Annotated in this window: 106 protein-coding genes and 1 pseudogene (2 of these 107 cut by a window edge); 45 read left to right on the plus strand and 62 right to left on the minus strand. The window is 71.2% G+C overall.

The window, feature by feature from the left end; all coding sequences use genetic code 11:
• The 9 genes from ACZ58N_RS05245 to ACZ58N_RS05285 form a co-directional block, all read right to left on the minus strand.
• On the minus strand, positions 1–1117 hold the 5' portion of the coding sequence (locus ACZ58N_RS05245) for a peptide ABC transporter substrate-binding protein (RefSeq protein ID WP_471155808.1). 515 nt of this gene lie to the left of the window's left edge; 1117 of the gene's 1632 nt are visible here — the first part of the coding sequence; its start codon is at positions 1115–1117; its stop codon lies off the left edge, out of view.
• Between the two features lie 105 nt (positions 1118–1222).
• Positions 1223–2161: a GNAT family N-acetyltransferase gene (locus ACZ58N_RS05250; RefSeq protein ID WP_471155810.1), complete on the minus strand. Its 939-nt coding sequence runs from the start codon at positions 2159–2161 to the stop codon at positions 1223–1225.
• Positions 2162–2305: 144 nt separating this feature from the next.
• Positions 2306–3352 (minus strand): ABC transporter ATP-binding protein, encoded by a 1047-nt coding sequence (locus tag ACZ58N_RS05255; protein WP_471155813.1) that lies wholly within the window; start codon positions 3350–3352, stop codon positions 2306–2308.
• Positions 3345–4403: an ABC transporter ATP-binding protein gene (locus ACZ58N_RS05260; RefSeq protein WP_471155816.1), complete on the minus strand. Its 1059-nt coding sequence runs from the start codon at positions 4401–4403 to the stop codon at positions 3345–3347. Before ACZ58N_RS05260 ends, ACZ58N_RS05255 begins: the two co-directional genes overlap by 8 nt.
• A gap of 13 nt (positions 4404–4416) precedes the next feature.
• Complete coding sequence (locus ACZ58N_RS05265) at positions 4417–5385, minus strand: ABC transporter permease (protein ID WP_471155819.1); 969 nt, start codon at positions 5383–5385, stop codon at positions 4417–4419.
• Positions 5378–6322: an ABC transporter permease gene (locus tag ACZ58N_RS05270; RefSeq protein ID WP_471155822.1), complete on the minus strand. Its 945-nt coding sequence runs from the start codon at positions 6320–6322 to the stop codon at positions 5378–5380. The genes ACZ58N_RS05265 and ACZ58N_RS05270 overlap by 8 nt, the downstream gene beginning before the upstream one ends.
• Before the next feature lie 92 nt (positions 6323–6414).
• Positions 6415–8034, minus strand: a complete 1620-nt coding sequence (locus ACZ58N_RS05275; RefSeq protein WP_471155824.1) for a peptide ABC transporter substrate-binding protein — start codon at positions 8032–8034, stop codon at positions 6415–6417.
• Between the two features lie 576 nt (positions 8035–8610).
• A complete protein-coding gene (gene typA, locus ACZ58N_RS05280) occupies positions 8611–10515 on the minus strand; it encodes a translational GTPase TypA (RefSeq protein WP_471155826.1) in 1905 nt (634 codons plus the stop codon).
• A gap of 354 nt (positions 10516–10869) precedes the next feature.
• Positions 10870–13296 carry an ABC transporter family substrate-binding protein gene (locus ACZ58N_RS05285; RefSeq protein WP_471155829.1) on the minus strand — a complete coding sequence of 809 codons (2427 nt, stop codon included), beginning with the start codon at positions 13294–13296 and terminating at the stop codon, positions 10870–10872.
• A gap of 356 nt (positions 13297–13652) precedes the next feature.
• On the opposite strand from ACZ58N_RS05285, the gene ACZ58N_RS05290 reads away from it, so the two are divergent.
• From ACZ58N_RS05290 to ACZ58N_RS05315, 6 genes are all read left to right on the plus strand, one after another.
• A complete protein-coding gene (locus ACZ58N_RS05290) occupies positions 13653–13883 on the plus strand; it encodes a hypothetical protein (RefSeq protein ID WP_471155832.1) in 231 nt (76 codons plus the stop codon).
• Between the two features lie 96 nt (positions 13884–13979).
• A complete protein-coding gene (locus tag ACZ58N_RS05295; protein ID WP_471155834.1) occupies positions 13980–14804 on the plus strand; it encodes a hypothetical protein in 825 nt (274 codons plus the stop codon).
• Between the two features lies 1 nt (position 14805).
• Complete coding sequence (locus ACZ58N_RS05300) at positions 14806–16734, plus strand: fumarate reductase/succinate dehydrogenase flavoprotein subunit (RefSeq protein WP_471155836.1); 1929 nt, start codon at positions 14806–14808, stop codon at positions 16732–16734.
• Entirely contained in the window at positions 16731–17504 is a 774-nt protein-coding gene (locus ACZ58N_RS05305) for a succinate dehydrogenase/fumarate reductase iron-sulfur subunit (protein WP_471155838.1), read from the plus strand. The genes ACZ58N_RS05300 and ACZ58N_RS05305 overlap by 4 nt, the downstream gene beginning before the upstream one ends.
• A gap of 147 nt (positions 17505–17651) precedes the next feature.
• The gene (locus ACZ58N_RS05310; protein ID WP_471155840.1) at positions 17652–19781 is read left to right on the plus strand and encodes a TPM domain-containing protein; all 2130 of its coding nucleotides are present in this window, start codon (positions 17652–17654) and stop codon (positions 19779–19781) included.
• A 79-nt stretch (positions 19782–19860) separates the two neighbouring features.
• Positions 19861–20589, plus strand: coding sequence for a PspA/IM30 family protein (locus ACZ58N_RS05315; protein WP_471155842.1), 729 nt, complete (start codon positions 19861–19863; stop codon positions 20587–20589).
• 84 nt (positions 20590–20673) lie between these two features.
• On the opposite strand, the gene ACZ58N_RS05320 is transcribed toward ACZ58N_RS05315, so the two are convergent.
• The 7 genes from ACZ58N_RS05320 to ACZ58N_RS05350 form a co-directional block, all read right to left on the minus strand.
• A complete protein-coding gene (locus ACZ58N_RS05320) occupies positions 20674–23298 on the minus strand; it encodes a SpoIIE family protein phosphatase (protein ID WP_471155844.1) in 2625 nt (874 codons plus the stop codon).
• A 149-nt stretch (positions 23299–23447) separates the two neighbouring features.
• Entirely contained in the window at positions 23448–23876 is a 429-nt protein-coding gene (locus ACZ58N_RS05325) for an ATP-binding protein (protein WP_471156560.1), read from the minus strand.
• Positions 23877–24030: 154 nt separating this feature from the next.
• Positions 24031–24465, minus strand: a complete 435-nt coding sequence (locus tag ACZ58N_RS05330) for a (deoxy)nucleoside triphosphate pyrophosphohydrolase (RefSeq protein WP_471155846.1) — start codon at positions 24463–24465, stop codon at positions 24031–24033.
• 94 nt (positions 24466–24559) lie between these two features.
• A complete protein-coding gene (locus ACZ58N_RS05335; protein WP_389711410.1) occupies positions 24560–24754 on the minus strand; it encodes an SPOR domain-containing protein in 195 nt (64 codons plus the stop codon).
• 692 nt (positions 24755–25446) lie between these two features.
• The gene (locus tag ACZ58N_RS05340; protein ID WP_471155848.1) at positions 25447–26199 is read right to left on the minus strand and encodes a GntR family transcriptional regulator; all 753 of its coding nucleotides are present in this window, start codon (positions 26197–26199) and stop codon (positions 25447–25449) included.
• 149 nt (positions 26200–26348) lie between these two features.
• Entirely contained in the window at positions 26349–27506 is a 1158-nt protein-coding gene (locus ACZ58N_RS05345) for a DUF4190 domain-containing protein (protein WP_471155851.1), read from the minus strand.
• Positions 27507–27652: 146 nt separating this feature from the next.
• On the minus strand, positions 27653–29227 hold the full coding sequence (locus ACZ58N_RS05350) for a S8 family peptidase (RefSeq protein ID WP_471155853.1): 1575 nt from the start codon (positions 29225–29227) through the stop codon (positions 27653–27655).
• A gap of 209 nt (positions 29228–29436) precedes the next feature.
• Between ACZ58N_RS05350 and ACZ58N_RS05355 the strand changes: the two genes are divergently transcribed.
• The 3 genes from ACZ58N_RS05355 (at position 29437) to ACZ58N_RS05365 (ending at position 32606) form a co-directional block, all read left to right on the plus strand.
• A complete protein-coding gene (locus ACZ58N_RS05355) occupies positions 29437–30549 on the plus strand; it encodes a threonine synthase (RefSeq protein WP_471155855.1) in 1113 nt (370 codons plus the stop codon).
• 120 nt (positions 30550–30669) lie between these two features.
• The gene (locus ACZ58N_RS05360; protein WP_471155858.1) at positions 30670–31488 is read left to right on the plus strand and encodes an isocitrate lyase/PEP mutase family protein; all 819 of its coding nucleotides are present in this window, start codon (positions 30670–30672) and stop codon (positions 31486–31488) included.
• Between the two features lie 44 nt (positions 31489–31532).
• Entirely contained in the window at positions 31533–32606 is a 1074-nt protein-coding gene (locus tag ACZ58N_RS05365) for an EamA family transporter (RefSeq protein ID WP_471155861.1), read from the plus strand.
• On the opposite strand, the gene ACZ58N_RS05370 is transcribed toward ACZ58N_RS05365, so the two are convergent.
• The 4 genes from ACZ58N_RS05370 to ACZ58N_RS05385 form a co-directional block, all read right to left on the minus strand.
• Positions 32582–33349 carry a trypsin-like serine peptidase gene (locus ACZ58N_RS05370; protein ID WP_471155864.1) on the minus strand — a complete coding sequence of 256 codons (768 nt, stop codon included), beginning with the start codon at positions 33347–33349 and terminating at the stop codon, positions 32582–32584. The genes ACZ58N_RS05365 and ACZ58N_RS05370 overlap by 25 nt on opposite strands.
• Positions 33350–33366: 17 nt before the next feature.
• Positions 33367–34446, minus strand: a complete 1080-nt coding sequence (locus ACZ58N_RS05375) for an alpha/beta hydrolase (protein ID WP_471155867.1) — start codon at positions 34444–34446, stop codon at positions 33367–33369.
• A 228-nt stretch (positions 34447–34674) separates the two neighbouring features.
• A complete protein-coding gene (locus ACZ58N_RS05380) occupies positions 34675–35796 on the minus strand; it encodes an alpha/beta hydrolase (protein ID WP_471155869.1) in 1122 nt (373 codons plus the stop codon).
• A gap of 135 nt (positions 35797–35931) precedes the next feature.
• The gene (locus tag ACZ58N_RS05385; RefSeq protein ID WP_471155871.1) at positions 35932–36369 is read right to left on the minus strand and encodes a MarR family winged helix-turn-helix transcriptional regulator; all 438 of its coding nucleotides are present in this window, start codon (positions 36367–36369) and stop codon (positions 35932–35934) included.
• An 83-nt stretch (positions 36370–36452) separates the two neighbouring features.
• Here ACZ58N_RS05385 and ACZ58N_RS05390 point away from each other — a divergent pair, with 83 nt between their 5' ends.
• Positions 36453–37442 (plus strand): SMP-30/gluconolactonase/LRE family protein, encoded by a 990-nt coding sequence (locus ACZ58N_RS05390; RefSeq protein ID WP_471155872.1) that lies wholly within the window; start codon positions 36453–36455, stop codon positions 37440–37442.
• Between the two features lie 15 nt (positions 37443–37457).
• Here the strand turns inward: ACZ58N_RS05390 and ACZ58N_RS05395 are convergent, their stop codons facing one another.
• Positions 37458–39209 carry an AAA family ATPase gene (locus ACZ58N_RS05395; RefSeq protein ID WP_471155874.1) on the minus strand — a complete coding sequence of 584 codons (1752 nt, stop codon included), beginning with the start codon at positions 39207–39209 and terminating at the stop codon, positions 37458–37460.
• 141 nt (positions 39210–39350) lie between these two features.
• Between ACZ58N_RS05395 and ACZ58N_RS05400 the strand changes: the two are divergent.
• Positions 39351–39670: pseudogene (locus ACZ58N_RS05400) on the plus strand (Uma2 family endonuclease); the annotation flags it as partial.
• Positions 39671–39698: 28 nt separating this feature from the next.
• On the opposite strand, the gene ACZ58N_RS05405 reads toward ACZ58N_RS05400, so the two are convergent.
• The gene (locus tag ACZ58N_RS05405) at positions 39699–39953 is read right to left on the minus strand and encodes a Txe/YoeB family addiction module toxin (RefSeq protein WP_471155877.1); all 255 of its coding nucleotides are present in this window, start codon (positions 39951–39953) and stop codon (positions 39699–39701) included.
• Complete coding sequence (locus ACZ58N_RS05410; protein ID WP_471155878.1) at positions 39950–40231, minus strand: type II toxin-antitoxin system Phd/YefM family antitoxin; 282 nt, start codon at positions 40229–40231, stop codon at positions 39950–39952. The genes ACZ58N_RS05405 and ACZ58N_RS05410 overlap by 4 nt, the downstream gene beginning before the upstream one ends.
• 245 nt (positions 40232–40476) lie before the next feature.
• On the opposite strand from ACZ58N_RS05410, the gene ACZ58N_RS05415 reads away from it, so the two are divergent.
• The gene (locus ACZ58N_RS05415; protein WP_471155880.1) at positions 40477–40746 is read left to right on the plus strand and encodes a type II toxin-antitoxin system Phd/YefM family antitoxin; all 270 of its coding nucleotides are present in this window, start codon (positions 40477–40479) and stop codon (positions 40744–40746) included.
• A complete protein-coding gene (locus ACZ58N_RS05420) occupies positions 40739–41002 on the plus strand; it encodes a type II toxin-antitoxin system RelE family toxin (RefSeq protein ID WP_471155881.1) in 264 nt (87 codons plus the stop codon). Before ACZ58N_RS05415 ends, ACZ58N_RS05420 begins: the two co-directional genes overlap by 8 nt.
• Before the next feature lie 87 nt (positions 41003–41089).
• On the opposite strand, the gene ychF is transcribed toward ACZ58N_RS05420, so the two are convergent.
• Positions 41090–42178, minus strand: coding sequence for a redox-regulated ATPase YchF (gene ychF, locus ACZ58N_RS05425; protein ID WP_471155884.1), 1089 nt, complete (start codon positions 42176–42178; stop codon positions 41090–41092).
• 287 nt (positions 42179–42465) lie between these two features.
• On the opposite strand from ychF, the gene ACZ58N_RS05430 reads away from it, so the two are divergent.
• Entirely contained in the window at positions 42466–42864 is a 399-nt protein-coding gene (locus ACZ58N_RS05430) for a DUF6542 domain-containing protein (protein ID WP_471155887.1), read from the plus strand.
• A 34-nt stretch (positions 42865–42898) separates the two neighbouring features.
• On the opposite strand, the gene ppgK is transcribed toward ACZ58N_RS05430, so the two are convergent.
• Complete coding sequence (gene ppgK / locus ACZ58N_RS05435; RefSeq protein WP_471155890.1) at positions 42899–43645, minus strand: polyphosphate--glucose phosphotransferase; 747 nt, start codon at positions 43643–43645, stop codon at positions 42899–42901.
• A 116-nt stretch (positions 43646–43761) separates the two neighbouring features.
• Positions 43762–44775 (minus strand): 4-hydroxy-3-methylbut-2-enyl diphosphate reductase, encoded by a 1014-nt coding sequence (locus ACZ58N_RS05440; RefSeq protein WP_471155893.1) that lies wholly within the window; start codon positions 44773–44775, stop codon positions 43762–43764.
• 86 nt (positions 44776–44861) lie between these two features.
• Between ACZ58N_RS05440 and ACZ58N_RS05445 the strand changes: the two genes are divergently transcribed.
• The 4 genes from ACZ58N_RS05445 (at position 44862) to ACZ58N_RS05460 (ending at position 48556) form a co-directional block, all read left to right on the plus strand.
• On the plus strand, positions 44862–46259 hold the full coding sequence (locus ACZ58N_RS05445) for an APC family permease (protein ID WP_471155896.1): 1398 nt from the start codon (positions 44862–44864) through the stop codon (positions 46257–46259).
• Positions 46260–46268: 9 nt separating this feature from the next.
• Positions 46269–47564 (plus strand): exodeoxyribonuclease VII large subunit, encoded by a 1296-nt coding sequence (xseA, locus tag ACZ58N_RS05450; RefSeq protein WP_471155898.1) that lies wholly within the window; start codon positions 46269–46271, stop codon positions 47562–47564.
• Positions 47565–47620: 56 nt separating this feature from the next.
• Complete coding sequence (locus tag ACZ58N_RS05455) at positions 47621–47869, plus strand: exodeoxyribonuclease VII small subunit (RefSeq protein WP_471155901.1); 249 nt, start codon at positions 47621–47623, stop codon at positions 47867–47869.
• A 99-nt stretch (positions 47870–47968) separates the two neighbouring features.
• Positions 47969–48556, plus strand: a complete 588-nt coding sequence (locus tag ACZ58N_RS05460; protein ID WP_389711389.1) for a malonic semialdehyde reductase — start codon at positions 47969–47971, stop codon at positions 48554–48556.
• Positions 48557–48739: 183 nt separating this feature from the next.
• Here ACZ58N_RS05460 and ACZ58N_RS05465 read toward each other — a convergent pair whose 3' ends face one another.
• Positions 48740–49267: a DUF4245 domain-containing protein gene (locus ACZ58N_RS05465; protein WP_471156562.1), complete on the minus strand. Its 528-nt coding sequence runs from the start codon at positions 49265–49267 to the stop codon at positions 48740–48742.
• Positions 49268–49497: 230 nt separating this feature from the next.
• On the opposite strand from ACZ58N_RS05465, the gene glpX reads away from it, so the two are divergent.
• Positions 49498–50529, plus strand: coding sequence for a class II fructose-bisphosphatase (gene glpX, locus ACZ58N_RS05470; protein ID WP_362877401.1), 1032 nt, complete (start codon positions 49498–49500; stop codon positions 50527–50529).
• A gap of 134 nt (positions 50530–50663) precedes the next feature.
• On the opposite strand, the gene ACZ58N_RS05475 is transcribed toward glpX, so the two are convergent.
• Positions 50664–51065 (minus strand): WhiB family transcriptional regulator, encoded by a 402-nt coding sequence (locus tag ACZ58N_RS05475; RefSeq protein WP_385575545.1) that lies wholly within the window; start codon positions 51063–51065, stop codon positions 50664–50666.
• Between the two features lie 177 nt (positions 51066–51242).
• The gene (locus tag ACZ58N_RS05480) at positions 51243–51896 is read right to left on the minus strand and encodes a DUF1707 SHOCT-like domain-containing protein (protein ID WP_471155903.1); all 654 of its coding nucleotides are present in this window, start codon (positions 51894–51896) and stop codon (positions 51243–51245) included.
• Positions 51897–52043: 147 nt separating this feature from the next.
• On the opposite strand from ACZ58N_RS05480, the gene ACZ58N_RS05485 reads away from it, so the two are divergent.
• Positions 52044–53711, plus strand: coding sequence for a fumarate hydratase (locus ACZ58N_RS05485; protein WP_471155906.1), 1668 nt, complete (start codon positions 52044–52046; stop codon positions 53709–53711).
• 1 nt (position 53712) lies between these two features.
• Here the strand turns inward: ACZ58N_RS05485 and ACZ58N_RS05490 are convergent, their stop codons facing one another.
• Positions 53713–54087 (minus strand): hypothetical protein, encoded by a 375-nt coding sequence (locus ACZ58N_RS05490; protein ID WP_471155908.1) that lies wholly within the window; start codon positions 54085–54087, stop codon positions 53713–53715.
• A 53-nt stretch (positions 54088–54140) separates the two neighbouring features.
• Between ACZ58N_RS05490 and ACZ58N_RS05495 the strand changes: the two genes are divergently transcribed.
• A complete protein-coding gene (locus tag ACZ58N_RS05495) occupies positions 54141–54908 on the plus strand; it encodes a glycerophosphodiester phosphodiesterase (protein WP_471155910.1) in 768 nt (255 codons plus the stop codon).
• 74 nt (positions 54909–54982) lie between these two features.
• Here ACZ58N_RS05495 and ACZ58N_RS05500 read toward each other — a convergent pair whose 3' ends face one another.
• On the minus strand, positions 54983–56524 hold the full coding sequence (locus ACZ58N_RS05500; RefSeq protein WP_471155913.1) for a ricin-type beta-trefoil lectin domain protein: 1542 nt from the start codon (positions 56522–56524) through the stop codon (positions 54983–54985).
• Between the two features lie 107 nt (positions 56525–56631).
• Here ACZ58N_RS05500 and ACZ58N_RS05505 point away from each other — a divergent pair, with 107 nt between their 5' ends.
• The 4 genes from ACZ58N_RS05505 to ACZ58N_RS05520 all read left to right on the plus strand — a co-directional run bounded on the left by ACZ58N_RS05505 (position 56632) and on the right by ACZ58N_RS05520 (position 62926).
• Complete coding sequence (locus ACZ58N_RS05505; RefSeq protein WP_471155915.1) at positions 56632–58035, plus strand: class II fumarate hydratase; 1404 nt, start codon at positions 56632–56634, stop codon at positions 58033–58035.
• Between the two features lie 113 nt (positions 58036–58148).
• The gene (fomD, locus tag ACZ58N_RS05510; protein ID WP_471155917.1) at positions 58149–58868 is read left to right on the plus strand and encodes a cytidylyl-2-hydroxypropylphosphonate hydrolase; all 720 of its coding nucleotides are present in this window, start codon (positions 58149–58151) and stop codon (positions 58866–58868) included.
• A gap of 252 nt (positions 58869–59120) precedes the next feature.
• On the plus strand, positions 59121–61379 hold the full coding sequence (locus ACZ58N_RS05515) for a SpoIIE family protein phosphatase (protein WP_471155920.1): 2259 nt from the start codon (positions 59121–59123) through the stop codon (positions 61377–61379).
• An 83-nt stretch (positions 61380–61462) separates the two neighbouring features.
• Complete coding sequence (locus tag ACZ58N_RS05520) at positions 61463–62926, plus strand: catalase (RefSeq protein ID WP_471155923.1); 1464 nt, start codon at positions 61463–61465, stop codon at positions 62924–62926.
• 114 nt (positions 62927–63040) lie between these two features.
• Here ACZ58N_RS05520 and ACZ58N_RS05525 read toward each other — a convergent pair whose 3' ends face one another.
• The gene (locus tag ACZ58N_RS05525; protein ID WP_471155926.1) at positions 63041–65323 is read right to left on the minus strand and encodes a transglycosylase domain-containing protein; all 2283 of its coding nucleotides are present in this window, start codon (positions 65321–65323) and stop codon (positions 63041–63043) included.
• A gap of 243 nt (positions 65324–65566) precedes the next feature.
• Between ACZ58N_RS05525 and ACZ58N_RS05530 the strand changes: the two genes are divergently transcribed.
• Together ACZ58N_RS05530 and ACZ58N_RS05535 are read left to right on the plus strand one after the other, a co-directional pair.
• Complete coding sequence (locus ACZ58N_RS05530; protein ID WP_471155929.1) at positions 65567–66478, plus strand: SPFH domain-containing protein; 912 nt, start codon at positions 65567–65569, stop codon at positions 66476–66478.
• Positions 66475–66768: a type II toxin-antitoxin system antitoxin gene (locus tag ACZ58N_RS05535; RefSeq protein ID WP_471155932.1), complete on the plus strand. Its 294-nt coding sequence runs from the start codon at positions 66475–66477 to the stop codon at positions 66766–66768. The genes ACZ58N_RS05530 and ACZ58N_RS05535 overlap by 4 nt, the downstream gene beginning before the upstream one ends.
• A 49-nt stretch (positions 66769–66817) precedes the next feature.
• On the opposite strand, the gene ACZ58N_RS05540 is transcribed toward ACZ58N_RS05535, so the two are convergent.
• A complete protein-coding gene (locus tag ACZ58N_RS05540) occupies positions 66818–67765 on the minus strand; it encodes a hydrogen peroxide-inducible genes activator (RefSeq protein WP_471155934.1) in 948 nt (315 codons plus the stop codon).
• Between the two features lie 135 nt (positions 67766–67900).
• On the opposite strand from ACZ58N_RS05540, the gene ACZ58N_RS05545 reads away from it, so the two are divergent.
• Positions 67901–68455 carry a peroxiredoxin gene (locus ACZ58N_RS05545; protein WP_281204983.1) on the plus strand — a complete coding sequence of 185 codons (555 nt, stop codon included), beginning with the start codon at positions 67901–67903 and terminating at the stop codon, positions 68453–68455.
• A 3-nt stretch (positions 68456–68458) separates the two neighbouring features.
• Positions 68459–68998 carry an alkyl hydroperoxide reductase gene (locus ACZ58N_RS05550; protein WP_471155936.1) on the plus strand — a complete coding sequence of 180 codons (540 nt, stop codon included), beginning with the start codon at positions 68459–68461 and terminating at the stop codon, positions 68996–68998.
• A 57-nt stretch (positions 68999–69055) separates the two neighbouring features.
• Here the strand turns inward: ACZ58N_RS05550 and ACZ58N_RS05555 are convergent, their stop codons facing one another.
• From ACZ58N_RS05555 to ACZ58N_RS05575, 5 genes are all read right to left on the minus strand, one after another.
• Positions 69056–69745 carry a hypothetical protein gene (locus tag ACZ58N_RS05555; RefSeq protein WP_471155939.1) on the minus strand — a complete coding sequence of 230 codons (690 nt, stop codon included), beginning with the start codon at positions 69743–69745 and terminating at the stop codon, positions 69056–69058.
• Entirely contained in the window at positions 69729–71075 is a 1347-nt protein-coding gene (locus tag ACZ58N_RS05560) for an AI-2E family transporter (protein ID WP_471155941.1), read from the minus strand. Before ACZ58N_RS05560 ends, ACZ58N_RS05555 begins: the two co-directional genes overlap by 17 nt.
• A gap of 123 nt (positions 71076–71198) precedes the next feature.
• Entirely contained in the window at positions 71199–71930 is a 732-nt protein-coding gene (locus ACZ58N_RS05565; RefSeq protein ID WP_471155944.1) for an aggregation-promoting factor C-terminal-like domain-containing protein, read from the minus strand.
• A 412-nt stretch (positions 71931–72342) separates the two neighbouring features.
• Positions 72343–73659 (minus strand): PhoH family protein, encoded by a 1317-nt coding sequence (locus ACZ58N_RS05570; protein WP_281204987.1) that lies wholly within the window; start codon positions 73657–73659, stop codon positions 72343–72345.
• A gap of 352 nt (positions 73660–74011) precedes the next feature.
• Positions 74012–74773, minus strand: coding sequence for an isoprenyl transferase (locus ACZ58N_RS05575; protein ID WP_281204988.1), 762 nt, complete (start codon positions 74771–74773; stop codon positions 74012–74014).
• Positions 74774–74900: 127 nt separating this feature from the next.
• Between ACZ58N_RS05575 and mgrA the strand changes: the two genes are divergently transcribed.
• A complete protein-coding gene (mgrA, locus tag ACZ58N_RS05580; protein WP_471155948.1) occupies positions 74901–75938 on the plus strand; it encodes an L-glyceraldehyde 3-phosphate reductase in 1038 nt (345 codons plus the stop codon).
• 142 nt (positions 75939–76080) lie between these two features.
• Here mgrA and ACZ58N_RS05585 read toward each other — a convergent pair whose 3' ends face one another.
• Complete coding sequence (locus tag ACZ58N_RS05585) at positions 76081–76821, minus strand: prepilin peptidase (protein ID WP_471155949.1); 741 nt, start codon at positions 76819–76821, stop codon at positions 76081–76083.
• Positions 76822–76968: 147 nt separating this feature from the next.
• Between ACZ58N_RS05585 and ACZ58N_RS05590 the strand changes: the two genes are divergently transcribed.
• The 3 genes from ACZ58N_RS05590 (at position 76969) to ACZ58N_RS05600 (ending at position 79680) form a co-directional block, all read left to right on the plus strand.
• On the plus strand, positions 76969–77349 hold the full coding sequence (locus ACZ58N_RS05590) for a DUF192 domain-containing protein (RefSeq protein WP_471155951.1): 381 nt from the start codon (positions 76969–76971) through the stop codon (positions 77347–77349).
• A gap of 152 nt (positions 77350–77501) precedes the next feature.
• Positions 77502–78128, plus strand: a complete 627-nt coding sequence (locus ACZ58N_RS05595; protein WP_281204992.1) for an SMI1/KNR4 family protein — start codon at positions 77502–77504, stop codon at positions 78126–78128.
• A gap of 265 nt (positions 78129–78393) precedes the next feature.
• A complete protein-coding gene (locus tag ACZ58N_RS05600) occupies positions 78394–79680 on the plus strand; it encodes an extracellular solute-binding protein (protein WP_471155955.1) in 1287 nt (428 codons plus the stop codon).
• A 266-nt stretch (positions 79681–79946) separates the two neighbouring features.
• On the opposite strand, the gene ACZ58N_RS05605 is transcribed toward ACZ58N_RS05600, so the two are convergent.
• Entirely contained in the window at positions 79947–80573 is a 627-nt protein-coding gene (locus ACZ58N_RS05605; RefSeq protein WP_471155958.1) for a hypothetical protein, read from the minus strand.
• 181 nt (positions 80574–80754) lie between these two features.
• On the opposite strand from ACZ58N_RS05605, the gene ACZ58N_RS05610 reads away from it, so the two are divergent.
• Positions 80755–81900 carry a serine hydrolase domain-containing protein gene (locus tag ACZ58N_RS05610; protein ID WP_471155961.1) on the plus strand — a complete coding sequence of 382 codons (1146 nt, stop codon included), beginning with the start codon at positions 80755–80757 and terminating at the stop codon, positions 81898–81900.
• Positions 81901–82025: 125 nt separating this feature from the next.
• Here the strand turns inward: ACZ58N_RS05610 and ACZ58N_RS05615 are convergent, their stop codons facing one another.
• The 4 genes from ACZ58N_RS05615 to ACZ58N_RS05630 all read right to left on the minus strand — a co-directional run bounded on the left by ACZ58N_RS05615 (position 82026) and on the right by ACZ58N_RS05630 (position 86817).
• The gene (locus ACZ58N_RS05615) at positions 82026–83471 is read right to left on the minus strand and encodes a Mucin-2 (protein WP_471155963.1); all 1446 of its coding nucleotides are present in this window, start codon (positions 83469–83471) and stop codon (positions 82026–82028) included.
• An 85-nt stretch (positions 83472–83556) separates the two neighbouring features.
• The gene (locus tag ACZ58N_RS05620) at positions 83557–83880 is read right to left on the minus strand and encodes a nuclear transport factor 2 family protein (RefSeq protein ID WP_471155964.1); all 324 of its coding nucleotides are present in this window, start codon (positions 83878–83880) and stop codon (positions 83557–83559) included.
• Positions 83881–84130: 250 nt separating this feature from the next.
• Positions 84131–84943, minus strand: a complete 813-nt coding sequence (locus ACZ58N_RS05625; RefSeq protein WP_471155967.1) for a polysaccharide deacetylase family protein — start codon at positions 84941–84943, stop codon at positions 84131–84133.
• Positions 84944–85260: 317 nt separating this feature from the next.
• Positions 85261–86817, minus strand: a complete 1557-nt coding sequence (locus tag ACZ58N_RS05630; RefSeq protein ID WP_471155970.1) for an MDR family MFS transporter — start codon at positions 86815–86817, stop codon at positions 85261–85263.
• 147 nt (positions 86818–86964) lie between these two features.
• On the opposite strand from ACZ58N_RS05630, the gene ACZ58N_RS05635 reads away from it, so the two are divergent.
• Positions 86965–87555 (plus strand): TetR/AcrR family transcriptional regulator, encoded by a 591-nt coding sequence (locus ACZ58N_RS05635; protein ID WP_471155973.1) that lies wholly within the window; start codon positions 86965–86967, stop codon positions 87553–87555.
• Between the two features lie 437 nt (positions 87556–87992).
• The gene (locus tag ACZ58N_RS05640; RefSeq protein ID WP_471155975.1) at positions 87993–88451 is read left to right on the plus strand and encodes a DUF4352 domain-containing protein; all 459 of its coding nucleotides are present in this window, start codon (positions 87993–87995) and stop codon (positions 88449–88451) included.
• A 215-nt stretch (positions 88452–88666) separates the two neighbouring features.
• Here the strand turns inward: ACZ58N_RS05640 and ACZ58N_RS05645 are convergent, their stop codons facing one another.
• The gene (locus tag ACZ58N_RS05645; protein WP_471155976.1) at positions 88667–89161 is read right to left on the minus strand and encodes an ATP-binding protein; all 495 of its coding nucleotides are present in this window, start codon (positions 89159–89161) and stop codon (positions 88667–88669) included.
• Between the two features lie 248 nt (positions 89162–89409).
• On the opposite strand from ACZ58N_RS05645, the gene ACZ58N_RS05650 reads away from it, so the two are divergent.
• Positions 89410–90261 carry a helix-turn-helix domain-containing protein gene (locus tag ACZ58N_RS05650; RefSeq protein ID WP_471155979.1) on the plus strand — a complete coding sequence of 284 codons (852 nt, stop codon included), beginning with the start codon at positions 89410–89412 and terminating at the stop codon, positions 90259–90261.
• Between the two features lie 10 nt (positions 90262–90271).
• Positions 90272–90469 (plus strand): hypothetical protein, encoded by a 198-nt coding sequence (locus ACZ58N_RS05655; RefSeq protein WP_471155981.1) that lies wholly within the window; start codon positions 90272–90274, stop codon positions 90467–90469.
• A gap of 61 nt (positions 90470–90530) precedes the next feature.
• Here the strand turns inward: ACZ58N_RS05655 and ACZ58N_RS05660 are convergent, their stop codons facing one another.
• Positions 90531–90962, minus strand: a complete 432-nt coding sequence (locus ACZ58N_RS05660) for a nuclear transport factor 2 family protein (RefSeq protein WP_471155982.1) — start codon at positions 90960–90962, stop codon at positions 90531–90533.
• A 102-nt stretch (positions 90963–91064) separates the two neighbouring features.
• Here ACZ58N_RS05660 and ACZ58N_RS05665 point away from each other — a divergent pair, with 102 nt between their 5' ends.
• Complete coding sequence (locus ACZ58N_RS05665; RefSeq protein WP_471155985.1) at positions 91065–91631, plus strand: TetR/AcrR family transcriptional regulator; 567 nt, start codon at positions 91065–91067, stop codon at positions 91629–91631.
• 16 nt (positions 91632–91647) lie between these two features.
• Here ACZ58N_RS05665 and ACZ58N_RS05670 read toward each other — a convergent pair whose 3' ends face one another.
• From ACZ58N_RS05670 to ACZ58N_RS05730, 13 genes are all read right to left on the minus strand, one after another.
• Complete coding sequence (locus ACZ58N_RS05670; RefSeq protein WP_471155987.1) at positions 91648–92283, minus strand: OmpA family protein; 636 nt, start codon at positions 92281–92283, stop codon at positions 91648–91650.
• Between the two features lie 4 nt (positions 92284–92287).
• A complete protein-coding gene (locus tag ACZ58N_RS05675; protein ID WP_471155990.1) occupies positions 92288–92878 on the minus strand; it encodes a hypothetical protein in 591 nt (196 codons plus the stop codon).
• A 31-nt stretch (positions 92879–92909) separates the two neighbouring features.
• On the minus strand, positions 92910–93551 hold the full coding sequence (locus ACZ58N_RS05680) for a pilus assembly protein TadG-related protein (protein WP_471155992.1): 642 nt from the start codon (positions 93549–93551) through the stop codon (positions 92910–92912).
• A complete protein-coding gene (locus ACZ58N_RS05685) occupies positions 93548–93796 on the minus strand; it encodes a hypothetical protein (protein WP_471155995.1) in 249 nt (82 codons plus the stop codon). Before ACZ58N_RS05685 ends, ACZ58N_RS05680 begins: the two co-directional genes overlap by 4 nt.
• 110 nt (positions 93797–93906) lie before the next feature.
• On the minus strand, positions 93907–94593 hold the full coding sequence (locus tag ACZ58N_RS05690) for a response regulator (protein ID WP_471155997.1): 687 nt from the start codon (positions 94591–94593) through the stop codon (positions 93907–93909).
• Positions 94594–94596: 3 nt separating this feature from the next.
• Positions 94597–95487 carry a DUF5936 domain-containing protein gene (locus tag ACZ58N_RS05695; protein ID WP_383992518.1) on the minus strand — a complete coding sequence of 297 codons (891 nt, stop codon included), beginning with the start codon at positions 95485–95487 and terminating at the stop codon, positions 94597–94599.
• A gap of 25 nt (positions 95488–95512) precedes the next feature.
• The gene (locus ACZ58N_RS05700) at positions 95513–96451 is read right to left on the minus strand and encodes a type II secretion system F family protein (RefSeq protein WP_471156000.1); all 939 of its coding nucleotides are present in this window, start codon (positions 96449–96451) and stop codon (positions 95513–95515) included.
• The gene (locus ACZ58N_RS05705) at positions 96448–97803 is read right to left on the minus strand and encodes a CpaF family protein (protein ID WP_471156002.1); all 1356 of its coding nucleotides are present in this window, start codon (positions 97801–97803) and stop codon (positions 96448–96450) included. The genes ACZ58N_RS05700 and ACZ58N_RS05705 overlap by 4 nt, the downstream gene beginning before the upstream one ends.
• Positions 97800–98183 carry a TadE/TadG family type IV pilus assembly protein gene (locus ACZ58N_RS05710; protein WP_471156005.1) on the minus strand — a complete coding sequence of 128 codons (384 nt, stop codon included), beginning with the start codon at positions 98181–98183 and terminating at the stop codon, positions 97800–97802. The genes ACZ58N_RS05705 and ACZ58N_RS05710 overlap by 4 nt, the downstream gene beginning before the upstream one ends.
• A gap of 1 nt (position 98184) precedes the next feature.
• Entirely contained in the window at positions 98185–98562 is a 378-nt protein-coding gene (locus ACZ58N_RS05715; protein WP_471156007.1) for a TadE/TadG family type IV pilus assembly protein, read from the minus strand.
• Between the two features lie 4 nt (positions 98563–98566).
• Positions 98567–99826, minus strand: coding sequence for an AAA family ATPase (locus ACZ58N_RS05720; RefSeq protein ID WP_471156010.1), 1260 nt, complete (start codon positions 99824–99826; stop codon positions 98567–98569).
• Positions 99827–99833: 7 nt separating this feature from the next.
• Positions 99834–100535 (minus strand): Flp pilus assembly protein CpaB, encoded by a 702-nt coding sequence (cpaB, locus tag ACZ58N_RS05725; protein ID WP_471156013.1) that lies wholly within the window; start codon positions 100533–100535, stop codon positions 99834–99836.
• Between the two features lie 40 nt (positions 100536–100575).
• Positions 100576–101475, minus strand: a complete 900-nt coding sequence (locus tag ACZ58N_RS05730) for a hypothetical protein (RefSeq protein WP_471156015.1) — start codon at positions 101473–101475, stop codon at positions 100576–100578.
• Positions 101476–101806: 331 nt separating this feature from the next.
• Here ACZ58N_RS05730 and ACZ58N_RS05735 point away from each other — a divergent pair, with 331 nt between their 5' ends.
• Together ACZ58N_RS05735 and ACZ58N_RS05740 are read left to right on the plus strand one after the other, a co-directional pair.
• A complete protein-coding gene (locus ACZ58N_RS05735) occupies positions 101807–103504 on the plus strand; it encodes a chitinase (RefSeq protein WP_471156018.1) in 1698 nt (565 codons plus the stop codon).
• 125 nt (positions 103505–103629) lie between these two features.
• Positions 103630–104964 carry a M14 family metallopeptidase gene (locus ACZ58N_RS05740; RefSeq protein WP_389709985.1) on the plus strand — a complete coding sequence of 445 codons (1335 nt, stop codon included), beginning with the start codon at positions 103630–103632 and terminating at the stop codon, positions 104962–104964.
• Positions 104965–105029: 65 nt separating this feature from the next.
• On the opposite strand, the gene ACZ58N_RS05745 is transcribed toward ACZ58N_RS05740, so the two are convergent.
• Complete coding sequence (locus tag ACZ58N_RS05745; RefSeq protein WP_471156022.1) at positions 105030–105440, minus strand: RidA family protein; 411 nt, start codon at positions 105438–105440, stop codon at positions 105030–105032.
• Positions 105437–106198 carry an IclR family transcriptional regulator gene (locus ACZ58N_RS05750; protein ID WP_471156025.1) on the minus strand — a complete coding sequence of 254 codons (762 nt, stop codon included), beginning with the start codon at positions 106196–106198 and terminating at the stop codon, positions 105437–105439. The genes ACZ58N_RS05745 and ACZ58N_RS05750 overlap by 4 nt, the downstream gene beginning before the upstream one ends.
• Positions 106199–106363: 165 nt before the next feature.
• Between ACZ58N_RS05750 and ACZ58N_RS05755 the strand changes: the two genes are divergently transcribed.
• Genes ACZ58N_RS05755 through ACZ58N_RS05765 form a run of 3 tightly spaced genes read left to right on the plus strand, consistent with a single transcriptional unit; the run spans position 106364 to position 110270 of the window.
• Complete coding sequence (locus tag ACZ58N_RS05755; RefSeq protein ID WP_471156028.1) at positions 106364–107644, plus strand: alanine racemase; 1281 nt, start codon at positions 106364–106366, stop codon at positions 107642–107644.
• Positions 107645–107653: 9 nt separating this feature from the next.
• On the plus strand, positions 107654–109234 hold the full coding sequence (locus ACZ58N_RS05760) for an N-acyl-D-amino-acid deacylase family protein (RefSeq protein WP_471156030.1): 1581 nt from the start codon (positions 107654–107656) through the stop codon (positions 109232–109234).
• Positions 109235–109250: 16 nt separating this feature from the next.
• Complete coding sequence (locus ACZ58N_RS05765; protein ID WP_471156033.1) at positions 109251–110270, plus strand: YdcF family protein; 1020 nt, start codon at positions 109251–109253, stop codon at positions 110268–110270.
• 153 nt (positions 110271–110423) lie between these two features.
• Here ACZ58N_RS05765 and ACZ58N_RS05770 read toward each other — a convergent pair whose 3' ends face one another.
• The gene (locus ACZ58N_RS05770) at positions 110424–111779 is read right to left on the minus strand and encodes a carbohydrate-binding protein (protein ID WP_471156036.1); all 1356 of its coding nucleotides are present in this window, start codon (positions 111777–111779) and stop codon (positions 110424–110426) included.
• 211 nt (positions 111780–111990) lie between these two features.
• Between ACZ58N_RS05770 and ACZ58N_RS05775 the strand changes: the two genes are divergently transcribed.
• On the plus strand, positions 111991–112167 hold the 5' portion of the coding sequence (locus tag ACZ58N_RS05775) for a hypothetical protein (protein WP_471156039.1). 9 nt of this gene lie beyond the right edge of the window; only the first 177 of its 186 coding nucleotides appear in the window; it begins with the start codon at positions 111991–111993; the stop codon falls past the right edge of the window.

Raw genomic sequence — 112167 nt, forward strand, 5'->3', positions numbered from 1 at the left:
TGAGCTTCTTGGCCTCGGCCGGGTCGTAGACGCAGGCGTCCCCGCAGGCGGTCGCGGAGAACCCGCCCGCCTCGCCGAGGGCCGGGGAGGTCCAGTCCTTGGCCGGGGTGCGGGTCTCGCGGAAGATCTGCTTGGTGATCTCGTCGCGGTTGATCGCCATGGAGATGCCGCGGCGGACCTTCTCCATGCCCTCCTTGCCCCACTGCGGGTCGTACAGCGGGAAGGTGAGGGTCTGGATGATCAGGGCCGGCTGGTTGATGTACCGGTCGCCGAGGTCGTTCTTGACGTTCTTCAGCTGCTGCGCCGGGACGTCGTCGACCAGGTCGAGGTTGCCGGAGATCAGGTCGGTGTAGGCCGTGTTGTTGTCGGTGTACACCTTGAGGTCGACGCCGCTGTTCTGCGCCTTGTCGGCGCCCGGGTAGCCCTCCCACGCGCGCAGCTTCATGCCGGTGCCCTTGGTGTAGGAGTCCACCGTGTACGGGCCGTTGCCGACGGGCTTGGCGAGCCAGCCGGTGTGGTCGGTGAAGAACGACTTCGGCAGCGGGGAGAAGGCCTGGTACCCGAGGGTCTCGGGCCAGGTGGAGAACTTCTCCTTGAGGGCCACGGTGAACGTCCTGGGATCCTTGACGACCAGGCCGGACATGGTCTTGGTCCTCGGCTCGCCGGAGGCCGGGTGCACGTCCTCGTAGCCGACGATGTCGGAGAAGAACGGCGAGTTGTTCTGCTTGTTGCGGACGTCGGCCCCGTAGTTCCAGGCGTCCACGAAGGACTGGGCGGTGACCGGCTCGTCGTTGCTGAACTTCCAGCCGTCCTTCAGCGTGATCGTGAAGTTCTGGCTGTCGGTGGTCTCGATCTTCTCGGCGAGCATGTCCTTCGCCTCGCCGGTCTTCGCGTCGTACCGCTTGAGGCCGCGGAACAGCATGTCGAGGACCTTGCCGCCCTGCACCTCGTTGGTGTTGGCCGGCTCCAGCGGGTTCTGCGGGTCACCCCACGAGGAGCTGACGATCCCCGCGCCACCGCCCGCGTCCCCGCCGTCGCTGCCACCGCCGCAGGCCGTCACCGTGAGGGCGACGGCCGCCGCGCATGCGGCCCACTTGACGTGGGTGGCTCCGCGCATGGAGTGCCTCCTATGGGTCCCGGACTCGCTTAGGGCCCACTGTCACCGTCCGCACGGCCCCCTACACTCCCGTTCGGCCGATTGCACCCGCACGTCCCGCCGCTGTCACCCCTGTGGGTGCATGGGCAGCTCCCAGGTGTCGACCGCGTAGTGCAGCGCCATGCCGTGCGCCTCGTACAGCGCGAGCGCGCCCGTCTCGTTGTGGGTGTCGACCCCAAGGCCCACGGTGCGCCGGCCGCGGGCCGCGTAGGCGGCGAAGCCGTGGCGCAGCAGGTGGCCGCCGATGCCGCGACCGCGGAGGTCGGCCCGTACGCCGATGTGGCTGAGCCAGCCCATGCTGGTGCGGTCGTCCCGGGTGAGGAGCACGCCGACGTCGCCCTCGGCGGGCAGCGAGGCGATCCACACCAGCGACCAGTCGAGTGCGCGGGCGTCGAGGTGGTCCAGCCAGGGTTCGTACGCCCGCTCCACGTGTCCGAAGTGCGCGGCGAAGGTCTCCTCGACGAGGGCGTGGGCCCGGCGCCGGTCGGCCTCGTCGGCGGCGCAGTCGCGCAGCGCGAGCCCGGCCGGTGGGGTGGGCGGCAGGTCCGTGTCCGGGGCGAGGGCGCGGGTCATCACCTGGTACCGGCGGATCGCGCGGTAGCCGCGCCGGACGAGCAGGCCGAGGTCGAGGGTGGGCCTCACGTTGAGCTGGATCCGCAGGCGGGCCTGCGGGGCCCCGGCCGCGAGGGTGGCCGCCCGGGCCTCCATCAGCGTCAGCAGTCGCAGGGCGGCCTCGTCCTCGCCGGGCAGGACGTAGTGGTCGCCGTCGACGCGGCCCGGACCGGAGTCGGCCCACACCAGGGCGTAGGCGACGAGCCGGCCGCCGCGGAACGCGAGCCAGGAGTCGGAGGCCAGGTCCACGTCGGGGTGGTTCAGATCGGCCTCGACCGTGCCCAGGTCCGTCTCGGGTCTGCCGATCTCGATGACGTCGACGGCGTTGAGCAGGGCGCAGATGTCGGACGCGTCCCCGGGCCCCGCCGGACGGACGGTCAGCAAGTCGGTCATCCGCCCACTCTCGACGCCGCCGGGGGCACGCCGCAACCGGCTTTGCCCCACGGCGACGGACCCCGAACGCGCCGGGGCGCCCGGACCGGAGGTTTCCGGTGCCGGGCGCCCTGGGCGTCGTACGGCCGTGGCCGAGGCGGGGGATCAGACGGGCAGGACCGCCCGCTCCTCCGCGAAGTGGCACGCCGACTCGTGCGCGGCCGGGGTGGCCACGCCCGTGAACCGGGTCGGGATCGCGAGCAGCGGCTCCTCCTCGGCGCAGCGCGCCTCGGCCTTCCAGCAGCGGGTGCGGAAGCGGCAGCCCGACGGCGGGTTGGCCGGCGAGGGCACGTCACCGGTGAGGATGATCCGGTCGCGGTCCTCACGGACCTCCGGGTCCGGCACGGGCACGGCGGACAGCAGTGCCTGCGTGTACGGGTGGGTGGGGTGCTCGTAGATCTCGGCGTCGGAGCCGATCTCGGCCATCTTGCCCAGGTACATGACGCCCACGCGGTCCGAGATGTGCCGGACGATCGAGAGGTCGTGCGCGATGAACACGTAGGACAGGTTGAACTCGTCCTGCAGCTTGCCCATCAGGTTGATGACCTGCGCCTGCACCGACACGTCGAGCGCGGAGACCGGCTCGTCGCAGATGATGATCTCCGGGTTGAGCGCGAGGCCGCGGGCGATGCCGATGCGCTGGCGCTGGCCGCCGGAGAATTGGTGCGGGTAGCGGTTGATGTACTCCGGGTTCAGACCCACGACGTCCAGGAGCTCCTGGACCTTGCGGCGCCGGTCGCCCTTGGGAGCCACCTCGGGGTGGATCTCGAAGGGCTCGCCGATGATGTCGCCGACCGTCATGCGCGGGTTGAGCGAGGTGTACGGGTCCTGGAACACCATCTGGATGTTGCGGCGGACGGCCTTGAGGGCCTTGCCGGACAGCCGGGTGATGTCCTGGCCCTTGTAGAAGACCTCGCCGGCGGTGGCCTTCTCCAGGCTCATCAGCAGCTTGGCGACGGTGGACTTGCCGCAGCCGGACTCGCCGACGATGCCGAGGGTCTCGCCCTGGTACAGGTCGAAGGAGACGCCGTCCACGGCCTTGACCGCGCCGACCTGCTTCTTGAACAGGATGCCCTGGGTCAGCGGGAAGTGCTTGACCAGGTTGCGCACCTGAAGGATCGGCTCGCCCTTGGGCTTGGTGAGGTCAGCCATGGATCTGCTCCTTCCAGAAGTGGCACGCGCTGCCGCGGCCGGGCAGCTCGGTGCCGTCCTGCTCGGTCACCTGGTGCAGCACGGGGACCTCCGTGCGGCAGATGTCCTGAGCCTTGGGGCAGCGCGGGTTGAAGGCGCAGCCCGAGGGGATGGCGAGCAGGTTGGGCGGCAGGCCCTTGATCGCGTAGAGCTCCTGGCCCTTCTGGTCCAGGCGCGGGATCGAGTCGAGCAGGCCGCGGGTGTACGGGTGCGCGGGGCGCTTGTAGATCTCGTGGACCGGGGCGTTCTCGACGATCCGACCGCCGTACATGACGGCGATCTTGTCCGCGACGTCGGCGACGACGCCGAGGTCGTGGGTGATCAGGATCAGGCCCATGTTCATCTCGCGCTGGAGTTCCGCGAGGAGGTCCATGACCTGGGCCTGGACCGTCACGTCGAGGGCCGTGGTCGGCTCGTCGGCGATGATCAGGTCGGGTTCCAGGGCCATCGCCATGGCGATCATGATGCGCTGGCGCATGCCGCCGGAGAACTGGTGCGGGTAGTCCCCCACGCGCGCCTTGGCGGCGGGGATCTTCACCCGGTCCATGAGCTCGACGGCCTTGGCCGTCGAGTCCTTCTTGGACATGCCGCGGTGCACCCGGAACATCTCGCCGAGCTGGGCGCCGACGGTGTGCACGGGGTTCAGCGAGGACAGCGCGTCCTGGAAGATCATGGCGATCTTCGAGCCGCGGACCTTGCGGAACTCCTCGGTCGACAGCTTGAGCAGGTCGGTTCCCTGGAACAGGATCTCGCCCTGCGGGATCTTGCCGGGGGGCATGTCGAGGATGCCCATGATGGCCTGCGCCGTCACGGACTTGCCCGAGCCGGACTCGCCGAGGACGGCGAGGGTCTCGCCGGCGTTCACCGAGTACGAGACGCCGTTGACGGCCTTGGCGACGCCGTCGCGGGTGTGGAACTCGACGTGCAGGTTACGCACGTCCAGTAGGGGGGTGGTGCCCTCCGGCGCCGAGCGGGGCGCGGGGACGTTCGAGGTCTTGTCGATGATGGTCAACGTACGCCCTTCCTCAGCGCAGCTTCGGGTCGAGGGCGTCGCGCACCGCGTCGCCGACCATGATGAACGCGAGCACGGTGATGCTCAGCGCGACGGCCGGGAAGAGGAGCACGTGAGGTGCCTGGAGCCAGCGGACGGAGGCGTCGCTGACCATCAGGCCCCAGGAGATGCCGGGCGGCTGGACGCCGATGCCGAGGTACGACAGCGCGGACTCCGCGCCGATGTACACGCCGAGGCTGATCGCACCGACCACGATGACGGGCGCGATCGCGTTCGGCAGGATGTGCCGCAGCGTGATGCGCATCGTGCCGGCGCCCAGCGCGCGGGCGGCGACGACGTAGTCGTTGTTCTTGTTCTGCAGCACCGAGGAACGCATGATGCGGAAGATCTGCGGCCAGCCCAGGGTGGCCAGTACGACGGAGACCGTCCAGGCGTTGCCCTTGCCGAGACCCGACATGATCAGCATGCCGCCGAGGAGCAGCGGGATGGCGAAGAAGATCTCGGTGAAGCGGGACAGGACGCTGTCGACGATGCCACCGATCCAGCCGGCGATGAGGCCGAGCGCGCCACCGACGACGACCACCAGCGTGGTCGTGACGATGCCGACGATGATCGAGTTGCGGGCGGCCCACACGGTACGCGTGTAGACGTCGCAGCCCTGGACGTCGAAGCCGAACCAGTGCTCGGCGCTCGGCTTCTTGAGCGAGTCCTGCAGCTTGCACGCGCCGGCCTCGAAGGGGCTGCCGGGCGTGAACCACTGCGGGACCGCGGAGAGCACGAGCAGGACGAGGACGAGGAAGCCACCGATCAGGAAGATCGGGTTGCGCCGGAGGTCGGAGACGGCGTCGGACCAGAGGCTGGCCTCGCGCTCCTTCTTCGGCTTGCCGTGGCCGGGCTTGCCCGCTGCCGGTCCGCTCGCGGAGGGAGCTTCGGCGGTCTGGGTGTCGGTCAACTCATCCCCCACCGTAGTTGTGTCACGCATAGCGGATCCTCGGGTCGAGCACTGCGTAGAGCAGGTCCACGATCAGGTTGGCGACGAGGTACACGATGATCAGGAGCGAGACGACGCCCACGATCACGGTGCCCTCCTTGCGGTACACCGACTCGGCCAACAGACCGCCGACACCGTGGATGTTGAAGATCTTCTCGGTGATGACCGCGCCGCCCATCAGGGCTCCGAGGTCGGCGCCGAGGAAGGTGACGATCGGGATGAGGGCGTTGCGCAGACCGTGGTTCACGACGACGCGGCGACGGGGCAGACCCTTCGCGGTCGCGGTGCGCACGTAGTCCGAGCGCATGGTCTCCATCATCGACGTACGGGTCAGTCGGGCCACGTACGCGAGCGAGGTCGAGGCGAGTACCAGCGCCGGGAGGAGGTAGGCGCGGATGCCGTCGTTCTCGTTGAAGGAGACGGAGAAGAAGTCGATGCCCCAGCTGTTCTTGAGCTGCACGCCCAGCGTCAGCTGGAGGACGAACCCGCTCACGAAGACCGGGACCGAGATGACGAGCAGGGTGGAGAGCAGGACGAGCTGGTCGAGGAACTTGCCCCGGCGCAGGGCGGCCATGATGCCGGCGGTGACGCCGACGACGGCCTCGATGATGAACGCGACGATCGCGAGGTTCAACGTGTACGGGAAGGCTTCGGTGATCTTGTCCCAGACGGAGCGTCCGGTCAGGGTCTCGCCGAAGTTGCCCTGGAACAGGTTGGTTATGTAGTTCCAGTACTGCGACAGGAACGAGTCGTCGAGGTGGTACTTCTCGCGAAGCATCGCCGCGACGATCGGGTCGGCCTTCTTCTCTCCGGCGAGTGCCTGGATCGGGTCACCGGGGAGTTTGAACGCCAGCCAGTAGATGAGGAACGTGGCACCGATCAGGACAGGGATCGCCTGTATGAGTCGGCGGATGAGGTAGCGGCCCATCAGACCTCCAGCAAGAACAGGGGGAAAGGGCAGGCAGGCGGAGACCTGCCTCCGCCTGCCCGCCCCCGGGTTCCCCTAAGTGAAGAGGGGTGTTAGTTGAGTTCGACGTTCGCCAGGTCCATGCGGCCCTGGGCGTCGACCTGAACGTTCTTCACGGACTTGGAGTAGGCCGAAGAAGACATGTAGGTGAAGACCGGGATGTACGGAAGGTCGCGGATGATGATGTCATCGGCCTTCTGGTACAGCTTCAGGCCCTCGGCCGGGTCGGTGGCCTTGTCGGCCTCCGCCATCAGCGTCTCGAACTCGTCGTTCTTGTAGTGGCCGTAGTTGGAGCCGTTCTCGATCGCGACCTTCGAGAAGATCGGACGGAGGTAGTTCTCCGCCGCCGGGTAGTCCATGGACCACGCCATGCGGAAGGCGCCCTTGTACTTCGAGGCACCCAGGTCGTCCAGCAGCTCACCGAACTTGGCGTACGGCTTGGTGGTGACGTCGACGCCGAGGTTGGCCTTCAGCTGGTTCGCGACGGCCTCGATCCACTCCTTGTGGCCGCCGTCGGCGTTGTAGCCGAGCTCCATCTTGTTGCCGGGGACACCGCCGGCCTTGGTCCAGAGTTCCTTGGCCTTGGTCGGGTTGTACGTGCCGACCTCGCCCAGGGCGCCCTTGCGGTAGCCCGGGATGATCGGGCTGATGAAGTCGTCGGCCGGCTTGCGGGTGCCGTTGAAGATGGTCTTCGTGATGGCGTCCCGGTCGATGGCCATGGAGATGGCCTGACGGATCTCCACCTTGCCGTACGCCTCGGGGTTCTGCTCCAGCGGGAGACCGAGGTAGCCGACGCCCGACTCGGGCTTGTACAGGTAGCGGTCGCCGAACTCCTGCGAGACGTTGGCCATCGCGGAGATCGGGAGCTTGTCGACGATCTGGAGGTTGTCGGCGCGCAGGTCGTTGTACGCCGTGTCCAGGTTGTCGTAGATCTTGAAGGTGACGCCGGCGAGCTTGGCGCGACCCTCGGCCGGGTACTTGTCGTACCGCTTGACCTTGATCTGCTTGTTGTGCTCCCAGGCGCCGTCCATCTGGAAGGCGCCGTTGCCGATCGGGGCCTCGCCGAACTTCTTCGGGTCGGCCTCGAACGCCTTGGGCAGCGGGTAGAAGGCGTTGTAGCCCAGCATGGTCTTGAACTGGGAGAAGGCTTCCTTCAGCGTGACGGTGAAGGTCTTCTCGTCAACGACCTTCAGGCCCTTGAGCTCCTTGGAGGTGGGCTTCTTGTCCTTGCCCGGCGCGAGCTCGTCGGAGCCCTCGATCTTCGAGAAGAACGGCAGGCCCTCGGCCGCGTTGTCCTGGTTGGCACCCCAGTTCCAGGCGCGGACGAACGACTGGGCGTCGACCTTCTCGCCGTTGTGGAAGGTGTAGCCGTCCTTGATCTTGATGGTCCAGGTCTTCGAGTCCGTGGTGTCGATGGACTCCGCGACCGCGAGCTTCGGCTCGTTGGTCTTGTTGTCGTAGTCGACCAGACCGGTGAAGAGCGCGTTGAGGACCTCGGCGCCCTCGGACTCGGCGGTGTTCTGACCCACCAGGCCGTGCTGCGGCTCGCCGAGCAGCACGGTGATGTTGCCGCCCTCGCCGCCCGCGTTGTCCTTGCTGGTGCTGCAAGCCGTGGCGGCCATCGCCACGATGACGGCACCCGCGACCCACTTGGCGCTCGTTGCTCCGCGCATGGGTAATTGCCTCCTCAGGAGTCACTGTCGATTCGTGAAGGACCCGGCTCCGCTGACACCCCTGACAGCGAAATCCGGTCCCATCGTGTGTGCTCGTGAGTCGACGCTCCCCACAGCGTGTGACCCATTGACCCGAGCTCAATGGAGCCATCCTCAGGGACGCCCAGACCGTAAACCACACTTAAGTGGTCTCGTTTTCACAACATCACCGCATGGCGAAAACCCGATATCCGGACAAACGGATATGAGACAGACACGTGCGAAACGGACTGTTAGCCCACCTTCCGGAGTGTCACGGTCGGAATGCGGACACCAGAACGCAACAATCCGCTTGACAAACGCGAACGGCCCCTCCTCCCGCCTGCTCGGCGGGAGGAGGGGCCGTTTCCAGCCGTACGACTTTTCGACAGTCGATCGGATGGCCGCGCTCCCGCTGCGGTACCGCGATGACGGTACGGCAGCACCCTCGAAACCCTCTCGGGTTGCGACGGGGTCGAACGGGTGGTCCGGTGCCAACCGGACCCGCGCGCCCGCCGGTCGGGAGGCGTGAGCCCCCAACTGTCGGGCGCGGCGGTACTACTTGCCGGACTTGGCGCGCGAAGCGGTGCGCGAGCGGTCCTTCTGGTCCAGGACGACCTTGCGGATGCGGACGGCCTCCGGGGTCACCTCGACGCACTCGTCGTCGCGGCAGAACTCCAGGGACTGCTCCAGGGAGAGCTTGCGCGGCGGCACCACGTTCTCGGTGTTGTCCGCCGAAGCCGCACGCATGTTGGTGAGCTTCTTCTCCTTGGTGATGTTCACGTCCATGTCGTCGGAGCGCGAGTTCTCGCCGACGATCATGCCCTCGTACACCTCGGTGCCGGGCTCGGTGAACAGGACGCCGCGCTCCTGAAGGTTGATCATCGCGAACGGCGTGACCGAACCGGCGCGGTCGGCGACCAGGGAACCGTTGTTACGGGTGACCAGCTGGCCGAACCACGGCTCGTGGCCCTCGTGGATCGAGTGGGCGATGCCCGTGCCGCGGGTGTTCGTGAGGAACTCCGTGCGGAAGCCGATGAGACCGCGCGACGGAACGACGAACTCCATGCGCACCCAGCCGGAGCCGTGGTTCGACATGTTGTCCATGCGGCCCTTGCGGACGCCCATGAGCTGCGTGACCGCGCCCATGTGCTCCTCGGGGACGTCGACCGTCATGCGCTCTACCGGCTCGTGCACCTTGCCGTCGATCTCCTGCGTGACCACCTGCGGCTTGCCGATGGTCAGCTCGAAGCCCTCGCGGCGCATCTGCTCGACCAGGATGGCGAGCGCGAGCTCACCGCGGCCCTGGACCTCCCAGGCGTCGGGACGCTCGGTGTCGAGGACGCGGAGCGAGACGTTACCGATCAGCTCGCGGTCCAGACGGTCCTTGACCTGGCGGGCGGTGACCTTGCGGTCCTTGACCGCGGACTTGGCGTCCGCGCCCTTGCCGCTGCCGCCGCGGCCGACCATCGGGGAGGTGTTCGTACCGATGGTCATGGAGATCGCCGGCTCGTCGACCGAGATCAGCGGGAGCGCGATCGGGTTCTCCGGGTCGGCCAGGGTCTCGCCGATCATGATGTCGGGGAAACCGGCGACGGCACAGATGTCGCCCGGGCCCGCCACCTCGGCCGGCTTGCGGGTGAGCGCCTCGGTCATCATCAGCTCGGTGATGCGGACGTTCGACATGGTGCCGTCACGCTTGATCCAGGTGACGGTCTGACCCTTGCGCAGCTCGCCCTGCTCGACACGGACCAGCGCGATGCGGCCGAGGAAGTTGTCGGCGTCCAGGTTGGTGACGTGGGCCTGGAGCGGCGCCTCGTCGTCGTACACCGGGGCGGGGACGTGCTCCAGGATGGTGGAGAAGAACGGCTCCAGGCTGTCGCTGTCCGCGGGGACGGTGCCGTCCTCCGGCTTGGTCAGCGAGGCGATGCCGTCACGGCCGCAGGCGTAGACGATCGGGAACTCGATCTGCTCCTCGGTGGCGTCCAGGTCCAGGAACAGGTCGTACGTGTCGTTGACGACCTCGTCGATCCGGGAGTCCGGGCGGTCCGTCTTGTTGATGCAGAGGATGACCGGCATGTTCGCCTGCAGGGCCTTGCGCAGGACGAAACGGGTCTGGGGCAGCGGACCCTCGGAGGCGTCCACCAGCAGGACGACCGCGTCCACCATGGACAGACCGCGCTCGACCTCACCACCGAAGTCGGCGTGGCCGGGGGTGTCGATGATGTTGATCGTGATGGGCGCCCCGCCGGACTTGGGGTGGTACTTCACCGCCGTGTTCTTGGCGAGGATCGTGATGCCCTTCTCACGCTCCAGGTCGTTCGAGTCCATCATGCGGTCGTCGAGGTGCTGGTGGGCGGCGAAGGCACCGGCCTGCTTGAGCATGGCATCGACGATGGTCGTCTTGCCATGGTCGACGTGGGCGACGATGGCGACGTTACGGATGTCGTGGCGCGTGGGCACTTCGGCGCTTCTCCCGGGATCGTGGATGGCGTCGCGTACGGCCTGGCACGCGCGCCTCGACCGGGCGAAAACCTGCCACGGCCTTACCCCATCGTACGTCGGATGGCGGGAACCGCCTGCCGGGGGGTCTGTCAAGAGGCCGGACGAGCGAGGACGACCGGGCGTGGGGTGGGGAGTCCCGGCCGTCCGTGGAGCCAGTGTTCATGCGGGTCAACGGGTATGCACGACCTTGCCCGCCGGGTCCTCCGACGGGCAAGGGACTTGAGTCACTTCTGAGCTTGTGAGGCGCGGGTCACCCGGTACCGCACCCGTTTGTCACCACTTCTCCTCCGGCGGTTCGCCCGCCGTCCCCCGCTACTTCTTCTTGTCCTTCACCTGGACGGCCTTCTTCCATCCGATGTCCTGGAAGCGGGGCGCTCCGAGGCCGAAGGCGCCGGCGTTGACGAGACCGGGCTTGGCCGCCACCAGCTCGGGGCGCTGGTACAGCGGGACGGATCCGGCGGCGGCCCAGATGCGGGCGTCCGCCTTGCGCATCAGCTCGCGGGCCTGCTTCTCGTCGAGCTCCCCGAGCGCCTCGTCGAACAGCTGGTCGATGTGGTCGGTGCCGACGCGGGTGTAGTTCTGTTCGACGAGCAGCGAGCCGTCCGCGGCCGGCTCCGGCTTGGCGAAGATGGGCCGGGCGTCGGTGGCCGGGTAGGCCGTGGCCGGCCAGGAGTAGAGGGCCAGGTCGTACTGGCCCGAGGCGATGTGGTCCTTGAAGAAGCTCTCGTCCGCGACCTTGGTGATCTCGGTGCCGACGCCGATCTCCTTGAGCATCCGGGAGATCCGCTCGCCGACCGAGCGCAGGGCCTCGGAACCCGGTCCGGCGGGGAGCACGAAGCGCAGGGTGAGCTGCTTGCCGTCCTTGGCGAGCATGGTGCCGGAGGTGCGGGCCGTCTGCTTGACGGGTGCGGGGGCGGGGCTGGCCTCCGCAGGCTCCTTGGCGTCGTCCTCGTCCGCCGCGGCCTCGGCGCGCTTGCCGTCGTCGACGGCCTCGGCCTGCGCCAGCAGGACGTCCTCCTGCTGGGCGGCGAGAGAGGCCGGCGCCAGGGCGGCGGCGGGCCGGTCCGCTCCGGGTCCGCCCGGCAGGAAGGCGTCGGCGTCGACGATCTCCCCGTCGAGGCCGTACGCGGACCCGTCCGGGAGCGGCGGCAGGGCGTCCTGACCGCGCTCGCCCTCGTGCTCGCCCGCGGCTGCCGGGCGGCCGGGCAGGGCTCCGGTGCGGGCGGTCAGCCGGGCGGACGCGGAGCGCAGGTCGCCGTTGCGGCCGTCCTCCTGGCCCACGATGTAGAGGCCGTCGTTGCCGGTGCCCGGGCCCGCGGCCGCCGAGGGGGTCTTCGAGTCGTCCTGTCCGGAGCCCTCCGGGCCCGCCTTGGTGCCGGCGGGCTCGGTCAGTCGGCCGCCCCGGCGCCATCCGGCGTCGGCGAGGAGCGCCTGGGAGGCCTTCGGGTCGCGGCCCCCGAGGGCGTCGCTGTTGTCGGCGTACGCCTGCTGCCCGGCGAGGGCGAGGTGGCTCCCGACGGGTTCGGCGGGCAGTCCGAGCGGCTTGAGCACGATCTCGGCCAGCGCCTTGCGGTCCAGGGCGCGGGCCACGGCGCGCCGCACGCGCTCGTCGGCCAGCGGGCCGGAGGCGCCGTTCATGGCGAGCTGGGTGTAGGCGGGCTCCAGCGACTTGCGGACGGCGAAGGTGCGCAGGGCGGCCTGCTCGTCGGCGTACTTCTTGACGGCGTCGGCGTTCTTCTGCCGCAGTTCCTGCTCCTCCCTGGCCTTGCCCTCGTCCGCGCCGTGGGCCAGCGCCCAGGACAGGGTGGCCTGCGCGGGCGTCAGTGCCGCGCCGGGGCCGTGCGCCCCGTTCGCGCCGTGCGCGCGCCCGGCGTCGCGGTGGGCGAGGGCGATCCGGTCGGCGCCCGCCCGGTCGATCTCCCCGAGGTCGATCCTCCCGGCGGCCAGTGCGGCCGGTCGCTGCGCGCGGGGCACCGCCGTCAGCACGAGGGTGTCCAGCTTCGCCGGCTGCCCCCACCAGCGCGGGTTGCGGGTCAGGGCGGCGGTGCCGGTCTTCTTGTCGATCGCTCCGAGGGAGAAGGGTCCGGCGGTGACCTTGAGGGTGCCGCGGGCCCCCTCGTTGAAGGCGTCCGGGGTGCCGGTGACCTGCTTCGGGTACAGCGGGCTGAACAGGGAGCGCCAGTCCGTGTACGGCTTGGAGAAGGTGACCTTGACCTCCAGGTCGGTCTTGCCCTTCTCGATCTTCTCGATCCGGTCGTAGCCCGCGTTGCGGGCCGTCCAGTAGGCCGAGTCCTTGCCGTTCAGGGCCCGCCACTGGGCCACGAAGTCGGCGGCCCCGATCTCCCGGCCGTCGCTCCAGACCGCCTGCTGGTGCAGCTTGTAGAGGACGACCTGCTTGGGCTCGCGCTCGACGACCTCGGCCTTCTCCAGGTAGTCGGGATTGGCCACGGGCCGGCCCTTGCCGTCCAGGACGAAGAGGTGCGGCAGGACCGCGCCGGCGATGCGGGAGGTGGTGGCGTCCGCGTCGGCCTGGAACGTGTTCAGCGTGTCCGGCAGGCTGTCCACGGCCCAGCGCAGCACGCCGCCGTCCGTGACGCGGTCGCGGGCTGTCGCCGCGATGTCCGGACCCGCGGCGGCCCGTCCGCCTTCCTCGTCGCCCGCGCCGCAGCCCGCGAGGAGCGGCAGTGCGAGGACTCCCGAGGTCAGGAGCGCCAAGGACCTGCGCGTTCGCTGGGACATGGGTGGTACCTCCGGAGCGGGGCGTGATGGGACACGAAAAGTGGGGGTCAAGATCACGTTCGGCGGTATATGGAGCTGATCACACTGGTGTCGAAACCCACTGAAATAGACAGCCCCCCGGGCGCCCCGGAGCCGGACCGCGCCACGCCGCGAACCCCACCCGGGCGGACCAATCCGGCGTGCGACGCGGACCGCCGTTCCCCCGTACGGGGGACGGCGAGGGGGCGGGAGGGGCGCGTGTTTCGGCCTGCGCGCCCGCAATCGCCGCACGTCTCTTCACAACCGGGGACGGGAGGGGTGACACTCGCAGGCGCCCATGAGCACGGTCACCGCACCCGCGGAAGTGAGGGCACGTCATGTCCCTGCAAGACGATCTGACCGCCGTACGACGCAACCTGGACGAGCTGGTCCGCTCGGTGGAGCGGCTGGAGCAGGACATCGCCCGGCAGGCACCGGCGGGCGGCGCGCCGCAGGCGCCCCCGGGCCCGGCGCCGATGATCACCGTCCCGGACACGCCGTACGACAGCACGCTCTGGACGGACTCCGACGACGAGGGCCTCGGGGCCCGCGACCGCCGCGCCCCCTGACGCGGCGTCGGACCGCCCGTACCCACCCCATCTGACCCGGCGCCCGCGGCGCCGGGTCTCCTGGGCCACCCCTCGACACTCCACCCGGAGTTCCCCTTGGCCACAGGCACGGAACCATCCCAGCAGCGGCCCGGCGGCGTCCACGGACCCTCACGGGCCGCCATCGCGGCCCGGCACCTGCGGACCGACCGGTGGTGGCTGTCGCCCGCCGGCACCGCGGCCGGGCTGCTCGCCTTCATCGCCTACTCGACCTGGCGGGCCTTCTCCAACGCCCACTACTACGCGGCCCCGTACGTCTCGCCCTTCTACTCCCCCTGTCTGGCGGAGAACTGCGAGCGGATGCGCGGCGGCCCCAACCTGGACCTCCTCGGCAGTTGGTGGGGCCTGTCCCCCGCGCTGCTGATCCTGGTCTTCCCGCTCGGCTTCCGGCTGACCTGCTACTACTACCGCAAGGCCTACTACCGGGGCTTCTGGGCCTCGCCGCCCGCCTGCGCCGTCGCCGAGCCGCACTCCTCGTACACGGGAGAGACCCGCTTCCCGCTGGTCCTGCAGAACGCGCACCGCTACTTCTTCTACGCGGCGGTCCCGGTCGCCGGGATCCTCACCTACGACGCCGTGCTGACGTTCCGCGACGCGCACTACGCGTGGGGCCACGCGGGCCTGGGCACCTTGATCTTCCTGGCCAACACCGTGCTGATCTGGGCCTACACCCTGTCCTGCCACTCCTGCCGGCACATCATGGGCGGTCGTCTGAAGCACTTCTCGAAGCACCCGGTGCGCTACCGCCTGTGGGGCTGGGTCAGCCGGCTCAACGCCCGTCACATGCAGTTGGCGTGGGCCTCGCTGATCAGCGTGGCCGTGTGCGACCTCTACGTGTACCTGCTGGCCACCGGCACCTTCGACGACCCGAGGATCTTCTGACATGGCGCAAGTCGACCGGCAGCAATGGGACGTGGTCGTGGTCGGCGCGGGCGGCGCCGGGCTGCGGGCCGCCATCGAGGCCCGGGAGCGGGGCGCGCGGACGGCCGTGATCTGCAAGTCCCTCTTCGGCAAGGCCCACACGGTGATGGCGGAAGGCGGCATCGCCGCCTCCATGGGCAACGTGAACGGGGGCGACAACTGGCAGGTCCACTTCCGCGACACCATGCGCGGCGGGAAGTTCCTCAACCAGTGGCGGATGGCCGAGCTGCACGCCAAGGAGGCCCCGGACCGGGTCTGGGAACTGGAGACCTGGGGAGCCCTGTTCGACCGCACCCCCGACGGCAGGATCTCCCAGCGCAACTTCGGCGGGCACGAGTACCCGCGCCTCGCGCACGTCGGCGACCGCACCGGCCTGGAGTTGATCCGCACCCTCCAGCAGAAGATCGTCGCCCTCCAGCAGGAGGACTTCCGGGAGTACGGGGACCACGAGGCCAGGCTCAAGGTCTTCCAGGAGTGCACGGTCACCCGGGTCCTGAAGGACCGCGGCCCGACGGACGCGCACGCCGCCGTCTCGGGCGCCTTCTGCTACGAGCGCGAGTCCGGCCGCTTCTTCGTCCTGGAGGCGCCGGCGGTGGTGCTGGCCACGGGCGGGATCGGCAAGTCCTTCAAGACCACCTCCAACTCCTGGGAGTACACCGGCGACGGGCACGCCCTGGCCCTGCTCGCGGGCGCGCCCCTGCTGAACATGGAGTTCGTGCAGTTCCACCCGACCGGCATGGTCTGGCCGCCCTCGGTCAAGGGCATCCTCGTCACCGAATCGGTGCGCGGCGACGGCGGGGTGCTGCGCAACAGCGAGGGCAAGCGGTTCATGTTCGACTACGTCCCGGACGTCTTCAAGGAGAAGTACGCCGAGTCCGAGGAGGAGGGCGACCGCTGGTACGAGGACCCGGACCACAACCGGCGTCCGCCCGAACTGCTCCCCCGCGACGAGGTGGCCCGGGCGATCAACTCCGAGGTCAAGGCGGGCCGTGGTTCCCCGCACGGCGGTGTGTTCCTCGACGTGTCGACCCGGATGCCGGCGGAGCGGATCCGGCGGCGGCTGCCCTCCATGTACCACCAGTTCAAGGAGCTGGCGGACGTGGACATCACCGCCGAGGCGATGGAGGTCGGCCCGACCTGCCACTACGTGATGGGCGGCATCGCGGTCGACTCCGATACGGCGGCGACCGTGGGTGTGCCCGGACTGTTCGCCGCCGGGGAGGTCGCGGGCGGCATGCACGGCTCGAACCGGCTCGGCGGCAATTCCCTCTCCGACCTGCTCGTGTTCGGTCGGCGGGCCGGGCTGCACGCGGCGGAGCACGCCGCCGCGGCCGGGACCGCGCGGCCGGTCGCCGCGCAGGAACAGGTGGACGCGGCGGCGGCGGAGGCCCTGGCCCCCTTCCACGCCGCCGAGGGCGCGGAGAACCCGTACACGCTCCACCAGGAGCTCCAGACGACCATGAACGACCTGGTCGGGATCATCCGCCGGGAGGGCGAGATGGCCGAGGCCCTGGAGAAGCTCGCGGCGCTGCGCGTACGGGCGGCGCGCGCCGGGGTGGAGGGGCACCGGCAGTTCAACCCGGGCTGGCACCTGGCGCTGGACCTGCGCAACATGCTGCTGGTCAGCGAGTGCGTGGCCCGCGCGGCCCTGGAGCGCACCGAGAGCCGCGGCGGGCACACCCGCGAGGACTGCCCGGCGATGGAGCGGGACTGGCGCCCGGTGAACCTGCTGTGCGTCCCCGTGGAGTCCGGGCCGGCCCCCGCGGATCCGGCGGCCGACCGGATCGCGCTCGTCCGTACCCGGACCGAACCCATCCGCCCGGACCTGCTCGCGCTGTTCGAGAAGGACGAGCTGGTCAAGTACCTCGCCGAAGAGGAGCTCTACGAGTGACTACCTACGATGCCGCCTTCCGGGTCTGGCGCGGCGACGCCGAGGGCGGCGAACTCCGGGACTTCACCGTCGAGGTCAATGACGGCGAGGTCGTCCTGGACATCGTCCACCGGTTGCAGGCGACGCAGACCCCGGACCTGGCGGTGCGCTGGAACTGCAAGGCGGGCAAGTGCGGTTCGTGCAGCGCCGAGGTCAACGGCCGACCGCGCTTGCTGTGCATGACGCGGATGTCGGTCTTCGACCGGGACGAGACGGTCACGATCACCCCGCTGCGGGCGTTCCCGGTGGTCCGGGACCTGGTCACGGACGTGTCCTTCAACTACGCGAAGGCGCGGGAGGTGCCGGCCTTCGTGCCGCCGGAGGGGGTACCGGCGGGTGCGTACCGGATGGACCAGGTGGACGTGGAACGCTCGCAGGAGTTCCGCAAGTGCATCGAGTGCTTCCTGTGCCAGGACACCTGCCACGTGGTCCGCGACCACGAGGAGAACAAGGGCGCCTTCGCCGGGCCGCGCTTCCTGATGCGGATCGCCGAACTCGACATGCACCCGCTGGACGCCGCCGCCGAGGCGGGCCTGGACCGCGGGCGCGCGGCCCAGGAGGAGCACGGGCTCGGCTACTGCAACATCACCAAGTGCTGCACGGAGGTCTGCCCCGAGGGCATCAGGATCACGGACAACGCGCTGATCCCGTTGAAGGAGCGGGCCGCGGACCGCAAGTACGACCCGCTGGTGTGGCTGGGGAGCCGGATCCGCAGGCGCGGCGCACCGTAGGGACGACGAGCCCCCGCCGCCCCGGGCTGCCGGGCCGCGCCCGGGTCGGCGGGTCCGGCCCGGCCGGGAACGACGGCCCGGGGTGGCGGGCGGCGGACGACTCCACTCCGGGTGCGGGCGGGGCCAACCGCCCATAATCTCCGAAATGTGACTCCGCCCCCCTGGACGAAGAGGCGCTCCGCCGCCCGGATATCCCTGCGCACCGGACTGGCCCTGGCCGCCGCGCTGCTGGCGTTCGGCGGGTGGGGGGTGGTCGGGGCGCCCGCGGCCCGGGCCGAGGATCCCGTCACCCTGTCCCGGCAGGGGCAGGTCACCGACCGCGTGGGCGCCCTGGGCGACCGGCTGCCCGCGGTGACGGCGGCGCTGGACAAGCTGTACGCCGAACGCCGGATCCAGCTCTTCGTCACGTACGTCGACGACTTCTCCGGGCGCTCCGCGCAGAGCTGGGCGGACGCCACGGCGCAGAAGAACGGCCTCGGGCAGAGCGACGTCCTGCTCGCGGTGGCGACCGGGGCGCGGCAGTACGCCTATTCGGCCGACACCGACTCCGGTTTCACGGAACAGCAGCTGGCCGATGTCGCCCGGACCGCCATCGAGCCCGCCCTGAAGGAGAACGACTGGGCGGGCGCCGCGATCGGCGCGGCGAACGGCTACGCCGCGGTGCTCGGCGGACGGCCGGTGCCGGTCCCGACCATCACCCCCGGCGAGGCCGATCCGGGCGGCGCCGCCGGCGGCGAGAGCGGCGCGGGCGATTTCGTACTGCCGGTGGTCGCGGTCGGCGCGGCCGGGGCGCTGGGGGCGTACGCGTACAGCCGCCGCAGGCGCGGCAAGGGCGGCGGCGGGCGCGGTGCGGCGACTTCGCACCAGGGCTGGGACGGGCAGCGGGCCGAGACGCCGCTGCCGGAACTCGACGCCCGGGCGAAGGCGCTGCTGGTCGGGACGGACGACGCGGTCCGCACCAGCACCGAGGAACTCGGCTTCGCCTCGGCGCAGTTCGGCGACGAGGCCGTCGCCGGCTTCACGGAGGCCGTGGCGCACGCGAAGGACGAGCTGACGCACGCCTTCCGGCTGCGCCAGCAGCTCGACGACGCCTACCCGGAGGACGACGCGACCCGCCGCCGGATGCTGGACGAGATCGTGGCCCGGTGCACGGAGGCGAACCGTCGGCTGGACGCCGAGTCGGAGGCCTTCGACCGACTCCGCGACCTGGAGAAGAACGCCCCTCGGGCGGTGGAGACCGTGGAGGCCCACTTCCGGGAGCTGACCGGGCGGACGACGACGGCGGTGGCGACGCTGGCGGCGCTGGCCGGTCGGTACGCGGACTCCGCGTCGGCGCCGGTGGCCTCCAACCCGGAGCAGGCGAAGGACCGGCTGCTGTTCGCGACGACCCACCTCGGTGAGGCCCGGGCCGCGCTGAACGACGGGGAGAACGGCAGGGCGGCCGTCCACGTACGGGCCGCCGAGGGCGCGGTGGACCAGGCGGCGACCCTGCTGGACGCGGTGGAGCGGCGGGCGCAGGAGCTCGCGGAGGCCGCCGGGAAGCTGCCGGGCGCGCTGACGGAGACGGAGTCCGACCTCGCCGACGCCGCCGGGCTGCTGACGGGCACCACGGAGGGCACCTCGACGGCGGACCTGCGCGGGCGGATCGGCCGGGCGCAGGCCGTACTGGCGGACGTGCGTCGGGAACAGGAGGCCGGCCGGTACGACCCGATCGACGCCCTGCGGCGCGTGGAGGAGGCCGACGCGGCGCTGGACGAGTCGCTGGCCGGGGCGCGGGAGCAGGAGACGGGCCGGCGGCGCGCGGCGGGCCTGCTGGACCAGGCCCTGCTGTCGGCCCGCAGTGCGATCGGCGCGGCGACGGACTACATCACCACCAGCCGGGGCGCGGTCGCCAGCCAGGCCCGTACCCGGCTGGCGGAGGCCCAGCGGCACCTGGAGCGGTCGGTGTCGCTGGCAGGTTCGGACCCGGCGGGCGCCCTGACGGAGGCGCAGCAGGCGGACTCCCTCGCCCGGCAGGCGCAGCAGCTGGCGGAGCAGGACGTACGGGCCTACCAGAACCCGTACGCGGGCTCCCGCGCCGGTGGTGGCCGCGGCGGAGCCGTGCTCGGCGGCATCATCCTCGGCGAGATCCTGCGCGGGGGCGGGGGCGGGGGCTTCGGCGGGGGCGGGTACGGCGGCCGGGGCGGCTTCGGCGGGGGCGGCGGCGGGAGCCGCGGTCCCGGTTCCTTCGGCGGCGGGGGGACGCGCGGCCGGATGGGCGGTGGCGGCCGCTTCTGACCGACCCGCGCGAGCCGCGGCCCACGCCCCGCGGCGCGTCACGCACCGGACCTTGACGTTCCCTCACCAGGAGAGACCCATGAGCAAGCAGACCATCCTCGGCCGCGTCACCCAGCTCGCGAAGGCCAACATCAACGCGCTGCTGGACCAGGCGGAGGATCCGCAGAAGATGCTCGACCAGCTGATCCGCGACTACACGAACAACATCTCGGAGGCCGAGCAGGCGGTGGCCACGACGATCGGCAACCTGCGGATGCTGGAGGCGGACCACAAGGAGGACGTGGAGGCGGCCGCCGAGTGGGGCCGGAAGGCGCTGGCCGCCAGCCGCAAGGGCGACGAGCTGCGGACGGCGGGGGGCGCCGCGGACGCCGACAAGTTCGACAACCTCGCGAAGGTGGCCCTCGGCCGGCAGATGCAGTCGGAGCGGGAGGCGAGGACGGCGGAGCCGACGATCGCCGCCCAGACGGAGGTCGTCGACAAGCTGAAGGCGGGCCTGACGTCGATGAAGGACAAGCTGACGGAGCTCCAGGCGAAGCGGGACGAGCTGGTGGCCCGGGCCAGGACCGCGCAGGCGCAGAACACGATGATGGACGCGGTGAAGAACATCGACGTCATGGACCCGACCAGCGACCTGAACCGCTTCGAGGAGAAGGTCCGGCGGGAGGAGGCCATGGCGACGGGCAAGCAGGAGCTGGCGGCGTCCTCCCTGGACGCGCAGTTCGAGTCCCTGGAGGACCTCGGCAGGACCTCGGAGATCGAGGCCCGTCTCGCCGCCCTCAAGGCGGGCGGTGCGGGCAGGGCGGCCTGACCCGGCCCGACCCGGCCCGACCCGGCCCGACCCGGCCCGACCCGGACCCGTGGGGGTGCGCGGCGGCGCACCCCCCGCGTCCGGCTATCCGTACAGGCCGAGGAGTTGTTCCGCCGTCAGTTCGGTGACGGACTCGCCCGGACCGCCCGGCATGGGCAGGGGGAGTTCGAACCAGACGGTCTTTCCCCGGTGGGTGCGGCGGGTGCCCCAGCCCGCGGAGAGCAGGCCGACCAGTTGGAGTCCCCGCCCGCCCTCGTCGGTGTCCCGGGCACGACGGCGTCGGGGCTGGGCCAGGTTCGCGTCCCACACCTCGCACACCAGGGTCCGGTCCAGCAGCAGGCGCAGCCGGATCTCGCCCTCGCCGTACCGAAGGGCATTCGTCACCAGCTCGCTGACCAGCAGTTCCGTGGTGTCGAGCAGGCCTTCCAGCCCCCATGCGGGCAGTTTGCCCCGGGCCAGTTCACGGGCACGGCCGACCGAGCGGGCCTCGCGCGGCAACTGCCAGTCCCCGACGGCGTCCAGGGGCAGTCCCTGGACGCGCGCCATGAGCAGGGCGATGTCGTCCTCCCCGTGGCGCGTGTCGAGGGTGTTCAGCACGTGGTCGCAGACGTCCTCCAGCGGGCGCACCGGATCCGCGAGCGCCTCGCGCAGTCCCCGCAGCCCCTCCTCCAGGGGGTGGTCGCGGGATTCGACGAGCCCGTCGGTGTAGAGCGCCAGCAGGGCTCCCTCGGGAAGTTCCACCTCGACCTCCTCGAAGGGCTCGCCGCCCACGCCGAGCGGCATCCCGGTGGGGATCTCCAGGAGCAGGCCGGGACGGGGGACGCCGCCCTCCTCGGCGGGCTCGACCAGTACGGGCGGCATGTGGCCCGCGTTGGCGATGGTGCAGCGCCGGGTCACCGGGTCGTAGACGGCGTAGACGCAGGTGGCGAGGTACACCTCGGACCGGTCGGCGTCCCGCGAGTGCAGGGCCGCGCGGGACGCCTGCTGCGAGCCGCCGGGGGCGCCGAGGCCGCGCGCGACCTCGTCGAGCGCGGTGAGCACCTCCGCCGGTTCGAGGTCCAGCAGGGCCAGGGTGCGTACGGCGGTCCGTAGCTCCCCCATGGCGACGGCGGCCCGCAGGCCGCGGCCCATCACGTCGCCGACGACGAGGGCGGTGCGGTGTCCGGGCAGTTCGATGACGTCGAACCAGTCCCCGCCCACCTCGGTCGCCGCGTTCCCCGGCAGGTACCGGCAGGCGATGTCGAGTCCGGCGGCCTCCGGGTCGCCGGGGGGCAGCAGGCTGCGTTGCAGTATCAGGGCCCTTTCGTGTTCCCGCCGGTAGAGGCGGGCGTTGTCGATGCAGACGGCCGCCCGCGCGGCAAGTTCGACGGCGACGGCCCGGTCCCGCTCGCCGAAGGGCTCGCTGCCCTTCGTACGGGAGAACTGGGCGAGGCCGACCACCGTGTCGTGGGCCACCATCGGCACGAGCAGCGTGGACTGCACGAGGTCGTCCGATCCCCCGGCGGGGGCGAGCCGGGGCCGTGCCGTGCGCAGGGCCAGCGCCCCGGGCGAGGCGGCCGGATAGCGGTGGATCTCCCCCACGGAGACCAGTGCGCCGGGCCCCGACAGCGGGGCGTCCGACACGGCGGAGGCGAAGGCGACCCGCCGCAGCGCCGCGGAGGGGGCCCGCCCGGCGCCCTGCCCGGGCAGCGAGGGCACCCCGGGCCCCTGCGGGCGGGCGGGGCGGTCGTCGTCACCGAGCAGCAGCCCCTGGTAGAGGTCGACGGCGGCCAGGTCGCAGAAACCGGGGACGGTGACGTCCAGCAGTTCCCGCGCGGTGGTCTCCAGGTCGAGGGAGTTCCCGATCCGGTGCCCGGCCTCGTTGAGGAGGGCGAGGTTGCGGCGCACCCCGGCGGCCTCGCGGGCCGCGAGGTGACGGCGGGTGACGTCGGTGCCGATGCCGGCGATGCCGATCGGCAGACCGGTGCCGCCGTGGACGCGGTAGAGGTTGATGGACCAGTGGCGCTTCTCGCGGCTGCCCGGGGCCGCACCGGTGATCCTCAGGTCGGTGACGGATTCACCGGTCTCCAGGACCCGGCGCAGGGCTTCGGCCATCCGGTCGGCCTCGTGGGCGGGCAGGTAGTCGTGCACGGTCCGGCCTCGGTGCTCCTCCACGGCTCCGCCGAAGACGGTCGCGAAGCGGCGGTTGGCGCGCTGCACGGTCAGGTCCGTACCGAAGAGCAGGAAGCCGAAAGGAGATTGGCCGAATATCGCCTGCGAGGCCGCGAGATCGGATTCGATCCGCCGCAGCGCGCGGACGTCCACGACGACACACAGCGCCGCCCGCTCGGCGGTCTCGGTGAGCGTCGGCATCACATAGATCTCGGCCACCCCGTGCGCCCCGTTCCCATCGGGGATCCGGAAGGGGATCAGGCCCGTCCACTCCTTGCCGTCGAGGATCTCCGCGACCTTGCGGTGCCCTCCGGCCCGCAGCTCCGGGGGCATGAACGCCTCGACCGGATCGCGCCCGACCGCCTGGGCGGCGGTGAGCCCGAACAGCTCCTCGGCGCGCAGGCTCCATTGGTCGACGAGCCCGTCCGGACCGATCGAGAAGGAAGCGACCTTTATGTAGTCATATATCGAGCCAGGCGGACTGCTGTGCCACAAGGAGTCGTGCCATGTCTCCCTGGGCACTCGGCCCTGATGTGCCTGCGCAGGTATCTCGCTCACGCGACCGTCCCCTCCAGCTCACCGCAACCGGACCGGCCATGACCGAAGTATTCAGCACCACGGCCCCGGACGGCACGGCGTTCACGATCACAAAAAGGTCCCGTTGTTTTCGAGCCACGTCCGGTGATCGTTGGCCACCCTTCACCTTGTTACTCACCAGGAAGAGCCAACTCGAACCACACAGTCTTGCCCGATTTCCCGTGGCGCGTTCCCCAACGCTGTGCCGAGACGGCCACGAGGTGCAGTCCCCGGCCCCCCTCGTCGTCCGGCTGGGCGACCTTCGCGCGGGGTGGATCCGGAAGCGGATCGGAAACTTCCACGAGCAGCGCGTCGCCGCCCACCAGGTCCCCGGCGGCCGGTTTGCGCCGTACCAGACGGACCCCGATGGGGCCGGAGGCGTAGCGCAGGGAGTTCGTCACCAGCTCACTGACCAGCAGGACGGTGACGTCCCCGACGGCGTCCAGACCCCAGGAGCGCAGGGTGCCCCGGACGGCGTGGCGGGCGGTGCGGACGGCACCGGGTTCGGCGGGGAAGGCCCATTCGGCACGTTCACCGTCTGCGTCGATCACGCCGATCACTTCCCGGGCCAGCAGTGACCCCAGTCCGGTTCGTCGGGGACGAAAGGGGGACAAGATAGGGATTAATAGCGACATACCCGATATTCAGGGCGTCGTACCACTCGATCCCCCACGCACCGGCGCACGGTGGCGCAGACGGCCTACCGCGTGAGCGTCATGCGCCCCGGTGCGCCCCGTCGTGCGGATCCGGGAGCGCGGCGGCGCGCAGTCGGCGCCCGGCCTCGGCGACCGCGGGGCGGTCCTGGTCGAGCCAGTCCACGGAGTCCAGCTCCGCGGGCGCCAGCCAGCGCAGCTCGTCGTGGTCCTCCAGCGGGGCGGGCTCCCCCGACACCAGTCGGGCCGTCCACACGTGCAGCACGAGGCCCGGCCCGAGCGGCCACTCCCCCGGGATCCGCTCCAGCGCCTCGGTCTCGACGCCGAGCTCCTCGCGCAGTTCGCGCACCAGGGCCTCGGGTACGGATTCGCCGGGCTCCGCCTTGCCCCCGGGGAGCTCCCAGCGTCCGGCCAGCTCGGGCGGGGCGCTGCGCCGGGCGGCCAGCAGGCGCCCGTCACGGCAAAGGGCCCCGCCCACGACCACGCGTTCAGTCATGGACGGAGCCTATGCCGGCGCCGAGGGCCTGCCGACGGTCGGGCCCGCGCGGGCCGGCCCGCGCCCGGCCGCCCTGCGGGCCGACCGCCCGGCCTCAGTTCGTGGTGGCGGTCTGCGTGCCCTGTCCGATCCGCTCGACCCAGTAGAGCTGCTTGTGCCCGCGGTCGTCGAGGCTGTCGACCACCTTCTGGGCCTCGACCCGGGTGGGGTACCGACCCACCCGGTAGCGGTTGCCGTTGTCGTCCTGACGTATGACCAGCCACGGGAGCAGGGCACCGCTGTCGTTCATCGCGCTTCACCCTCCGCCGATGTACCTGCCCAGGAAACCGCATTGCGCATATGCCCGAGCTTACGCCCGACCTTTACTGTGCGGATACGGTTTTTCACGAAGAGGTACCTCGTGGGCGTACGCATCCGGCCAGGCGTACGAAAGGGCCGTGTGCGCCGGTTCGGACCCGGCGTACGCACGGCCCTTCGTGGGCGGAGCAGGGGTGCGTGGCAGTGGTGTGCGCGACCCCCACGCCGGGACCGTTCACGGCGTTCGACCTGGCCGGGCGGTCCGTTCCGCGGGCCGCCGGGGCGATCAACCGGCGCGGGACGAGGGCGAGTCCGGCGGCGACGGAGGCGGCAGAAGGCCTTCGGGGCGGGTCCCGAGGACCCGGCAGAGGGCGAAGGTCGACGGGGCGGGGGCGATCACCATCGCGCCGAAACCCGCCGGGTCGACGGCGTACGGGTGGGCCGCTGTGGGCCGGTGGCCCGGGAGCGGGGGGTGGCGGCGGTGTCCGTCACGCCTCCCGGAGCCGGGGCCGACGCATGACGGACTGTCACTCCCACACGCCGTCCGGAGATGACGCCGCGGCGCGCGCCACCGCGCGGCTGCCCCCACCGGCCCCGCCTCCGGTCGGCCCCGCCCGCCGGTCCGCGCGCCCCCGGCCGCGGTGGCCCCGGATCGGATCGACCGGCGGCGGGGCCGCCGCGCGGCTACCGCACCGGCAGGTGGTAGGTGAGGCGGTAGCGGTCCGCCGGGACGACGACGTCGGCGGTCTCCACCGCCCGCCCGGACGCGAAGTAGGTACGGCTGACGACGAGCACCACGTGCCCCGGGACCCCGCCGAGCGACATGATCTCCTCGGCCAGCCCCGGTCTGGCACCGACCTCCTCCACCACGTTGTCGACGACGACGTCGATCGCGGCCATCCGGTCCACCACCCCGGAGCCGCCCAGCGGCCCCTCCTCCGGCAGCATCACCGGGGTCCGGCCCGTCACGGCGAGCGGCTCCCAGGAGGTGGAGAGCATCATCGCCTCCCCCGCGTCGCGGAACACGTACCGCGTGCGCATGACCCGGTCGCCCGGTTCGATGCCGAGCCGCTTCGCGATCTCGGCCGGCGCCTGCGCCTGCTCGCTGTTCGACTCCCACGTACCGCGCGCACCCGTCTCCGCCTGCTCCTGCCGGAACGGTGTCGACGCGCCGCCCGTGCGGTAGCCGGAGCGCGCGACCCGGCGGGGTACGGGTTGCTCGCGCACGTAGGTCCCGGAGCCGGAGCGGCCCTCGACCAGCCCCTCGGCCATGAGGACCTTGCGGGCCTCCAGGGCGACGGTGTCGGAGACCCCGTACTCCTCGCGGATCCGGGCCTGCGAAGGGAGCCGGGCGTGCGGGGGCAGGGACCCATCGACGATCTTCCGTCGCAGATCACCGGCGACACGAAGATAGGCCGGCTGCTCACCGAAAGTCACTGGCCACTCCCATCAGGTTGACAGACAGCTACACCCTGGCAACCGACGGTTGTACTGCGCAAGCACGGGCCAGAGTTTCACCCGAAGTGATGAAGCCAGGTCACTCAAACCCGTTACCAGGCGTTACACACCAAGCCCCGAACCGCTCCTCAGACCGACTCCGCCGAGGGGGCGCTCCCCGCATCCTCGCCCGCGTCACCCGGATAGTCCTCAAGCCACTCCGGAACCACGGTCGACAAACCGTAGGCGCCGCGCAGCGCCTTCTCCGTGTCCACCGAGACCGCCGCCAACGCCTGGTCCCACGCCTTCTGGAAATCGGCCGGCCGCGAAGCCGCCGACGCCTTCTGCCACGCCTTGCGCGCCGCGTCGATCTCCCCCAACTGCGCGGCCGCCGCCGGCCCCGTCCCCGGACGCCGCGTCACGTCCTGGAGCATCCGGGCCTCCGCGCCCAGCGCCTCCTCGACCTCCCGCGCCCACGTCCGGTACCGCGGCAGCGCGTCGGCGACCTCCGCGTCGGGGCCGCGCCCCAGCGCCTGGTCCGCCGTGTTCAGCGAGCGCAGCAGGGTCACCTGCTCCGGCGTCAGCATCCCCTCGTCCTGGCGCAGGCTGCCCCGGTGCTCCTCCTCCGAGGTGCCGATGACGCAGATCAGGCGCCGGTCGCCCTCGCGCCAGGATTCGCGGGAGGGCGCGAAGTAGAACATCTCCGCGTAGGCGGGCAGCGCCCACGTGTCCATCGCGTAGGCGTCCTGCGACTTCCAGCACATGTCGGTGACCGTCTGCTGGAGCTCCGGCGTGCCGGGGAAGGAGGCGAGGTCGAGCAGGGTGGTGGAGGTCACCTCGGCGTCGTGCACCTGCCCGCAGCCGATGCGGTGGGCGAGCGGGTCCTCGTCGAGGAGGTCGCCGCCGGGGACGTTGAAGCACTCGCCCACCCGCAGCTCCTCCATGACGGCCGGCTCCCCCTCGGCCTCCTCGTACGTCCGGGACGGTGCCATCCGGTCCAGGAAGGCACCCCCGTGGGCGCCGATGCCCACCGCCGCGACGACGGTCATCACCAGCGAGACCACCAGGCCCACGACGGCCAGGGCCCTGCCCCGCTCCCGCTTGCGCGCGATCTGCACCAGCGCCACGATCCCGAAGACGATCCCGAGCGGCGGCAGGCACAGCAACCCGACCAGCAGCGAGGCCAGCGCGAACCCGTTGAGCGCGGGCGGGTACGCGTGGGCCGGCGGGCCCCACACCGGCGGCGGGGACGGCGGGGGCCACTGGTGGCCGGGGCCGGGGGCCTGCGGCCCGGGCGGGGTGCTCACGGGGTGAGGTGCTCCATCACGGGGGACGCGAACGAATGCGCGAAATAGTACGCAGCGGGGGCGACCGGCATTCCGGTCGCCCCCGCGTTCACCGCGCGATCCAGCCTGTTATCGCGCCCCTTGCCACCCGGTCGCCCGGGAGGTCGTCAGAACTGCAGCGCCCACGAGTCGATCTTGCCGACGTCGGCGCCCGCCAGGTCGGCGACCCGCAGCTTCCAGACCCCGTTGGCGACCTCGGAGGAGGCGTTCACGGTGAAGGTCTGGATGATGTTGTCCGCGCTGCCGCCGGTGCGGTTGCGCAGGTTGTAGACGGAACCGTCGGGGGCGACGAGGTCGACCTTCAGGTCACCGACGTAGGTGTGCTTGATGTCGACCGGCACGCTCAGCGTGGCCGGGGCGTTGCCGGTGATCCCGCTCACGGTGATCGGCGACTCGACGGTGGAGTTGTCGTTGATCGCGTAGTCGTTGAGGTTCTCGAAGCGGGTCCCCGGGCCGGGCGGGGTGGTGCCCCCGCCCACGTTCAGCAGGCGGTTCGGGGAACCGGAACCCGGGCTGGTGACCACGTTCGGGGTGGCCGCGGCGACCAGGCCCGCCGAGACCTGCGCCGGGGTGCTCGCCGGGTTCTGCGAGAGGTAGATCGCGGCGGCTCCCGCGACGTGCGGGGAGGCCATGGACGTGCCCGAGATGGTGTTCGTCGCGGTGTCCCCGGTGCCCCACGTCGAGGTGATGTTGGAGCCGGGCGCGAAGATGTCGAGGATGCTGCCGTAGTTGGAGAAGCTGGACTTGGCGTCGGTGTTGGTGGTGGAGCCGACGGTGATGGCCTCGCCGACGCGCGCCGGGGACTTCGTGCTCGCGTCGGTCGACTCGTTGCCCGCCGCGACCGCGTACGTGATGCCGGCGGCTATGGAGTTGCGGACCGCCGTGTCGAGCGCGGAGTCGGCGCCGCCGCCGAGCGACATGTTGGCGACGGCCGGCTTGACGGCGTTGCGCGTCACCCAGTCGATGCCGGCGACGACCTGGGCCGTGGTGCCCGAGCCCTGGTTGTTGAGCACGCGAACGCCGACGATCTTGGCCTTCTTGGCCACGCCGTGCGCCGTGCCGCCGACGGTCCCCGCGACGTGGGTGCCGTGCCCGTGGCCGTCCTGGGCGGTGTTGTCGTTGTCGATGGCGTCGTAGCCGTAGGAGGCCCGACCGCCGAAGTCCTGGTGGGTGATCCGGACCCCGGTGTCGATGATGTAGGCGGTGACGCCCTCACCGGCCTTGTCGGGGTACGTGTAGCTGTTGTCCAGCGGGAGCGCGCGCTGGTCGATGCGGTCCAGGCCCCATGACGGCGGGTTGGGCTGGGTGGCGTCGACGGTGAAGACACGGTTCTGCACGACCGACTTCACGGCGGGGTCGGCCGCGAGCCTTCTGGCCTGCGCCTCGGAGACCTCGACGGAGTACCCGTTGAGGGCGGCGCTGTAGGTGCGGTCGATCCTGGCGCCGTAGCGCTTGGCGACGGCCTTGCCGCTCTCGGCGGTGGAGCGGGCGGCGGAGTCGTTCAGGGTCACGATGTAGCTGTCGGAGATCGCTCCCTCGACACCTGCGTTCTCGATGACGCCCAGTGCGCCGTTGTCGGCCGCCGAGGCGGGGAGGGCGGCGGCCGCGCCGAGCGCGAGTGCCACGACGGCGGTCGCGCTGATGCCGGCGAGCTTCCGGCGGGTTTGACGCATCACGGACATGTGAGGGGTCCTCCTCATAAGTGGTGCGCTGCGGGGGGTGTGCGACGGCACACGAAGACCCTGAAAGGCATGTTCATGACAATGAACGGTGCCCAACAGGCCGTCGCTTCCGAAAGGTTGACCCACCTGTGCGTCATCCCACAAGAGGACAACGGACGCGTAACATCCGTGCCATACAACGGCCATGATTGAGCAAAGGCGTTCCGCACATGACGCACGCACTCCCTGGTTACCTCTGCCCCGAGGACGGCACCCGCGCGGACGTGCGGACCGCCCCCTGGTGCTGCCCGGTCTGCGCCGGCCCCTGGGACCTCGACTTCGCACCGGATCCGGCCATCGCCCTGGAACCGGCCGCCGGCCCGCATTCCCTGTGGCGCTACGCGGCCGCGCTGCCCCTGCCGGGGGCGTTCTCGGTCACCCTGTCCGAAGGGCACACGCCGTTGGTGCCGTTGGCGGAACGCGTTCACGCCAAACTCGACTTCCTGATGCCGACCCTGTCCTTCAAGGACCGCGGCGCCGTCATGCTCGCGGAAGTGGCCCGCCGACTGGCCCCCGAGCGGGTCGTCGCGGACAGCAGCGGCAACGCCGGAACCTCCGTGGCGGCGTACTGCGCGCGGGCCGGGCTCAGTTGTGAAGTTTTCGTGCCCGAGGGCACCTCGGAGAAGAAGACCGAGCAGATGCGGGCCCACGGGGCGACCGTACGGATCGTCCCGGGCGGCCGTGAGGCCACCGCGCAGGCGGCCCGGGCCGCCGCCGACGCCCCCCGCGTCTTCTACGCGAGCCACGTCTTCAACCCCTACTTCCTCCAGGGCACGAAGACGTACGTGTACGAGATCTGGGAGGCCATGGCGGGCCGGCTGCCCGAGGTCCTCGTCGTCCCGGTCGGCAACGGGACCCTGCTCCTCGGCGCCGCGCTGGCGGTGGAGGAACTGGCCCGGCGCGGGGTGCGGCCCCCCGCGCTGATCGCCGTGCAGGCGGCGGCGGTCGCCCCGCTGGCCACCGCGTTCGCCTCCGGGGCGCAGGACGCGGAGCCGGTGCCCCAACTGCCGACCCTGGCCGAGGGGATCGCGATCCCGGCGCCGCCCCGGGCCCGGCAGATCCTGGCGGCCGTACGGAAGTCCGGCGGCACCTTCCTGACCGTCCCCGACGACCGGCTGCGCGAGGCCCAGCGGGACCTGGCCGGCCGGGGCCTCTTCGTCGAGCCGACCGCGGCGGCCTGCTGGGCGGCGGTCCGCCCGGGCGCCCCCGAGGACCCCTTGCAGGGCCGCTCGGCGGTGATCCCCCTGTGCGGCGCGGGCGCGAAGACGGGCCTGGCGCCGTAACGCACCCGGGGCCGGGTCGGGGCGGGGCGGGGTCGGGCCGGGGTCGGGCTCCGGCGGGCGGAGTGACATGGTGTCGGAAATCCGCCAGCCCCCGCGGGGCCGTTCTGGTGGACTGCACCCATGAACGACACCCGTGACCTCGCCTTCCGCGCCGCCGCCTTCTCCGCGCTGCACACCCCCGCCGCCCCGCTCGCCCTCGCCAACGCCTGGGACGTCGCCAGTGCCCGCGTCGTGGAGGCGGCCGGATCCCGCGCGGTCGCCACCACCAGCGCCGGCGTGGCCTGGTCCCTCGGGTCGCCCGACGGGGACGCCCTCGCCCGCGAGCGGGTCCTCGACCTGATCGCCCGCGTGAGCGCCGCCGTGTCCGTACCCGTCACCGCCGACATCGAGGGCGGCTTCGGCGCCGACCCCGCCGGGGTCGGGGAGACCGTCACCGGGGTGCTGGCCGCCGGGGCCGTCGGCGTCAACATCGAGGACGGCGACCGGGACCCCGCCGACCACGCGGAGCGGCTGGCCGCGGCCCGCGCCGCCGCGGGGGCCGCCGGGGTCCCCCTCTTCATCAACGCCCGCGTCGACACCTACCTCCGTGGTCTCGGCGATCCGGAGACCCGGCTCGACGAGACCCTCGCCCGCGCCGCCGGTTACCTCGAAGCGGGCGCCTCGGGGATCTTCGTGCCCGGCGTGGTCGACCCGGCCACCGTCGCCGAGCTCGCCAAGGGCATCGACGCGCCGCTCAACGTCCTCGTCGGTCCCGGCGCGCCGTCCGTCGCCGAGCTGGGCGCCCTCGGAGCGGCCCGGGTCAGCCTCGGCTCCTGGGTCGCGGAGGCCGCGTACGCCGTGGCCCGCCGCGCCACCGAGGAACTGCTGGCCGGCGGGACGTACGGCCCGCTCGCCGACTCGCTGTCGTACGGCGAGTTGAACGGCCTGCTCAAGGGCTGAGAAAACAAGAAGCCTGCATGGGGCAACGACCCTAGGATCCGGACATGCGCACCTCAACCACGGCCGGGAGCGGCCCGCCGGCTCCCCCGCACCGCAGGATCACCGGCGCGGTCTGGACCGCCCTCGCCCTGGTCTACGTCGTGTGGGGTTCGACCTACCTGGGCATCCGGATCGTCGTCGAGACCATGCCGCCGTTCCTCTCGGCCGGGGCCCGTTTCATCACCGCCGGACTGCTGCTGGCCGGGATCGTCGCCTGGCGGTCCGGGCCGGCCGCGCTCAGGGCCACGGGCGCGCAGCTGCGCTCTTCGGTCCTGGTCGGGATGCTGCTGATCCTGGGCGGCAACGGCCTGGTCGTGCTCGCCGAGACGCACGTGCCGTCCGGGTTGGCCGCGCTGCTGGTGGCGAGCGTGCCGATGTGGGTGGTCGTGCTGCGGGCGGTCGGCGGGGACCGGCCGCCGGCGCGGACGCTGCTCGGCGTGCTGGTGGGTCTCGCCGGGCTGGCCGTCCTGACCGCTCCGGGGTTCGGCGGGGAGGTCCGGCTGTCGGGGGTGCTGATGGTGGTGGCCGCGGCGGTGTCGTGGTCGCTGGGCTCCTTCTCGGCGTCGAGGGTGCCGCTGCCCGGCAACCCGTTCACGGGCAGCGCGTACCAGATGCTCGCGGGCGGCACCGGCGGGATCGTCGTCGGCCTGTTGCGCGGCGAGCAGCGCGATCTGGACCTCGGCGCGTTCTCCACCGCCTCCTGGGTGGCCCTGGCCTACCTCGTGCTGATCGGGTCCGTGGTCGGGTTCACCGCGTACGCGTGGCTGCTCCGGGCGGCACCGCTGTCGCTGGTGTCCACGTACGCGTACGTCAATCCGGTCGTCGCCGTGGCGCTCGGCACGCTGATCCTCGACGAGGCGCTGACCTGGCCGATCCTGCTCGGCGGCGGGATCGTGGTGGCGGCGGTCGGGGTCATCGTCAGTACGGAGCGGACGCCGCGGCGGACGACCCGACCGGCGGGGGCGGACGCGGAACCGTCACCGGCGGGGGCCGAGGCGGATGGGACTCCGACGGACACCGACGCGGATCGGGCTCCGACGGACGCCGACGTGGATCAGCCGCCGGCAGCCCGCTCGTAGAGGGCCTTGGCGCGCTCGTCGTACAGGGCCGCCGTGGAGTCCACGTCCGTGTCGCCGCCGCTCAGCACACCGATCAGCCGGCCGGGTCGGTCCGGTGCGCCGCGGTCGGCGATCCAGGGGCTGCCGCTGGTGCCCGTCCAGAAGCCCGAGCAGCTGATGTACAGCATGTCGGGGTCCTCGTCGTCGTGGCGCGTCCGGGTGGTGCAGGAGACCGGCTTGTTCTGCGGGTTGTGCTCGGATTCCGGATAGCCGATCACGGTCACCTCGCGCTCGTACCCGGAGGTCCACTCGGGCCGGGGGGCCTCTCCGCCGCCGACGCGCTGTTGGAGGCTGCGTCCTTCCTCGTCCGGCTCGATGGTGAGGAAGGCGAAGTCGGCGGTGTCGTCACCCCACTTCGTCCAGCGTTCGTCCACGTGGATCGAGCTGACCTTCCAGACGCCGAGCGGCTGGGTGCCCGCGCCCTCGCCGGAGAAGGCGGGGGCGAAGGCGAGCTCGCCGATGGCGAGGCCGTCGTGGGCGACCTCGCCGGGCTGCCCGTCCTCGCCCGCGGGGGCCACGCAGTGCGCGGCGGTGGCGACGACGTTGCCCCGCGGGCTGTCGACGACGCTCGCCGTGCACCAGTGCTCGCCGCCCGCCATGAGCACGCCCACGGTGGGGAACGGGTGCACCGACCGGTCCTCGGACGCCTTGAGGAGGACGACGGCCGCCACCGCCGCGATCCCCGCCACGGCCGCGGCCGACACGCTCCTCACCACCGGGCTCAGCGCACGGCGGGTTCGGGTGTCGGCGCTCGCAACACCTTGCTGATCCACGCCAGCGAACCCTCCCTCATCCCCCGTACGTAGGACTTCCCGTTGTGCTCACCATCCTGGATCACCTGGAGCCGGGTGTGCACGGGGCCCCTGCCGTGCTGCTTCATGAACTTCTCGGCCGCTTCCCGGCCGCTCTCCTTCGTCCCGATCTGGAAGTTGATCCAGACGTCGGGGCCGCCCGTCCTGATCAGCTTCTCGGCGAGCTTCTCCGGGTTGTTCTCGTCCATGGCCTGCCGGTTCCCCTTCCACAGCGGGGAATCGGGGACGAAGTCGACGCCGCTGGCGATGACCGCCTTGAAGCGTTCCGGGTACTTCAGGACGTGCTTGAAGGCCCCGAATCCGCCCGAGGAGGAACCCATGAAAGCCCATCCGTCGCGCGAGGTGAAGGTGCGGAAATTGGCCTTCGTGAAATCCGGGACGTCATCCGCCATCCAGGTGCCCATCTTCGGCTGGCCGGGGATGTCCGAGCCGTCGAAGTGGTTCTTGGTGTCGGCGTTGATCACCGGCATGACGAGGATGAAGGGCAGGCTGGTGCCCTCCCTCGCCCCGTCGATCACGGCCTGCTGGAGGCCGAGCCCGGGCCCGGTGCCCCAGTAGTTCTTGGGGTAGCCGCGACCTCCGGGCAGGGCGATCAGCACCGGGAAGCCGCTCTTGGCGTACCGCGGGTCGTCGTACTCCTTCGGCACCCACACCCACACGTCCCCGGTGAAGCCCGACTTCGCCCCGGTCAGGGTGGTCACGGCGATCTGGGTGCCGTCCGGCAGCCTGCTCGTACGGCTGAACGAGGCCTTCGGGCCGGTGGGCATCAGCACCTCGGGCCGGATGTCCTCGGCGGCGGCCGACTCCTGGATCTTCCCGAAGGACACCGGATCCCCTATGTCCGAGAAGAGGCCGGTCATGTACGCCGCCCCGCCGCCCCCGGCGACGAGGAGGAGGGCGAGCCCGCCGATCAACACCGGACGCCGAAGCTTCGGGCGACGACGACCCCCGGTCGTGGGGCTGTCGCCGCCTTGCTGGTCATGCTGCACGGATTGTTCCCGTTCCTTCTGCGGCGCCCTGGTTGGGCGCGAGTCGGACCGATAGGTCCCCCTTACACACCTGACAGAGGTGTGAACGACCGTAAGGGTTGCCTGGGAGCGGGGCGACGTGGCGAGGGCCACGCGGGGAGGGCGGGAACGGGTGCGCGGGTCACGGCCGGGCGGGAGCCGGGCACGGGCGGGGCCGGGCGCGGCGGGGGCCCGGCCGGGCCGGGCGGATCAGCCCGCGTCGGGCTTCGGCGCCTTCAGGACCTTGCTGACCTCCGCCAGGGCGCTCTCCTTCATGCCCCGGACGTAGTCCCAGCCGTTGTGGTCGCCGCCCACGATCTCGTGGATGGTGACCTTGACGGGGCCCTTGCCGAACTGCTGCCGGAACTTGTCCAGGCGGGCGCGACCGCCCTCCTTGGTCCCGTACTGGAAGGCGACGTGGACCTCGGGGCCCTTGGTGTCGATCAGCTTCTGCGCGAGCTTCTCCGGATTGTTGGCGTCCATCTCCGCCTGGTGGCCCTTCCACAACGGGGAGTCGGGAACGATCTCACCACCGTTGGCGATCACGGCCTTGAACTTGTCCGGGTGCTGCATGACGTGCTTGAGGCCGACGAAGGCGCCGGAGGAGTTGCCCATGAAGGCCCACCCGTCGCGGGACTTGTACGTGCGGAAATTGGCGCGGGCGAAGTCCGGTATGTCCTCGGATATCCAGGTGCCCATCTTCGCCTGCCCGGGTATGTCGGAGCCGTCGTAGTAGTACTTGGCGTCCGGGTTGAGGACGGGCATGACCAGGATGAAGGGCAGGCTGCTGCCGGCCTTGGCGCCCTCGCTGACGGCCTTCTGGAGGCCGAGGCTGCGGTCGGACCAGTAGTTGTCCGGGTAGCCGTTGCCGCCGGGCAGCGCGATGAGGACCGGGAAGGCGCTCTTCGCGTACTTCGGGTCGTCGTACTCCTTGGGGGCCCAGACCCAGACGTCGCCCGTGAAGCCCGATTTGGCCCCGGCCAGCCGGGTCTTGGCGATGATCGTGCCGTCGTCGAGCTTGGCGGTCTGCTTGAAGGCGGCCTTCGGCCCCGAGGGCAGGAGCACGTCCGGGTCGCCGCTCGGCGTGGCCGGGGCGGCGTCGGGGGACTGCGCCTTGGACTTCGCCCCGCCGTCGGACGCGGCGCCCTGGTTCTTCCCGAAGCTGACGGCCTCGCCGTTGCCGGAGAACCACTCGTACTTCCAGGCGGCGAAGCCCCCACCGCCGAGGACCAGCGCGCAGGCGACGCCCGCGCCGATCCATATCGCGCGGCGGGACCGCTTGGGCGCGCGCTCGGGCTCGCCACTGGACGGCTGCTGCGGGTACTGGTGCACGAACTTCGCTCCGAACGGTCATGACTGTCCCGGGCGGGACAGAACGGCTGGACATCCCGTTGGTTCTGATGGGCGATTGCCCGGGACAGTTCCACAACAGGGCAAGAACTTGCCCCGAAAAGCCGGAGTCGGGGGTTACCGCAAGGTGTCGAGCACCTCGGCGCAGCGGCCCAGCAACCCGACGAGCTGCTCCCGCTCCTCCTCGGAGAAGGCGGCGGCGAGCGCGCGTTCGACCCGTACGGCGGCCTCGTCGGCCTGGTCCAGCACGGCGCGCCCCTCCTCGGTGAGGCGGGTCTCCAGGACGTTGCGGTGCCACGCGTGCGGGGTCCGTTCGATGAGACCGCGTTCCTGGAGGTTCTTCAGCACCGTGTTCATGGTCGGCGGGGTGACCCCGCAGAGGCGGGACAGGGCGGCCGCCGAAATGCCGGAGTTCTCACCGAGCCAGTAGAGGGCCGCGTACTGCGGAACCGTTACTGCGGCCGGCTTGAGGGCGGCGTTCTTCGCCCCGAGGAGCGCCTGCTCGGCGCGCTTGACGTGCGAGCCGATGCGCTCCTCGGCGGGCATGGAAGTCATGGGGGCATCCTACGACCCTTGCCAATCATTAGAGCTCTAACTAGTCTGCGTACTCACCTGATCGAAAGAGGACACCTGTGCCCATGTGGTCGAAGCTCATGCCCGTACCCCTCGCGCTGGCCGCGGCGCTGTCGCTGGGGGCGGCGCCCGCGCCGTCCGGGACGTCCGGGACGTCCGGGTCCGCCGTCCGGGTCACCACCGCCTTCACGCTGCCCGGCGCGAAGGTCTACCCCGAGGGCATAGCCGCCGACGCGCGCACGGGCACGATCTACGTCGGCTCGTACGCGGACGGCACCGTCTACCGGGCCCGCCCGGGAGCCCGCCGCGCCGAGGCCTTCCTCCCGGCGGGCACCGACGGCCGCACCACGGCGAACGGCCTGCGCGTGGACGCGCACGGCCGCCTCTGGGTCACCGACTCCACCCGGGGCGTCACCGTGTACGACACCCGGACCGGCGCCCGCACGGCCCGCTTCGAGGTGCCCGGGGACGCCCCCCGCTTCGTCAACGACCTCGCCATCACACCCGACGGCTCCGCGTACCTCACGGACAGCCTGCGCGGGGTGATCTACCGGGTCACCCCGGAGCAACTGGCCTCCGGTGACGGCCGGCTGCGCGTCGCGTACGACCTGACGCCGGCCCTGCGGCCCCGTCCGGCCGGCGGCTTCAGCCTCAACGGCATCGTCGCGGACCCGGCGGGCCGCTACCTCCTCACCGTCGACATGCCGGAGGGCGAGCTGCTGCGCGTCGACCTCCGCACGGGCGCCGTCAGCCGCGTCGCCCTGACCGGCGGGAAGCTCGCCTCCCCCGACGGGCTCGACCTCTCCCCCGACGGGACGCTCCGGGTCGCCCAGAACGTCCCCAACACCCTGACCCGCTGGAAGCTCTCCGCCGACGGCACCCGGGGCCGACTGACCGGCACCCTGACGGACCCCTCCCTACAGATCCCCACGACCCTGACCCACCGCCCCGGCCGCACCCTGGTGGTCCGCTCCCAGTTCGACAAGGACGGGCCGCTGACCCCGTCCACGGGCGCGCCGACGACGTTCACGATCGCCTCGGTCCGGGGCTTCTGAGGGCGGCCCCCGCTGTCACCAGTCCGGCTCGGCACCCTCCGCGAGCTCCCGGTAGGCCTGCGCGACGTCGTGGACGTGGACGGTGGTCGCCTCGTCGATCGACGGGTCCCGGGAGCCGTCGAGCACGTCGATGACCCTCAGGTCCCGCGCCTTGGCCGCCTTCGACGCCAACTCCCGGGCGAAACGGCCGTTGCCGAGCCGGTCGATGAGCGCGTCGAGCACGACGCGTTCGCAGCAGTCGCGCAGCGCCGCCGCCGCGTCGTCGCTGAGGACGTCGTTCTGCCGGCGGAAGAAGGACTCGGCGATCAGGACCAGTTCCTCGGCCGAGTAGGCCGGGAAGTCGACCCGCGTGTTGAACCGGGAGATGAGACCGGGGTTGGCGGACAGCAGCTCCCTGATCTCCTGCGGGTACCCGGCGAGCACGACGACCAGGCGGTGCCGATCGTCCTCGGCCCGCTTCAGGAGCACCTGGAGCGCCTCGTTGCCGAAGGCGTCCCCGCCGCTGTACCCGTCGTTGACCAGTGCGTACGCCTCGTCGACGAAGAGGACCCCGCCCAGCGCCCGGTCGACGGCCCCGGTGGTCTTCAGCGCCGTCGACCCGAGGTGCTGCCCCACGAGGTCCACCCGCTGGACCTCGACGACGTGACCGCGCTCCAGCATGCCGAGCCCGGCGAAGATCTGGCCGACGATCCGGGCGACCGTCGTCTTCCCGGTGCCGGGCGGCCCCGCGAACACCAGGTGCACGGGCGCCGGCGCCGCGCCGATCCCCTGCGCCCGGCGTACCGCTGCCATCCTCAGCTGGGCGGACAGGGCGCGGATCTGGCGCTTGACCGGGGCCAGGCCCACCATCGCGTCCAGCTCGGCCATCGCCGCGTCGAGCATCGCCGTACGGTCCTCGTCGCTCGGCCCCGCCGCCGCCCCGTCCGGCCGCACGCGCGGGGGACCGGCCTGGGCGGGGACGGGCCGTACGGCGGGCGGCGAGGTGGGAGGGGGCGGCGGGGTGGAAGGGGGCGGCGGGGTGACCGCCCGGGCCCGCTCGGCGACGTCGGCCAGCCCGGGGCTGTGACGGAACGCCGTCTGGAACTGCTTCAGCGCCTCCTCGGGCCGCCCGAGCTCCTCGTACGCACGGCCGCGCAGGTAACAGACCTCGCCGAGGAAACCGGTGTTGTCCCGCAGGGCGTGCGGCAGCGGGCGCAGCACGTTGAGCGCCTCGTGGTGGACGCCCTGCGCCACCAGGCCGGCCGCGACGTAGAGCTGCGACTCGTCGAGCAGGAAGGCGTCGCCGATGCCGGGCGCGAACCTCAGCAGCAGGGGCCAGTCCCGCTTGGTGAAGGCGTACCGGGCGAGCACGAACCGGGTCTCGTCACAGTCGAGCAGCGCGGACGACAGCATCTGCCACGCCTCGTCGGGCCGGCCCTCGTCCAGCAGCTTCGCGGCCTTCGCGAGCCACACGTCCCGGCGCGACTCCAGGCGGAAGTCCACGTACCCGCCGATCCGGAACCGCGAGACCAGCGGCGTACGGAGTCGCGCGCGCAGGGCGCCGAAGGAGTGCGACTGCGCGTACATCGCCTCGATGGCCTCACCCCGGCCCAGTCCCGCGGCGTGCATCCCCAGCCAGGCATCGGCCGCCGACGGATCGTGCCCGACCGCCGTCCGGAAGGCCTCCCCGGCCGCCTGCCGGTCACCTCGCCGCAGGTGCGCGACACCATCGACCCACGCCCGCTCGCACTTCCTGGCTGCCCGCCCCGACACGGCCGGTCCCGACATCACACGCTCCCCCGATTCCGCCCGATCCCCGCTGACCTTACGTCAGTTGCCCCACCCCGAGCGGCACCCGCGAGCGGCTGGACGCGGGCCTCGACCCCCCGCCGGACAACCTCGAAGGCGGCCCACCGGAAACGGCCGGCGCCGCGCGCGGAAGGTTGGTTCGCGGAGGACCTCGACCGCCTTCCCGCCAGAGGTGGTCGCACGGCCACCTCGTCACCATGCTCACCGTCGCACTCATGGAGCAGGTGCCCGCCGACACCTGTCGGCCGCGAGATGACCATCAAGCCCGCACTACCGGTGCATCGAGGACGAGGACGGGGCACCCGTCGTCCACGTCCACGAACTCGACGAACCCACCGGCGCCTACGCCCCCACCGGAATCTTCCGCAACACCCCCAGCACCCGGTGCCCTTCGCGATCAGCCAGACCTCGACAAGCTCACGCCGCCCCGAAGCAGCTGAAAAGTCGGCACCGTCCCAGCACTGGCGGTCAGTAGTGGTACCGAGCCGCGAGGACGACGACCTCTTTGTCCGTCACCAGGTAGACGAGGCGGTGCTCGTCGTCGATCCGCCGCGACCACGCGCCAGGCAGGTGGTACTTCAAAGGTTCGGGCTTGCCGATACCTGAGAACGGGTCACGCCTGATGTCCTCGATGAGCTTGTTGATTCGGGCGAGCATCTTGCGGTCGTTCTTGAGCCAGGACGTGTAGTCCTCCCAGCCCTGATCCTCGAAGACGAGCCTCACCCGGCACCCGCACCCGCGTCCGCCGAGTCCGGATCGATCAGCTCGCGCTCCGACACGTTGATGTGGGCCAGTGCGTTCTCATACGCCTTGAGCAGCCGGCGGGCGTTCGCCGGAGAGCGCAGCAGGTACGAGCCCTCGCGCAGCGCCGCATAGTCCTCTGCCGAGACGAGCACAGCGTTACCGTGCTTCGAGACGATCTCGATGGCCTCGTGATTCTCGTTGACCTTCTTGATCAGCGGAAAGAGTTCCTTGCGGGCTTCGCTCGCGGTGATGGACATGACCTGACTCCTCCCCTGGAGTGGTACCTAATAACGTACCACTCCCCACGCGCCTCGCGCAGGGTGAACCACCGGACGGGCGGCTGAACGTCGAGGCGCGGAAGACACGCCTGCGACTTCTGCAACAGCTCCTCGACGTGTCGCCGGGCGCGTCGGCGTAGCGCGTCGAACCGGTCGGTAAGTCATCCCAACGAGTACGGAGATCCTAGATTGTGTACACATGGCACACTCGGTACCTTTGAAGCATGACTCAGCCGCTGCCCATGGAGTCCATCCGCGACGTACGCGCCCACTTGGCCGAAGTCGTCGAACGGGCCGACCGCGACGACGTACCCACTGTCATCACCCGCCGCGGCAAACAGGTGGCCGCCGTGGTCTCGATCGAGGTGCTGCGCAAGTACCAGGAGTGGGAAGAGCGCGAGATCAACCGCATCATCGACGAGCGCATGGCCGGCCCGGCCGCAGGCGTCCCGATCGAGGACGTGATGAGGGAGACGCTGGCACGCCGTGAGTGACTACCGCACGGTGTTCCGGCCCGAGGCCCAAGCCGAGCTGCGCAAGATCCCGCGCGACATGACTCTTCGCATCCTGGCCGAACTGACGGAGCTGGAGAGCGACCCCTTCGGCTTCAACACCACCGCACTCGCATCCCAGCCTGAGCGCCGCCGCCTACGATTCGGCGACCACCGTGTCGTCTACACGATCGACAACGGGGAACTGGTGGTGTGGGTCGTACACGTCGGACACCGCTCCACGGTCTACGACACGTAGCCGCTCCAGGTGTCGCGGACTGTCGCGGACAGCGCAGCGGCCTGACCCGCGTTCTCGCAGCAGGTCAGGCCGTCTACGGGTGTGCACTCAGACGTTGAAGCGGAACTCCACCACGTCGCCGTCCTGCATGACGTACTCCTTGCCCTCCATGCGGGCCTTGCCCTTCGCGCGGGCCTCGGCCACCGAGCCGCATTCGACCAGGTCGGCGAAGGAGATGACCTCGGCCTTGATGAAGCCGCGCTGGAAGTCGGTGTGGATGACGCCCGCCGCCTCGGGGGCCGTGGCGCCCTTCTTGATGGTCCAGGCGCGGGTTTCCTTCGGGCCGGCCGTCAGGTAGGTCTGGAGGCCCAGGGTCGTGAAGCCGACGCGGCCGAGGGTGGCCATGCCGGGCTCCTCCTGGCCGACCGACTGGAGGAGTTCGAGCGCCTCGTCGTCCTCCAGCTCGATGAGCTCCTGCTCCAGCTTCGCGTTGAGGAAGATCGCCTCGGCCGGGGCGACCAGCGCGCGCTGCTCGTCCTTGAAGGCCTCGTCGGTCAGCTCGTCCTCGTCGACGTTGAAGACGTAGAGGAACGGCTTCGTGGTGAGGAGGTGCAGCTCGTGGAGGAGGTCGCCCCGCTCCGTGCCCTTGGTGATGCCCTTCGAGAAGAGGGTGTCGCCGGCTTCGAGGATCTTCTTCGCCTCGACGACGGCCGCGAGGACCGCGACCTTCTCCTTCTGGAGGCGGGACTCCTTCGCCAGGCGGGGCTCCGCCTTCTCGATGGACTGGAGGTCGGCGAGGATCAGCTCGGTGTTGATCGTCTCGATGTCGTCCTTGGGCGAGACCTTGCCGTCGACGTGCACGACGTTCTCGTCCTTGAAGGCACGGATGACCTGGCAGATCGCGTCGGACTCGCGGATGTTCGCGAGGAACTTGTTGCCGAGGCCCTCGCCCTCCGAGGCGCCGCGCACGATGCCGGCGATGTCGACGAAGTCGACGGTCGCCGGGAGGACCTTCTGGGAGCCGAAGATGCCCGCGAGGACGGCCAGACGCGGGTCCGGGACGCCGACGACGCCGACGTTCGGCTCGATGGTGGCGAACGGGTAGTTGGCCGCCAGCACGTCGTTCTTGGTCAGGGCGTTGAACAGGGTCGACTTGCCGACATTCGGCAGGCCGACGATTCCGATCGTGAGCGACACGTTGGCGACTTCCCGTAGCTGGAGGGGGCGGCGGCCCGGAGTGGGCCACCGGACAGTTTACTTTCAGATGAGTGCCACTCGATGTACGCGTGTCCGGGCGGCCGTACGGGGGGCCTCCCGCCTAGTTTGGTGGGGTGGAGCAATACAGGATGCGTTCGGTACGTCACCCTCAGGCGCCCCAGCCGCCTCACGAGCCCCCGGCGCCCCGCCGCCCGGTGCCCGTCGGCGGCGTACCCGCGCAGGCGCAGCGGCCCGGGCCCAGGCCTCCGGCCGGGCGTCGTCGCCGGATGCCCCGGCCCCGGCTGACCGGGCTCGGCGGCGGGCTGCTCGCGTGCACCGGCATGCTGCTGGCCGCCGGGATCTCCTGGCTGCTCTTCGGCTCCTCGCTGTTCGTGTACGGGCTGCTCTTCCTGCCGGTCGCCGCCGCCACGGCGTTGTGGGTGCGGCCGGCCGACCTGATCACGGCGCCGGTCTCCGTCCCGATCGCCTTCGCCGCCGGGGTGTGGCCCGTGTCCGGCGGCTCCGGAGGCTTCGCCGGGGAGCTCATGGGCGTGGTGTCCGCGCTCTCCCTGCACGCCGGGTGGCTGTACGCGGGCACCCTGATCGCCGCCCTCATCGCGCTGGCGCGCCGCGCTGTGCTGAGCGGCCGCCGCCGCGCCGCCCGACGCGGCACGACGGCGTACTAGACCGCGCCGAGCGGCCTGACCGGCCCTGCTCCGCCTACTTCGCCAGGTCCCGCGCCGCCATCGCCGCGCCGACGATGCCGGCGTCGTTCTGCAGCTTCGCCGGGACGATCTCGGCCCGGATGCCCTCGATCAGCGGGAGGAACTTCTCGGGCTTGCGGCTGACGCCGCCGCCGAGCACGAACAGGTCCGGGGAGAACAGCATCTCCACGTGGGCCAGGTACTTCTCCAGGCGTCGGGCCCAGTGCGGCCAGCTGAGGTCGCCGTCCTCCTTGGCCTTGACGGAGGCGCGCGTCTCCGCGTCGTGGCCCTTCAGTTCGAGGTGCCCGAGCTCGGTGTTCGGTACGAGTCGGCCGTCCCGGAAGACCGCGCTGCCGATGCCCGTACCGAGGGTGAGCAGGATGACGGTGCCCGAGACGTCGCGGCCGGCCCCGTAGGTGATCTCTGCGATCCCCGCCGCGTCGGCGTCGTTGAGGACGGTGACCTTCCTGCCGCCCAGGCGGGAGGAGAGCAGGGACGCCGCGTCGAGGTCGATCCACCCCTGGTCCACGTTGGCGGCCGTCCGGGTGATGCCGTGCGTGACCACGCCCGGGAAGGTGACCCCGATCGGGCCCTTCCACGAGAAGGCGTCGACCACCTCGGCAACGCACCCGGCGACCCCTTCGGGGGTGGCCGGGTGCGGTGTCAGTACTTTGTGGCGCTCCTGGGCCAGCTCGCCGCGGTCCAGGTCCACGGGAGCGCCCTTGATCCCTGAACCGCCGATGTCCACACCGAAGATCTCCATGGGATCACCGTACGAAGCGGGCGCCCCGGGAGCTAGTCGTCCGCGCCGCCGGGCCCGTCATCCCGGTCCCCGGGGCCGACCGCACCGCCCCGCGCTCCCCGGGCTCCGCGGACGTCCTAGGCGTCCGGCCCGGCCGCGAGCAGCCCCGCGGCCTCGGCGCGCAGGTCGCGGCGCAGTTCCTTCGGGAGGGAGAAGACGATCGACTCCTCGGCGGTCTTGACGATCTCGACATCGGCGTAGCCGCGCTGCGTCAGCCATTCCAGGACCTCCTCGACCAGCACCTCCGGCACGGAGGCGCCCGAGGTGAGGCCGACGGTGGTGACGCCCTCCAGCCAGGCCTCGTCGATCTCCGACGCGAAGTCGACCAGGTGGGCGGCGCGCGCGCCGGCGTCGAGGGCGACCTCGACGAGGCGGATGGAGTTCGAGGAGTTCTTCGACCCGACGACGATGACGAGGTCGGAGTCGGCGCCCATCACCTTGACGGCGGCCTGCCGGTTCGAGGTGGCGTAGCAGATGTCGTCGCTCGGCGGGGAGACGAGCAGCGGGAACTTGGTCTTCAGGGCGTCGACCGTCTCCATCGTCTCGTCGACGGAGAGGGTGGTCTGCGACAGCCAGACGACCTTCGACTCGTCGCGCACCTGCACGTTCGCGACGTCGTCGGGGCCGTCGACGATCGTGATGTGGTCCGGCGCCTCGCCGGAGGTGCCGATGACCTCCTCGTGGCCCTCGTGGCCGATGAGGAGGATGTCGAAGTCCTCGTTCGCGTAGCGGATCGCTTCCTTGTGCACCTTGGTGACCAGGGGGCAGGTGGCGTCGATCGTCGCGAGCTTGCCGCGGGCGGCCTCCTCGTGGACGACGGGGGCCACCCCGTGCGCCGAGAACATCACGATGGAGCCCTCGGGGACCTCCTCCGTCCGCTCGACGAAGATGGCGCCCTTCTTCTCCAGCGTCTGGACGACGTACTTGTTGTGCACGATCTCGTGGCGTACGTAGACCGGCGCACCGTACTGCTCCAGGGCCTTCTCGACGGCGATCACGGCTCGGTCCACGCCCGCGCAGTAGCCGCGGGGGGCGGCGAGCAGGACGCGGCGGGATGCGGGAGCGGGGGCGGGTGCAGTCATGCCCTCCATCGTACGGGGGGCTCCAGCAGGCCGTACGTCCCCCGTCCGGCACACACTGGCCCGAAAGCCTGTCCCGCCTATCCCTCGGAGGACGGATGGCGTCCGTCACGGATTCCGGTACGCCCGCACCCACCGCCCTACGGCGGAACCTCGGCTTCCGGGACCTGGTCGTCTACGGTCTGCTCTTCATCGCGCCCATGGCTCCGGTGGGGGTGTTCGGCACCCTGGACGCCAAGTCGCACGGGGCGGTCGCGCTCGTGTACCTGGTCGCGACGGTCGCGATGGCGTTCACCGCGTTCAGCTACGCACAGATGGTGCGGGTGGCCCCGCAGGCCGGCTCGGTCTTCACGTACGCCCGCAAGGGCCTCGGGGAGGGGCCGGGGCTGATCGCCGGCTGGATGGCGATGCTGGACTACCTGCTGATCCCGGCCGTGGCGTACCTGTTCTCCGGGATCGCGATGAACGCGCTGGTCCCGGAGGTTTCCCGGTGGGTGTGGACGGCCCTCGCCGTCGTGATCACGACGGCGTTGAACCTGTGGGGGGTGCGGGCCGCCGCCCGGGTGGGGTTCGCCGTGCTGGCCATGGAGATCGTGGTCCTGCTCGTCTTCCTGGTCGCGGCGGTGGTGGCGCTGGTCGACGGCGGGGCGCGGCGGGGCTGGCTGTCCCCGCTGACGGGTGACGGTTCGCTCGGTTTCTCGGTGGCCGCCGTGCTGGGCGCGGTGTCGGTCGCCGTCCTGTCCTACCTGGGGTTCGACGCCATCGCCTCGTTCGCCGAGGAGGTGACGGGTGGTTCCGCGCGGGTGGCGCGGGCGGTGCTGTTCTGTCTTGCGGTGACCGGGGTGCTGTTCATCGCGCAGACCTATCTGGCGGCGCTGCTGACCCCGGTGTCGTCGGCCGAGCTGGCCGCGGATCCCGGGCTCCAGGGTCCCGCGTTCTACGACACCGTCGAGTCCGCGACGGGGGCGTGGCTGCACGACCTGGTGGCGGTGAGCAAGGCGATCGGGGCGGCGTTCGCGGCGCTGGCCGGGCAGGCGGCGGCCGGCCGGCTGCTGTTCGCGATGGCGCGGGAGGGCCGGCTGCCGCGGGTCCTGTCCCGTACGTCGGACGGCACTCCGCGGGCGGCGCTGCTGGTGGCGGCGACGGTGACGTTGGTGGCGGCGGTGTGGGCGGCGCGCCGCGACGACGGCCTCGACCACCTGGTGTCGGTGGTGGACGTGGGGGCGCTGGTGGCGTTCACGTTGCTGCACGCCTCGGTGGTGGGCTGGTTCGTGGTGCGGCGCGCGGGCGGCCCGGTGAACTGGTGGAAGCACCTGGTGGTTCCGGCGCTGGGCGCGGTGGTGACCGTCGCCGTGATCGTGGAGGCGTCGTGGGAGGCGCAGGTCGTGGGGGCGGTGTGGCTGGCGGTGGGCCTGGGGGTGTTGGTGGCCCAGCGGGGCCGACGCGCCGGGGAACGGTCCGACGGGCCCGGTAGCGGTGTCGGCCCCGGCGACTAGCCTGCGTGCATGGGTCTGAATACGTCGGCTGATGCGCCGCTGCCGGTCGGTCAGGTGTCCCGGCTCATCGGGGGCTGGATCGACCGGTTGGGTCAGGTGTGGGTGGAGGGGCAGATCACGCAGCTGTCCCGGCGGCCGGGTGCGGGGGTGGTCTTCCTGACGTTGCGCGATCCGTCGCACGACATCTCCGTCAGCGTGACCTGCTTCCGGCAGGTCTTCGAGGAGGTCGCGGACGCGGTGACGGAGGGCTCGCGGGTCGTCGTCCTGGCGAAGCCCGAGTGGTACGCCCCGCGCGGCCAGTTGTCCCTGCGGGTGACGGAGATCCGGCCGGTCGGCATCGGGGAGCTGTTGGCCCGGTTGGAGCGGCTCAAGCGGTCCTTGGCGGCGGAGGGCTTGTTCGCCCTGGACCGCAAGAAGCCGCTGCCGTTCCTGCCGCAGCTGATCGGGTTGGTGGTGGGCCGTGCGTCGGCGGCCGAGCGGGACGTCCTGGAGAACGCCCGGCGGCGGTGGCCCGCCGTCCGCTTCGAGGTCCGCAACGTGGCCGTCCAGGGGGTGCACGCGGTGCCCCAGGTGGTGCGGGCGGTCGAGGAGTTGGACGCCCGACCCGATGTGGACGTGATCATCGTGGCGCGCGGCGGCGGCAGCGTGGAGGACCTGCTGCCCTTCTCGGACGAGGAGGTCGTGCGAGCGGTCGCGGCGGCCCGTACTCCGGTGGTCTCGGCGATCGGGCACGAGCCGGACTCCCCGCTGCTGGACCTCGTCGCGGACCTTCGGGCCTCGACGCCCACGGACGCGGCGAAGAAGGTGGTCCCGGACGTCGGGGAGGAGATGGAGCGCGTACGTCAGCTCCAGGGCCGGGGGCTGCGGGCCCTGCGCGGGCTGCTCGACCGGGAGGAGAGGGGGCTCGCGCACGCCCTGGCACGGCCGGTCTTCGTTCATCCGCAGCGGATGGTGGAGACCCGGGAGGACGAGGTGGAGGCCTTGCTGGCGCGCGGCCGGCGCACGCTGGGGCACCTGCTGGACCGGGCCGACTCCGAACTGGCGCACACCCTGGCCCGGGTGGTGGCGCTGTCCCCGGCGGCGACGCTGGAGCGCGGGTACGCGGTGCTCCAGCGGGCGGACGGGCACGTGGTGGGCGCCCCGGGTGAGGTCGCGCCGAGCGACGTGCTGCGGGCGCGGGTGGCGGCGGGCGCGTTCTCGGTGGCGGTCGTGGAAGTCCCGGACGGGACGCAGGAGACGGACGGGGCGCAGGAGGCGGAGGTCGGCGCGGAAGGCGATGGGAGTCCCGGCGGCGACTCCCTCTGAAGCGACACACTGCGGCAACAAATTCGATGTACGACACACATACGATGGGAACGGGAATGACTGACACCGAAACGGCGCTGGGCTACGAGCAGGCCCGCGACGAACTCATCGAGGTCGTCCGCAAGCTGGAGGCGGGCGGAACCTCGCTGGAGGAGTCGCTGGCGCTCTGGGAGCGCGGCGAGGAGCTGGCGAAGGTCTGCCGGCACTGGCTGGAGGGGGCCCGCGCCCGGCTGGACTCGGCGCTGGCCGCACGGGACGCGGGGACGGACGGGAACGCCGCCGACGGGGCGGGCCGGCCCGAGTGATCTCGATCACCCGCACGCCAATTTAGTTGAAACTTCACCTATTTTCGCCCTAGAGTCGGAGACATCGCGCTTCACCTCCGTAAAGAAGAAGGCTTTCCGATGTCTCTCGTTCTCGACGCCGCCGCTCAGGACCTGCTGTTCCGCGAGGCCCGTACCGCCAACACCTTCTCCGACGAGCCGGTGACCGACGAGCAGGTCCAGGCCATCTACGAGCTGGTGAAGTTCGGCCCCACCGCTTTCAACGCCACCCCGCTGCGCGTCACGCTGGTCCGCTCCCCCGAGGCCCGCGAGCGCCTCGTGAAGCACATGGCCCAGGGCAACCAGGCCAAGACCGCCACGGCGCCGCTGGTCGCGATCCTCTCCGCGGACAACGAGTTCCACGAGGAGATCCCGCAGCTGCTGCCGAGCTACCCGCAGGCCAAGGACTTCTTCACCGAGCGCCCGGTCCGCGAGCAGAGCGCGCTGGTCAACGCCTCGCTCCAGGCCGCGTACTTCATAGTCGGCGTCCGCGCCGCCGGTCTGGCCGCCGGTCCGATGACGGGCGTGGACTTCGCCGGTCTCCAGAAGGAGTTCCTGGACGACGACCACACCCCGATCATGGTCGTCAACATCGGCAAGCCGGGCGAGGCCGCCTGGTACCCGCGCAGCCCGCGCCTGGCCTTCGACCAGGTCATCACCACCGTCTGAGCACCGCCGCCCCGCGCACGCGGGCAGCACACCGAAGAGGCCGCCCGCCCCGGAATCCCCGGGGCGGGCGGCCTCTTCGTGTCGACTTCCGCGGCGCGTCCCGCGGTGTTCCCCGCGCCGCCTCCGCGCCGGGTTCCGCGGCGCGTCCTGCGGTGTTCCCCGCGGCGCGTCCTGCTCGGTGTCCTACTTCGCGTCCGGACCCTGCTTGAACTCCAGCGCCCCCGCCATCCGCGCCAGCTGTTCGAAGGAGGCGTTCCCGGTCACGACGGTGACCCAGCCCTGCTCCTGCCGGACGAGCGCGTCGTACTTCTCGCCCTCCCAGCGCTCCCAGGCCCGGTCACCGATCTGCTCGGTGCCCCCGGCCGCCTTGGCGCCCTGGGTGACCTTCGAGAGGTACTTCGGCGAGACGTCGGTGGACTGCTCCACCGCCACGTACTCCTCGTCCGAGGCGAGGAAGCCCAGGTGCCAGGCGTTCGCGTTCTTGCGCTCGTACGTCACCGAGGTCGCCCGCCACTCGGCGGGGAGCCCCACGGGAGCCGCCACCGGGTACGGCGCCGCGCGCCGGGCCGTGAGGGTCTCCACCCGGTAGTCGACCGTGCGCGTCGGATCGGCGTCCTCGTCGTGCGGGACGAAGATGTAGATCCCCGCCACGACCACGCCGATCACCGCCAGCGATCGGAACATGTCCCAGACCGTCTGCTTGCCCTTCATACCTGCCACCGGACCATCGTCCCGCATCCCGCGGGGGCGATCACCGCCGGGGTGGCCGTGTCGGTCGCGCGCACGGGAAAGGGCCGCCCGAGCGCAAGGTGTCCGCTCACGCCAACCCCTTGACCGATATTCCGCTCATACGTGACCCGGCCTGCTCAATATGTCGACGTACCGATAGAGTTCCAGCACCCTCACATCCCGGCCGTCGTCGTACAGAAAGGTGCGCTCCGATGACCGAGCACAACCTGCCGCCCCAGCTCGAAGTCCATCCCGATTCCCCCGACCGCAACCTCGCCCTGGAACTGGTCCGGGTCACCGAGGCCGCAGCCCTGGCCGCCGGCCGGTGGGTCGGCCGCGGCGACAAGATCGGCGCCGACGGCGCCGCCGTCAACGCGATGCGCACCCTGATCTCCACCGTCTCGATGAACGGCGTCGTCGTCATCGGCGAGGGCGAGAAGGACGAAGCCCCCATGCTCTTCAACGGCGAGCGGGTCGGCGACGGCACCGGCGCCGAGGTCGACATCGCCGTGGACCCGATCGACGGGACCACGCTCAACGCCAAGGGCATGCCCAACGCCATCGCCGTGCTGGCCGCCGCCGACCGCGGCACCATGTTCGACCCGTCCGCGGTCTTCTACATGGACAAGCTCGTCACCGGCCCCGAGGCCGCCGACTTCGTCGACATCAACGCCCCCGTCGCGGTGAACATCCGCCGCGTCGCCAAGGCCAAGAGCATCGCCGTCGAGGACGTCACCGTCGTCATCCTGGACCGCCCGCGTCACGAGGGCATCGTCAAGGAGATCCGCGAGACCGGCGCCCGCATCAAGTTCATCTCGGACGGCGACGTCGCGGGCTCGGTCATGGCGGTGCGCGAGGGCACCGGCGTGGACCTGCTCCTCGGCATCGGCGGCACGCCCGAGGGCATCATCTCGGCCTGCGCCATCAAGTGCCTCGGCGGCACCATCCAGGGCAAGCTGTGGCCCAAGGACGACGCCGAGCGCGGTCGTGCCATCGACGCGGGTCACGACCTGGACCGCGTCCTGACCACGACGGACCTGGTGTCCGGCGAGAACGTCTTCTTCGTCGCCACCGGCATCACGGACGGCGAGCTGCTGCGCGGCGTCCACTACCGCTCGGAGACCGCGACGACGTCCTCGCTGGTCATGCGCTCGAAGTCGGGCACCATCCGGCAGATCGATTCCACCCACCGGCTGTCGAAGCTGCGCGCGTACAGCGGCATCGACTTCGACCGCGCCCAGTAGGAGCGGCGCGGAGAGCGGCCGGCCCTGAGGGCGGTACGACGTGAGGGGCGGTCCCGCGTGCGGCGGGTCCGCCCCTTTCGCGTCCGTACGTCGTACCGCGCGCCCGGCCGGGGCCGGGGCGTGGCGGATCGGGCTCAGCCCGCCGCGGCGATGGGCCCGGGCCCGGCGGCGCCGGGCAGCAGTTCGGTGGCGCGCCGCCTGCGCCGACCCAGCACGACCCGCCGCTCGGCGGCGGTGAGACCGCCCCAGACGCCGTAGGGCTCGGGCTGGAGCAGGGCGTGTTCGCGGCAGGCGACCATGACTGGGCAGCGCGCGCAGACCCGCTTGGCGGCCTCTTCGCGGGCGAGCCGGGCCGCGGTGGGTTCCTTCGAGGGGGCGAAGAAGAGTCCCGCCTCGTCCCTGCGGCACACCGCCTCCGCGTGCCAGGGGCCGTCCTCCTCCCGGGCCGGCACCCTCGGCTTCGGCACGGCGGCCGTCCGCGTCGGAAGGCTCTGGACGACGGCTGCCTGCAGGGACTGATGCGGCGGATGCGGCACGGTCTACTCCTGACGACGTATACGCGAGCGAGAGACGATGCACCAGTCCCTACCCGCTGGGCGTGCCCCTATGCCCCACGGGCCGCCGGGCGCGGGGGTTCGACCGAAAACCGAAAAACGACGCAGGCCCGAAACCCCCGTGCGGCCCCCCTGCCCGACGCGCGGGGCACGGGCCGTTCAGCCCTCCTGCCGCTTGCGGAACTTCTGGGCGAGGTCGACCAGTCGGGCCCCGGGCTTGGGGCGGGCCTCGATGTTGCCGAGCAGTGAGAAGCCACGGACGATCACGACCGGCGCCTGCGGATCGGTGGCGCCGCGGGCCTGACCGCTGACCTCGAAGTTGCCGAGGACGCCGCTGCCGTAGCCGCGCAGGGTGACGTTCTCCGGAACGATGATCTCGACGTTGCCGAGCACCGACGTCACGTTTATCTCGGTGATCTGCTGCTCGAAGACGGCCTCGGTCAGGTCGATGTTGATGTCGCCCATGACCGAAACGGCTCGGGTACGGGCACCGGGGCGCCAGCGGCCCTTGCGGGCGGAGGCGCTGCACACGGCGACGACGGTCTCGGTCCAGCCCGATCCGGGGGCGGCCACGGGGGCGGCGCCCGCGGACCCCGGCGCGGCCGGGAGGTCCCGTACGAGCACGTCCAGCTCGCCGACCGTCTTGAAGGCGTAGAGGGAGTCCAGGCGCTCGGAGTGCTCCTCCGCGGTCAGCCGGCCCTCGGCGAGGGCGTCCGAGAGGATCTGCGCGATCCGGTCCCGGTCGGCGTCGGAGGCGCGCAGCTCGGAAGGGGCGGCGGCAGCGGGGGCGGCGGGGTGCTTTTCCAGGTCCACGACGCCAGCATAGCGAGACACGATAGATCGCGATACGACTGAGTGAGCCTTACCTCACAGACGTGGCGCCTCCGGGAGGTCCTACGCTTGATACCGCGCTGCCAAATTGGTCGCCAGCGCCGTCTGCCGATTGAAGGAATGCCCCCAATGCCGGAGTTCGCGTACACCGACCTGCTGCCCCTGGGCGAGGACACCACCCCCTACCGGCTGGTGACCGCCGAGGGCGTGTCCACCTTCGAGGCGGACGGCCGTACGTTCCTCAAGGTCGAGCCGGAGGCGCTGCGCAAGCTCGCCGAAGAGGCGATCCACGACATCCAGCACTTCCTGCGCCCCGCGCACCTCGCGCAGCTGCGTCGCATCATCGACGACCCGGAGGCCAGCGCGAACGACAAGTTCGTCGCGCTGGACCTGCTGAAGAACGCGAACATCGCCGCGGCCGGCGTACTGCCGATGTGCCAGGACACGGGCACCGCGATCGTCATGGGCAAGCGCGGCCAGAACGTGCTCACCGAGGGCGGTGACGAGGCGGCGCTGTCGCGCGGCATCTTCGACGCCTACACGCGCCTGAACCTGCGCTACTCGCAGATGGCCCCGATCACCATGTGGGAGGAGAAGAACACCGGCTCGAACCTGCCCGCGCAGATCGAGCTGTACGCGACCGACGGCGGCGCCTACAAGTTCCTCTTCATGGCCAAGGGCGGCGGCTCGGCCAACAAGTCCTTCCTCTACCAGGAGACGAAGGCGGTCCTCAACGAGGCCTCCATGATGAAGTTCCTGGAGGAGAAGATCCGCTCGCTCGGTACGGCGGCCTGCCCGCCCTACCACCTGGCGATCGTCGTCGGCGGCACCTCCGCCGAGCACGCCCTGAAGACCGCCAAGTACGCCTCCGCGCACTACCTGGACGAACTGCCCCGCGAGGGTTCGCCGCTCGGCCACGGCTTCCGCGACGAGGCCCTGGAGCAGCAGGTCTTCGAGCTGACCCAGAAGATCGGCATCGGCGCCCAGTTCGGCGGCAAGTACTTCTGCCACGACGTGCGCGTGGTGCGCCTGCCGCGCCACGGCGCGTCCCTGCCGGTCGCCATCGCCGTGTCCTGCTCGGCGGACCGCCAGGCCACCGCGAAGATCACCGCGGAGGGCGTCTTCCTGGAGCAGTTGGAGACGGACCCGGCGCGCTTCCTGCCGGAGACCACCGACGAGCACCTGGACGAGGCCGCGGACGTCGTCTCCATCGACCTGAACCAGCCGATGGACGACATCCTGGCGACCCTGACCAAGCACCCGGTCAAGACCCGCCTGAGCCTGACCGGACCGCTGGTCGTGGCGCGCGACATCGCGCACGCCAAGATCAAGGAGCTGCTGGACTCGGGCGCGGGAATGCCGCAGTACCTGAAGGACCACCCGGTGTACTACGCCGGCCCGGCCAAGACCCCCGAGGGCTACGCCTCCGGCTCCTTCGGCCCGACCACGGCCGGCCGCATGGACTCCTACGTCGAGCAGTTCCAGGCGGGGGGCGGTTCAAAGGTCATGCTGGCCAAGGGCAACCGGTCGCAGCAGGTGACGAACGCCTGCGGCACGCACGGCGGCTTCTACCTCGGCTCCATCGGCGGCCCGGCGGCCCGCCTGGCGCAGGACTGCATCAAGAAGGTCGAGGTCCTGGAGTACGAGGAGCTCGGCATGGAGGCGGTCTGGAAGATCGAGGTCGAGGACTTCCCGGCGTTCATCGTCGTGGACGACAAGGGCAACGACTTCTTCCAGAACCCGGCCCCCGAGCCGACGTTCACCCACATCCCGGTCCGCGGCCCGGGTCTCGGCTAGGTCATCCCGTGCCTGCTGCGCGGGGCCGCGGAGCCGCCCCGCGCAGCAGGTCCGCCTCGACCGGGGTGGCGTCGATGCCGGCCGCCCGCGCCTCGCGCAGTTCGGGAAGGGTGAGCCCGTACAGGGCGCGGACCTTGATGAGCGGGACGCCGTCCGGGCCGCCGACGGGGAGGTGGACCGCGCCCTCGGCGGCGAGGATCGCCTCGCGCACCCGGCGCGGTGTCGGGGCCCGGCCCTCGTCGCAGGCCCAGGCTCCGTGCTCGGCACAGAAGTCGCTGCCCTGCCAGTGCAGCCGTCCGTCGACGATCTGCTGCCGGGCAGCGAAACCGCAGGGCTCGTGGTGCCCGCAGGGAAGTGTCACGAAGTGTTCAGCCACGGGTGGAGCATGCCGTCCGGGGGCGGACGGCGCACCGGGATAACGTCGGGGACATGACGCAGCCGTTCCCTTCCACGGTCCGTGACGTGCGGGTCGTCGCCCATCGGGGGGCCTCCCACGAGCACCCCGAGCACACCCTCGCCGCCTACCGGCAGGCCATCGCCGACGGGGCCGACGCCCTGGAGTGCGACGTGCGGCTCAGCGCCGACGGGCGGCTCGTGTGCGTGCACGACCGGCGGGTGGAGCGGACCTCGGACGGGCGCGGGGTCGTGTCGACGATGACGTACGAGGAGCTCGCCGCCCTCGACTTCGGCGGATGGAAGGGCCCGGAGCACCGCGGCGCGCGGGTGCTGCTCTTCGAGGACCTGCTGCGGGAGGTGCTGGCCGCGCCCCGGCGCGTCGGGCTGGCCGTGGAGACCAAGCACCCCACCCGGTCGGGCGGCCGGTTGGAGGCCGAGCTCGTGCGGGTCCTGCGGGCGCACGGCCTCGCGGACGGCTCCGACGGGCGCGTCGAGGTGATGAGCTTCTCCCGCAGCGCCCTGACCCGGATGCACCGGCTGGCGCCCGGACTGCCCGCCGTGTACCTGATGGAGCGCCGGCTGAGGCCCGCGCGGCCCCCGTACGCGACCCACGCGGGACCGGGCATCGACCTGGTGCGCCGGGATCCGGGGCTGGTGGGGCGGCTGAAGGCCAAGGGGCTGGCGGTGCGGGTGTGGACCGTGGACGAGCCCGCGGACGTGGAGCTGTGCGTGCGGCTCGGCGTGGACACCATCATCACCAACCGGCCGCGGGACGTGCGCAAGCTCCTGCGCGACCTGTGAGGCACCCGGCCGGTGTGCGCCGGCCGGGTGTGGGGGGCGGGTGTGGGGATCGGGGGCGGTCGGCGGGTGGGTGGTTACGTGAAGCGCTGGTTCGCGGAGCCGTCGCAGGTCCGCAGGCGCAGTTGCTCGTGCGCGGCCGGGACGGTCAGGCACAGGCCCGTCGCGGCGGCGGGGCGCAGGGTCGAGCCGTCCCGGACGAACTGCTGGTTGGCGCCGCCGTGGCAGTTCCAGAGGATGAGGCCGGTGCCGTTGGTGTAGGAGGCGCCGGGGACGTCGAGGCAGCGGTCGTGGGTCAGTTCGACGCGCAGGGACTTGCGGGCGGTGTCGTACCACCAGCCCTGGTTGCGGCCGCCGTGGCAGTCCCAGCCGACGACCTTGGTGTTGTTGGCGCTGGATCCGCCCGAGGCGTCCAGACAGTTGCCGGTGGCGGCGTTCGTCAACGGCGCGTACAGGTCGTCCCAGGCACCGGCCTGCAGGACGGGTGTGCCGGTGCTCGCCGGATCGGCGCAGGAGGCCTCGCGCAGGCCCGAGTCGTAGAACTGGGTGAGGCAGGACGCGAAGGCGCCGTGGCCCCGGTAGTTGGGGTGGAAGGACTGCCGGGCGGTGTTCTCGTCCCACGGGAAGTGGTCGCCGAGGTCGAGGTACAGGCCGCGGGCCCAGGTGTCCTCCATGCAGACCTCGTGGCCGTGGAAGAGGCGGGAGTTGTCGAGGTAGAGGGCGCCGGAGTCGCGGGCGGCGGCGCGCATGCCCTTCTCGAAGGCGGGGACGGCGTGGTTGCGGCCCCAGGTGGCGTCGGAGTCGTAGCCGGCGCAGCCGCCGGGGAGCTTGCCGGGGAAGTTCGGGTTGTCGCCGAAGTCGGGGCCGATGGGGCTGGGATAGCCCATGACGACGAGCTTGTAGTCGGAGTCGGCGTAGCCGGCGTCGCGCATGACGGTCCGCAGGTCCCCGACGGTCGACTGCACCTTGGGCTTCAGGCCGTCGACGCGGGCCTGCCAGCCCGGGGCGTACTTGGGTTCGCAGGTGCCCTGGATGAGCACCCAGCGGGTGACGCAGTCGGTCATGACGGGGCCGAACTGGAGGTCGTCGTTGGCCCCGGCGACCAGCAGCACCATTTTGATCCTCGTGTTGCGCGCCTTGATCGCCAGGCTGTCGCTCTGGACGAGTTCGTCCGCGTACTGCTTGCTGCCGCCGATCCTGATGTTGCCCGTGTACCCGCCGGAGCAGGCTACGTTGAAGGTCAGGTCGGCCTGGATGCCGGTGCGGTGGATGGCCGCGTCGGGCGAGCGGTGACACTGGTTGTTCGGCGTGTTCGTCGCGGGGTCGTAGGTGCCGACGCCCTCGCCGGAGATCTCGCTGTCGCCGAGCGAGATGAGCCCGGTCCTGCGTTGGGCGGGCGGGCGGATCGCCGGGTCCCCGTAGATCCGGGTGGCCTCGGCGGCCCGGACGGCCTCCAGTTCCGGCGGCAGCGGGGTGATCGCGCCCGCGGTGGTTCCGGTGGCGGCGGGCGCCGCCTGGGCCATGGGGGTGACGGCGGTGACGCCCCCGAGGGCGGCCGCGATCGCCACGACCGAAGCGAAGGTAGATCTGAGCCTGGATCCCGTACGAGCACGTGCCATGAACGCCTCCCCGAAATCGGTGTTACCCACGGTATTTACTGATGGGTAGGGGAGTTGGGAACACTTCGAACAAGACAATTGCTCAACTTTTTCAGGAGGTCACGAACATGACTGAAGATCAGCAAACCGAAGCGTTCCGGATCGAGCACGACTCGATGGGTGACGTACGGGTCCCCCTCCACGCCAAGTGGCGCGCGCAGACCCAGCGCGCCGTGGAGAACTTCCCCCTGTCGGGCCAGCGGCTGGAGCGCGCCCACATCGCGGCCCTGGCCCGGGTCAAGGCGGCGGCAGCCGTGGTGAACGCCCGCCTCGGCGTGCTGGACGCGGACCTCGCGGAGGCCGTCCGGTCCGCCGCCGAGGAGGTCGTGGACGGCCGTTGGGACGAGCACTTCCCGCTCGACGTGTTCCAGACGGGTTCCGGCACCTCGTCCAACATGAACGCCAACGAGGTGATCGCCACCCTCGCCACCGAGCGGCTGGGGCGCGAGGTGCACCCCAACGACCACGTCAACGCCTCGCAGAGCTCCAACGACGTGTTCCCCTCCTCCATCCACATCGCGGCGACCGCCGCCGTCACCGGCGAGCTGATGCCGGCGCTGGAGCACCTGGCCGCCGCGCTGGAGCGCAAGGAGGCCGAATTCGCCGAGGTGGTCAAGGCCGGGCGCACGCACCTGATGGACGCCACCCCGGTCACCCTGGGGCAGGAGTTCGGCGGGTACGCGAGCCAGGTCCGCTACGGCGTCGAGCGGCTGCGGGCGGTCGTCCCCCGGTTGGCCGAGCTCCCGCTGGGCGGCACGGCCGTCGGGACCGGCATCAACACCCCGCCCGGCTTCTCCTCCGCCGTGATCGCCGAGGTCGCCAGGGTCACCCGGCTTCCGCTGACCGAGGCCCGCAACCACTTCGAGGCGCAGGGCGCGCGCGACGCCCTCGTGGAAACCTCCGGAATGCTGCGGACCATCGCCGTATCACTCACCAAGATTTCGAACGACCTCCGCTGGATGGCCTCGGGACCGCGCACAGGATTGGCCGAAATCAATCTCCCGGATCTGCAACCGGGGTCCTCGATCATGCCCGGAAAGGTCAATCCGGTCGTCCCCGAGGCCGTTCTGATGATCGCCGCACAGGTGATGGGGAACGACGCCACGGTCGCCGTGGCAGGTGCCGCCGGCAATTTCGAGCTGAACGTGATGCTTCCGGTGATGGCCCGGAACCTCCTCGAATCGATCCGTCTGCTCAGCAACGGAAGCCGGCTGCTGGCCGACCGCACCGTGGACGGGATCACCGCGAACGCCGAGCGTGCCAGGGAGTACGCGGAGTCCTCGCCCTCCGTGGTGACCCCGCTGAACCGCTGGATCGGCTACGAGGAGGCCGCCAAGGTCGTCAAGAAGGCGCTCGCGGAACGCAGGACGATCAGGGAGGTCGTGCTGGAGTCCGGCTACGTGGAGCGCGGAGACCTCACCCTCGAACAACTCGACGAGGCGCTGGACGTCCTGCGGATGACCCGCCCCTGACCCGACCCCGAGCTGTTACCGGACAGGGGCCGAATCCGGTCGTTTACCGTCCCCGGGCACGTCGGTGACCTGCACCGCAGCCACCGTACGGGCGCCCGCCCTAAGATCTGCGCATGACAGGTACCTTTCGGCCCGGGGACGGCCCGGCGCGGCGCGGCGCGCGCGACGGGACGCGGGACACGCTCTGGACGCCCGGGGAGCAGATCCTCTGGCGCTACCGCGACAACGCCCCCGGGTTGAGCGGCCCGGTCCACATCTGCCGTCCGGTCACCGTCGTCCAGGACACCGACGAACTGCTGGCCGTGTGGATGGCGCCGGGCACCGAGTGCGTCAAGCCGGTGCTCGCCGACGGCTCCCCCGTGCACCAGGAGCCGCTCGCGACCCGCTACACCGCTCCGCGCACCACCGCACGGTCGCGCTGGTTCGGCAGCGGTGTGCTGAAGCTGGCCCGGCCCGGGGAACCGTGGTCGGTGTGGCTGTTCTGGGACCGGGACTGGCGGTTCAAGAACTGGTACGTGAACCTGGAGGAGCCCCGCGTCCGATGGGCCGGCGGGGTCGATTCCGAGGACCACTTCCTCGACATCGCCGTCTACCCGGACCGCAGCTGGAAGTGGCTGGACGAGGACGAGTTCGCGCAGGCACAACGGACCGGTCTGATGGACCCCCACCAGGCCCGGCGGGTCCGGGAGGCGGGTCGCGCGGCGGTCGAGGTGATCGACGCGTGGGGGGCGCCGTTCTCCGGCGGCTGGCCCGACTGGCGGCCCGATCCGAGCTGGGACGTCCCCCCTCTCCCGGAGGACTGGGACCGCACCCCGGCGCATATGACCTCATGAGACCCTTGATGCGCCCCCGGGGTTGAACCGTAGGATCGGCCTCCGCCGGTCGTGCGCGGGGCCGCAGCAAGGTCCCGCGGTCACAAATGACCTGCTAAGACCGGGACTTGACCGAGGGTCAACGCTGAACGAGAGGTAACGAGCGGGACGCGGAATCCGGGGGCTGAGGTGTCCCCGCCGCTGAGCGGGTATACCGCGACTGACCGAGTTGAGTGCAGCGCACATCCAGCGCAAACGGACGGAATTCCACGCGTGACGGAGTACCCCACCTCCCAGGAGGGCCCGCAGCCCGCCGGTGCCTCCGGCGGAGGTTCGGACGAGGCAGGCCACGGCAAGGCCCCGATCGCGGCCGCCGAGGCCGTACGCACGCATGCGCAGGTTCCGGTGTCCGGCCAGGGCGGCGCCGAGGTCCCGCGCCCGCGCGGCACCGCCGCCCCCGGTCCGGGCCCCGGGCAGCCCGCGGAAGCCTCCCGGGGCTCCGGGCACGGCGCGGCGGACGCCGGTTCCGGCGGCGCCCGCACCCGCGACGACGAGGCCGCGCGCAACGCCGGCCGGCGCGACGCGGCGGAGACCGGACCGGGACGCGCCGGGCCGCCCGGCCCCCGCGCCCCCGTCGGAACGGCCCCCCTGCTGCCCTCCGGCGCGCCCGAGGCGCTGTCGGACATCGGCGGCCTCTCCTCCGTCGGCGCGGGATCCACGGGGGCTTCCGGGGCCGGGGAGGTGACGGCGGCGCGCCGCGAGGGCGACCGGCTGCGCTTCGTCGGCGCCGCGACCCGACGGATCGCCCGCGGCATCGACCTGGACGAGATCGTGCTGGGCCTGTGCCGGGCGACGGTTCCGACGTTCTCCGACGCCATCCTCGTCTACCTGCGCGATCCGCTGCCCGTCGGGGACGAGCGGCCCGTCGGGCCCGTCGTCCTCAGGCTCCGGCGGACCGACCGGCTCCGGCCGATCGACGACCTGACCGACAGCGGGGCGGGCGAGCCCGCGGCGACCGCCGGGGCCGCGGGGGCCCCGGGAGGTGCCGGTGAGCTCGATTTCAGTCAGCTGCCGCTCGTCGGGCCGCAGGGTGACCTGCCGGCGGCCGAGCTGTGCGAGATCCGCCCCGGCGGGGCCCTCGCCGAGGTCCTGCGCGGCGTACGGCCCGTCTTCGGGTCGGCCGCCGGGGCCAAGGACGCGCTGCCGGAGCTGCTGGGCTCCGAGCATCCCGTGCCGCGCGGCCGGCGGGCCATCCTGGCCCCGCTCCGGGGCCGCCGACGGGTGATCGGCGCGGCGGTGTTCCTGCGCACGCCCGACCGGGACGCCTTCGAGCAGAACGACCTGCTGGTCGCCGCGCAGCTGGCCACCCACACCGCGCTCGGCATCGACAAGGCGGTGCTGTACGGCCGCGAGGCGTACATCGCCGACGAGCTCCAGCGCACGATGCTGCCCGACAGCCTGCCGCAGCCCACCGGGGTCCGGCTCGCCTCACGGTACCTGCCCGCCGCCGAGACGGCCCGGGTCGGCGGGGACTGGTACGACGCCATACCGCTGCCCGGCAGCCGGGTCGCGCTCGTCGTCGGCGACGTGATGGGCCACTCCATGACCTCCGCCGCGATCATGGGCCAGCTCCGCACCACGGCGCAGACCCTGGCGCAGTTGGACCTGCCGCCCGCGGAGGTCCTGCACCACCTGGACGAGCAGGCCCAGCGGCTGGGCTCCGACCGGATGGCCACCTGCCTCTACGCGGTCTACGACCCGGTCTCGCACCGGATCACCATCGCCAACGCCGGACACCCGCCGCCGGTGCTGCTGCACCTGGGCGGCCGCGCCGAGGTGCTGCGGGTGCCTCCCGGCGCCCCGATCGGCGTGGGCGGCGTGGACTTCGAGGCCGTGGAGCTGGACGCCCCGGCGGGGGCGACCCTCCTGCTGTACACGGACGGGCTGGTGGAGTCCCGACTGCGGGACGTCTGGACCGGCATCGAGCAGCTCCGCGAACGGCTGGCGACCACCGCCCAGCTGACCGGGTTGGACCATCCGCCGCCGCTGGAGGCCCTCTGCGACGACGTGCTGGACATGCTGGGCCCCGGCGACCGGGACGACGACATCGCCCTGCTCGCGGCCCGTTTCGACGGGATCGCGCCCAGCGACGTCGCGTACTGGTTCCTGGACCCGGAGGAGACCGCTCCGGGTCGGGCCCGCAGGTTCGCCCGCCGGGCCCTGACCCGGTGGGGCCTGGAGGACCTCAGCGACTCCCTGGAGCTGCTGGTCAGCGAGGTCGTCACGAACGCCGTCCGGTACGCCGAGCGGCCCGTAACGCTGCGGCTGCTGCGCACGGACGTGCTGCGCTGCGAGGTCGGCGACGACTCCCCGCAGCTGCCCCGGCAGCGGCGGGCCCGGGACACCGACGAGGGCGGGCGCGGTCTGTTCCTGGTCAACCGGCTGGCGCGACGCTGGGGCGCCACCCGTCTGAGCAGCGGAAAGGTGGTCTGGTTCGAGCTCCCGTTGCCGGGTTCGCATGAGCGGCGTTGACTGGGTAGGCGCGGGAGGGTGCCCCTTTCCGGCGTGAGCCGGGGGGCTGCCAGTGATCCCACCGACCCCAGGGGAGACCGCTCGTGACCCAGGACGCGCCGAAGGGCCCGTACACGACGACCAACGCCGGAATCCCGGTGGAGAGCGACGAGCACTCGCTCACCATCGGCCCGGACGGTCCCGTTCTGCTCCAGGACCACTACCTGATCGAGAAGATGGCCCAGTTCAACCGCGAACGGGTTCCCGAACGGGTGGTCCACGCCAAGGGCGCGGGGGCGTACGGCGACTTCCGGGTGACCAACGACGTCAGCCAGTTCACCCGGGCCGACCTCTTCCAGCCGGGGCGGCGCACCCAGGTGCTGGCGCGGTTCTCGACCGTCGCCGGAGAGCAGGGTTCCCCCGACACCTGGCGCGACCCGCGCGGGTTCGCCCTGAAGTTCTACACGGAGCACGGGAACTACGACCTGGTCGGCAACAACACCCCGGTCTTCTTCGTCCGTGACCCCAGCAAGTTCCAGGACTTCATCCGCTCGCAGAAGCGCCGCCCCGACAACGGGCTGCGCGACCACGACATGCAGTGGGACTTCTGGACCCTGTCGCCGGAGTCCGCGCACCAGGTGACGTGGTTGATGGGCGACCGGGGCATCCCCCGGGGCTACCGGCACATGAACGGCTACGGCTCGCACACCTACATGTGGGTCAACGCGGGCGGCCAACGGTTCTGGGTGAAGTACCACTTCCACACCGACCAGGGCATCGAGTTCCTGACGCAGGAGGACGCCGACCGGATCGCGGGTGAGGACCCCGACTTCCACCGGCGGGACCTGTTCGACTCGATCTCGGGCGGCGAGGCGCCGGGCTGGACCCTGAAGGTGCAGGTCATGCCCTTCGAGGACGCCCCGGACTACCGGTTCAACCCGTTCGACCTGACGAAGGTGTGGCCGCACGCGGACTACCCGCTGATCGAGGTCGGGCGGATGACGCTGGACCGCAACCCCGAGGACTACTTCGTCCACATCGAGCAGGCCGCCTTCGAGCCCTCGAACCTGGTGCCGGGCATCGGCCCGTCGCCGGACAAGATGCTGCTCGGCCGACTGTTCTCGTACCCGGACGCGCACCGCTACCGGATCGGGGCGAACTACACGCAGCTGCCGCCGAACCGGCCCCGGTCGCGGGTCGCGTCGTACGCCAAGGACGGCGCGATGCGCCACGAGGCGCCGGCGACGGCCCGCCCGTACGCGCCGAATTCCTACGGCGGCCCGGCGGCCGACCCGGCCCGCTCCGGCGAGCCGGCGGGCTGGGCGGCGGCGGGCGAGATGGTGCGGGCCGCGTACGGCCTGCGCGCCGAGGACGACGACTTCGGGCAGCCGGGCACGCTGGTGCGGCAGGTGATGGACGACGCGGCCCGGGAGCGGCTGGTGTCGAACGTGGCCGGGCACCTGGCGGACGGGGTGAGCGCCCCGGTGCTGGCGCGGGCCCTCCAGTACTGGCGGGCCGTCGACAAGGGCGTGGGCGACCGGATCGCCGCGCGGTTCGAGCAGGCCTGACCCCTGGCGGGCGCAGGGCCCGCCAAGGCGGGTGGAGCGCACACACCACCGCCCCGCAGCGATCACGCTGCGGGGCGGTGGTGCGTGCGGGTACCGCTACCGGTCCCCCTGCCGCTACTGCTCCTCCGGGTTGGGCCGGGGGAAGATGAACGATCTCGTCGGATCGGCCGTCTTCGTCGGGTCGACGGTCTTGGTCGGATCGACGGTCTTCGTCGGGCCGCCGGTCGACTTCGACGGGTCGGGCTTGGTGGTGCTCTGCGACGGGTTCGGCGAGGTCGACGGCCGGCTGGGGCTGGTGCTCGGCGTCGGGCTGGTCGAGGGCGAGGTGGAGGGCGCCGACGGGGACGTGCTGCGGCTCGGCGCGACGGGCACGCCCATCCTCGCCTCGGTCAGCTTGAACTCGCCGGTTTCGACGCCCTTGAGCGCGGCGAGGGTGTACGCCTTCCAGATCTCGGCGGGGAAGCTGGATCCGCCCGCGCGGCCCTTGCCGGCGGTGCCGGTCAGGGTGACCTGCTTGTGCGAGACGGGGTCCTCGCCGAACATCGCGACGATGGTCACCAGTTCCGGGGTGTAGCCCGTGAACCAGGCGGCGACGTTGAGCTCGGCGGTACCGGTCTTGCCCGCGGCCTGGTAGGCGCCGCTGCGCACCGCCTGGCCGGAGCCCTCGGCGACGACTCCGGTGAGCACCTTGGTGACGGTGTCCGCGGTCTGGCGGGTGATGGCCTGGCCGCCGATCGGGTTGACCGGCTGGAACTCGCCGTCCTTGTGCTCGGCCGACTTGATGATGGTCGGGGTGACCTTCTTGCCGTGGTTGTCGAAGGTGGCGTAGACGCCGGCCATCTCGACGGTGTTGGCGCTCATGGTGCCCAGCGACATGGCCGGCTGGTCCTCGTCCCAGCCCTTGCGGTCCACCATGCCGAGCTGCAGCGCCGTCTTCTTCACGTTCTTCGGCTTGGCGTCGACGATCATCTGCGCGTACACCGAGTTGACCGAGGAGTTCGTGGCGTCCTGGACCGTCATCATCGGTTCGCCGTAGTTGATGTCGTCCTGGTTCTGCGGGTTGAACGGGATGTCGCTGCCGACGACCTTGCGCTTGCTGGTGCCGTCGTACAGGGCGTTGGGAGTGATCTCCTTGCCGTCCTGCGTGGTCGCCCCGTTCTCCAGGGCGGAGGCCAGCACGATCGGCTTGAAGGTCGAGCCCGGCTGGTAGTCGGTGCGCAGCGCGTTGCTCGCGGACTTCTCCGTGAGGCCCTGGCCGCCGTACATCGCGACGATCGCGCCGGTCTTGGGGTCGACCGAGGTGGCGCCGGCCTGGACGTTCTGGTCGACGGGGCGTTCCTTGGTGTTCTTGCGGTCGAGCTTGGACTCCAGCTCGTCGTTGACCGCCTTCTCCAGGGCGGCCTGCTTCTTCTTGTCGATGTTGAGCACGATCGTCCAGCCGCCGGCGGCGATGTCGGCGTCGGTGATCTTCTGCTTGTTCAGCTCGACCTCGGCGGCCTGGACCAGGTAGCCCTTCTGGCCCTCCATGCCCGGGCGGGGCTTGGGCTTGATCGGCTCCTGGAACTTCAGGGTCTTGCGCTTGGCCTCGTCCAGCTCGCCCATCTCGACCATGTTGTCGAGGACCGCGTTGAAGCGGATCATGACGAGGTTCTTGCCGTTGGGTCCGGCGGTCGCCCAGTCGTACTGGCTGGGGGCCTGGATGACGGCGGCGAGGTAGGCGCCCTGCTCCAGGGTCAGCTTCTCGGCGTCGACGCCGTAGAAGGCCTGGGCCGCGGCCTGGATGCCGTAGGCGTTGCGGCCGTAGAAGTTGGTGTTGAGGTAACCGGCGAGGATGTCGTCCTTCTCCATCCGCTGGTCGACCTTGAGGGAGATGATCAACTCCCGGACCTTGCGGGTGGGCGACTGGTCCTGCGTCAGGTAGTAGTTCTTGACGTACTGCTGGGTGATCGTCGAGCCGCCTGCGGTGCCCTTGCCGCGGAGGGTGTTGAAGAGGCCTCGGCCCACGCCCATCAGGTCGATGCCGCGGTCCTTGTAGAAGGACTTGTTCTCGATCGCGATGAACGCGTTGCGCACGTCCTCCGGGATCTTGTCGATCGGGAGGTTCTCGCGGTTGACCTCGCCGGTGCGGGCCATGACCGAACCGTCGGCGTACTTGTACGTGTTGCTCTGGAGCGTCGCCGTCTTGTTCGGGTCGGTGGGCTCGTTCACGAGGAAGTAGAGCACGACGACCCCGCCTATGCAGAGCAGGATCATCCCGAAGAAGGCGCCGAGGATCTTCTTCCAGGTGAAGAAGCGACGTATGCCGGTTGGTCTGCCGGCGCTGCCATTGGCGCGCCCGCGCGGCGTATTCCGCGCACCGCTGCGCTGCTGCGCTCGTCGCGCTTCTGCTCGGCCCATCGCTCCCGCTCCGCTCGATTACCCCCCCGACGTCAGCTCAGAAAACTAACACCGCAGGCTGTGACAAAGGTCGGTCATCCCTGATCAATACCGGTCAATTCGGACGTGAGAATCAGCACCCACTCCAATGGAACCGACGCTCACGATGCCTGAAGGGTTGCGGACTCCGCAAAAACTGATATCACTTTGATAGACGATCCGGCCCGTTCCGACCGGACGCCGCGCACCAAACGGGGGTATTCCATGACAGCGACAACGGGCACGCGACCGAGCGAGGTACGGGAGTTCACGGCGCGCAGCGTCGGCGGCGGGCTGGCCCTGCTGGGCGGACTGCTGGGGGTGGTCGCGGGGGCGGCGGTGATCGTCCTCGGCGCGAACGCCTCGACCGTCGCCGCCCAGGCCTCCCTGATCCTGCTCGGCATCCTCGCGACCCTCCTCTCGATCGTCGCCATGAGCGGGCTCAACACCGTGGCACCGGGCGAGGCCCGGGTCGTCCAGCTGTTCGGCCGCTACCGGGGCACGATCCGCGCGGACGGGCTGCGCTGGGTCAACCCGCTCACCTCCCGCGAGAAGATCTCCACCCGGGTGCGCAACCACGAGACGGCCGTCCTGAAGGTGAACGACGCCTACGGCAACCCGATCGAGCTGGCGGCGGTCGTGGTGTGGCGCGTCGCCGACACCGCGCGGGCCGTGTTCGAGGTCGAGGACTTCACCGAGTTCGTCGAGACGCAGACCGAGGCCGCCGTCCGGCACATCGCGATCGAGTACCCCTACGACTCCCACGACGAGGGCGGCCTCTCCCTGCGCGGCAACGCGGAGGAGATCACCGAGAAGCTCGCCGTCGAACTCGCGACCCGCGTCGAGGCGGCGGGCGTGCACATCATCGAGTCCCGCTTCACGCACCTCGCGTACGCTCCGGAGATCGCCTCCGCGATGCTCCAGCGCCAGCAGGCCGGGGCCGTCGTGGCGGCTCGCAAGCAGATCGTCGAGGGCGCGGTGGGGATGGTGGAACTCGCCCTCACCCGCCTCGCGGAGGAGGACATCGTGGACCTGGACCCCGAGCGGAAGGCCTCCATGGTGTCGAACCTGATGGTGGTGCTCTGCGGTGACCGCGCGGCCCAGCCCGTCATCAACACGGGCACCCTCTACCAGTGAGCCCCGCAGGCGGCGCCCGTCCCGGCCGCGAGCCGGACGGGGCGGAGCCGGACGGGACGGCGCCGGGGCGGCAGCCGCGGACCGCGAGGCCGGAGCGCAAGCAGGTGCTGCTGCGCCTGGACCCCCAGGTCCACGACGCCCTGGCCCGCTGGGCGGGGGAGGAACTGCGCAGCGCGAACGCGCAGATCGAGTTCCTGCTCCGCAGGGCCCTGTCCGACGCCGGCCGACTGCCGGGCGGGGCCGCCCCGATCAGACCGCGCGGTCGCCCGCGCAACAACCCGGAGCCCTGACGGCCCCACGGCCGGAGCCCCGACGGGTGCACCGCCGGGGCACGGGCCGTCAGTCGGTGGGCCACACCGGAAGCGGGCGCACCGCCCCGCGCAGGGCGCCCGCGATGGCCCGGAACTCCTCCTCCCGGGCCGTTCCGGTACGGATCGCCAGGGCGATCCGCCGCGAGGGGGCGGGCTCGGCGAAGTACCCCGTCGACAGGTGTTCGTTGCGGGCGGTCTCCAGCCGCAGCGCGGTGCGCGGCAGCAGGGTCACCCCCAGTCCCCCGGCGACCAGTTGTACGAGTGTGGACAGTCCGGCCGCGGTCGTGGTGACGTCCGCGCCGACGGTCCGCCCGGCGTCGCGGCAGATGTCCAGGGCCTGGTCCCGCAGGCAGTGCCCCTCGTCGAGCAGCAGCAGCTGGAGCCCGCGCAGCTCCTCGCGGGGGATGTCCCGGCGCCCGGCGAGCGGGTGGTCGCGGGGGGCGAGCAGCACGAAGTCCTCGTCGAACACGGGCAGTTCGGTGACCCCAGGGACACCCAGCGGGACGGCGAGCAGCAGCAGGTCCAGCCGGCCGCCCGAGAGCCCCTCCAGCAGCGTGGCCGTCTGCTCCTCGTGCACCTGGAGGTCCATCCCCGGGTAGCGGCGCTGGAACAGGCCCAGGACGGTCGGCAGCAGGTACGGGGCCACCGTGGGGATCACGCCGAGCCGCAGGACCCCGGTGAAGGGGGCCCGTACCGCCTCGGCCTCCTCCAGCAGCCCGCCCATCGCGTCGAGGACGCCCCGAGCCCGCAGCGCGATCCGCTCGCCGGCCGGGGACAGCAGCACCTTGCGGGTGGTGCGCTCCAGCAGCCGCACCCCGAGGGCCTCCTCCAGCGCGGACACGGCCCCGGACAGTGCGGGCTGACTCATTCCGATCGCCGCGGCGGCGTCCCGGAAGTGCAGGTGCTCCGCCACCGCCGCGAAGGCGCGCAGCTGCGCCAGCGTCGGCTGCTTCGGTCCTCTACTACTGACAGCCACTGATAGGTACCTCCGATCACCCGACACAAGACTAGCTATTTCCGTAATCAATGCAGCTGTGCCAGCATGTGAGATCCGTCCAACCCCTTCGGAAAGCCCCCAAAAGGGTCACTTTCCATTTCGCAAGGAGAGTTCGTGCTCACTGTCGGTGACAAGTTCCCCACCTACGATCTGACCGCCTGCGTCTCGCTCGAAGCGGGCAGCGAGTTCGCTCAGATCGACCACAAGACCTACGAGGGCAAGTGGCGCGTGGTGTTCTTCTGGCCGAAGGACTTCACCTTCGTCTGCCCGACCGAGATCGCCGCCTTCGGCAAGCTGAACGACGAGTTCCTGGACCGCGACGCGCAGATCCTCGGCGTCTCCGGCGACTCCGAGTTCGTCCACCACGCCTGGCGCAAGGACCACGCCGACCTGCGTGACCTGCCCTTCCCGATGCTGGCCGACTCCAAGCACGAGCTGATGCGCGACTGCGGCGTCCAGGGCGCCGACGGCTTCGCGCAGCGCGCCGTCTTCATCGTCGACCAGAACAACGAGATCCAGTTCACGATGGTGACCGCCGGTTCCGTGGGCCGTAACCCCAAGGAGGTCCTGCGGGTCCTCGACGCCCTGCAGACCGACGAGCTGTGCCCCTGCAACTGGACCAAGGGCGAGACCACCCTCGACGCCGGCGCGCTGCTGGCCGGTGAGTGACGGATGTCCCTCGACACCCTGAAGTCGGCCATACCGGACTTCGCCAAGGACCTGAAGCTGAACCTCGGTTCGGTCATCGGCAACCAGGACGCCCTCACGCAGCAGCAGCTGTGGGGCACCGTCCTGTCCTGCGCCATCGCGGCCCGCTCCCCGCGCGTCCTGCGTGAGCTGGAGCCGGAGGCGAAGGCCGCGCTGACCCCGGAGGCGTACGCCGCCGCGAAGTCGGCCGCCGCCATCATGGCGATGAACAACGTCTTCTACCGCACGCGCCACCTGCTCTCCGACCCGGAGTACGGGACGATGCGCGCGGGCCTGCGGATGAACGTCATCGGCAACCCCGGTGTCGAGAAGGTCGACTTCGAGCTGTGGTCGCTCGCGGTCTCCGCGATCAACGGCTGCGGCCAGTGCCTGGACTCGCACGAGCAGGTCCTGCGCAAGGCCGGCGTCGACCGGGAGACGGTCCAGGAGGCCTTCAAGGTCGCCTCGGTGATCCAGGCCGTCGCCGTCACCCTCGACGCGGAGGCGACCCTCGCCGCCGAGTGACCGCCGCCTCACGCGTAGGGGCCCCCGCAGCCTTCCCGGCTGCGGGGGCCCTTTCGTTCACTTCTTGAGCCGGGTCATCAGGGCCCGGGCGTCCTCGATCAGGGCGGCGGCGAGGGCGTCCTCGTCGGGCTGCGCGTCGGGGGCGACGTCGCTCCCCGCGGTGTGCCATTCCAGTGCGATCGTGAAGACCGCGCCCCCGTCGAGGACCTGGATCCGGGGAGCCATGACGTGCCGGAAGAGCAGCGCCCGCTCCCCCAGCCCCGGCACTTCCTGCACCTCGCCGGGTTCGTTCGCCATCCGTGCGTCGAGCCCGGGGCCGGCTCCGAACTCGGTCCCCGGGTCGGTCCGCCCGTGCAGTTCGACGAGCACGTGGCCGAAGTAGCTGATCCTCTCCTCCTCCCAGCCGCTGGAGAAGGAGCAGAACGACCAGTCCAACGCCGGGTTCCGCGTCTGCCGCTTCGGCCCGCGGTCCAGGTCGCCGGCGAACCCGGAGAGGGCCTTCAGCTCGGCGTCCTTGCACAGGTCCTCGGAGTGCCGGTAGGCGAGCGGCGGACCGTCGGCGAATCGATCCTGCACGGCCAGGACCCCCGCCCACACCGCGGAGGCCACCAGCGCCCCGCCCAGGGCCCACCACCACGGCCTGCGGGGTGCCTTCGGCCCGGCTCCGCCCTCGGCCTCCAGGAACCGCGCGACCTCGGCCGGTCGCTCCGAGGTCCAGTTCCCTTCGAGCTCAGGCTCGCTGATCATCCCCGGCCTCCCGTACGGCCACTTCGACCGCGGTCGCGCCGTGCGGCCCGGGGCCGCTCAGGGCCGGGATCCCGCGCTGTTCGCGGGAGTACGCCTTCAGGTAGCCGACCACCGTGTTGGTGACGGCGGCCAACGGTACGGCGACCACCGCTCCGCCGATGCCCGCGACCATCCCGCCGGCGGCCACCGCCAGCACCACCGCGAGCGGGTGGACCCGTACGGCCCGACCGAGGATGAAGGGCTGCAGGACGTGCCCCTCGATCTGCTGCACCGCCAGCACCACGAGGACGACCATCAGGGCGGTGAACGGGCCCTCGGTCACCAGCGCCACGACCACCGCCAGCGCCCCGGAGATCACGGCGCCGACGAGCGGGATGAAGGCGAACAGGAAGATGAACACGGCCAGCGGCACGGCCATCGTCACGTTGAGGAAGTAGAGCCCGAGGCCGATGAAGACGGCGTCGATGAGCGCGACGAGCACGGTGCCGCGCACGTACGCCGTCAGCGTGCGCCAGGCGCGCGGACCGGCGCCCGCGACTCCGGGACGGGCCGCGGCGGGAACCAGGCCCAGGACCCAGGTCCAGATCTTCTTGCCGTCGTAGAGCAGGAAGAGCGTCGAGAACATCGCGAGCAGCATGCCCGTCATGACCTCGACGAGCACCGTCACGCCCTGCAGGCCGGCGGAGGTGATCTCCTCGGTGTTGGTGCCGATGGTCTCGCTGAGGTTCTTCGCGATGTCGTTGATCTGCTTCTCGGTCACGTGGAACGGACTGTCCAGTGCCCAGGTCTTGAGTTCGTTGATGCCTTCGCGAAGCCGGTTCGAGAGGTCGTCGAGGTTGTCCATGACCTGCCAGACGACGAACCAGCCGACCAGTCCGATCACCACGAACCCGAGGATCGCGGTCACGGCGGTGGCCAGTCCGCGCGGCAGCCCCAGCCGGCGGAGGCGGACCACGAACGGCTGGAGCAGGGCGGTCACCAGCATGGCGGCGGCGAAGGCGAGGACGACCAGGCGCACTTCGCTGATCACCCGCATCAGCACCCACAGCAGGCCGGCGAGCAGCAGCAGCCGCCAGCTGGCCTCCGCGGCGACGCGCACCCCCCAGGGGATGACGCTGACCGGGTCGGGCCGCTCCGGAGCCCCGCCCGGGCCCTTACCGGTGCGGGCGGGCGCGGCGCCCGCGTCGGCGGTCACCGCGGGGGCGGGCAGCGGCGGTTCGCCGACGCCCTCGGCCTCGGCCTCGACCTCGGCACGCCGTTCGTCCAGGCGTGCCTCCATCCGGCTGAGCCTGCTCCCGAGCCGGCCGAGCCAGCCTGCCGTCTTCGCCATGTCGTTCCCTTCCCCCCGCCCACCGCGTCGGCGTGCCCCGTGCGGCCGCGCCCCGCACGACCGTACACGCGAGCAGCCCCGCACCGTAGGACGGTGCGGGGCTGCTCGGGGGTCGGGCGGACCCTAGTACCAGTTGTTGGCCTGCCAGAAGCTCCAGGCGCCGCAGGGGCTGCCGTAGCGCTCGTTCATGTAGTTCAGGCCCCACTTGATCTGGGTGGCCGGGTTGGTGCGCCAGTCGGCGCCGGCCGAGGCCATCTTCGTACCGGGGAGCGCCTGGACCAGACCGTAGGCGCCCGAGGAGGCGTTGACGGCCTTGTAGTTCCAGGTGGACTCGTGGTTGATGATGTTGGAGAAGCACTGGAACTGCCCCGCCGGGACCATCTGCTGGGCCATGGCCTTGACCTGGGCGACCGTGTAGGAGCCCTGGACGGGGAAGTCGGCCGAGTCGCGGGACGCGGACCGGCTGGCGATCTCGCCCTCCTCCTCGCGCTCCGCCTTGGCCTTGGCCTCCAGGTCGGCCTTTTCCTTGTCCTTCTTCGCCTTGTCGGCCTTCTCGGCCTCGGCCTTCTTGGACTTGGCGTCCTCGGCGGCCTGGACGCGAGCGGCCTCCTCCGTCGAACGCTTGGCGTCGGTGTCGGCGGCGTGCGCGATGGTGTCGGCCTGCTGCGCGAGGGTGGCGCTCTGGACCTGTGCCTGCTCGTCGACCGGGATTTCAGCGAGGAGGGTCGCGCCGGAGGCGGTCGTTTCGAGGTCATTCGAGGAGGGGTCGCCGGTGGCAACGCCCACGACTGCGCCAACGGTGGTGACCGCGGTGGCCGAAGCCACTGCGAAACCCCGAACCGAGATCCGGTTCACACGGTGTCCTTCCAGCAGCGTCCGCAGTGACCGCGCGGGCGCAAGAGTGCCCTCGACACTGGCCTCCGTGGTGGTGCGGTCACTGGAGGCGCGGGCCCGTGGGCAACTCCCCTGGGGAAGTCGCCGCGTGAAGCTCGGGCGGCATACGGCCAACGGTTCTGGAGTTGTGGTGCTGCGCGTACCTCACGAGAGGTACAGGTGTGCCGTATGCGGGGCCTGACGGGAAACAGACTCTGCCGGACCCCGACGCCGCAGGGCAATTCTGCGTTGCGTGGGAAAGGTCACACCTGGCATGCGGTAGCTGTTTGCGACAAAGGGCTGTGCAGCGCGACGCCGCCCGGCTAGGCTCTGGGCCTTTTGCCGGGCGGCGTCAACTCGTGCTGCGGTTATGGGGCTTTTGGCCCGTTGCGGATCAGAGTGTCTCCAACATCTCGGTGACCAGCGCGGCGATCGGGGAGCGCTCGGAGCGGGTCAGCGTGATGTGCGCGAACAGCGGATGCCCCTTCAGCTTCTCGACGACGGCGACGACTCCGTCGTACCGGCCGACCCTCAGGTTGTCCCGCTGTGCGACGTCATGGGTCAGTACGACCCGGGAGTTGGCGCCGATCCGGGAGAGCACCGTCAGGAGCACGTTGCGTTCCAGGGACTGCGCCTCGTCCACGATCACGAAGGCGTCGTGCAGCGAACGGCCGCGGATGTGCGTGAGCGGCAGGACCTCCAGCATGCCGCGGTTCAGCACTTCCTCGATGACCTCGCGCCCGGCGACGGCCGAGAGGGTGTCGAAGACCGCCTGCGCCCAGGGACTCATCTTCTCGGAGGCGTCACCCGGCAGGTAGCCGAGGTCCTGGCCGCCGACCGCGTACAGCGGCCGGAAGACCATCACCTTCTGGTGTTGCCGCCGTTCCAGTACGGCCTCCAGGCCGGCGCACAGGGCCAGCGCGGACTTTCCGGTGCCGGCCCGGCCGCCCATGGAGAGGATCCCGATCTCCGGATCGAGCAGCAGGTCGAGGGCGATGCGCTGCTCGGCGCTGCGACCGTGCAGCCCGAAGGCCTCGCGGTCGCCCCGTACGAGCTTGACGTTGCCGTCGGCCGTGACCCGGCCCAGTGCCTTGCCGCGCTCCGACTGGAGCACCAGTCCGGTGTGGACGGGCAGCTCGGCCGCCTCCGGGACGTACAGGCGCTCCTCGGAGAAGAGGAGGTCCACCTGTTCGCCGGAGAGGGCGAGCTCGCTCATGCCGGTCCAGCCGCCGTCGGTGATGGCGAGTTCGGCGCGGTACTCCTCCGCGAGCAGGCCCACGGACGAGGCCTTGATGCGCAGGGGAAGATCCTTCGACACGACCGTGACGTCGTAGCCCTCGGCCTGGAGGTTGCGGGCGACCGCGAGGATCCGCGAGTCGTTGTCCCCCAGCCGGAAGCCGGCCGGCAGGACGCCCGGGTCGGAGTGGTTGAGCTCGACGCGCAGGGTGCCGCCCAGATCGCCCAGCGGGATGGGGGCGTCGAGGCGTCCGTACCGGACCCGGAAGTCGTCGAGCAGGCGCAGGGCCTGGCGCGCGAAGTAGCCGAGTTCGGGATGGTGCCTCTTTGCCTCCAGCTCGGTGATCACCACGATCGGGAGCACGACCTCGTGCTCGTCGAAGCGGGAGATCGCGTTGGGGTCTGCCAGCAGGACGCTGGTGTCGAGGACGTAGGTCCGCCTGTCGGGCAGGCGGCGCTTTGTGCTGGTCACCACGGAAGGACGTACCCCCTCGGAAGAGGTCGGGCCATGAAGACCGGACCGGTCAACGGCGCCAATGCGCGGGCCGTGTTCCGGCCCTCCAATCCGACCGTGCGAACCGCACGCGCGTCCTGGTGCAAAGGGCCTCCCGGGCGGACGGCCCTGTGCCGTCCGCTGAGACTCGACACCCGTGGATCGGACGTCGACCTGCCAGGGTTATGCCCTCGAACATGCGCGGCCATGCCATGGCATATGACGGACGCTGGGTGAACCCCTGGTGAAGGCCTTGCGCGGGGGACGAACGGGGGCAGAGGGGATACCGGCGCTCCGAGGGGGCATCGGTCGCCGGAATTCCGGCCCCGGGAAGTCAGCTGCCGTAGCGCCGGTGCCGGGCCGCGTAGTCGCGCAGCGCGCGCAGGAAATCGACCTTGCGGAAGGCCGGCCAGAAGACCTCGCAGAAGTAGTACTCCGAATGCGCGCTCTGCCACAGCATGAAACCGGACAGACGCTGCTCACCGCTGGTGCGGATCACCAGGTCCGGGTCGGGCTGGCCGCGGGTGTAGAGGTGCTCCGAGATGTGGTCGATGTCCAGGATCTCGGCGAGCTCCTCGATGGAGGTGCCCTTCTCGTGGTGCTCCAGCAGCAGGGAGCGGACCGCGTCGGCGATCTCCTGGCGCCCGCCGTAGCCGACGGCGACGTTGACGAGTATCCCGTCGACGTCGTGCGTGGCCTGCTCGGCCTCCTTGAGCACGGACTGCGTCCGCGAGGGCAGGATGTCCAGGTTCCCCACGTGGTGGACGCGCCAGCGGCCGTCCGCCGCGAGGCCCCGGACCGTGTTCTCGATGATGTTCAGCAGCGGGCGGAGCTCGACCTCGGGCCGGTCCAGGTTGTCCGTGGAGAGCATCCACAGGGTGACGACCTCGACGTCCGTCTCGGTGCACCAGCCCAGCATCTCCGAGATCTTGTCGGCCCCGGCCTGGTGGCCCTGCTCCGTCGTGCCTCCGGACGCCTTGGCCCAGCGCCGGTTCCCGTCCAGGATGACGCCGATGTGCTTCGGCGACGCGTCATGGTCGAGGCGGCCTTCCACCCGGCGTGCGTAGAGCCTGTACACCAGGTCGCGCAGCTTCACGATCTTCGAGCCCCTCCGTGCAATGCCCCCGAGCGAATTGCGGTCTCCCCCGAGGCGGCCACATTACTGCGCGGTGGGATGGGGTACCCAACTCGGTCTGTCACAAGTCCGTGATAGGGAGGACATCGTGACTGATACCAATCCCTATCGGGCAGAGCCCTCGCGCTACGACTCCATGGAGTACCGCCGCACCGGCCGCAGCGGCCTCAAGCTCCCCGCCGTCTCCCTCGGCCTCTGGCACAACTTCGGCGACGACGCGTCGCTGGAGAACCAGCGGGCGATCCTGCGCCGGGCCTTCGACCTCGGCGTGACCCACTTCGACCTGGCCAACAATTACGGCCCGCCCCCGGGCTCGGCCGAGCTGAACTTCGGCAAGATCTTCGCGCAGGACTTCGCGGCGCACCGCGAGGAACTGGTGCTCTCCACCAAGGCCGGCTACTTCATGCACGCCGGTCCGTACGGCGAGTGGGGCAGCCGCAAGTACCTGCTCGGCTCGCTCGACGCCTCCCTGAAGCGGATGGGCGTGGACTACGTCGACGTCTTCTACTCGCACCGCTTCGACCCGGAGACCCCGCTGGAGGAGACCATGGGCGCACTCGCGTCCGCGGTCCAGCAGGGCAAGGCGCTGTACGTCGGCGTCTCCTCGTACACCGCGGAGCAGACGGCCGAGGCGGCCCGGATCCTGACGGGCATGGGCGTGCGGCCGCTGATCCACCAGCCCTCGTACTCCATGATCAACCGCTGGACGGAGGAGGACGCGCTGCTGGACACCCTGGAGGAGGCCGGCATGGGCTGCATCTCCTTCGCGCCGCTCGCCCAGGGGCTCCTGACGGGCAAGTACCTGAAGGACATCCCGGCGGGCTCGCGGGCCACCCAGGGCAAGTCCCTGAACCCGGCGCTGCTGTCGGAGGACGTCGTCCGGCGCCTGAACGGTCTGAACGAGATCGCCGCGCGGCGCGGGCAGTCGCTGGCGCAGTTGGCGCTCAAGTGGGTGCTGCGGGACGACCGGATGACCTCGGCCCTGATCGGTGCGTCGAGTGTCCGTCAGTTGGAGGAGAACGTGGCCGCGTTGGCGGCGGCGCCTTTGTCGGAGCAGGAGTTGAAGGAGATCGACTCCTTCGCCGTCTCCACCCCCGGCACCAACATCTGGGCCCAGCGCGGCTGACCTGCGGCGATGACGCACAACTGAGGTGCGGACGCGGAAAACAAAAAACGGGCCGGTCCGTGGGGGGGATACGGACCGGCCCGAGGGGGGGGTTCCACCATAACCCTTCGTAAAGCATGCTGCGTGCATCGGCGCGAAATGATTACGCTCCGAATCCGCCCAGCAGCACTCCGGTGAGCGCTCCGGCCGTCATGAAGGGTCCGAAGGCGAATCCCTGCTTGCGGGTGGCGCGGCCCCTCAGCAGCAGGCCGAGCCCGTACAGGGCGCCGTAGAGGAAGCCCAGGAACGCGCCGACCATCCATACCCCCCACCCGTACCACCCAAGAGCGACCCCCAGCGGGAGCGCCAGCTTGACGTCGCCGAGGCCCATCCCGGCCGGGTTGATCAGGAACAGCACCAGGTACGCGGCCCCGAGTGCGGCCCCGCCCAGCAGCGCGAGCCGCCACGAGCCCGCGGCGCCGGGGAGCAGGGCCGCGCCGCCCAGGAGCGCGGCGGCGGCTCCGGCGAGCGGGAGGGTCAGTACGTCGGGGAGCCGGTGCACGGCGAGGTCGACGAGGGCCAGCAGGACCAGGACGGGTGCGAGGGCGACGTAGACCGCCGCCTCGGGGCGGGGCGCCAAGGCGCCGGCGAGGGCGGCGCAGGCCGCCGCGGTGACGGCGGCGGCCGTGACGGCCCCGCGCCGGGCGGGCCCGTACCGGTGCTGCCGGAGGCCGGCGGGGCGGCAGCGGGCGGGGCCCAGCCAGCCGGGGATCGGATGCCCGTCGGGACAGTGCGCCCGCCAGGACGTCTGCGGCGGCACGGAGAGCCGGTAGGCGGCGCGGGGCAGCAGGAGCCCGGCGGCGGCGCCGTAGGAGGCGGCGAGGATGGCCGCGAGGATGCCCATGCCGCGACCGTAGGCGGTGGCGGCGCGCGGCGGGGAGGGCCCGTCGACCCCATGCCCCCTCACGCCACGGACCCGGCCCCGGCCCCGGCTCCACGCGCGGGCGCCGCCGCCCTGGCCCCGCGGCCCGCGACCCGGCAAGGTGGCCGCATGGGGAAGTGGTCGGACGGATACGGGACGCTGCGGGCCGGGGACGTGACGGTGCCGCTGGAGGTGGCCGCCTCGTACGGGGCGCGCACGCGGGGGCTGCTGGGGCGCGACGGGATCGAGGGGGCCATGCTGCTCGCGCCCGCGGCGAGCGTGCACACCTTCCGGATGCGCTTCCCGATCGACGTGGCGTACCTGGACCGGCGCTTCGGGGTCCTCGCGGTCCGCACCATGGTCCCGGGCCGGCTCGGCCTGCCGCGCCCGCGCGCCCGGTACGTCCTGGAGGCGGAGGCGGGTGCGATGCGACGGTGGGGCGTGGGCGCGGGCTCCCGCGTCGAACTCACCGGGCCCGAAGGGCTCCGCACGGCCCCGCACGACGCCTGAACCGGACCGGGAGAGCTCCGTACGCCCCGTACGGCCGTCCGGCGCGGCCGGGGTCGACGTCCCACCGGGCGGGATCACGGCGACAGGAGCTGGGGCCCCGGGCTCACTGGCGGTAGGTTGGGGCGGTTGAGCTGGGGTGGCAGGGGAGCGGCATGAGCGGCATGACGGAGAACGCGCACATCAAGGCGCTGGAGCAGATCATGCCGGCGACGCACGGCGCCGACGAGGACATCGACTGGCAGGCGGCGGAGGCCGTCTGGGGGACCCGGTTCCCGGCCGATTACGTGGCCTTCATGGGGCGGTTCGGCGCGGGCTCCATCAACGGCGAGGCCAGCGTGCTGCTGCCGTTGCCCAAGCCGGGGTTGCAGTGGGACCCGGCGGAGATGGCCGAGGAGACCGGCAACGCCCGTCAGGTGTGGGAGGTCGAGGGCGGCCGGGCCGCCTTCGACGTGGATCCCGAATCGATCATCGCGTGGGGGGTCACGGGCGGGTCCGACATCCTGTGCTGGCTGACCTCCGACCCCGACCCGGACCGGTGGCCGGTGCTGGTGGTCGGGCGGCACACCGCCGACTCCTTCGCGGTCCACCCGTACGGCATGGCCGAATTCCTGTTGCTGCTGTGCTCCGACGAGTTCGACGTGAGCCCCGTCAGCATCACCTTCTGGGACGCGGGCCATCTGAGCTTCGTGCACTGGCGCAAGGCCCAGCGGCGTTGGCAGGAGGGCCGCAATCCCGAAACGGGCGAGCCCGACCCGTACGCGGGCGAGTTCGCCGACTGATTCCTTCAGGACACCCACAGCCCGTTTCCATGGCCGGAAACGGGCTTTTTGGCATGTCTACGCGCGTCCAATTCCCCAATCCCCTATCGGAAAACACCATCGAGAAATCCACTGTTTGGAGCATTGGACATAACTTCCGACCCAATGGAATCAGCCACCCGGTGGACAGGAGAGAATTCCGGCCAACGGGCCACGGCGGGACACCCCGGCCCCGAGCAACTCATAAGTAATAACGGGACTCAAAAGAAAATCAGGGGAACCCACCGTGCGAAGAAAAACGTTCCGCCCGGCCGCTTCGGCCACCGTGCTCGGCCTCCTGCTACCGCTGACCGGCTGCGGAGGTTCCGACAGCGGTTCGGGGGACGCCGACACGCTGCGCCTGGTCGCCGCCGAATACGGCACCACCCCGGCGACCAGCTCCAAGGCGTTCTGGGAGAAGGCCACCCGCGATTTCACGGCCGCCAACCCGGGCATCAAGGTCGAGGTCCAGCTCCTCCCGTGGGCGGACATCGACCGCGAGGTCACCCGGATGGTGGGGGCCGGCAAGGCTCCCGACATGGCCCTCATGGGTTCGTACTCGGACTTCGCCGCGCAGGGCAAGCTGTACTCCGCCGACGAACTCCTCCCCATCTCGGCGGAGGCGAACTTCCTCCAGCCGCTCGCCGAGGCCGGTTCGGTCGGCAACACCCTCTACGGCCTGCCGTTCGTGGCGAGCAGCCGCCTCCTGTTCTACAACGAGTCCCTTTTCACCAAGGCCGGCATCCAGTCCGCCCCCAGGACGTGGACGGAACTGAAGACCGACGCCAAGGCGCTCAAGGACAAGGGCGTGAAGTACCCGTACGCGATGCCGTTGGGCCCGGAGGAGGCGCACGCGGAGGCGATGATCTGGGAGCTGAGCAACGGCGGCGGGTTCGCCGACAGCAGCGGCAACTACAGCCTGGCCTCCGAGCAGAACGTCGAGACGTTCCGCTGGATCAAGGACAACCTGGTCACCCCGGGGCTGGTCGGCCCGACGCCGCCCGCGCAGCTCAACCGCGCCGACGCCTTCGCCGCGTTCCTGCGGGGCGAGGTCGGCATGGTCAACGGCTACCCGTCGCTGCTGCACGAGGCGAACGCGAAGGGCATCGGCGTCAAGGCCGTGCCCATGCCGGTGTCGGACGACCTGGGATCCGGGGAGAGCACGCCCACGGTGGGCGTGGCGGACTGGATGATGGCGTTCAAGCAGAACGGCAAGCGCGACGAGATCGGCAAGTTCCTGGACTTCATCTACCAGGACAAGACGCTGTCGGAGTTCGCCGGCCGCTACCACCTGCTGCCCTCGACGGTCACGGCCGCGCGCACCCCGGCCGGCGGCGGGCTCGGCTCCACCGACGAGGCCTTCCTGACGGCCCTGCGCGGCGCGCAGCTCTACCCGGTCAACGATCCGTCGTGGGTGACCGTCAGCGACTCCATCAAACGCAACATCGGTCGGGCCGTGGATCCCTCCGGCGACCCGAAGGCCGTGCTCGAAGAGATCGCCGCGAAGGCGAACGAGGCCGGCAAGAAGCGCTGAACGACTCGAAGGAACCGCAGGACCCGCACGACCCGCACGACTCGCACGACCCGAAGGACCCGCACGACCCGAAGGGCCCGAAAGACCCACCGGGGACGGGACCTTCGCCTCCCTGCCCCACCGCATCCCGTGCGGCAGAATGGCTTGCGGCTCTTGATCCAAGGCCGTGGCCCAGTCGCCCGCCGAGCACCCACAAGGTGCGCGGGGCGACCGGCCTCCTCCCTCGGCTCCCCTCCCCCACGGCGAACCCCCCGTCCGGGGCCGCCTCAGCTCCGCCCGTTCTCCGTGGAGAACGCCGTCCGGTACTGGCCGCAGTCGGAGTCCCAGGGCAGCGTGCCCGTGAGCGTTCCGTAGCCCGACCGGGTGAGCGACCATTCCACCGTGTACTCCCCGGTGTCGCAGGCGATCCGCTTGCCCCCCTCGACCCGCCGGCTCCCCGTCGCCGGCTGATCGGTCAGTTCCTGGCGCACCTCGCCGGCCTTGGCGCCCTTCGCGGTGCGCAGTACCGCGTGCACGACGATCGGGTGCTTGCCGTCCTTGGTGGTCAGCGCCTTCTTCAGCAGCTTCGAGTCGGACACCGACCAGGCGAACTCGTACGCGGGCAGCCAGGCCAGCGTCTTCGGGTCGGGGACCTGCCGTTCGTACTCGCGGGCGCCCTCGGGGCCGGGGCCGGTGACCGTCTTGTACTGGACGCCCGGGTGGAACCGGAGTCGGCCCTCCACCTTGTGCATGTCGTCCTTGGTCCACATCGACTTCATGGCCTTCTCGCCGCCGGCCGGGTCCTGGAGGTACGGGCTGCTCGGGGCTGCCGTGGCGGCGCCCTGTCCGACGGCGGGGGCGAGGGCCGCGACGGCGGCGGCGAGGGCGAGGGCTGCGGTACGGGTGCGGTTCATGCCCCGCCCAACGGGGTCCCGCGGCGGGCCGGAACGACGCCCCGGGCGCGTTCACCCGTACGGAGCGGCCGGGGCGCCCGCAGGTGACGAACTCCGGACCGGGCGGGAACACGGCCCTCGCGGGCCTGGTTGGCTGCCGGTGAAGGCGCGGAACCACGCGCCACGAGTACGGGGGAACGTCATGGGCGTCATGGTTGCGACGACGGTGAGCGGCACGGTGGCCGCGGGCTGGGAGCCGGTCCGGGAGGCCTTCGAGGCGTTCGTGGCAGCGGAACCGCACTCCCCCGAAGCCCAGTTGGCGGTACGTCACCACGGCCGGACCGTGGTCGACCTGTGGAGCGGCGAGGACACCGACGGGGACACCCTGAGCGGGGTCTACTCCCTCACCAAGGGCGCCGCCCACCTGGTGATGGCACTGCTGGTGCAGGACGGCGTACTGGACCCGGAGCGCCCGGTGTCCTCGTACTGGCCGGAGTTCACCGGGGACGGCAAGGAGGGGCTGACCCTGCGGCAGCTGGTCGCCCACGGCTCCGGACTGATCGGTGGCGACGGGGGCTTCTCCTACGAGGAGATCGCGGACGACGCCGCCATCGCCGCCCGGTTGGTCGGGCAGAAGCCGTACTGGGAGCCGGGGACGGCGTACGGCTACCACGCGTTCGTCATCGGCGCGCTGATCGGTGAGGTGGTGCGCCGGGTCACGGGGCGGTCCCTCCAGGAGGTCTACGAGGAGCGCGTGCGGGCCCCGTACGGGCTGGACCTGTACATGGGCCTGCCGCAGGAGTCCCGGGGCCGGTGGAAGCCGGTCCTGGAGATGCTGCCGACGCCCGCGCAGGCGGCGGCGCTCGTCGCGGGCGGCCCGCTGCCCGAGGCGATGCGGATCGCGTTCAACGCGAACGGACCGACGCCGATGGACCTGGTGGCGTACGCCAACCATCCGCGGGTGCTGGCCCTGGGCCCGGCCTCGGCCGGCGGCGTCGGCACGGCGCGCGGCGTGGCGGGCCTGTACGCGGCGGCCATCAGCGGGACGGAGGACCGGCCCGCGCTGCTGGATCCCGCGACGGCCGCCGAGGTCGCCCGCCCGCACACGCCGGGCGTGGACCGGGTCACCGCGGAGGTCGACCACTTCGGGTTCGGCTTCGAGCGGCAGCACGCGGTGGGCCCGGAGGCGTTCGGGCACTGCGGCGCGGCGGGCGGTCTGGGCTTCGCCGACCCGGTCACGGGCATCGCGTACGGGTACACCCGCCGCCGCTTCGGCTTCCCGGGCGGCATGGCCCCGGAGAACGGCCCGCTGACGGCGGCGGTGCTGGAGGTCGCGCGGGGGGCGTAGCCCGGGGCGCTTCCCCGGCCCGCCGTGGGCGAAGCGCGCCCGCGCCCCGGCCCGCGCCCGTTCGGGCCGTGGTGGTCGGCGGGGCTCCCGCCCCGGGCGCCCCGGGGCGGAATCACCGGGACCGGTCAGGTGGGGACTCCGGCCCGGCTCAGGACGGCGGCCATCCCGTCCACGGGGAGCGCGGGGTTGGCGCCCGCGGCGGAGGCCAGTTCGTGGACGTGGAGGACCTCGCGGAGGCGGTGGAGCGGCAGCCTCGGGTCACCGGCCGCGGCCCGCCGCGTCCCGAGTTCCGGGTCGTGGCTGAGCCGTTCGACCAGCGCGGGCGTGGCGGCGGGGTCGCGGAGCGCGAGCCTGCGGTGGTCCCCGTCCGGATGGTCCGCGTAGCGGGCGGCGAGACCCTCGCGGGGGAAGCGGGGGTGCGTCTCCGCCATCCACGCGGAGAACGTCCCGCCGAGCCGCCCGTACACCCGCATCATGACGTCCTGCGGGGTGTCGGGGTGGTGGACGCACAGGTTGGCCTCCACCACGGGGTCCGCGGTGCGTGCGAGGAGGCGCAGCAGGTCGGGCGGCAGGTGCGGGCTCCGGGCGGCGGCGCGTCGGAGCATCAGGTGGGCGGAGGTCGCGGCCCGACGCAGCACGTCGGGGTCGGCGATCCCGTCCTCCACCCATCGCACGCCCCGGCGGTCCAGGGCGCCGACGGCGAAGTCGATCGCCGTGCGCTGCTCCTCCGTCAGTTCGGGCCGGGTGGACACCGCGAGCCGGACGTCCTCGTCGGGGTCGACGGCGAGCCGGTCCACGAGGTCGGGGGGCAGCGACGGGTTCTCGGCGAGGGCGACGAGGTGCGTCCGCCCGGCGACGTACCGTTCGGCGTCGGCGCGGGTGAGGAGCCCGTGGCGCAGTGCCTCGGCGGCGGACCTCGGGTCCCGGAGCAGTTCGGTGGTGACGCGGGCGTCCCCCCGGCACTGCCGCAGTGCCGCGGCCCGTCGCACCCCGGGGTCGGGGTCGGCCGACAGCGCCGACCTCTCGCGCGGTGCCAGGCGCTTCCACGTACGCACCGCGAGCAGGCGTGCCGCCGGGTCGTGGTGGGTGGCCAGTGCGGCCCTGAACGGGTCCGACAGGTGGGGGGAGTCCAGCAGGGCCGACCGTACGGAGGGCTCGGGGTCGTCGAGCAAGCGGGCGCACACGGCGTCCGGGAGCGGTGCGACGGTCGTACGCGGGTCGTGCCACTCGGGCCCGTACGCGAGGGCGGCCCGGACCTTGGCGGACGGATCCTCCACGAGCCGGGCCCGCCGCGCGGGCTCGACCCCGGCGGCGAGCGCGAAGTCGATCCGGACGCGCGGGTCGGGGTGGGCCAGGACCAATGCCACGGCCGCCTCGGGAAGCCCGGCGCGCTGGACGGCCTGGCGGGGCGGACGGTCGACGGGGGCGGGGGCGGGGGCCTCGCCGCCGGTGGCGCTGACGCTGGCGGTGGCGCTGCCGGTGCCCGCGCGCAGCAGGCTGAGCAGGAGCGGTGTCGGCAGCGCCGGATTGCCCGCGACCCCGTCCAGCGCGGTTGAGTGGAACGCGACCATGCTTCCCCTGCCCCCGTGGTGCCGTATCCGTCCACGCACATGATCCCCGGTGGGCGGGGCGGATCCGTGGGGCGGTCGGACCGGGTCAGGCCTGTCCGGTCTCGAATCGGCTGACGCGGCCGTCGGCGGTGACGTCGAAGCGCCAGGCGGTGCGCATCTCGCCCCACGTGTCGTTGCGGTAGTCGACGACGAGGGAGCGGCCGGCGTCGGATTCGGACGCCACGGACATGTGGCCGCCGCAGGAGAAGATCTCCTTGTCGGTCCACTGGCTGACGTCGCGGTCCGAGCCGTCGTCGGACATGGTCGCGTCGGAGGTGAGGACCGCCTGGAAGGCGCTCCGGTCACCGGCGTTGACGGCGGTGACGAAGGCGCGGACGGTGGGGTCGGTGAGCTGGGCCGGGTCGATCACGGAGGGCTCCTGTTCGTGCGTACGGGCCCTCGGGCGGGCCCGCTGTGCGCGACCAGGGAACACCGGGGGCGACGCGGGAGCGCCGACCCTCACCCGTTCGCCGCCGGACGGCGTGTCAGGGGCGCGGCGGACGGGCGGGTGGCCGTCGGAACAGGTGGGGTCGTGCGGTCGTGAGGTCGGGTGCGGTCGTGAGGGCGACCGGTCGTCGGTTCGACCGGCCGTCAGGGCGACCGGTCGTCGGGACGGGTCGTCAGGACGGGTCGGGGGCGGTGCGGACCGGGAAGCCGGTGGGGCGGCCCTGTTCCTTCAACCAGGTCAGCACCTGGTCGAGGGCGTCGACGGTCTGCCGGCGGTCGCCGCCCCCGTCGTGGAAGAGCACCGTCGGACCGTTCCCGATCTCACGCTTCACGGCGGCGACGATGGCGTCCGCGCCCGGCTTGCCGAAGTCCTTGGTGTCGACGTTCCAGCCGAGCGGACGCATCCCGTTGGCCGCGGCGATGCGACGGCTGTCGGGGGTGAAGGCCCCGCCCGGGGCCCGGTAGTACTCGACCTTCGCGCCCGCTCCGGCCGCTTCCTCGATCAGCCTCTTCGCGTCGAGGATCTGTGACTCCTGGTAGGCGACGGGCTTCTTGTCCATCTTCGTGTCGTGGTCCATGGAGTGGTCGCAGAGCCGATGGCCGCCCGCGACGACCTTCTTGACGAGGTCCGGGTGGGCCTTGGCCTGGGGGCCGACCATGCAGAAGGTCGCCCGCACGCCGTGCGCGGCGAGGACGTCGAGGACCTTGGGGGTCCAGCGGGGGTCGGGGCCGTCGTCGATGGTGATGTTGACGGCGTCGCCGCCGCTCTCCGAGGCGTGCGCGATGCTCTCGGGCACGGATCCGGGGGATCCGGGGGATCCGGGGGCCGCCGGCGCGCCGGGGGCGCCGGGGGCCGCGACGGGGTCGGTGCGGTGGCCGTCCGTTCCGACGAGTGCGGTGACTCCCCACACGGTCGCCCCGACGGCTGCGGCCGAGGCCGCGACGGCTATCCGACCCCGGAGACCGAGCTTCTGCGTATGCGTCATGTGTCCACTCCCCGTCCGCCCTTGAAAGGGTTATGTGGGTCATGACGCCTTCGGACTTGATTGGGTTCCACCCAATTGCCCTATAAATTGCAGGTAATAAGGACTTTAGTCCTTCATAGCCACAGATGACACGAGAGTCCCGACGGCCCCCTTCGGCACCGCACCCACATACGAACGGCGGGTCCGGCACGGGAGTTCGTCCCCGTGCCGGACCCGCCGTACCGGTGTCCGTGGTGTGTGGCGCGTCGTGTGTGGCGCGTCGTGTGTGATTCCTGGCGTGTGGTGAGTGCGCGGTGCGTCCCGGGCGGGTCGGCGCGTCAGTGCGCCGGGGAATCCTGAGGGGCCGGACCCGCGCCCCGCAGCGGGACCTCCTTGACGAACCAGGCCGCCACGAAGCCCAGTACGGCGACGCCCGCGCCGAGCAGGAAGGCCGAGTGCGTACCGGCGGCCACCGCGTGCTGATAGGCGTCGCGCACGGCCTCCGGGAGCTTGGCGAGGCTCGCCGCGTCCAGCTGGGCCGAACCCGCCGCGGCGGCGGCCTGCGCACCCTGGCGCTCGACCATGGTGTCGGTGACCTGGGTGGTGAACAGGGAGCCCATCAGGGCGACGCCGAAGGAGCCGCCGAGCGTACGGAAGAGGGTGGCCGAGGACGAGGCCACACCCATGTCCTTCATCTCGACGCTGTTCTGCGCGACCAGCATGGTGATCTGCATCAGGAAACCGAGGCCGGCGCCCAGGACGGCCATGTAGACGCCGGAGACCAGGCGCGAGGTGCCGGCGTCCATCGTCGCGAGCAGGAACAGGCCGACGACCATGAAGGCGCCGCCGACGATCGGGAAGATCTTGTACTTGCCGCTGCTGGTGGTGACCCGGCCCGCGATGAGCGAGACGAGCATCATCGAGAGCAGCATGGGCAGGAGCAGCAGGCCCGAGTTGGTGGCGGAGGCGCCCTGGACCGCCTGCTGGAAGAGCGGGAGGTAGAGCACGCCGCCGAACATCGCGAAGCCGACGAGGAAGCCGATCACGGACATGAGGGCGAAGTTGCGGCTGCGGAAGATGTGCAGCGGCATGATCGGCTCGGCGGCCCTGGTCTCGACGAAGAGGAAGGCGGCGGTCGACGCGATGCCGACGGCGATCAGGCCGAGGACCTCGACGGAACCCCAGGCGTACTCGGTACCGCCCCAGGTGGTGACGAGGACGGTCGAGGTGATGGCGATGGTCAGCAGCCCCGCACCCAAGTAGTCGATCTTGCTCTTGGAGCGCTTCTTGGGCAGGTGCAGCACGGCGGAGACCATGGCGAGGGCCACGGCGCCGAGCGGCAGGTTGATGTAGAAGGACCAGCGCCAGCCCATGTGGTCGGTGATGGTGCCGCCGACCAGCGGACCGCCGATCATGGCGAGGGCCATGACGCCGGCCATCATGCCCTGGTACTTGCCGCGCTCGCGGGGCGGTATCAGGTCACCGATGATCGCCATGACGCCGACCATCAGACCGCCGGCGCCCAGACCCTGGATGGCGCGGAAGCCGATGAGCTGACCCATGTCCTGGGCCATGCCGCTGAGCACGGAGCCGATCAGGAAGATGACGATCGAGGCGAGGAAGGAGCCCTTCCGCCCGTACATGTCGCCGATCTTGCCCCAGATGGGGGTGGAGGCGGCGGTGGCGAGGGTGTAGGCGGTGACCACCCAGGAGAGGTGTTCCAGGCCGCCGAGTTCGCCGACGATGGTCGGCATCGCGGTGCCGATGATCATGTTGTCGAGCATCGCGAGCAGCATCGCGATCATGAGGGCCATGAGGACGACGCGCACGCTGCGCGGCTTCGGTCCCGTTTGCACCTCCTCCACGGGTACGGCCGTCTTGACTGTCTCGCTCATGTCCACTCCCCTGGCACCGACACTTCGTTCCACACGCGCCGGGAACTTACTTGCCGCCCGGCTAGTTCACTACACTGTGGACGGTAGACGTGTCACTAGCCGGTCGTCAAGTAAGTACATGTGTTGTACGTAAGTGTGGGGAGAGCCATGTCCAACAGCTCCAGCAGCGGTCCGCAGCAGCGGCGCGGCAACACGCGCCAGCGCATCCAGGACGTCGCGCTGGAGCTGTTCGCCGAGCAGGGGTACGAGAAGACGTCGCTGCGTGAGATCGCGGAGCGGCTGGAGGTCACGAAGGCGGCGCTGTACTACCACTTCAAGACCAAGGAAGACATCATCATCAGCGTCTTCGACGACTCGACCAGGCCGATCGACGAGCTGATCGAGTGGGCGCAGGAGCAGCCGCCGACGCTGGAGACGAAGCGCGAGGTGCTGCGCCGCTACAGCGAGGCGATGGCGTCGGGCGCGCAGCTGTACCGCTTCATGCAGGAGAACCAGGCGACGATGCGGGAGCTGAGCATCGGCGAAACCGTGAAGCGGCGCCTGTTCACCCTGGTGGAACTGCTGCGCACGGAGGAAGGGCCGCTGACGGACCAGGTCCGCTGCGTGAGCGCCCTGTTCACGCTGCACGCCGGAATGATGTTCCTCCAGCACGTGGAGGGCGACCCGGAGGAGACCCGGCAGGCGGCGCTCCAGGTCGCGACGGACCTGATCACGCAGGCGCACCACGAGGGCGAGTAGCTCCCACCGCGCGTCCCGCCCCCACCCTCCGCCCGCTCCGTGCGTTCGCCGCCGACCGTTCGCACGATCGCGTCACGGGCGGACGCGCGGAACCGGTGGACACGAGAGAGCGACGAGGGCGCACGAGACGGCACCGCACGCACGACGGCAGGAACGAACCGGGCGTGCGTGTCCGATGCGCGCAGGCGGCGCTGCCAAAGCTCCGAATGTCACGGTTCGGCTACTGCCGCACCTTGCGACCCACCCACCCCTAAGGTGACCGAATTCACACCACCTCTGTGGGGGTCTTCATGTCACAACAGTTCCCACCGCCCGGCCAGCAGCCACCGCCCGGCCAGCAGCCACCGCCCGGCTACGGCTACCCGCCGCCGGCCCCGAAAAAATCGTCCGCCGGGAAGATCGTCGGGTTCGGCTGTCTGGGGATCGTCGGATTGGTCGTGGTCATCGGCATCGCGGGCGCGGCCCTGAGCGGCGGGGAGGACGACGGTAGGCCGGCGACGCCGCCGGCCGCCTCGTCGGCTGCTTCGGGGCAGCCGGAGGCCCCGGCCTCCGCGGCGCCGGAGAAGAAGGCGGCGGTGGAGGTGACCGCGAAGAAAACGCCGTTCAAGGCGTCGGTCCTGGCGCAGGGCGACGACTACACGAGCGTCTCGGTCACCGTCACGAACAACTCGTCGAAGTCGATCGACGTCAATCCGCTGTACTTCACGATCACCGACACCGGTGGCGGCAAGCACACGTCGGAGCTCGGTGTCGATGAGGGGCAGATCGGCACGGTCGAGTTGGCACCGGGCGAGAACGTGACGGGCACAGTCACCTCGAAGGGGCAGTTCACCTCGAAGTCCGTGGCTTACACGGATGGGCTGATCGGCAAGGCGATCCGCGCGGACGTGTCCTGACCTGGCCTACTGCTCCCGCCTCCCGCCTCCGGTCGGAGGCGGGGGCAGTCGCGTTCAGGCTGCGCTCACACCGTCCGAGGTTCGCAACGCCCCGCACGGGCCACCCTCCGGGGCACCACCCGCCGGGGCCGGTCCATCCCGGCGCCACTGCCGGCGGCCGACCGGCGGACGCCGCCTGAGCGCCCGTCGCGCTGGGCCCGTTCATCCGAGCCCGGCTACTCGTCCAGGTACCCGGAGGCACCGGCCCGGGGCAGTCCGGCCCAGGTTCGCGTCCCGCCGCCGGGCTCCCGCGACTCCCCGAACCCCCAGGACCCGCCGCAGTCCCGGACGACGGCCGCCATCACCCGCAGCGAGGCCCGCCGACGCGCCTCGCAGTGGGCGGCGAGACGGGGGTGCGGGTGCGGCGCGTGGCCGTCGTAGACGCTGAGCCGCAGGATGTCCTCACGGAACCGCACGGCGAGGTAGAGGTTCCTCCCCGGATCCAACTGCCAGGCAGTGGCGATCAGTTCACCGACGACCTGCTCGGCGCAGGGAACGAGGGGTTCGAGCCGGTAGGCGTACAGGACGGCCCGTACGGCAGCCCGCGCGATCCGAGCGCTGGACGGCGCCCCGGGGACCGTGAGACTGCACGAGAGCGTGTCGAGCGGGGGCGGCTCGCAACCGGCGGACACGACCGGAGGCGGAGGGCAGGACAGGAACGGGCTGGACATCACAGGCTCCCTCAAGTCGGCTTCATCGAATGCGGGTTGGGGATGCGCGGACGGCTGACGCGAAGCAGGGTGTGGCTCGTCACCGCACCGACCCTGACCACCGGGGCATGGCACGGCGATGCACTTCAACTCCCTTGCGTGAGCGTTGCGTCACTAAAGGTAGCGGTGATGGTGGCCATTTAGCCACCTGTATTGAGGAGTTAGCCCACACGTGGCTTCGCCAGGCCGGCACACGGCAGACTGCATCCATGCCGCCACGCACCGCACCGACCGAACGGCAGAAGCGACTTGGCGCCGAGCTGCGCAGAATGCGGCTGGCCGCCGATGTGACGGCCGAGTCCGCCGCCGGCCTACTCGGCGTCGACCGGTCGAAGGTCTCCGCCATCGAGCAGGGCATCCGCGCCATCAGCGAGGAGCGGCTGCGCACCCTGGCCTGCCACTGCGATTGCGTCGACGAGGAGTACGTCGACGCCCTCGCCGCCATGACGCAACCACGCAAGCGCGGTTGGTGGGAGCGCTACCGCGGCTCCCTGTCGGCCCCGGTGCTCGACATCGCCGAATTGGAGGCCCACGCGACCCGCATGCGGTGCGCCCATTCGGTACACATCCCGGGGCTCCTACAGACCAGCGACCACGCCCTGGCCCTGTTCAGGCTCGTCCTCCCCACCCTGCCGGAGCACGAGATCGCCCTCCGACTCGCCCACCGACTGGAGCGCCAGCAGGTACTGGAGGGCGCAGCCGCTCCGGAATACGTGACGGTCATCCATGAAGCCGCCCTCCGCATGCAGTTCGGTGGACGCAAGGTCGCCAAGGCCCAACTGGAGCACCTGGGCAGCGCCTCCGAACGAGACAATGTCGTCCTGCGCGTGCTGACCTTCGATGCGGGCGGATTCCCGGGAGCGGGCCAAACCGTCAACTACCTGGAAAGTGTCGTGCCACGACTCGACACGGTCCAGGTGGACAGCACGCACGGACCCGACTTCCTGCACACGGAAGCCCAACTGGCCAAATACCGGGCCCAGCTGGACTGGATGGAAAAGCTGAGCCTCTCCCCCGAGGCATCGCGAGACTTCATCCACACCGTGGCCCGCCAGCTCTGAAAGGAACCCGATGGCCGACATCACCTGGGAAGAGGCGTTCTGCGGCGAGGGGGCGAGCTGCTACCGGATCGGCATGGACGGGGACGGCCGGAGCTACATCGCCGTCGCGGGGGCGGAATCCGCGCCCCTCACCGACTCGGCGGAGTCGCTGCGCCAACTGATCCGGGACATCAAGGCCGGCAAGGCCGACCACCTCCTCACCGACTGACGCCCGCGCGGCCGGCGGTCCACGCCGCCGCACGAGGGCGCGGCACGCACAGGAAGGATGGTCAGGCGGGCCGACCGAGGCGGCGTTCCGCGGCGGCGATCGGAACGTCGTTGATGCTCGCCTCCCGGCGGCGCATCAGGCCCGCCTCGTCGAACTCCCACTGCTCGTTGCCGTGGCTGCGCCACCACTGACCGGCGACGTCGTGCCACTCGTACTCGAATCGGACGGAGATCCGGTTGCCGGTGTAGGACCACAGCTCCTTGCGGAGCCGGTACTCCAGCTCGCGTTCCCACTTGTCGGCGAGGAAGGCACGGATCTCGTCCCGGCCGGTGAGGAAGCGGTCGCGGTTCCGCCAGACCGAGTCCTCGGTGTAGGCGAGCGCGACCCGTTCCGGATCGCGGCTGTTCCAGGCGTCCTCCGCCGCCTGGACCTTGGCCAGTGCCGACTTCTCGGTGAACGGCGGCAGGGGTGGACGCGTGGCGGCAAGGTCCATGGCAAGGCCTCTCGGGGTCGGGGAACGGATGCGTAGAACGATCGTTCTCACCGTAGAGAACGATCGTTTTCCTCGCAAGCGGATCTGCATTACGCTGCCCGCATGGACTCCCGCCCGAACGACGACGAGGCACGCGACCGGCTGCTGGACGCCGCGGAGGCCCTCTTCTACTCGGAGGGCATCCAGGCCGTCGGCATGGACCGCATCCGCGCCGAGTCCGGCGTCGCGCTCAAGCGGCTGTACCGCATCTTCCCCGCCAAGGAAGCCCTGGTCACGGCCTACCTGGAACGGCGGGACCGACGCTGGATCGCCGGACTGCGCGCAGCGATCGACGCAGCCCCCGATCCGGTCGCGGCGGTCTTCGACTGGCTCGCGGCCTGGTTCTCGGAGCCGGACTTCCGCGGCTGCGCGTTCCTGAACGCCTACGGGGAGCTGGGCTCGGGCCCCGCCGGTGTGCTGGACGTCGTCCACCGCCACAAGGCGGAGCTACGCAGCCTCCTGGCCGGCCTGACCGGCCCGGGCGACCCGCCCGGCCTCGCGGATCAGCTGCTGATCCTGGTCGAGGGCGCGACGGTGGTGGCGGCCCTCGATCCCGGCCCGGCCCCGGCCCGGCAGGCCGCGGCGGCGGCCCGCACCCTCCTGGGCCGGACCGCCGCCACGCACGCCTGACCGAACCCGGCTCGCGCTAGCTCGCGCCGCGCGGGAAGGTGATCTCGACGCGGCGGTTCTTCTTCCGGCCTTCCTCGGTGCTGTTGTCCGCGATGGGGTAATCCTCGCTGTAACCCCGCACATCGAAGGTGACCGAAGGGTTCGTGACGGTCTTGACGAGCTCCGTCTGCACCGCGTCGGCCCGCTGCTTGGACAGCTCCTTGCCGTGCTCGTAGCTGCCCTGGTCGTCGGTGAAGCCGAAGACGCGGACGCGGGTGGCCTTCTGCTGGTTGATCTCGTTGGCGATGGCCTGTATCCGGGCCGCCGCCTGCGCGTTGAAGACCGCACTGTTCTCGGGGAACAGCACCTCGGACTGCAACGCCATCATGACCGTCTGGTTCGTCTCCTGCCGCCGCTGCTCACCTCCGAGGTCCTCGACGACCTCGGCGATGTCGAGCACCTTGATGGGCGCGAGCGTTCCGCCCTGCGGGATCTTGAGCCCGGGAGCGTTGGAGTCGATGGCAACGGGCGCAGCGGCCGACGGTTCGGTTCCGGGCGGCACGGAGGGCTTTGGATCGTCGGCCTGAGCGCTCGTGGCGCCGACGAAGTGAACTCCGGCGATCACAAGACCGACGACGGCTGTCGAGGCGGCTGTGCGGTGGCGTTTTGTCATGGCGTCACCCAGAGATCTTGATGGTTGCCGTGGCGAAAGTAGGAAGGTTGAAATCAACCTCGGTCGTGCCTTGGGGCGGCGTGGGGAACTGCGCGAAGAAGGGGATCGTCTGGCCCGGGTCGATGATGGTCAGACCCGTCGTGCACAGACACCTGCCCTCGGTGTCGCGTAGCACGTAGTACCTCTTCTTCCCGGCCTTGTCGACCAACGTGACGCCGGCGACAGATACCCCACTGCCCTTCAGTTCGTTGCCTCTCCAGGCCGCCGTACTCGTGAAGGCCTGATTTCCGGTGTTCTTCAGCTGCCCACTTACCGTGAGGAAGCCCCCCGCATCCCGGACTGCAGAGTTAATGGCAAGGGTCATTCCGGCTTCGCCGTTGACCGTGGCAATGACTTGAGTAGGCGTTGGACTGGGTACACCAGTGGACGTGGCCGGCTGCGAACCGTTCGCCTTCGGATCGGCGGGCGAAGTCTTCGCACCCTCAGCCGTCTTGTTTCCGTCTCCACCACCACATCCGACCAACGTGAGGGCCAGGACCGTCGCAAGCGCAACGACCGCTCCCCCGCGGACCTTCGCCGTATGCCGAATGCTCATGTGCACTGCTTCCTTGTCTGGTGAATCAATTTCAATCGGTCAGTTTCACGTCGAAAAGCGCTCTCGCCAAGATCCGCCATGGATCCGGCCTGGACGGGTCGAACGTGACCACGGCCCCCTTGCACGCAAAAATGACACGCCCAGGCTTGTCCGGAGGCCCCGCACTTGGACTGGGACTTGGGGAAGGAAGCGCAGTCGGGGCTGGTGGTGGCGCCGATGTCAGCGTGCAGCGCGATCGAATCTCGGCCTTGGCATTGGCTGTCGCATGCACCGCGTCCGTTCCAGGTACGACAGACTTTCCCACGGTTCCGTTCGTCGTCACCCCGACCGTGAAAGCGAGTCCTGATCGCGAGCAGGTAGCCTGCGCGTTGTTCCGGCCGGCGAAATCAACCGCCTTCCCACACCCACCCTCCGGGTCGAACAAATCGCCATTGAGGACGTCCTCCCACTGATCGGGAGTGAGGGTGAGTAGGTCCAGTCCGGGCACAAGATGATCCCTGGCGTCCCGGGCGGCTGCCAGGGCGGCAGCATCGGCAGCGCCCTGGGCATCGCTCCGCTTGACCGAGGCCTGCCCAACGACAAAGAACGCGAGCGCGGCGAAGAGCACCCCCGCCACCAAGACGATGTAGACGGGGAATGCTTGGCCTTCGTCCTTCCGGCCCGGCGAGATCAACTCCCGGCGGTTACCGCGGCGACTGCTGCGGAAATCCGGTTGGTGATGGCCTGACCGATGCCCGTACCCACGATCGCGCCGATGATGACCACGACCACCAGGATGATGCCCAGGTATTCGAATGCCGTCTGGCCCCGGTCCTGGTTCGCGTAGCGCTTGCGGAGTTGGGTGATCGCCGTGTCCGTCCAGGTGTTCAGCCGGACCTTGACCTCTACGGACGCCTTCAGCAGCGAGTTGTGTGACATGGGGGTCCCCTCCCGGGCCGGTGCCACTGTTGATGGGCGGACGGTACGGGGAGTTACGGGTGATAACCAAGGGTCCCGGGGCCCAAATGCGGACCCACTGCGTCCTGCGGCTAGCCATGGCCGGTCACTCCCGGACGGGCGGTTCCCAGCCAGCGGGCTATCGCTTCGCTGCGGGTGGTGGTCCTGAGCTTCGCGAAGATGCGGTTGATGTGGTTCTTGACCGTCTTCTCGCTGATGAAGCACGCGCCGGCGATCTGCTGGTTGTTCATTCCGGACGCGATCAGGTCCATGATCTCAGTCTCCCGCGAACTCAGTCCATAGGGAACGGAGTTGTGCATGCGCTCCGTAGAGGATGCCACATTTCGTTGCGGTTGCGAAGAGCTTCGGAGGTCTGAGAGCAAGGTCGTCGCCGCCGACGTCGAGAAGTGGGCGCGGCCCGCCCGGATGTCGCGGACCGCGCGGATCAGGTCGTCCGCGGTGAACTCGCCGTGCACGAGGTAGCCGCCCGCGCCCAGGAGCAGGGTTTCGCGGATCGTGTCGGCTTCGCGGCTGTGCGTCAGCATCAGGACGGGGGCCAGCGGTACCAGGTGCGGGAGCGCGGAGATGCCGTCGACGCCCGGCATGCGGACGTCCAGCAGGATCACGTCCGGGGTGTGCCGGCGGGTCAGACTCAGGGCCTCCCGGCCGTCGCGGGCCTCGGCCACCACCCGGAGGTCGTCGGTGGCGGCCAGCAGGGCGGCGAGGCCGGCCCGGACGACCGGGTTGTCGTCGGCGATGAGGACGCGGATCGGCATCATGGCTCACCCGCCTCCCAGGAGGGCGCCGAAGTCGACGTCCGCGCCGTAGACGAACCCGCAGACGAGCAGGATCAGTGTGCCCGGCAGCATGAACATGGTGACCGCGAAGGTGGCCTTGGGGACGGCCCGGGCGGCGCGCCGGCGGGCGTTCTGGGCGTCGGTGCGGCGCATGTCCTCGGCGATGGCGATGAGGGTCTCGACGATCGGGGAGCCGAGTTCCTCGCCCTGCTGGAGGGCGGTGACGAACTGGGCGACCTGCTCGGAGTCGTTGCGGCGGCGCAGTTCGTCGAAGGCCTGGCGGCGGCTGACGCCCATGTCCATCTGCTGGAGGGTGATGCGGACCTCGTCGGCCCAGGGGCCCTCGTACTTGTGCGACACGCGTTCCAGTGCCTGCCGGAAGCCGAGACCGGCGCTGACGACGACGGCCAGGACGTCGAGGAAGTCGGGCAGGGTCCGTTCGATGTTGTCGCGGCGGACCCGGATCGCGGACCACAGGCCGGCCTCGATCCAGAACAGGCCGAAGGCGACCATCAGGAGGGCCGGCACCAGTCGGCCGTTCATCAGCATGGCCAGGGCGCCGAGGCCGCCGAGGAATCCGTACACGGCGCGGCGGGCGGCGTAGCGGTCGATGGTCAGGCCGGACGGGTTGCCCGCCATGTCGATCTGGCGGCGTTTGCGGGCGACCTGCTTGGGGCCCATGAGGCGCAGGACCAGCGGGGCCCAGCGGATGCCGAGGCGGTCGACGAGGGAGCCCACGGCGGTGGTGCGGGTGGCGCCGACCTCCAGGGCGAGGGCGAGGTCCGTGGGGAGTTCGACGTCGGCGCGGTAGAGGCGGATGCCGTGGAGGATGCCGAAGACGGCGAGGCCGAGGGCCAGGGCGAGGGCGAGGGGCAGCAGCGCGCTCATGTGGTCGTCCGCCTCACACGTCGATCTTCGAGAGGCGGCGGATGAGGAAGAAGCCGAGGGCGAAGAGGCCGAGGGAGACCAGCACCGCCACCTGCCCGACGAACGCTCCCGTCATCCGGTCGAGGGCGCCGGGCATCATCGCGTTCACCAGGAGCAGCGAGCCCAGGCCGATCGCGGGGACGAGGTAGGCGGTGACGGTGACCTGCGAGAGCTGCGTACGGATCTCCCGGCGGGTCTCCTTTCGCTGTTCCAGGGTGACGGTCAGGTTCCGCAGGCTTCCGACGATGGCGCCGCCCGCCCGCGCCGACAGGACGAGGGTGGAGACGAGGACGACGAGTTCGCGCGACGGCAGCCGGTCGACGATCTCGCCGAGGGCCTCCTCGATGGAGTGGCCGACGGCGAGGCGGTCCGCGACGCGGGAGAGTTCCTCGCCCGCCGGGGCCTCCAACTCCTCGGCCGCCATGCCGATGGCGGTGCGCAGGGCCAGGCCGGCCTGGGTGGCGTTGGCGAGGATGCGGGCGAGTTCGGGGAGTTGGTTGATGAAGCGTTCGGTGCGTCGGGCGCGCTGCCAGTTGAGGAAGGCGTTGGCCGCCCAGATGCCGATCAGGCCGGCGAGGGGGCCGAAGAAGGGTGCCAGGAGCGACGCGGAGACCAGCCAGACGCCGGTGATGGCCATCAGCATGTAGACGAAGAACTCGCCGGGGGTGAGGTCCATGCCGGTGGTGGCCAGCTTCAGTTCGAGGCGGCGTCCGAACCGGGTCGCGCGCAGTCGGCGGTCCACGGCGGGGAAGCGGCGTCGGCGGCCCTTCGGTTCGGGTGCGCCGCTCGCCGAGAGCCGTTCGATGAGGGCGGCGCGCTGGGCGTGCCCGGCGGCGTACGCGTGCACGCCGAGCGACACGAGGAGGCCGGCCAGCAGGGTGGCGCCGAGGGTGAGGAGGACGAGGTTGTTCACAGGACGGTCCGAGAGGTGAGCGGGTCGAACGGTTCGTACCGCTCGTCCGACAGGGCGACCCCGAAGGCCTGGGGAATCGGTTGGCTGTTCATGTAGAGGCGTTCCGCGATCCGGCGGGGCAGCGGGTGGTACGTGAAGTGGCCGTGGACGCGTCCGTCGGCGCCCATGGGCTGGGCGACGTAGCGGCAGACGGTGGTGATGCGGAAGGGTTCGCGGCCGTGGGAATCGAGGATGGAGATCTCCGTGATGCGGCGCGAACCGTCACCGAAGCGGGTCAGCTGGACGATGACGTTGACCGCGCTGTTGATCTGGTCCTGGAGGGCTTCGAAGGGGATCTCCACCTCCGACATGGAGGCGAGGGTCTGCAGGCGCATCAACGCGTCCTGCGAGCTGTTGGCGTGGACGGTGGCGAGGGAGCCGTCGTGGCCGGTGGACATGGCCTGGAGCATGTCGAGGGTCTCGCCGCCGCGGACCTCGCCGACGATGATCCGGTCGGGGCGCATGCGCAGGGAGTTGCGTACGAGGTCGCGGATGGTGATCTGACCCTTGCCCTCCACGTTCGGGGGCCGGGATTCGAGGCGGATGACGTGCGCCTGCTGGAGTTGGAGCTCGGCGGAGTCCTCGATGGTGATGACGCGCTCGCCCTCCGGGATGAGTCCGGAGAGGGCGTTGAGGAGGGTGGTCTTGCCGGTGCCGGTGGCGCCGGAGACGATCACGTTCATCTTCGCCTGGACCAGTCCGGACAGCAGGAGGAGCATCTGCTCGTCGAGGGAGCCGAGGCCGATCATCTCGTGCAGGGTGAAGGCGCGCGGGAAACGGCGGATGGTGAGGGTGGCGCCGGTCAGCGAGAGCGGCGGGATGATGACGTTGACGCGCTCGCCGCTGGGGAGGCGGGCGTCGACCATCGGGTTGGCCTCGTCGACGCGGCGGTTGACGGTGGAGACGATGCGCTCGATGGTCTGCATGAGCTGCTCGTGCGAGGCGAAGCGGAGGGGGAGCTGCTCGACGCGGCCGGCGCGCTCGACGAAGATCTGGTCCGGCCCGTTGACCATGATCTCGGAGATCGAGGCGTCTTCGAGGAGCGGTTCGAGCACGCCGAGGCCGAGGGCCTCGTCGACGACGCGCCGCACGAGTTGGGCCCGCTCGGCGGTGGACAGGACCGGGCCCTCACGGCTGATGATGTGCCCGAGCACGCGCTCCAGGCGCGCGCGGCGCTCGGCGGGCGCGAGCGCGGACATCTCGGCGAGGTCGATCTCCTCCAGCAGCTTGGCCCGGTACGAGGAGACCAGCCGGCCGTCCTCGCGGGGGCTGTGGCGGTCGTCGGGGGTGTTGACCCGGGAGCGCAGGCTCATGGGCGGGCTCCGATCGGGTTCGGGTCGTCGTTGGGCATGACGGCGGTGCTCCGTGCCTGGTGGGGCCCGAGACCGGGGATGATCGAATTGGCGGTGAGGGTGACGGTCACGCTGACCGCGTCCGCCGAGGTGCTCCAGTCGAACGAGGCTCCGGAGGCCAGGCCGCCGCTGATGGCGGCTCGTCCGGCGGCCTCCCCGCGGTCCGGGTTGCGCGCCTCGACGCGGGCGGCGGTTCGGGCGGCGGTACCCGCCTGTTCCTCCGCGTACGCGATCCAGCCCAGTTGGATCGCGCAGAGCGCGACGAACAGCAGGATCGGTACGAAGCCGATGTATTCCAGGGCTACTTGACCCCGGTCGGAGCGGATGCGTGGCCTGTCCACGTCAGTTCGCCTCCTTCTCCGTGGCCGCGCCGCCCGTGCCCGTGATGGTGCCGAAGTTCAGGGCTGGGTGGAACACGGGGATCTTGAGCTTCACCGTCGCCTTGTAGACGTCCCCGGCCGGTCCGCATTGCACTTCCATGGACCACGCGGAGCCGATGTGCTCGCCTGCCGCGGCCTCGCACGAGGCCCCGTCGCCCTTGACCGCCCCCGCCCGTGCCGCCTCGTCGGCCGCGTTGCCGACCAGGCTGAAGGCGTAGCCGATCAGTACGCATTCCCACACCGCCGCCACGAGCAGCAGGATCAGCGGGACCATGCCGACGAACTCGACGGCGACCTGCCCGCGGTCGGAGCCGGTGCGCACGGACCGCCGGGCGGCCATCGGGTCAGCCCTCCCGGCCGCGGCGCAGCCGGGCCACCGGGCCCGACGGGCGGACGGCGAGGGCGTGGCCGGGGCCGGCCTTGGGTTCGTCGGGGACTGCGATCAGGCCCAGTTCGCCGGCCAGGGTCCACAGGGCCTGTTTGACGGTCGAGCGGTTGTCGAGGTCCTGGACGCGGCCCGCGTCGACGACGCCCTGGAGTTCCTTGAAGGCGGCCGGGACGGGGGTGCGGGCGACCCGGGTCTTGGTGATCTTCTCTATGAGGGCGGGCTGGATCTCGGTGTGCTTGCTCCACCGGTTGACGACCACGGTGGTGTCCTCGGCCTTGCGGACCTGGAGCCGCTCCCACATGCGGACCATCCGCTTGGCGGCCCGTACGGAGACGACGTCCGGGGTGGTGACCAGGACCGCCACGTCGGCCATTTCCACGGCGGTGGCGTTGGCGCCGGTCACCTGGGTGCCGCAGTCGACGACGACGAGTTCGTAGCGGGCCCGCAGGGCGGCGATGACGTGGCGGGCGGCGCGGTCGTCGACCTCCTCGCCGCGTTCGCCCTCGGCGGGGGCCAGCAGCAGGGCCAGGCCGGTGCGGTCCTCGTAGACGGCGTCCTGGAGGACGCGCGGGGAGATGTCCTGGATGCCGGCGATGTCGGCGACGGAGCGCCGGAACTGGACGTCGAGGTACGAGCCGACGTCCCCGGCCTGGAGGTCGAGGTCCACGAGGGCGGTGCGGCGGCCGGAGGCGGTCGCGGCGAGGGCGAACTGGACGGCGGTGAAGGTGGTGCCGACGCCGCCCTTGGCGCCGGTGACGGTGACGAGCCGGCCGCCGGGGCCGGTGGGTGCGTCGGCTCCCCGGCCCAGGTGGCGGCGTACGCCGGCGGACCACTGGGCGGCGGCCTGGACGCGGGTGGCGAGTTCCTCGTAGCCCAGCGGCAGTCCGACGAGGCCGCGCGCGCCGGAGTCCATCGCGGCGGAGAACACCCCGGGTCCGGTGTCGGAGGAGAGCAGGACCACGCCGACCGCCGGGAAGCGCAGGGCGACCTCGCGGATGAGTTCCAGGGCGGGGACGGGGCCGATCCGTTCGTGGACGAGAACGACCTCGGGGAGTTCGTCGACGGATTCGGCGGCCATCCGGCCGAGGGTGTCGAGGAGGGACGTGGAATCGGGTACGGGGGCGGCCGGCTCGGCGTCCGGGAGCTGGCTGAGCAGGGCCACGATGGCGCGGGCGGCGTCCGCGTCACCGGCGGCGGGCAGGATACGAGTGGTCATCCGCGCCTCACTTGTCCCCTTCGAGGGTGTACGTGCGGTCGCTCGGGCCGGGTGCCGAGTCGGTGCCGGGGGCCACCAGGGCCAGCCGGACGTGTTCCGCGAAGGATTCGGCGTACGCGACGCGCTGGGTGTCCTTGGTGGTCAGGGCGAAGGTGATCGGCACGGCCTCGGCCGGGCCGGTGCGGTCGCTGTTCTTCTCCAGGGCGGTGAGCTTGCCGACGCCCAGGACGCGGGCGTTGGCGACGATGATGACCGACCGGGACGGGTCGGTGTCCTTGGCACCCTTGAAGGTGGCGAGGATGTTGACCTTCGCGCCGGACGTGATCTTGCCGGCCACGCCCGTCGCCGCGTCGATCATGATGGCGATCTCCTGCTCACCGGGCTGGAGCTGCGGTTTGTCGACGAACATGTCCGTCTGGAGCAGCGATCCCTTCTTCAGGGTGGTGAGCGCGATCTTGCCGTGGAGGGCTCCGAGGTCGGTGACGGCCGTGTCGGACAGCCAGCGCTTCGGGACCGTGACCTCTTCGAACTGGCCCGCACCGAGGGCGCTGTAGGGGGCGATGTCACCCTTGACCCGGTAGGCGACGACCTCGTTCCCGACCTTCGAATTGACGTCGCCGATGACCACGAGGACCCCGCCGAACGCCGCGAGGGCGCACAGGACCGACAGCAGGAGCAGGATGACGCCGCGGCGCTGGCGTGAGTTCATGAGCCGTACTACCTCGCCGTTCTTCGTTCGTTCGGGCCGGTCAGGATCTGGATCTGGAACGGGTGGCCGCTTCGGGCGGCGGCGCCGCGAGGGGCGCGGCGCAGAATCCGCAGCGGTCGCCGATGAGCTCGAAGCCGCACCACCGACACTCCTCGCGGCGTACGGAGGAGACCAGTTGGTAGAGCACGGAGGGGTCGGGGATGGCCGCGGCGAACTCGACGAGCTTGGGGGTGGCCCACCAGCCGGGCGAGTCGGCCGGCAGCGGGTTCTCCATGACTCCCTGCACCTGCCAGGCGGGGGCCAGTTCGGTCGCGACCCAGTCGGAGGACAACTGGCCGCGGGCGAAGGTGAGGTGGGTGGCGAAGCCGGGTCCCGGTGGCAGCACGCCCTCGCGCGCGGCCGCGGTCCCCTGCGGGCCGAGTTTCGCGAGGTGCGGTGTCGGGTGGGCGAGCACGGCGAAGCGGGCGCTCGGTGACCAGGACCGGGCGTGCGCCTTGAGGCCGACGGGGACCCGGTCGAGCTTGGCGACCGTACCGAGCAGTGCGCCCGCGTGGATGTAGTGGGAGAGCAGGCGGGCGGCCGAGGCGAGGACGCCGGGGCTGAAGTCGCAGACGCTGAGCTGGCGCAGCTGACGTACCAGCACGGCCGTGGCCAACGGCGGGAGATCGATGTCGAGGAGCGCGATCCGGTCGGTCTCCAGGATGGCCCGGACGGTGTGCAGTCGGCGCGCGCCGGCCGCCGGCAGCCAGGACGGTACGACGACCACGAGGTGGCCGTGCCGGTCCAGCAGGGCGGTGGTCTCGGCGAGGGAGCCCTCCAGGTCCGCCTCGCCGGGCGGGCGCAGGACGGCGGCGCCCGGGGTGTGCCGGTCAGGGGCCGGCAGTACCAGGTCGGCGCTGGTGACAGCGATGGCGGTCGGCACCCGAATCCCCCCGTTCACCCGGTACACCACGCACGTTCCCGCGGCCTTCGCGCAAGCGCACGTGCTGCGCGACCGCAAACTCCCGACGTGCTTCCCCCTTGCCCCAGCACCATATCCGCGACCTCCCTGGTGGGGCAGGGCCTTGCGGATTCCCGTGCCCTGAGCAGGTGTCACAGGTGGCGGGAAACCCGGACAACCGGGATTCGAGACCCGTCCATTTCAAGCCACTTCGCAAAGACCCTTGACACGAGGATTGGTCTGGACCAACTTGGCTGCGCCGGCACTTGCTTGCGGGGATCCCCCACTCCCCCTCATTCCGCTTGTCCCTTCCTCCCCCCACGGAGCCCACGTGAACCGCATACGTTCCCTCGCCCTGTTGGGCGCGGCCACCCTCGCCGCGGGCGGCCTCACCGCCCTCGCCCCCGGCATCGCCCAGGCGGCCGACGTCAACGTCGTACGCAACGGCGGCTTCGAATCCGGGCTGGCCAACTGGTCCTGTTCCGGTGGCAGCGGCGCCTCCGTCTCCTCCCCGGTCTTCGCCGGGGCGGGCGCGTTGCGGGCGGCCCCGGCGGGCCAGGACAACGCCCGCTGCAGCCAGACCGTCACGGTCAAGCCGAATTCGACGTACACCCTGAGCACCCAGGTCCAGGGCAGTTACGTGTACCTCGGCGCGACCGGCACCGGCACGCAGGACGTCTCCACCTGGACGCCGGGTTCCGGCGCCGGCTGGCAGAAGCTCTCCACGACCTTCTCCACCGGCCCGAACACCACCCAGGTCAGCGTCTGGACCCACGGCTGGTACGGCCAGACCCCGTACGTCATCGACGAGTTCAGCGTCGTCGGCCCCGACGGGGGCGGCGGGACCGACCCCGGCCCGAGCATCCCGGGCGCCCCCGCCGGCACCGCCGTTTCCGGCCAGAGCGCGAGCGCGCTCACCCTTTCGTGGAACGCGGTCGGCGGCGCGGCCGGCTACCACGTCTACCAGGACGGCGTCCGGGTGAAGTCCGTGACGGACGCCTCCGCGCAGATCACCGGGCTCGCCGCGTCGACCTCGTACTCCTTCCAGGTCAGCGCCTACAACGCGGCCGGCGAGGGCGCGAAGTCGGCGCCGGTGACCGGGACGACGACGGGCGGCGGCCCCGGCCCCGGCCCGAACCCCTCGGTCCCCAAGCACGCGCTGACCGGCTACTGGCAGAACTTCAACAACGGCGCGACCGTCCAGAAGCTCTCCGACGTGTCGAACGAGTACGACATCCTCGCCGTCTCCTTCGCCGACGCCACGGCCACGCCCGGCGCCATCACCTTCAACCTCGACTCGGCGGGCCTGAACGGCTACACCGTGCCCCAGTTCAAGGCGGACATCGCCGCGAAGAAGGCGGCCGGCAAGTCGGTCATCCTCTCCATCGGCGGCGAGAAGGGCACGATCTCGGTCAACGACTCCGCCTCGGCGAACAACCTGGCGAACTCGGCCTGGGCGCTGATGCAGGAGTACGGCTTCAACGGCATCGACATCGACCTGGAGAACGGCCTCAACCCGACCTACATGACGCAGGCGCTGCGCGCCCTGTCGGCCAAGGCCGGCCCGTCCATGGTGCTGACGATGGCTCCGCAGACGATCGACATGCAGTCCACGCAGGGCGGCTACTTCAGGACGGCCCTCAACGTGAAGGACATCCTGACCGTCGTCAACATGCAGTACTACAACAGCGGCGCGATGAACGGCTGCGACGGCAAGGTCTACTCGCAGGGTTCGGTGGACTTCCTGACCGCCCTGGCCTGCATCCAGTTGGAGGGCGGGCTCGACGCCTCGCAGGTCGGCATCGGCGTCCCGGCCTCGCCCAGCGGCGCCGGCAGCGGCTACGTGTCGCCGACCATCGTCAACAACGCCCTGGACTGCCTGGCCCGCGGTACGAACTGCGGATCCTTCAAGCCGTCGAAGACCTACCCGGGGCTGCGCGGGGCGATGACCTGGTCGACCAACTGGGACGCCAAGGCGGGTAGCGCCTGGTCCAACGCGGTGGGTCCCAAGGTCCACGCGCTCCCGTAGGCGGTACGAGTGGGGGTGGCCGATTCAGGTCGGCGCACCCGGCAGGCTCTTGACCCGGACATGCCAGGAGAGCACGCTGTGCGCGTCCGCACGGCTACCCCCACACTCCCGACCCAGGAGAACGCATGCGGCTCCACACCCGCCGGAGGGCCGCCGTCACGGCTGCCCTGCTGGCGCTCGCGCTCGGCGCACCCGCCTACGGCATGAGCGCCACGGCAGCCCCGCCACCCACCCCGTCCACCGCCACCCAGGACGAGGCCATCGTCCAGTACCGGATCCACGGGCCGTCCACCGTCGCCGACCGGACGGCCCTGCTGCGCACCGGAGTGTCGATCGACGAGGTGGACGACCACACCGTGGTCGTCAGCGCCGACACCATGCAGGCCAAGGACCTCCGCAAGCGCGGCTACCAGTTGACCGCGCTGCCCGGTCCCCCGGACCGCTCCGAGCCCGGCATCGCCTCCGGGACCATGGACTTCCCGTCCGCCGACTCGAAGTACCACAACTACGCCGAGGCGACCGCGGAGATCGACCAGCGCATCGCCCAGTACCCCGGGATCATGAGCAAGCGCGTCATCGGGAAGTCGTACCAGGGCCGGGACCTCTTCGCGATCAAGATCAGTGACAACGTCGCCACCGACGAGGCCGAGCCCGAGGTGCTCTTCACCGCGCACCAGCACGCCCGCGAGCACCTCACCGTCGAGATGGCCCTGTACCTGCTGAAGGAGTTCGGCTCCAAGTACGGCACCGAGTCCCGGATCACCAACGCCGTCAACAACCGCGAGATCTGGATCGTGCCGGACCTCAACCCCGACGGCGGCGAGTACGACATCGCCACCGGCTCCTACCGCTCCTGGCGCAAGAACCGGCAGCCGAACTCCGGCTCCTCCTACGTCGGCACGGACCAGAACCGGAACTGGAACTACAAGTGGGGCTGCTGCGGCGGCTCCAGCAGCAGCAAGAGCTCCGAGACCTACCGGGGTCCGGCCGCCGAGTCCGCCCCCGAGGTGAAGGTGGTCTCCGACTTCGTGCGCAGCCGCGTCGTCGGCGGCAAGCAGCAGATCAAGGCCTCGATCGACTTCCACACCTACAGCCAGCTCGTGCTGTGGCCCTTCGGCTGGACGTACAACGACACCGCGCCCGGCCTGACCGCCGACGACCTCGCCGCCTTCAAGAAGGTCGGCACCGGCATGGCGGCCAGCAACGGCTACACGCCCGAGCAGTCGAGCGACCTGTACATCACCGACGGCACGATCGACGACTGGCTGTGGGGCAGCCAGAAGATCTTCGCCTACACCTTCGAGATGTACCCGTCGAGCGCGGGCGGCGGCGGGTTCTACCCGCCCGACGAGGTGATCGACCGCGAGACCTCCCGCAACAAGGAGGCCGTGCTCCAACTCCTGGAGAACGCCGACTGCATGTACCGGTCCATCGGCAAGGAAGCCCAGTACTGCACGTGACGGCCCCGCGGCCGTCCGGCCCGAAGGGGGCGCCCCGCCACCCGGGGGGCGCCCCCTCGGCGCGCTCAGGCCAGGACGGCCAGCGCGTCGATCTCGACCAGCAGCCCGGCCGGCAGGCCCACGTAGACCGTGGTCCGGGCGGCCGGGGCCTCCTTGAGGCCCTGCTCCTCGAAGTAGGCGTTGTAGATCTCGTTCATCTCGGCGAAGTGCGCGGTGTCCGTCAGGTAGACACGGATCATCATCGCGTCGTCCCAGGTCGCCCCGCCCGCCTCCAGCACGGACCGTACGTTCTCCAGCGTCTGCAGGGTCTGCGCGCGCAGCGTCGGCCCGGCCGGCGTCGGCGCCTGCCCCGCCACGGCGGGCAGGAAGCCGACCTGACCGGCGACCTGCAGGATGTTGCCCTTGCGCACGCCGTGCGAGAACCTCGCGGGCGGCGCGGTGTGGGTGTCGGGGGTGATGGCGGTCTTCTCGGTCACGGGGCGTCCTCGCTGGGTTCGGAGCCGGAGTACTCCCGGCTGATGGTGTCGGCGGTACGGCGTACCAGGGGCAGCAGTTCGAGCAGTTCGTCGGGGCCGGCGACAACACCGGGAGCCGAGACGGACATCGCGGCGACGACCCGCCCGCCCGGGCCGCGCACGGGCGCACCCACGCAGTTGAGCGCCTCCTCGTGACCCCCCAGGTCGGCGGCCCAGCCCTGCCTGCGCACGAGGGCCAACTCGGTCAGGAAGGCGTCCGCGTCCGGGGTCGAGCGGGCGGTGTATCGGGGGTATTCGATGCGCGCGGCCAGGCTCCGCCGGTCGGCCTCCGGCAGGTCGGCGAGGATCACCTTCGCGACGGCGGCCACGGTCAGCGGGACGGGCCGGCCGATGCGGGAGTACATCCGCACCGGGTAGCGACTGTCGACCTTGTCGATGTAGACGACCTCGTCGTCCTGGTGCAGTGCCAGGTGGACGGTGTGCCCCGTGAGCCGGTTCAGCTCGACCAGGTGCGGGTGCGCGACCTCGCGCACGTCCAGGTTCTCCACCGCCTCCGCGGCCAGCGCGAACAGACCGGCGCCGAGCCGGTAGCGGCCGTCCGGCTGCCGGTACACGAAGCCGTGCGCGTGCAGGGTCCGCAGCAGCCGCAGCGCGGTGCTCTTGTGCACGCCGAGCCCGTCGGCGACGTCACCGAGCCCGGCGGGACCCTTCGCGAGCGCGGGCAGGATCTGCAGCGCGCGCTCCACCGACTGGCTCACGCCGTGTCCCCTCGTCCGTCCGTACGTCCGCCCGCGCGGCGGCTGGTCCGGCGCCGCACCGGGCTCCGCCCGTTGACCCGCCGTCATGCGGGATGTTAGACAGCATGCAGCGGCATACGCAACGACCGTTGCGGTACGCGCAACACGCCCGGGAGGCACCCGCACATGCCCAGCGACCCCGTCCAGGCCCTCTCCGACGAACCGGTCGACCACCGGTTCAAGGGCCTCCCCCCGGACGCCGAGCACGCCGGCCTGACCGTCGGCGCCCTCGCCGCCCAGGCCCGCGACCTGTTCACGGGCGGGTTCACCACGCCCGTGCTCACCCTCGACGCGGACGCGCTGGAACACAACCTCACCGCACTCGGGGAATACTCGAAGCGCCACCGGCTCGCCTTCGCCCCGCACGGCAAGACCTGCATGTCCCCGCAGCTCTTCCGGCGCCAGCTGGAACACGGCGCGTGGGGCATCACCGCCGCCGTCCCCCACCAGGCGCGCGTCTACCGCGCCTTCGGCATCGACCGGATCTTCCTCGCCAACGAGCTCGTCGACCCCGCCGCCCTGCGCTGGGTCGCCGCCGAACTCACCGCCGACCCCGACTTCCGGTTCGTCTGCTACGTCGACTCCGTACGCGGCGTCCACCTCATGGACCGGGCCCTGGCCGGGCAGCCCGCCGTCATCGACGTCGTCGTCGAGCTCGGCGCCGGCGAGGGCGCCCGCACCGGCGCCCGCACCGACGAGGACTGTCGGGCCGTCGCCGACGCCGTCGCCGCCACCGACACCCTGCGCCTCGTCGGCGTCGCCGGCTACGAGGCCGAGGTACCCGGCGCCGACCCCTCGACCGTCGACGCCTACCTGCGCCGGCTGACCGCTCTCGCCGTCGAGTTCGACAAGGCGGGGCGGTACTCCCCCGACGTGCCGGAGATCGTCGTCAGCGCCGGCGGCTCCGCCTGGTTCGACTCCGTCGCCGACGTCTTCGGCGCACTCCCCGAGCTCTCCCGGCCGACCCTGAGGCTGCTGCGCTCCGGGGCGTACGTCTCCCACGACCACGGCTGGTACGGCCGGCTGACCCCCTTCAACCGGATCCCGCGGGAGGGCGGGCTGCGACCCGCCTTCCGGCTGTGGACCCAGGTCGTCTCCCGGCCCTCGCCCACCCAGGCCTTCGTCAACGCCGGCAAGCGCGACGTCGCCTACGACCTCGGGCTGCCCGAGGCCGAACTGGTCCGCGACGCCCTCACCGGCGAGGAGCGGCCCGCGACCGGGGTCCGCGTCGTCAAGCTGTCGGACCAGCACGCCTGGCTGGAGACCGACTCGGCCGAGGACGTACAGGTCGGCGACTGGGTGGCGCTCGGCATGTCCCACCCCTGCACGATCTTCGAGAAGTGGCCGCTGATCCCGGTCGTCGGGGCGGACGGCACGGTCACCGACTACGTCCGCACCTTCTTCTAGGCGCCGGCCGTGGACCTGGTCATCCGCGGGGCCCGCGTCGCCGACGGCACGGGCGGGCCCTCGTACACCGCCGACGTCGCCGTGCACGAGGGCCGCATCACCGGGATCGGTCGGATCCCCGGCGGCGGCCGGCACACCCTCGACGCCCACGGCCTCGTCCTGGCCCCCGGCTTCATCGACATGCACGCCCACAGCGACCTCGCGCTGCTCCGCGACCCGGACCACGGCGCGAAGGCCGCGCAGGGCGTCACCCTCGAAGTCCTCGGCCAGGACGGCCTGTCGTACGCGCCGGTCGACGACCGCACCCTCGACGGGGTGCGGGCCGCCATCGCCGGCTGGAACGGCCCCGGCGACGACGTCGACTTCGACTGGCGCACCGTCGGCGGCTACCTCGACCGTCTCGACCGGGCCCACGGCGGACGGGGCATCGCCGTCAACGCCGCCTACCTCGTCCCCCAGGGCACCGTCCGCGCGTACGCCGTCGGCTGGGACGACCGGCCCGCGACGCCCGCCGAGCTGGACCGGATGCGCCGGCTCGTCGGCGAGGGCCTCGAACAGGGCGCCGTCGGCATGTCCTCCGGGCTGACCTACACCCCCGGGATGTACGCCTCCGGGTCCGAACTCACCGAACTGTGCGCGGTCGTGGCCCGCTACGGCGGCTACTACTGCCCCCACCACCGCAGTTACGGCCACGGCGCCCTCACCGCCTACGCCGAGATGGTGGAGCTGACCCGGCGGGCCGGCTGCGCCCTGCACCTCGCGCACGCCACCATGAACTTCGGCGAGAACGAGGGACGGGCCCCCGAACTCCTCGCCCTGCTGGACGCGGCGCTCGACGCGGGCGCCGACATCACCCTCGACACCTATCCGTACACGCCCGGCTGCACCACCCTCGTCGCCCTGCTGCCCGGTTGGGCCAACGAGGGCGGCCCGCAGGCCGTCCTGGCCCGCCTGCGCGACGACACCGGAGCCGAACGGATCCGGCACGCCCTGGAGGTCGAGGGCTCCGACGGCTGCCACGGCGTTCCCGTCGACTGGTCGACGATCGAGATCTCCGGCGTCGGCGACCCCGCCCTCGCCCACCACGTCGGCACCCGCCTCGACGGCTGGGAGACCGCCCGCGGGCTGCTGCTCGACGACCGGCTCGCACCGACCGTCCTCCAACACGTCGGCCACGAGGACAACGTCCGCGCGATCATGCGGCACCGCGTCCACACCGGCGGCTCCGACGGCATCCTCCAGGGCGCCAAACCCCACCCCCGTGCCTACGGGACCTTCCCGCACTACCTCGGCCGGTACGTCCGCGAGCTCGGCGTGCTCGGCCTGGAGGAGTGCGTGGCCCACCTCTCCGGGCGTCCGGCGGCCCGCCTGCGACTGCCCGACCGGGGCCTGGTCCGTGTCGGCCACCGGGCGGACCTGGTGCTGTTCGATCCGGAGACGGTCGCCGCCGGCTCCACCTTCGAGCAGCCGCGGACACTGCCGACCGGCATCCCCCACGTGCTGATCGACGGGCGCTTCGTCATCCGGGACGGGCGCCGGACGGACGTCCTGGCCGGGCGCGCCGTGCGCCGGACGACGCCTCCCGCCTGACACCTACGATGGCGCCATGGTCGCCTTCGTCCTCGCCGCCCTGCTGTTCGTCGCCTTCGGCATAAGCGCCCGGAGGGACCGCCGGCGCTTCCGCAACGCCGTCCTGCTCGGTCTGACCGGCGTGGCGCTCTCCTTCGCCGTGCTGCTGCAAGTCGCGGCGCTGCCCGGCTGGGTGGCGGTCGCCGCCCTGCTGCTCGTCCTCACCGTGCCCACCTTCGGTCTGGTGGCCGCCGGGGTCTTCCTCATCGGCAACGGCGTGACGATGGTCCGCAAGGAGGGCACGCGGCTGCCGAACCTGCTGTCCCTGCTCGCCGGTCTCGGGATCTTCGCGATGATCGCGCTGCTGGTCTCCGTCGGCGTCTCCGATTCGGCGGCCCTCACCGGGGCGGTCGCCACCCTCGCCCTGGTCGTCGGGTACGTCTCGTTCGTGTTCCTGTCCTTCATCGGGTACGCGTTCCTCTACGGCCGGATCAAGGTGCGCGGCGACGTCGACCACGTGGTGATGCTCGGTTCGGGCCTGATCGGCGGGGACCGGGTGCCGCCGTTGCTGGCCTCGCGCCTGCGCAAGGGGCAGCAGATCCACGACGCCCAGGTGGCGCGGGGCGGCAGGCCGCCGGTGCTGCTGGTGTCGGGCGGCAAGGGGTCCGACGAGAGGGTGTCCGAGGCCCGTGCGATGGCGGACTGGCTGATCGCGCAGGGCGCGCCGGCCGAGCACGTACGGCTGGAGGACCGGTCACGCACGACCGAGGAGAACATGCTGTTCAGCCGGGAGATCATGGAGGCGGACGTGCCGGGCTACCGGTGCGTCGTGGTCACCAACAACTTCCACGCCTTCCGCGCCGCGATGATGGCCCGCAAGGCCGGGGTGAACGGCCAGGTCGTGGGTTCGCCGACCGCCCGCTACTTCCTGCCGACCGCCACCCTGCGCGAGTTCGTCGCGGTGTTCTGGGAGCACCGCAGGGTGAACCTGGCCATCTGCGGGGCCCTGACCGCCTTCGGCGCGGTGGTCTCGGTCGCGGCGCTGCTGACGTTCTGACGTCTGGCGTTCTGACGTTCTGACGGAGGGGCCGACGGACGGGGCCGACGGACGGACGGGCCGGTCGACGGACGGCCCGCCCGCGACGGCGGGGGCGCCGTGACTCCCCCTCAGCAGTCACGGCGCCCCCTGTTCACGCGGCTCGCGCGGCGGCTACAGCCGTTGCCACAGCGCCGGGACCGCCGGCGGCTCCCAACCCATCTGCGCCTGGTGGCCCTGGAGGCAGCGGTACGTCGCGCCGCCGTAGGTGACGGTGGCGCCGGTGGCGTAGACCCCACCGGCCTTCCAGGTGCCGCCGGGCTCGGGGTCACCGGGGCCGGGGCCGGGGCCCGGGTCGGTGCCGGTGGTCTTCAGCGTGAGCCCGTACGCGGACAGGATCGGGTTCAGCGGCTGGAAGAAGGTGGTCCCGCCGCTGGAGCAGTTGCCGGAGCCGCCCGAGGTGACGCCCTGGGCCTGGCTGCCGGAGATGTAGGAGCCGCCGGAGTCGCCGGGCTCGGCGCAGACCGTCGTCCGGGTCACGCCCGAGATGGTGCCCTCCGGGTAGGTGACGCTCGTGTTGTGCTGCTGGACCGTCCCGCAGTGCCAGCCGGTGGTGGAGCCGGAGCGGCACACGGAGGAGCCGACGGGTTGCAGCACGGAGCCGGTGACCTGGACGTTCGCGCCGCCGCTGCCCTTGACGAACGGGGTCGCGGTCCAGTTGGTGTTCGCGGCGACCCAGGCCATGTCGTTGCCGGGGAAGACGGACGCCTGGAAGGAACCCTGCGCGACCTGGTTGAAGCCGCTGGTGGTGGTGCCGGCCCGGCCGCAGTGGCCCGCCGTCGCGAAGCCCTGGGTGGTGCCCTTGGTGACGGGGAAGCCGACCGAGCAGCGTCCGCTGCCGTTCATGTAGTACGCGTCCCCGCCCCGCAGGTCGTACAGCGGCCGGGGGGCCTCGGCGGTACGGACGACCGTGGCCAGGGCGGAGTCGGTCCCGGTGGCGGCGAGCAGCCGGGCGGCGGCGCCCGGCCGGGTCTCCTCGATGACCAGGGCGTTGGCCCGGACGTCGACGTAGCGGACCGGCGTCTCGGCGGTGGCGGCCCGGTCCAGGGCGGCCTTCGCCGCGTCCAGGTCGGCCGACGAACGGCCGACGAGCTTCGCCCGGGCGCCGGCCGCGCGTATCGCGGCGGTGTCGGCGGCGCGGGTGGTGGCGACGGTCAGGGTGCCCGCGTCGGGGCCGTCCACCCAGGCCCCGGCGAAGGCGGCGCCCAGCCGGTCCCGGAGCCGGGCGGCGGTGGCCCCGGCCTCGGCCTCGTGGGCGAGCCGCGTCCTGGCCTGGGTGGGGGTCAGGCCGAGGTCGCGCTGCATGGCGGCGAGCAGCTCGGGTTGGGCGTCGGCGGTGCGCAGGGTCTCGGCGGCCGAGGCGGCGGGCGGCGCCGGGGCGTCCGCGGCGGTGGCCCCGCCGGTGGCGGCCAGGAGCAGCCCGGCGGCGGCCAGGGCGGTACACGCCGTGCGGGCGTGTCGCTTGAGCATGGGGGATCTCCTCGGTTCGGTGGGGGTCCTCGACACCGTAGGAATCCGAACCGCCTTGCGGGAGACGTCGGTTGGCCCCTCCCTCGGTGGTATGGCCGGGCCGCGCCGGCATCCGGTTCCCGGTCGTGGACCGACCGCGGGCCGGCCGAAGTGCGTTCTTGGGGCGGTCGCCGCACGATGGGGGCCAGGGGGGTAGCGGAAGGGGTACGCGATGGACAGTGAATCGGACCAGCAGCCCACCCGGTCGGACCGGCTCTTCACCGGTGGGGAGCGGCCGTACGACCCTGAGGACCTCGTGATGGCGACCGGCCACGACCCGACTCCGGAGCGGATCGAGAAGGCTCGCCGGATGATGGAGAAGGAGGGTCCGCAGGTCATCGAGCGCTAC

The sequence above is a fragment of the Streptomyces sp. NPDC040432 genome, assembly GCF_055595445.1.

What these genes read in the sequence shown, in the direction of transcription:
- ACZ58N_RS05525 (WP_471155926.1), bottom strand. Translation starts at nt 65,323, where the DNA reads ATGGGCCGAGCAGAAGCGCGACGAGCGCAGCAGCGCAGCGGTGCGCGG.
- ACZ58N_RS05605 (WP_471155958.1), bottom strand. Translation starts at nt 80,573, where the DNA reads ATGAACCGCACCCGTACCGCAGCCCTCGCCCTCGCCGCCGCCGTCGCG.
- ACZ58N_RS05610 (WP_471155961.1), top strand. Translation starts at nt 80,755, where the DNA reads ATGGGCGTCATGGTTGCGACGACGGTGAGCGGCACGGTGGCCGCGGGC.
- ACZ58N_RS05560 (WP_471155941.1), bottom strand. Translation starts at nt 71,075, where the DNA reads ATGGCGAAGACGGCAGGCTGGCTCGGCCGGCTCGGGAGCAGGCTCAGC.
- ACZ58N_RS05705 (WP_471156002.1), bottom strand. Translation starts at nt 97,803, where the DNA reads ATGAGCCTGCGCTCCCGGGTCAACACCCCCGACGACCGCCACAGCCCC.
- ACZ58N_RS05275 (WP_471155824.1), bottom strand. Translation starts at nt 8,034, where the DNA reads ATGCGCGGAGCAACGAGCGCCAAGTGGGTCGCGGGTGCCGTCATCGTG.
- ACZ58N_RS05430 (WP_471155887.1), top strand. Translation starts at nt 42,466, where the DNA reads ATGCCCCGGCCCCGGCTGACCGGGCTCGGCGGCGGGCTGCTCGCGTGC.
- ACZ58N_RS05270 (WP_471155822.1), bottom strand. Translation starts at nt 6,322, where the DNA reads ATGGGCCGCTACCTCATCCGCCGACTCATACAGGCGATCCCTGTCCTG.
- ACZ58N_RS05530 (WP_471155929.1), top strand. Translation starts at nt 65,567, where the DNA reads ATGACAGCGACAACGGGCACGCGACCGAGCGAGGTACGGGAGTTCACG.
- ACZ58N_RS05500 (WP_471155913.1), bottom strand. Translation starts at nt 56,524, where the DNA reads ATGGCACGTGCTCGTACGGGATCCAGGCTCAGATCTACCTTCGCTTCG.
- ACZ58N_RS05355 (WP_471155855.1), top strand. Translation starts at nt 29,437, where the DNA reads ATGACGCACGCACTCCCTGGTTACCTCTGCCCCGAGGACGGCACCCGC.
- ACZ58N_RS05615 (WP_471155963.1), bottom strand. Translation starts at nt 83,471, where the DNA reads ATGGTCGCGTTCCACTCAACCGCGCTGGACGGGGTCGCGGGCAATCCG.
- ACZ58N_RS05315 (WP_471155842.1), top strand. Translation starts at nt 19,861, where the DNA reads ATGAGCAAGCAGACCATCCTCGGCCGCGTCACCCAGCTCGCGAAGGCC.
- ACZ58N_RS05395 (WP_471155874.1), bottom strand. Translation starts at nt 39,209, where the DNA reads ATGTCGGGACCGGCCGTGTCGGGGCGGGCAGCCAGGAAGTGCGAGCGG.
- ACZ58N_RS05675 (WP_471155990.1), bottom strand. Translation starts at nt 92,878, where the DNA reads ATGAGCATTCGGCATACGGCGAAGGTCCGCGGGGGAGCGGTCGTTGCG.
- ACZ58N_RS05250 (WP_471155810.1), bottom strand. Translation starts at nt 2,161, where the DNA reads ATGACCGACTTGCTGACCGTCCGTCCGGCGGGGCCCGGGGACGCGTCC.
- ACZ58N_RS05590 (WP_471155951.1), top strand. Translation starts at nt 76,969, where the DNA reads ATGGGGAAGTGGTCGGACGGATACGGGACGCTGCGGGCCGGGGACGTG.
- ACZ58N_RS05330 (WP_471155846.1), bottom strand. Translation starts at nt 24,465, where the DNA reads ATGACTGAACGCGTGGTCGTGGGCGGGGCCCTTTGCCGTGACGGGCGC.
- ACZ58N_RS05415 (WP_471155880.1), top strand. Translation starts at nt 40,477, where the DNA reads ATGACTCAGCCGCTGCCCATGGAGTCCATCCGCGACGTACGCGCCCAC.
- ppgK (WP_471155890.1), bottom strand. Translation starts at nt 43,645, where the DNA reads ATGGAGATCTTCGGTGTGGACATCGGCGGTTCAGGGATCAAGGGCGCT.
- ACZ58N_RS05555 (WP_471155939.1), bottom strand. Translation starts at nt 69,745, where the DNA reads ATGATCAGCGAGCCTGAGCTCGAAGGGAACTGGACCTCGGAGCGACCG.
- ACZ58N_RS05585 (WP_471155949.1), bottom strand. Translation starts at nt 76,821, where the DNA reads ATGGGCATCCTCGCGGCCATCCTCGCCGCCTCCTACGGCGCCGCCGCC.
- ACZ58N_RS05365 (WP_471155861.1), top strand. Translation starts at nt 31,533, where the DNA reads ATGCGCACCTCAACCACGGCCGGGAGCGGCCCGCCGGCTCCCCCGCAC.
- ACZ58N_RS05670 (WP_471155987.1), bottom strand. Translation starts at nt 92,283, where the DNA reads ATGACAAAACGCCACCGCACAGCCGCCTCGACAGCCGTCGTCGGTCTT.
- ACZ58N_RS05485 (WP_471155906.1), top strand. Translation starts at nt 52,044, where the DNA reads ATGCCGGAGTTCGCGTACACCGACCTGCTGCCCCTGGGCGAGGACACC.
- ACZ58N_RS05300 (WP_471155836.1), top strand. Translation starts at nt 14,806, where the DNA reads ATGGCGCAAGTCGACCGGCAGCAATGGGACGTGGTCGTGGTCGGCGCG.
- glpX (WP_362877401.1), top strand. Translation starts at nt 49,498, where the DNA reads ATGACCGAGCACAACCTGCCGCCCCAGCTCGAAGTCCATCCCGATTCC.
- ACZ58N_RS05410 (WP_471155878.1), bottom strand. Translation starts at nt 40,231, where the DNA reads ATGTCCATCACCGCGAGCGAAGCCCGCAAGGAACTCTTTCCGCTGATC.
- ACZ58N_RS05770 (WP_471156036.1), bottom strand. Translation starts at nt 111,779, where the DNA reads ATGCTCAAGCGACACGCCCGCACGGCGTGTACCGCCCTGGCCGCCGCC.
- ACZ58N_RS05290 (WP_471155832.1), top strand. Translation starts at nt 13,653, where the DNA reads ATGTCCCTGCAAGACGATCTGACCGCCGTACGACGCAACCTGGACGAG.
- ACZ58N_RS05350 (WP_471155853.1), bottom strand. Translation starts at nt 29,227, where the DNA reads ATGTCCGTGATGCGTCAAACCCGCCGGAAGCTCGCCGGCATCAGCGCG.
- ACZ58N_RS05665 (WP_471155985.1), top strand. Translation starts at nt 91,065, where the DNA reads ATGGACTCCCGCCCGAACGACGACGAGGCACGCGACCGGCTGCTGGAC.
- ACZ58N_RS05390 (WP_471155872.1), top strand. Translation starts at nt 36,453, where the DNA reads ATGTGGTCGAAGCTCATGCCCGTACCCCTCGCGCTGGCCGCGGCGCTG.
- ACZ58N_RS05740 (WP_389709985.1), top strand. Translation starts at nt 103,630, where the DNA reads ATGCGGCTCCACACCCGCCGGAGGGCCGCCGTCACGGCTGCCCTGCTG.
- ACZ58N_RS05625 (WP_471155967.1), bottom strand. Translation starts at nt 84,943, where the DNA reads ATGACGCATACGCAGAAGCTCGGTCTCCGGGGTCGGATAGCCGTCGCG.
- ACZ58N_RS05765 (WP_471156033.1), top strand. Translation starts at nt 109,251, where the DNA reads ATGGTCGCCTTCGTCCTCGCCGCCCTGCTGTTCGTCGCCTTCGGCATA.
- ACZ58N_RS05335 (WP_389711410.1), bottom strand. Translation starts at nt 24,754, where the DNA reads ATGAACGACAGCGGTGCCCTGCTCCCGTGGCTGGTCATACGTCAGGAC.
- ACZ58N_RS05255 (WP_471155813.1), bottom strand. Translation starts at nt 3,352, where the DNA reads ATGGCTGACCTCACCAAGCCCAAGGGCGAGCCGATCCTTCAGGTGCGC.
- ACZ58N_RS05285 (WP_471155829.1), bottom strand. Translation starts at nt 13,296, where the DNA reads ATGTCCCAGCGAACGCGCAGGTCCTTGGCGCTCCTGACCTCGGGAGTC.
- xseA (WP_471155898.1), top strand. Translation starts at nt 46,269, where the DNA reads ATGGGTCTGAATACGTCGGCTGATGCGCCGCTGCCGGTCGGTCAGGTG.
- ACZ58N_RS05650 (WP_471155979.1), top strand. Translation starts at nt 89,410, where the DNA reads ATGCCGCCACGCACCGCACCGACCGAACGGCAGAAGCGACTTGGCGCC.
- ACZ58N_RS05755 (WP_471156028.1), top strand. Translation starts at nt 106,364, where the DNA reads ATGCCCAGCGACCCCGTCCAGGCCCTCTCCGACGAACCGGTCGACCAC.
- ACZ58N_RS05460 (WP_389711389.1), top strand. Translation starts at nt 47,969, where the DNA reads ATGTCTCTCGTTCTCGACGCCGCCGCTCAGGACCTGCTGTTCCGCGAG.
- fomD (WP_471155917.1), top strand. Translation starts at nt 58,149, where the DNA reads ATGACAGGTACCTTTCGGCCCGGGGACGGCCCGGCGCGGCGCGGCGCG.
- ACZ58N_RS05595 (WP_281204992.1), top strand. Translation starts at nt 77,502, where the DNA reads ATGAGCGGCATGACGGAGAACGCGCACATCAAGGCGCTGGAGCAGATC.
- ACZ58N_RS05645 (WP_471155976.1), bottom strand. Translation starts at nt 89,161, where the DNA reads ATGTCCAGCCCGTTCCTGTCCTGCCCTCCGCCTCCGGTCGTGTCCGCC.
- ACZ58N_RS05715 (WP_471156007.1), bottom strand. Translation starts at nt 98,562, where the DNA reads ATGGCCGCCCGGCGGTCCGTGCGCACCGGCTCCGACCGCGGGCAGGTC.
- cpaB (WP_471156013.1), bottom strand. Translation starts at nt 100,535, where the DNA reads ATGAACTCACGCCAGCGCCGCGGCGTCATCCTGCTCCTGCTGTCGGTC.
- ACZ58N_RS05385 (WP_471155871.1), bottom strand. Translation starts at nt 36,369, where the DNA reads ATGACTTCCATGCCCGCCGAGGAGCGCATCGGCTCGCACGTCAAGCGC.
- ACZ58N_RS05655 (WP_471155981.1), top strand. Translation starts at nt 90,272, where the DNA reads ATGGCCGACATCACCTGGGAAGAGGCGTTCTGCGGCGAGGGGGCGAGC.
- ACZ58N_RS05550 (WP_471155936.1), top strand. Translation starts at nt 68,459, where the DNA reads ATGTCCCTCGACACCCTGAAGTCGGCCATACCGGACTTCGCCAAGGAC.
- ACZ58N_RS05635 (WP_471155973.1), top strand. Translation starts at nt 86,965, where the DNA reads ATGTCCAACAGCTCCAGCAGCGGTCCGCAGCAGCGGCGCGGCAACACG.
- ACZ58N_RS05445 (WP_471155896.1), top strand. Translation starts at nt 44,862, where the DNA reads ATGGCGTCCGTCACGGATTCCGGTACGCCCGCACCCACCGCCCTACGG.
- ACZ58N_RS05720 (WP_471156010.1), bottom strand. Translation starts at nt 99,826, where the DNA reads ATGACCACTCGTATCCTGCCCGCCGCCGGTGACGCGGACGCCGCCCGC.
- ACZ58N_RS05465 (WP_471156562.1), bottom strand. Translation starts at nt 49,267, where the DNA reads ATGAAGGGCAAGCAGACGGTCTGGGACATGTTCCGATCGCTGGCGGTG.
- ACZ58N_RS05505 (WP_471155915.1), top strand. Translation starts at nt 56,632, where the DNA reads ATGACTGAAGATCAGCAAACCGAAGCGTTCCGGATCGAGCACGACTCG.
- ACZ58N_RS05660 (WP_471155982.1), bottom strand. Translation starts at nt 90,962, where the DNA reads ATGGACCTTGCCGCCACGCGTCCACCCCTGCCGCCGTTCACCGAGAAG.
- ACZ58N_RS05690 (WP_471155997.1), bottom strand. Translation starts at nt 94,593, where the DNA reads ATGATGCCGATCCGCGTCCTCATCGCCGACGACAACCCGGTCGTCCGG.
- ACZ58N_RS05455 (WP_471155901.1), top strand. Translation starts at nt 47,621, where the DNA reads ATGACTGACACCGAAACGGCGCTGGGCTACGAGCAGGCCCGCGACGAA.
- ACZ58N_RS05495 (WP_471155910.1), top strand. Translation starts at nt 54,141, where the DNA reads ATGACGCAGCCGTTCCCTTCCACGGTCCGTGACGTGCGGGTCGTCGCC.
- ACZ58N_RS05685 (WP_471155995.1), bottom strand. Translation starts at nt 93,796, where the DNA reads ATGTCACACAACTCGCTGCTGAAGGCGTCCGTAGAGGTCAAGGTCCGG.
- ACZ58N_RS05360 (WP_471155858.1), top strand. Translation starts at nt 30,670, where the DNA reads ATGAACGACACCCGTGACCTCGCCTTCCGCGCCGCCGCCTTCTCCGCG.
- ACZ58N_RS05265 (WP_471155819.1), bottom strand. Translation starts at nt 5,385, where the DNA reads ATGCGTGACACAACTACGGTGGGGGATGAGTTGACCGACACCCAGACC.
- ACZ58N_RS05440 (WP_471155893.1), bottom strand. Translation starts at nt 44,775, where the DNA reads ATGGAGGGCATGACTGCACCCGCCCCCGCTCCCGCATCCCGCCGCGTC.
- ACZ58N_RS05630 (WP_471155970.1), bottom strand. Translation starts at nt 86,817, where the DNA reads ATGAGCGAGACAGTCAAGACGGCCGTACCCGTGGAGGAGGTGCAAACG.